Source organism: Brevibacillus centrosporus, from assembly GCF_003710815.1.
GTDB lineage: Bacteria > Bacillota > Bacilli > Brevibacillales > Brevibacillaceae > Brevibacillus > Brevibacillus centrosporus.
Genome location: NZ_RHHP01000016.1, coordinates 1 through 115,343, shown reverse-complemented (window position 1 = coordinate 115,343; position 115,343 = coordinate 1). Strand labels below are relative to the sequence as shown.

105 protein-coding genes, 3 pseudogenes and 1 riboswitch (1 of these 109 running past the window's edge) are annotated in these 115,343 nt (G+C 47.1%); of the genes and pseudogenes, 99 read left to right on the top strand and 9 right to left on the bottom strand.

Annotated elements, in window-relative coordinates; translation table 11 throughout:
• The 24 genes from EDM55_RS16025 to EDM55_RS15910 form a co-directional block, all read left to right on the top strand.
• Positions 1–664, top strand: the 3' portion of a protein-coding gene (locus EDM55_RS16025; protein ID WP_122926902.1) for an NADH-quinone oxidoreductase subunit D. Its footprint begins 485 nt before the window's first position; the window shows 664 of its 1,149 coding nt (coding positions 486–1,149); its start codon lies beyond the left edge, outside the window; the stop codon is at positions 662–664.
• Entirely contained in the window at positions 664–1,671 is a 1,008-nt protein-coding gene (gene nuoH, locus EDM55_RS16020; protein ID WP_092268261.1) for an NADH-quinone oxidoreductase subunit NuoH, read from the top strand. The genes EDM55_RS16025 and nuoH overlap by 1 nt, the downstream gene beginning before the upstream one ends.
• A gap of 99 nt (positions 1,672–1,770) precedes the next feature.
• A complete protein-coding gene (gene nuoI / locus EDM55_RS16015) occupies positions 1,771–2,184 on the top strand; it encodes an NADH-quinone oxidoreductase subunit NuoI (protein WP_122926904.1) in 414 nt (137 codons plus the stop codon).
• 2 nt (positions 2,185–2,186) lie between these two features.
• Positions 2,187–2,696 carry an NADH-quinone oxidoreductase subunit J gene (locus EDM55_RS16010; protein WP_092268259.1) on the top strand — a complete coding sequence of 170 codons (510 nt, stop codon included), beginning with the start codon at positions 2,187–2,189 and terminating at the stop codon, positions 2,694–2,696.
• A complete protein-coding gene (gene nuoK / locus EDM55_RS16005) occupies positions 2,693–3,004 on the top strand; it encodes an NADH-quinone oxidoreductase subunit NuoK (protein WP_092268258.1) in 312 nt (103 codons plus the stop codon). The genes EDM55_RS16010 and nuoK overlap by 4 nt, the downstream gene beginning before the upstream one ends.
• A 27-nt stretch (positions 3,005–3,031) precedes the next feature.
• Entirely contained in the window at positions 3,032–4,954 is a 1,923-nt protein-coding gene (gene nuoL / locus EDM55_RS16000) for an NADH-quinone oxidoreductase subunit L (protein ID WP_092268257.1), read from the top strand.
• Entirely contained in the window at positions 4,938–6,479 is a 1,542-nt protein-coding gene (locus EDM55_RS15995) for a complex I subunit 4 family protein (protein WP_092268256.1), read from the top strand. The genes nuoL and EDM55_RS15995 overlap by 17 nt, the downstream gene beginning before the upstream one ends.
• Positions 6,480–6,483: 4 nt before the next feature.
• Positions 6,484–8,010 carry an NADH-quinone oxidoreductase subunit NuoN gene (gene nuoN, locus EDM55_RS15990; protein WP_122960775.1) on the top strand — a complete coding sequence of 509 codons (1,527 nt, stop codon included), beginning with the start codon at positions 6,484–6,486 and terminating at the stop codon, positions 8,008–8,010.
• A gap of 116 nt (positions 8,011–8,126) precedes the next feature.
• Positions 8,127–8,357 (top strand): DUF1146 family protein, encoded by a 231-nt coding sequence (locus EDM55_RS15985; protein WP_092268254.1) that lies wholly within the window; start codon positions 8,127–8,129, stop codon positions 8,355–8,357.
• Positions 8,358–8,456: 99 nt separating this feature from the next.
• Positions 8,457–9,203, top strand: coding sequence for a YwmB family TATA-box binding protein (locus EDM55_RS15980; protein ID WP_092268253.1), 747 nt, complete (start codon positions 8,457–8,459; stop codon positions 9,201–9,203).
• An 18-nt stretch (positions 9,204–9,221) separates the two neighbouring features.
• Positions 9,222–10,547 carry a UDP-N-acetylglucosamine 1-carboxyvinyltransferase gene (gene murA, locus EDM55_RS15975; protein ID WP_092268252.1) on the top strand — a complete coding sequence of 442 codons (1,326 nt, stop codon included), beginning with the start codon at positions 9,222–9,224 and terminating at the stop codon, positions 10,545–10,547.
• 135 nt (positions 10,548–10,682) lie between these two features.
• Entirely contained in the window at positions 10,683–11,693 is a 1,011-nt protein-coding gene (gene spoIID / locus EDM55_RS15970; RefSeq protein WP_122960774.1) for a stage II sporulation protein D, read from the top strand.
• A gap of 90 nt (positions 11,694–11,783) precedes the next feature.
• Positions 11,784–12,515, top strand: coding sequence for a stage II sporulation protein SpoIIQ (gene spoIIQ / locus EDM55_RS15965; protein WP_092268250.1), 732 nt, complete (start codon positions 11,784–11,786; stop codon positions 12,513–12,515).
• A gap of 203 nt (positions 12,516–12,718) precedes the next feature.
• Entirely contained in the window at positions 12,719–13,003 is a 285-nt protein-coding gene (spoIIID, locus tag EDM55_RS15960; RefSeq protein ID WP_055745664.1) for a sporulation transcriptional regulator SpoIIID, read from the top strand.
• A gap of 80 nt (positions 13,004–13,083) precedes the next feature.
• Complete coding sequence (locus tag EDM55_RS15955) at positions 13,084–14,100, top strand: rod shape-determining protein (protein WP_092268249.1); 1,017 nt, start codon at positions 13,084–13,086, stop codon at positions 14,098–14,100.
• A gap of 6 nt (positions 14,101–14,106) precedes the next feature.
• Positions 14,107–15,075 carry a flagellar hook-basal body protein gene (locus EDM55_RS15950; RefSeq protein ID WP_122960773.1) on the top strand — a complete coding sequence of 323 codons (969 nt, stop codon included), beginning with the start codon at positions 14,107–14,109 and terminating at the stop codon, positions 15,073–15,075.
• Between the two features lie 15 nt (positions 15,076–15,090).
• On the top strand, positions 15,091–15,924 hold the full coding sequence (locus tag EDM55_RS15945; protein ID WP_092268247.1) for a flagellar hook-basal body protein: 834 nt from the start codon (positions 15,091–15,093) through the stop codon (positions 15,922–15,924).
• Between the two features lie 31 nt (positions 15,925–15,955).
• Complete coding sequence (locus EDM55_RS15940; RefSeq protein ID WP_092268246.1) at positions 15,956–16,204, top strand: DNA-directed RNA polymerase subunit beta; 249 nt, start codon at positions 15,956–15,958, stop codon at positions 16,202–16,204.
• Between the two features lie 140 nt (positions 16,205–16,344).
• Entirely contained in the window at positions 16,345–16,866 is a 522-nt protein-coding gene (locus tag EDM55_RS15935) for a CDP-alcohol phosphatidyltransferase family protein (RefSeq protein ID WP_092268245.1), read from the top strand.
• A 158-nt stretch (positions 16,867–17,024) separates the two neighbouring features.
• Positions 17,025–17,483, top strand: coding sequence for a 3-hydroxyacyl-ACP dehydratase FabZ (gene fabZ / locus EDM55_RS15930; RefSeq protein ID WP_092268244.1), 459 nt, complete (start codon positions 17,025–17,027; stop codon positions 17,481–17,483).
• Between the two features lie 159 nt (positions 17,484–17,642).
• Complete coding sequence (locus EDM55_RS15925; protein ID WP_092268453.1) at positions 17,643–18,761, top strand: RNA-guided endonuclease InsQ/TnpB family protein; 1,119 nt, start codon at positions 17,643–17,645, stop codon at positions 18,759–18,761.
• A gap of 208 nt (positions 18,762–18,969) precedes the next feature.
• Positions 18,970–19,707: a WecB/TagA/CpsF family glycosyltransferase gene (locus tag EDM55_RS15920; protein ID WP_092268243.1), complete on the top strand. Its 738-nt coding sequence runs from the start codon at positions 18,970–18,972 to the stop codon at positions 19,705–19,707.
• Between the two features lie 27 nt (positions 19,708–19,734).
• Positions 19,735–20,835, top strand: a complete 1,101-nt coding sequence (locus tag EDM55_RS15915; RefSeq protein WP_122960772.1) for a glycosyltransferase family 4 protein — start codon at positions 19,735–19,737, stop codon at positions 20,833–20,835.
• Positions 20,836–21,015: 180 nt separating this feature from the next.
• Positions 21,016–25,578: an S-layer homology domain-containing protein gene (locus EDM55_RS15910; protein WP_122960771.1), complete on the top strand. Its 4,563-nt coding sequence runs from the start codon at positions 21,016–21,018 to the stop codon at positions 25,576–25,578.
• 99 nt (positions 25,579–25,677) lie between these two features.
• Here EDM55_RS15910 and EDM55_RS15905 read toward each other — a convergent pair whose 3' ends face one another.
• The gene (locus EDM55_RS15905) at positions 25,678–26,331 is read right to left on the bottom strand and encodes a YigZ family protein (RefSeq protein ID WP_122960770.1); all 654 of its coding nucleotides are present in this window, start codon (positions 26,329–26,331) and stop codon (positions 25,678–25,680) included.
• Positions 26,332–26,619: 288 nt separating this feature from the next.
• Here EDM55_RS15905 and EDM55_RS15900 point away from each other — a divergent pair, with 288 nt between their 5' ends.
• From EDM55_RS15900 to EDM55_RS31460, 7 genes are all read left to right on the top strand, one after another.
• Entirely contained in the window at positions 26,620–27,903 is a 1,284-nt protein-coding gene (locus tag EDM55_RS15900) for a TolC family protein (protein ID WP_122960769.1), read from the top strand.
• A gap of 346 nt (positions 27,904–28,249) precedes the next feature.
• Complete coding sequence (locus EDM55_RS15895) at positions 28,250–31,471, top strand: S-layer homology domain-containing protein (protein ID WP_307723941.1); 3,222 nt, start codon at positions 28,250–28,252, stop codon at positions 31,469–31,471.
• Positions 31,472–31,592: 121 nt separating this feature from the next.
• Positions 31,593–33,971 carry a hypothetical protein gene (locus EDM55_RS15890; protein WP_122960768.1) on the top strand — a complete coding sequence of 793 codons (2,379 nt, stop codon included), beginning with the start codon at positions 31,593–31,595 and terminating at the stop codon, positions 33,969–33,971.
• An 826-nt stretch (positions 33,972–34,797) separates the two neighbouring features.
• Positions 34,798–35,052: a helix-turn-helix domain-containing protein gene (locus tag EDM55_RS15885; RefSeq protein WP_170184439.1), complete on the top strand. Its 255-nt coding sequence runs from the start codon at positions 34,798–34,800 to the stop codon at positions 35,050–35,052.
• 107 nt (positions 35,053–35,159) lie between these two features.
• Entirely contained in the window at positions 35,160–35,441 is a 282-nt protein-coding gene (locus EDM55_RS15880) for a hypothetical protein (protein ID WP_141295698.1), read from the top strand.
• A 567-nt stretch (positions 35,442–36,008) separates the two neighbouring features.
• Positions 36,009–38,555 (top strand): helix-turn-helix domain-containing protein, encoded by a 2,547-nt coding sequence (locus EDM55_RS15875; RefSeq protein ID WP_170184438.1) that lies wholly within the window; start codon positions 36,009–36,011, stop codon positions 38,553–38,555.
• Positions 38,556–38,686: 131 nt separating this feature from the next.
• A complete protein-coding gene (locus EDM55_RS31460) occupies positions 38,687–39,055 on the top strand; it encodes a GIY-YIG nuclease family protein (RefSeq protein WP_122960764.1) in 369 nt (122 codons plus the stop codon).
• A gap of 120 nt (positions 39,056–39,175) precedes the next feature.
• Here the strand turns inward: EDM55_RS31460 and EDM55_RS15865 are convergent, their stop codons facing one another.
• The 3 genes from EDM55_RS15865 to EDM55_RS15855 all read right to left on the bottom strand — a co-directional run bounded on the left by EDM55_RS15865 (position 39,176) and on the right by EDM55_RS15855 (position 41,267).
• On the bottom strand, positions 39,176–40,063 hold the full coding sequence (locus tag EDM55_RS15865; RefSeq protein WP_122960763.1) for a tyrosine-type recombinase/integrase: 888 nt from the start codon (positions 40,061–40,063) through the stop codon (positions 39,176–39,178).
• Positions 40,060–40,929, bottom strand: a complete 870-nt coding sequence (locus tag EDM55_RS15860) for a helix-turn-helix domain-containing protein (RefSeq protein WP_122960762.1) — start codon at positions 40,927–40,929, stop codon at positions 40,060–40,062. The genes EDM55_RS15865 and EDM55_RS15860 overlap by 4 nt, the downstream gene beginning before the upstream one ends.
• A gap of 131 nt (positions 40,930–41,060) precedes the next feature.
• The gene (locus EDM55_RS15855) at positions 41,061–41,267 is read right to left on the bottom strand and encodes a helix-turn-helix transcriptional regulator (RefSeq protein WP_122960761.1); all 207 of its coding nucleotides are present in this window, start codon (positions 41,265–41,267) and stop codon (positions 41,061–41,063) included.
• A 246-nt stretch (positions 41,268–41,513) separates the two neighbouring features.
• Between EDM55_RS15855 and EDM55_RS15850 the strand changes: the two genes are divergently transcribed.
• From EDM55_RS15850 to EDM55_RS15830, 5 genes are all read left to right on the top strand, one after another.
• Positions 41,514–41,813, top strand: coding sequence for a hypothetical protein (locus EDM55_RS15850; RefSeq protein ID WP_122960760.1), 300 nt, complete (start codon positions 41,514–41,516; stop codon positions 41,811–41,813).
• Positions 41,814–42,646: 833 nt separating this feature from the next.
• The gene (locus tag EDM55_RS15845; RefSeq protein ID WP_122960759.1) at positions 42,647–42,931 is read left to right on the top strand and encodes a hypothetical protein; all 285 of its coding nucleotides are present in this window, start codon (positions 42,647–42,649) and stop codon (positions 42,929–42,931) included.
• 857 nt (positions 42,932–43,788) lie between these two features.
• On the top strand, positions 43,789–44,235 hold the full coding sequence (locus EDM55_RS15840) for a GIY-YIG nuclease family protein (protein WP_122960758.1): 447 nt from the start codon (positions 43,789–43,791) through the stop codon (positions 44,233–44,235).
• A 307-nt stretch (positions 44,236–44,542) separates the two neighbouring features.
• Entirely contained in the window at positions 44,543–46,090 is a 1,548-nt protein-coding gene (locus EDM55_RS15835; RefSeq protein WP_122960757.1) for an HIRAN domain-containing protein, read from the top strand.
• A gap of 86 nt (positions 46,091–46,176) precedes the next feature.
• The gene (locus EDM55_RS15830; protein WP_122960756.1) at positions 46,177–46,803 is read left to right on the top strand and encodes a ribonuclease D; all 627 of its coding nucleotides are present in this window, start codon (positions 46,177–46,179) and stop codon (positions 46,801–46,803) included.
• Positions 46,804–47,099: 296 nt separating this feature from the next.
• On the opposite strand, the gene EDM55_RS15825 is transcribed toward EDM55_RS15830, so the two are convergent.
• Positions 47,100–48,455, bottom strand: coding sequence for a DUF2779 domain-containing protein (locus EDM55_RS15825; protein ID WP_170184542.1), 1,356 nt, complete (start codon positions 48,453–48,455; stop codon positions 47,100–47,102).
• Between the two features lie 260 nt (positions 48,456–48,715).
• On the opposite strand from EDM55_RS15825, the gene EDM55_RS15820 reads away from it, so the two are divergent.
• Positions 48,716–50,665 carry an Ig-like domain-containing protein gene (locus tag EDM55_RS15820; RefSeq protein WP_122960754.1) on the top strand — a complete coding sequence of 650 codons (1,950 nt, stop codon included), beginning with the start codon at positions 48,716–48,718 and terminating at the stop codon, positions 50,663–50,665.
• Positions 50,666–50,686: 21 nt separating this feature from the next.
• On the opposite strand, the gene EDM55_RS31015 is transcribed toward EDM55_RS15820, so the two are convergent.
• Positions 50,687–50,809, bottom strand: a complete 123-nt coding sequence (locus EDM55_RS31015) for a hypothetical protein (protein ID WP_259676088.1) — start codon at positions 50,807–50,809, stop codon at positions 50,687–50,689.
• A 1,004-nt stretch (positions 50,810–51,813) separates the two neighbouring features.
• Between EDM55_RS31015 and EDM55_RS15810 the strand changes: the two genes are divergently transcribed.
• From EDM55_RS15810 to EDM55_RS15775, 9 genes and pseudogenes are all read left to right on the top strand, one after another.
• A complete protein-coding gene (locus EDM55_RS15810) occupies positions 51,814–54,702 on the top strand; it encodes a YhgE/Pip domain-containing protein (protein ID WP_141296285.1) in 2,889 nt (962 codons plus the stop codon).
• A gap of 384 nt (positions 54,703–55,086) precedes the next feature.
• Positions 55,087–55,926, top strand: a pseudogene (locus EDM55_RS15805) (Rpn family recombination-promoting nuclease/putative transposase).
• Positions 55,927–56,123: 197 nt separating this feature from the next.
• Entirely contained in the window at positions 56,124–56,333 is a 210-nt protein-coding gene (locus tag EDM55_RS15800) for a hypothetical protein (protein WP_122960751.1), read from the top strand.
• A 20-nt stretch (positions 56,334–56,353) separates the two neighbouring features.
• A complete protein-coding gene (locus EDM55_RS15795; RefSeq protein ID WP_122960750.1) occupies positions 56,354–57,229 on the top strand; it encodes a tyrosine-type recombinase/integrase in 876 nt (291 codons plus the stop codon).
• Positions 57,230–57,326: 97 nt separating this feature from the next.
• On the top strand, positions 57,327–57,731 hold the full coding sequence (locus tag EDM55_RS15790; RefSeq protein WP_092275396.1) for a hypothetical protein: 405 nt from the start codon (positions 57,327–57,329) through the stop codon (positions 57,729–57,731).
• Positions 57,728–58,190 (top strand): annotated as a pseudogene (locus EDM55_RS15785) (JAB domain-containing protein). Before EDM55_RS15790 ends, EDM55_RS15785 begins: the two are co-directional and overlap by 4 nt.
• Before the next feature lie 2 nt (positions 58,191–58,192).
• Positions 58,193–58,519 (top strand): DUF960 family protein, encoded by a 327-nt coding sequence (locus tag EDM55_RS15780; protein WP_122960749.1) that lies wholly within the window; start codon positions 58,193–58,195, stop codon positions 58,517–58,519.
• A 92-nt stretch (positions 58,520–58,611) separates the two neighbouring features.
• Entirely contained in the window at positions 58,612–58,749 is a 138-nt protein-coding gene (locus EDM55_RS30310) for a hypothetical protein (RefSeq protein WP_170184546.1), read from the top strand.
• 150 nt (positions 58,750–58,899) lie between these two features.
• Positions 58,900–59,358 (top strand): ribbon-helix-helix domain-containing protein, encoded by a 459-nt coding sequence (locus tag EDM55_RS15775; protein WP_170184547.1) that lies wholly within the window; start codon positions 58,900–58,902, stop codon positions 59,356–59,358.
• 103 nt (positions 59,359–59,461) lie between these two features.
• Here the strand turns inward: EDM55_RS15775 and EDM55_RS15770 are convergent, their stop codons facing one another.
• Entirely contained in the window at positions 59,462–59,959 is a 498-nt protein-coding gene (locus EDM55_RS15770; RefSeq protein ID WP_122960747.1) for an arginine repressor, read from the bottom strand.
• 317 nt (positions 59,960–60,276) lie between these two features.
• Here EDM55_RS15770 and EDM55_RS15765 point away from each other — a divergent pair, with 317 nt between their 5' ends.
• From EDM55_RS15765 to EDM55_RS31010, 9 genes and pseudogenes are all read left to right on the top strand, one after another.
• A complete protein-coding gene (locus tag EDM55_RS15765; RefSeq protein ID WP_122960746.1) occupies positions 60,277–60,762 on the top strand; it encodes a hypothetical protein in 486 nt (161 codons plus the stop codon).
• Between the two features lie 79 nt (positions 60,763–60,841).
• A complete protein-coding gene (locus EDM55_RS15760; protein ID WP_122960745.1) occupies positions 60,842–61,327 on the top strand; it encodes a hypothetical protein in 486 nt (161 codons plus the stop codon).
• A gap of 342 nt (positions 61,328–61,669) precedes the next feature.
• Entirely contained in the window at positions 61,670–62,533 is an 864-nt protein-coding gene (locus EDM55_RS15755) for a tyrosine-type recombinase/integrase (RefSeq protein WP_122960744.1), read from the top strand.
• A 118-nt stretch (positions 62,534–62,651) separates the two neighbouring features.
• The gene (locus EDM55_RS15750) at positions 62,652–63,479 is read left to right on the top strand and encodes a hypothetical protein (protein ID WP_122960743.1); all 828 of its coding nucleotides are present in this window, start codon (positions 62,652–62,654) and stop codon (positions 63,477–63,479) included.
• A gap of 193 nt (positions 63,480–63,672) precedes the next feature.
• Entirely contained in the window at positions 63,673–63,978 is a 306-nt protein-coding gene (locus tag EDM55_RS15745; RefSeq protein WP_092275402.1) for a UPF0175 family protein, read from the top strand.
• Entirely contained in the window at positions 63,971–64,486 is a 516-nt protein-coding gene (locus EDM55_RS15740) for a PIN domain-containing protein (RefSeq protein ID WP_092275405.1), read from the top strand. The genes EDM55_RS15745 and EDM55_RS15740 overlap by 8 nt, the downstream gene beginning before the upstream one ends.
• A gap of 304 nt (positions 64,487–64,790) precedes the next feature.
• Positions 64,791–65,189: pseudogene (locus tag EDM55_RS15735) on the top strand (Rpn family recombination-promoting nuclease/putative transposase); the annotation flags it as partial.
• A 463-nt stretch (positions 65,190–65,652) separates the two neighbouring features.
• Positions 65,653–66,531 (top strand): tyrosine-type recombinase/integrase, encoded by an 879-nt coding sequence (locus EDM55_RS15725; protein WP_122960742.1) that lies wholly within the window; start codon positions 65,653–65,655, stop codon positions 66,529–66,531.
• Between the two features lie 324 nt (positions 66,532–66,855).
• Positions 66,856–66,981: an aspartyl-phosphate phosphatase Spo0E family protein gene (locus tag EDM55_RS31010; protein ID WP_092275660.1), complete on the top strand. Its 126-nt coding sequence runs from the start codon at positions 66,856–66,858 to the stop codon at positions 66,979–66,981.
• A 435-nt stretch (positions 66,982–67,416) separates the two neighbouring features.
• Here the strand turns inward: EDM55_RS31010 and EDM55_RS15715 are convergent, their stop codons facing one another.
• Positions 67,417–68,178 (bottom strand): gamma-glutamyl-gamma-aminobutyrate hydrolase family protein, encoded by a 762-nt coding sequence (locus EDM55_RS15715; protein WP_122960741.1) that lies wholly within the window; start codon positions 68,176–68,178, stop codon positions 67,417–67,419.
• Positions 68,179–68,506: 328 nt separating this feature from the next.
• Here EDM55_RS15715 and EDM55_RS15710 point away from each other — a divergent pair, with 328 nt between their 5' ends.
• The 31 genes from EDM55_RS15710 (at position 68,507) to cspD (ending at position 98,483) form a co-directional block, all read left to right on the top strand.
• Positions 68,507–70,792, top strand: coding sequence for a S8 family peptidase (locus EDM55_RS15710; RefSeq protein ID WP_122960740.1), 2,286 nt, complete (start codon positions 68,507–68,509; stop codon positions 70,790–70,792).
• Between the two features lie 454 nt (positions 70,793–71,246).
• Positions 71,247–72,179 (top strand): accessory Sec system S-layer assembly protein, encoded by a 933-nt coding sequence (locus tag EDM55_RS15705; protein WP_092275423.1) that lies wholly within the window; start codon positions 71,247–71,249, stop codon positions 72,177–72,179.
• A gap of 104 nt (positions 72,180–72,283) precedes the next feature.
• Positions 72,284–73,228: an SLAP domain-containing protein gene (locus tag EDM55_RS15700; protein ID WP_092275425.1), complete on the top strand. Its 945-nt coding sequence runs from the start codon at positions 72,284–72,286 to the stop codon at positions 73,226–73,228.
• A gap of 44 nt (positions 73,229–73,272) precedes the next feature.
• Positions 73,273–74,259 carry an SLAP domain-containing protein gene (locus tag EDM55_RS15695; RefSeq protein ID WP_122960739.1) on the top strand — a complete coding sequence of 329 codons (987 nt, stop codon included), beginning with the start codon at positions 73,273–73,275 and terminating at the stop codon, positions 74,257–74,259.
• A 228-nt stretch (positions 74,260–74,487) separates the two neighbouring features.
• Positions 74,488–77,004 (top strand): S8 family serine peptidase, encoded by a 2,517-nt coding sequence (locus EDM55_RS15690; protein WP_373863367.1) that lies wholly within the window; start codon positions 74,488–74,490, stop codon positions 77,002–77,004.
• Between the two features lie 27 nt (positions 77,005–77,031).
• Entirely contained in the window at positions 77,032–77,478 is a 447-nt protein-coding gene (locus tag EDM55_RS15685; protein WP_092275433.1) for a hypothetical protein, read from the top strand.
• A 53-nt stretch (positions 77,479–77,531) separates the two neighbouring features.
• Positions 77,532–77,634: riboswitch (SAM riboswitch) on the top strand.
• Between the two features lie 133 nt (positions 77,635–77,767).
• Entirely contained in the window at positions 77,768–78,979 is a 1,212-nt protein-coding gene (gene metK / locus EDM55_RS15680) for a methionine adenosyltransferase (RefSeq protein ID WP_092275436.1), read from the top strand.
• Between the two features lie 495 nt (positions 78,980–79,474).
• Complete coding sequence (locus EDM55_RS15675) at positions 79,475–80,617, top strand: sensor histidine kinase (protein ID WP_122960737.1); 1,143 nt, start codon at positions 79,475–79,477, stop codon at positions 80,615–80,617.
• Between the two features lie 32 nt (positions 80,618–80,649).
• The gene (locus tag EDM55_RS15670) at positions 80,650–81,357 is read left to right on the top strand and encodes a response regulator (RefSeq protein WP_092275442.1); all 708 of its coding nucleotides are present in this window, start codon (positions 80,650–80,652) and stop codon (positions 81,355–81,357) included.
• A gap of 50 nt (positions 81,358–81,407) precedes the next feature.
• Positions 81,408–81,773 carry a glycosyltransferase family 2 protein gene (locus tag EDM55_RS15665; protein ID WP_122960736.1) on the top strand — a complete coding sequence of 122 codons (366 nt, stop codon included), beginning with the start codon at positions 81,408–81,410 and terminating at the stop codon, positions 81,771–81,773.
• 121 nt (positions 81,774–81,894) lie between these two features.
• Positions 81,895–83,835 carry an ATP-dependent helicase ComFA gene (locus tag EDM55_RS15660; RefSeq protein WP_246071100.1) on the top strand — a complete coding sequence of 647 codons (1,941 nt, stop codon included), beginning with the start codon at positions 81,895–81,897 and terminating at the stop codon, positions 83,833–83,835.
• Positions 83,832–84,596, top strand: a complete 765-nt coding sequence (locus EDM55_RS15655; RefSeq protein WP_122960734.1) for a ComF family protein — start codon at positions 83,832–83,834, stop codon at positions 84,594–84,596. Before EDM55_RS15660 ends, EDM55_RS15655 begins: the two co-directional genes overlap by 4 nt.
• An 83-nt stretch (positions 84,597–84,679) precedes the next feature.
• The gene (locus EDM55_RS15650; RefSeq protein WP_092275453.1) at positions 84,680–85,108 is read left to right on the top strand and encodes a TIGR03826 family flagellar region protein; all 429 of its coding nucleotides are present in this window, start codon (positions 84,680–84,682) and stop codon (positions 85,106–85,108) included.
• Between the two features lie 113 nt (positions 85,109–85,221).
• Positions 85,222–85,500 carry a flagellar biosynthesis anti-sigma factor FlgM gene (gene flgM, locus EDM55_RS15645; RefSeq protein ID WP_092275456.1) on the top strand — a complete coding sequence of 93 codons (279 nt, stop codon included), beginning with the start codon at positions 85,222–85,224 and terminating at the stop codon, positions 85,498–85,500.
• 41 nt (positions 85,501–85,541) lie between these two features.
• Positions 85,542–86,033 carry a flagellar protein FlgN gene (locus EDM55_RS15640; RefSeq protein ID WP_122960810.1) on the top strand — a complete coding sequence of 164 codons (492 nt, stop codon included), beginning with the start codon at positions 85,542–85,544 and terminating at the stop codon, positions 86,031–86,033.
• Positions 86,034–86,045: 12 nt separating this feature from the next.
• Positions 86,046–87,515: a flagellar hook-associated protein FlgK gene (gene flgK, locus EDM55_RS15635; RefSeq protein ID WP_122960733.1), complete on the top strand. Its 1,470-nt coding sequence runs from the start codon at positions 86,046–86,048 to the stop codon at positions 87,513–87,515.
• A 30-nt stretch (positions 87,516–87,545) separates the two neighbouring features.
• The gene (gene flgL / locus EDM55_RS15630) at positions 87,546–88,433 is read left to right on the top strand and encodes a flagellar hook-associated protein FlgL (RefSeq protein ID WP_122960732.1); all 888 of its coding nucleotides are present in this window, start codon (positions 87,546–87,548) and stop codon (positions 88,431–88,433) included.
• 18 nt (positions 88,434–88,451) lie between these two features.
• Positions 88,452–89,015 carry a DUF6470 family protein gene (locus tag EDM55_RS15625; RefSeq protein ID WP_122960731.1) on the top strand — a complete coding sequence of 188 codons (564 nt, stop codon included), beginning with the start codon at positions 88,452–88,454 and terminating at the stop codon, positions 89,013–89,015.
• Between the two features lie 21 nt (positions 89,016–89,036).
• The gene (locus EDM55_RS15620; protein ID WP_122960730.1) at positions 89,037–89,468 is read left to right on the top strand and encodes a flagellar assembly protein FliW; all 432 of its coding nucleotides are present in this window, start codon (positions 89,037–89,039) and stop codon (positions 89,466–89,468) included.
• Between the two features lie 5 nt (positions 89,469–89,473).
• Positions 89,474–89,734, top strand: coding sequence for a carbon storage regulator CsrA (gene csrA, locus EDM55_RS15615; RefSeq protein WP_122960729.1), 261 nt, complete (start codon positions 89,474–89,476; stop codon positions 89,732–89,734).
• A 180-nt stretch (positions 89,735–89,914) separates the two neighbouring features.
• Positions 89,915–90,721, top strand: a complete 807-nt coding sequence (locus EDM55_RS15610) for a flagellin N-terminal helical domain-containing protein (protein ID WP_122960728.1) — start codon at positions 89,915–89,917, stop codon at positions 90,719–90,721.
• Positions 90,722–90,824: 103 nt separating this feature from the next.
• Positions 90,825–91,898: a glycosyltransferase gene (locus EDM55_RS15605; RefSeq protein WP_122960727.1), complete on the top strand. Its 1,074-nt coding sequence runs from the start codon at positions 90,825–90,827 to the stop codon at positions 91,896–91,898.
• 60 nt (positions 91,899–91,958) lie between these two features.
• Complete coding sequence (locus EDM55_RS15600; protein WP_122960726.1) at positions 91,959–92,300, top strand: flagellar protein FlaG; 342 nt, start codon at positions 91,959–91,961, stop codon at positions 92,298–92,300.
• Between the two features lie 13 nt (positions 92,301–92,313).
• The gene (fliD, locus tag EDM55_RS15595; RefSeq protein ID WP_122960725.1) at positions 92,314–93,828 is read left to right on the top strand and encodes a flagellar filament capping protein FliD; all 1,515 of its coding nucleotides are present in this window, start codon (positions 92,314–92,316) and stop codon (positions 93,826–93,828) included.
• Positions 93,829–93,844: 16 nt separating this feature from the next.
• Complete coding sequence (fliS, locus tag EDM55_RS15590) at positions 93,845–94,225, top strand: flagellar export chaperone FliS (protein WP_122960724.1); 381 nt, start codon at positions 93,845–93,847, stop codon at positions 94,223–94,225.
• A complete protein-coding gene (locus EDM55_RS15585) occupies positions 94,218–94,580 on the top strand; it encodes a hypothetical protein (RefSeq protein ID WP_122960723.1) in 363 nt (120 codons plus the stop codon). The genes fliS and EDM55_RS15585 overlap by 8 nt, the downstream gene beginning before the upstream one ends.
• Positions 94,581–94,736: 156 nt before the next feature.
• The gene (locus tag EDM55_RS15580; RefSeq protein WP_122960722.1) at positions 94,737–95,546 is read left to right on the top strand and encodes a motility protein A; all 810 of its coding nucleotides are present in this window, start codon (positions 94,737–94,739) and stop codon (positions 95,544–95,546) included.
• Positions 95,539–96,342, top strand: a complete 804-nt coding sequence (locus EDM55_RS15575; RefSeq protein ID WP_122960721.1) for an OmpA family protein — start codon at positions 95,539–95,541, stop codon at positions 96,340–96,342. Before EDM55_RS15580 ends, EDM55_RS15575 begins: the two co-directional genes overlap by 8 nt.
• A gap of 292 nt (positions 96,343–96,634) precedes the next feature.
• The gene (locus tag EDM55_RS15570; RefSeq protein WP_122960720.1) at positions 96,635–97,432 is read left to right on the top strand and encodes a basic amino acid ABC transporter substrate-binding protein; all 798 of its coding nucleotides are present in this window, start codon (positions 96,635–96,637) and stop codon (positions 97,430–97,432) included.
• Positions 97,433–97,511: 79 nt separating this feature from the next.
• Positions 97,512–98,192 carry an amino acid ABC transporter permease gene (locus tag EDM55_RS15565; RefSeq protein ID WP_170184488.1) on the top strand — a complete coding sequence of 227 codons (681 nt, stop codon included), beginning with the start codon at positions 97,512–97,514 and terminating at the stop codon, positions 98,190–98,192.
• A 93-nt stretch (positions 98,193–98,285) separates the two neighbouring features.
• Entirely contained in the window at positions 98,286–98,483 is a 198-nt protein-coding gene (gene cspD, locus EDM55_RS15560; protein WP_055746341.1) for a cold-shock protein CspD, read from the top strand.
• Between the two features lie 53 nt (positions 98,484–98,536).
• Here the strand turns inward: cspD and EDM55_RS15555 are convergent, their stop codons facing one another.
• Positions 98,537–99,589, bottom strand: coding sequence for an HD-GYP domain-containing protein (locus EDM55_RS15555; RefSeq protein WP_122960719.1), 1,053 nt, complete (start codon positions 99,587–99,589; stop codon positions 98,537–98,539).
• 211 nt (positions 99,590–99,800) lie between these two features.
• On the opposite strand from EDM55_RS15555, the gene hpf reads away from it, so the two are divergent.
• The 13 genes from hpf to EDM55_RS15490 form a co-directional block, all read left to right on the top strand.
• Positions 99,801–100,361: a ribosome hibernation-promoting factor, HPF/YfiA family gene (gene hpf / locus EDM55_RS15550; RefSeq protein ID WP_092275531.1), complete on the top strand. Its 561-nt coding sequence runs from the start codon at positions 99,801–99,803 to the stop codon at positions 100,359–100,361.
• A gap of 210 nt (positions 100,362–100,571) precedes the next feature.
• Positions 100,572–103,094, top strand: coding sequence for a preprotein translocase subunit SecA (gene secA, locus EDM55_RS15545; protein WP_122960718.1), 2,523 nt, complete (start codon positions 100,572–100,574; stop codon positions 103,092–103,094).
• Positions 103,095–103,340: 246 nt separating this feature from the next.
• The gene (locus EDM55_RS15540) at positions 103,341–103,793 is read left to right on the top strand and encodes a hypothetical protein (RefSeq protein WP_092275537.1); all 453 of its coding nucleotides are present in this window, start codon (positions 103,341–103,343) and stop codon (positions 103,791–103,793) included.
• A gap of 118 nt (positions 103,794–103,911) precedes the next feature.
• Positions 103,912–105,025 (top strand): peptide chain release factor 2 gene (prfB, locus tag EDM55_RS15535; RefSeq protein WP_122960717.1). Its coding sequence is split into 2 segments (ribosomal slippage): positions 103,912–103,992 and positions 103,994–105,025, totalling 1,113 coding nucleotides; the frame shifts between segments, so codons are not numbered across the junction.
• A gap of 118 nt (positions 105,026–105,143) precedes the next feature.
• The gene (locus EDM55_RS15530; RefSeq protein ID WP_092275543.1) at positions 105,144–105,413 is read left to right on the top strand and encodes a YciI family protein; all 270 of its coding nucleotides are present in this window, start codon (positions 105,144–105,146) and stop codon (positions 105,411–105,413) included.
• A 71-nt stretch (positions 105,414–105,484) separates the two neighbouring features.
• Positions 105,485–105,847: a cytochrome c551 gene (gene cccB / locus EDM55_RS15525; protein ID WP_092275546.1), complete on the top strand. Its 363-nt coding sequence runs from the start codon at positions 105,485–105,487 to the stop codon at positions 105,845–105,847.
• A gap of 251 nt (positions 105,848–106,098) precedes the next feature.
• Positions 106,099–107,142: an N-acetyl-gamma-glutamyl-phosphate reductase gene (gene argC / locus EDM55_RS15520; RefSeq protein ID WP_122960716.1), complete on the top strand. Its 1,044-nt coding sequence runs from the start codon at positions 106,099–106,101 to the stop codon at positions 107,140–107,142.
• A 15-nt stretch (positions 107,143–107,157) separates the two neighbouring features.
• Entirely contained in the window at positions 107,158–107,958 is an 801-nt protein-coding gene (argB, locus tag EDM55_RS15515; RefSeq protein ID WP_122960715.1) for an acetylglutamate kinase, read from the top strand.
• Positions 107,959–107,971: 13 nt separating this feature from the next.
• Positions 107,972–109,156 carry an aspartate aminotransferase family protein gene (locus EDM55_RS15510; protein ID WP_122960714.1) on the top strand — a complete coding sequence of 395 codons (1,185 nt, stop codon included), beginning with the start codon at positions 107,972–107,974 and terminating at the stop codon, positions 109,154–109,156.
• Positions 109,157–109,303: 147 nt separating this feature from the next.
• Complete coding sequence (locus EDM55_RS15505) at positions 109,304–110,410, top strand: carbamoyl phosphate synthase small subunit (protein WP_092275558.1); 1,107 nt, start codon at positions 109,304–109,306, stop codon at positions 110,408–110,410.
• Entirely contained in the window at positions 110,403–113,645 is a 3,243-nt protein-coding gene (carB, locus tag EDM55_RS15500; protein WP_122960713.1) for a carbamoyl-phosphate synthase (glutamine-hydrolyzing) large subunit, read from the top strand. Before EDM55_RS15505 ends, carB begins: the two co-directional genes overlap by 8 nt.
• Positions 113,590–114,561 carry an ornithine carbamoyltransferase gene (gene argF, locus EDM55_RS15495; protein ID WP_092275564.1) on the top strand — a complete coding sequence of 324 codons (972 nt, stop codon included), beginning with the start codon at positions 113,590–113,592 and terminating at the stop codon, positions 114,559–114,561. The genes carB and argF overlap by 56 nt, the downstream gene beginning before the upstream one ends.
• A 428-nt stretch (positions 114,562–114,989) precedes the next feature.
• Positions 114,990–115,343, top strand: a 354-nt coding sequence (locus EDM55_RS15490; protein WP_183191722.1) for a DUF5317 family protein, incomplete at its 3' end; no start/stop codon positions are given.

Below are 115,343 nucleotides of genomic sequence, written 5' to 3'. Positions count from 1 at the left end.
TGCGCGCATGACCTTCAACTACATGCGAGTGGGCGGAGTGAAATGGGATGCACCGCCAGGCTGGATCGAGAAGGCAAAGGATTTCGTGCAATACATGAAAAAAGAACTCCCGAGCTATCATCAGCTCGTGACGGGAAATGAAATCTTTATCAGTCGGATTAAAGGCATCGGGAAGTTTGATTCCAAGACCGCCCTGGACTATTCGCTTTCCGGTGTCATGCTGCGTTCAACCGGTATCAAGTGGGACATCCGCAAAGACGAGCCGTATTGCATCTACGACCGCTTTGAGTTCGACGTTCCGACGGCGACAGAGGGAGATTGCATGGCGCGTTACCACCTGCGTATGGCCGAGATCGAACAATCTCTTCGCATTCTTGAGCAGGCGCTCGATCAATTCCCTGCTGAGGGAGAGATCATCGGAAAAGTGCCGCGTGTCATTCGGCCGCCAGCAGGGGAAACGTACGTGCGAATCGAATCTCCACGTGGAGAAATCGGCTGTTACATCGCAAGCCAGGGCAAGGATAAGCCGTGGAGGCTGAAGTTCAGACGCCCTTCATTCACCAATCTGCAAATCTTGCCCAAATTGCTGGAGGGTGAAAACCTCGCCAACATGATCGCCATCCTGGGCAGCATCGACATCGTGCTCGGGGAGGTTGACTGTTAATGAGTACACTCTTGCAGCAAGCACCCTCATTGGGAAACACTATCTGGTTTATCTTAGCGGCAGTAGTCTTGCTTGCGGTCCTGCTGGGGTTTGTGACCTACGCCATTTACTTTGAGCGAAAAGTCATTGGGTGGATGCAGCTTCGGATTGGTCCAAACAGGGTAGGTCCTCTGGGACTATTGCAAACGGTAGCCGACGTGACCAAGCTTTTGCTGAAAGAAGATACACGTCCTCTGCACGCAGACAAAGCGCTGTTTACGCTAGCTCCTATTCTGGCATACGCGCCTGCATTTGCTGTATTGGCGGTGATGCCATTTACCGAGAGTATTCAGTTTGCTGACCTAGGGATTGGGCTTTTGTACTACATCGCTTTGTCCGGGATTACCGTCCTAGGGGTAATTACGGCAGGCTGGGCTTCGAACAACAAGTATTCGCTGATCGGGGGTCTCCGCTCCGCTGCGCAGATGATCAGCTATGAAGTTCCGCTGGTCATGTCCGTGGTAGGTATCGTCCTCATGACGGGCAGCATGAATCTCAGGGAAATTGTCGAGGCACAGCGGGATGTCTGGAATATCGTTCCGCAGTTTATCGGATTCGTTGTTTTCATTGTCGCTGCACAAGCAGAGCTGAACCGTACCCCGTTTGACTTGCCCGAAGCAGAGTCCGAGCTCGTCGCAGGTTACCACGTCGAGTATTCCGGCTTCCGCTTTGCGATGTTCATGCTGGCGGAGTACGTGTACATGTTTGGAATGGGGACGTTGATTACCATTCTGTTCTTGGGTGGCTGGCTGCCGATCCATCCCGCACTGAGCTTCATACCGGGAATTATCTGGTTCGTGCTGAAGTTTTCCCTCTATGTATTCTTCCAGTTCTGGTTGCGGGCCACCATGCCACGTATGCGTGTCGACCAGCTGATGTCGTTCGCCTGGAAAGTGCTCTTGCCCGTAGCGTTGTTCAACATCCTGCTCACAGCCGTCGTCATCTCTTATCAGAACGGCATGTTCTAATAAGGGAAGAGGCACATAGCTAGATGGATGGAAGGCACGTAGGCTCGCCAAGGATTGAAATGAGCGAGGCGAAGTTCTCAAAATCGAGGGGTGACACACATGCTAGGATTGGCCAAAGGCCTGGGATATACCTTTAAAAAGCTGACTGAGAAAAAAATAACGCATTTCTATCCGGATGTTCCTTTTCCCATGCCGCCTCGTTTTCGCGGCATCCAGCACTTTTCTCCGGAGAAATGCATTGTTTGCAATCAGTGCGCACGTATTTGTCCGACAGAATGCATCCAACTGACAGGCAAGCCCCATCCAGATCCCGATAAAAAAGGAAAGCTGATCGACACCTACGATATCAACTTTGAGCTCTGTATCCTTTGCGATTTGTGTACGGAGGTTTGCCCGACAGAAGCGATTGTGATGACCAACAACTTTGAGCTGGCTGCGTATAGCCGTGATGAGCTGTACAAGAACTTGAAATGGCTAGATGACAACAATACCAACGTCAGGGAGGAGAACTAGTGATGACAGGCGAATTCGTAGCCTTCTTTATTCTTTCTCTGCTGACGATTGGCGGAGCTGTCTTTATGATCAGCTTTACCCGAGTCGTTCACATGGTTATCTCTCTAGGTATTACCTTTATCAGTATTGCGGGCTTGTTCGTTCTCGTCGGAGCAGAGTTCGTGGGAGTCGCGCAGGTACTCGTCTATTCAGGCGCCATTTCCATTCTGATGCTTTTCGGGATCATGCTCACCAAGCACGATGCTTATGATGAGGGAACCGGACGCAAGTGGAAAAACAGGTTCATCTTGCTGTTTGTAGCACTTGTTTTCGCCCTGTTGTTCTGGGGGATTCAAAATACCGCTTGGCCGGCATCTCCGCCGCCTGCTGCATCTGGAGTGAGCAATGCGAAGGAGATTGGTCTGGTAGTCTTCACCGAGTACGTGATTCCGTTTGAGCTGGTATCCGTGCTTCTGCTGGTCGCTTTAATCGGAGCGATCATTATGGCAAAGAAGGAGGGGGATAACGAATGACGGTAAGCATTACCTCCTATCTGCTAGTCGCCTTGATTCTGTTTTGTGTCGGTCTGTATGGAGCCCTGACGAAACGAAATGCAGTCGTCGTTTTGTTGTCGATCGAGCTGATGCTGAATGCGGTGAACATCAATTTGGTCGCATTCTCGAAATACGGGCTGTACCCTTCCGTATCCGGGCAAATCTTCACGTTGTTTAGCATGACAGTCGCAGCTGCAGAGGTAGCGTTGGGATTGGCCATCTTGATTGCCTTCTATCGCAACAAGGCGACAGTGAACGTAGACGAAATGGATGAAATGAAACGATAAGATGGAAACCAGAAAAGGAGGACAAAGATGGATACTCTTCTGCACTACGCATGGCTCATCCCTCTGTTTCCGCTTCTAGCTTTCATCGTGATCGTTTCGTTTGGTCGCCAGTTGAAAGAAGGAGCTTCACTCGTCGGCATCGTGCTGACGGCAGTTTCGTTCGGGATAGCAGCGCTCATCTTCTGGGAGAGATTTCAGGGGGGAGCGGCAGATTATAAATTCGTTGTCGATTGGCTTCAGGTAGGAGATATCGTGATCAACATGGGCTATGAGGTCAATCAGCTCAATGCCATGATGCTGGTGATCGTGACACTGGTCAGCCTTTTGGTCCAGATCTACTCCAGAGGCTACATGCACGGGGACGATCGTTTCCCTGTGTTTTATCAGTATCTTGCTCTGTTTACCTTCTCCATGCTGGGACTGGTGATTTCGCCTAATCTCTTGCAGGTATACATTTTCTGGGAGCTAGTGGGTGTCTGCTCGTTCCTGTTGGTGGGCTACTATTTCTTCAAGCCGGAAGCAAAGGCAGCGGCAAAAAAGGCGTTCATCGTTACACGTGTGGGCGACCTTGGTCTGTTTATCGGAATCTGTCTTTTGTTCTGGTGGACTGGAAGCTTTGAGTACGATCAAATTTTTGAAAGTGTGGCACTTGGCAGGCTGGAGCCTTGGATGGTCACGCTGGCTGCGATTCTCATCTTCGTTGGAGCGGTTGGGAAGTCGGGGCAATTCCCGCTTCATACGTGGCTGCCTGACGCGATGGAAGGTCCGACTCCTGTATCTGCCCTGATCCACGCTGCAACCATGGTAGCAGCAGGGGTATACCTCGTGGCAGCGACTTATCCGGTATTCATCGCATCGGAGACAGCATTGACTGTGGTAGCTTACGTCGGTGGATTTACCGCTATCTTCGCAGCTTCCATCGGTCTGACGCAGCGGGATATCAAACGCGTTCTCGCCTATTCGACGGTCAGTCAGCTGGGTTACATGATGATGGCACTGGGCGTTGCGGGCGCTGCCGGTTATGTCGCAGGATCTTTTCACTTGATGACCCATGCCTTTTTCAAAGCGTTACTCTTCCTAGGAGCGGGTAGCGTCATCCATGCTGTACATACGCAGGATGTATTTGAAATGGGTGGTTTGTGGAAGAAGATGCCGATTACCGCACTCACTTTCTTGATTGGCTGCCTGGCGATTGCAGGGATCTTCCCATTTGCCGGTTTTTGGTCGAAGGAAGCGATCTTGGGCGCGGTGTACGGGGCGCACCGATACGATCTCTTGGTGCTGGCACTCGTGGCTGCTTTCTTCACCGCCTTCTACATGTTCCGTCTGTACTTCCTTACCTTTACTGGCGAGGCGCGTGGCAAGCATGAGGCGCATGAATCACCTTCCGTCATGACGGGTCCTTTGCTGGTGCTCGCTTTTCTCGCCATTGTGGCTGGGTTCGTCAATACGCCGTATGCACCGCTGCTGACGGATTGGCTGCTTGCTTCACCAACGGGCGATACCATTGCCAGCGTGTTTGGAGAAGGAAGTGAGCATGCTGCGGCTTGGCTGCAAGTTTTGGCTCTGGCTATTTCCTTCTTGGGTATCTTGCTTGCCTATCTGATGTACGGGCGAAAATCGATTCCTGCAGATTCCATACCGGAGACGTTGCCATGGCTCTATCGCCTCTCCTATCGCAAGTATTACGTGGATGAGCTCTACCATTACGTGTTCGTTCGACCCCTTGGATGGCTTGGCGTTTTCTTGAATGCCTTTGACAAGTACATCATAGATGGCTTGGTGGGACTGACGGCAAAGATTACCCAAGGGATCGGTGCCCTGCATGCACGAGTGCAGAGTGGCCAGATGCAGTCCTACGGGGCGATGGTTCTGTTTGGATTGCTGCTCTTGATTGTCGCCATCAGCTTGACGGCGCAGGGAGGTGGATTCTTTGGATTCGGTCACTAATATCCTACTGTCAGCACTGGTGTTTTCTCCGCTGCTGGCGATCATTATCCTCGCTTTTGTGCCGAATCATCAGGGCGGTGCAATCAAGCAGATCGGCATTTACGGCACCCTGCTTCCGCTGATCCTGGCTTTGTGGATGTTTGGTTCTTTCAATTACAACGCGACTGCCCTGCAGTTTGTGGAGAAGCACGACTGGATCTCGATTCCGATCGGTTTGGCACAGACTGGAGCGGTATTCACGTTTGATATTAACTACGAGCTGGGTGTAGACGGGATTTCGATGCCGTTGATTTTGCTGACAGCGATCATTGCTACACTCGCGGCAGTGGCCTCCTGGCAGCTCAAAAAGAGGCAGAAAGAGTACTTCATCCTGTTTCATGTTTTGCTGATGGGGATGCTCGGCGTGTTTGCGGCCGACAACCTGTTCCTCTTCTTCATTTTCTTTGAGATGACGCTCGTTCCGACGTTCTTCCTGATCGGAATCTGGGGCTACGGGGAACGTGAGCATGCCGCGAACAAATTCCTCTTGTACAACGGGATTGGCTCCGGCATCATGCTGCTCGCCTTCATCGTCATCTTTATCGTGCTGCGTACGATGAATATCGAACAAATCGCAACCATTTTATCTACACCTGAGCATCCGGCGGCAGCGGCACTGTCACCAGCTTTCCGCTACGGACTGTTCTTGGCCTTGTTTATCGCCTTTGCCATCAAGCTTCCCGTGTTTCCGTTCCATACGTGGATGCTGAAGGTACACGTACAGGCACCGCCCTCTATCGTTATGATTCACTCGGGGATCCTGCTGAAAATGGGCGCGTACGGATTGCTGCGTATGGGCATCGGGTTCTTTCCGGAGCAAGCCTATTCGTTTTCGACCTGGCTGGCGGTATTGGGGATCATCAACGTCCTGTATGGAGCCGTTCTGGCTTTCGTCCAAAAGGATTTGAAAATGGTGCTGGCCTACTCCAGTATCAGCCATATGGGAATCGTCCTTCTCGGATTTGCCTCGATGAATAGCATCGGGTTTCAGGGAGCGATGTTTCAGGTGGTATCTCACGGGTTTATCTCCGCGCTGTTGTTCTTCTTGATTGGCGTGATTTGGGATCGAACGCAGACCTCGCAGATCGACGAGCTCGGCGGCTTGGCGAAATCCATGCCGTTTGTCAGCGGAATTTTGCTGGCTGGCGCGATGGCTTCTCTGGGTCTGCCAGGGATGTCCGGGTTTATCAGTGAATTTTTCGCCTTCCTGGGATTGTTCGGGCGCATGCCGATTCTTGCAGCCATTGGGGCTATTGGTATCGTCTTGACGGCAGTCTACCTGCTGCGGGCAATCCTGCGTACGACCTTTGGCCAAACCCCGGGACGTTTCGAAGGACTCGCTGACGCGCAGCCGATGGAGGTCATTCCTATGGTGGTGCTGCTGGGCTGCATCATCCTGATCGGTGTTTACCCGGCTGTCCTGGGAAATCCGATGCAGCAAGCTCTGAAAACGATCGTACCCATTGTCACGGGAATAGGAGGGTAAATCCATGGACGTTAAAGATATCTTCTCGTATAACTGGAGTTACCTTCTGCCCGAGTTTATTATCCTAGGCTTTGCAACGGTGCTGTCCCTCTTGGACCTGTTCGCGGGGAAACGACTAGGCAAGCAGGTGATCGGCTGGCTTTCCCTGCTGGGTGTTGTACTGGCTGCTGTGTTTGTCTTCGTCAATGTAAACACACTCGACAAGCCGTACAGCTATATGGCGGATATGATCCGGATCGACAACTACGGCAATGCATTCAAGCTGCTTTTCCTGGCGGGAACGGCGTTTGCCTTGCTGCTGTCCCTGTCGTATCTGAAGCAGAGAGAAGTGGAGCACACGGGTGAGTATTACTACCTGCTGCTGACGGGCCTTCTCGGTGCGATGGTCATGGCATCTTCTGCTGATTTGATCACACTGTTTGTAGGTCTGGAGCTTTTGTCGCTATCCTCCTACGTGCTGGTCGGATTGCGGAAAAAGTCGCTACAATCGAACGAGTCGGCATTCAAGTACGTCGTCTCTGGCAGTATCGCTACAGCTGTTACGCTGTTCGGGATGTCATACGTCTACGGTTTGACCGGAACGACGCATGTGTATGAGATTTCGACCAAGCTGGCGGAAGCAGGCATGGCGGGCTATCAATTCCTCGTCTACGTCTCGTTTGCTTTTCTGGCGGTTGGTCTAGCTTTCAAAATATCTGCGGCTCCGAATCATATGTGGGCACCGGATGTGTATCAAGGGGCACCAACTCCCGTCACGGCCTTCCTGGCGGTGGTCTCCAAAGCAGCGGGCTTCGCGCTTTTGTTCCGTCTGCTGTTGATCTCGTTCTTTAATGTGACAGATGGCTCTAGTCGATTCTTCTTCGACCACGGAAGTCTCTATTTGGGACTTATGGCGGCAGCATCGATGATTATCGGCAACACGATGGCGCTCAGACAAACGAATGTCAAACGCATGATGGCGTATTCGGGTATTGCCCAGGCTGGGTATTTGCTTGTACCGTTTGTCCCGCCAACCACGCTGTTCTTTAGTGAAGTGATTTTTTACCTGTTTGGCTATTTGCTCGTAAGCTTCGGGGCTTTTGCTGTCATCATGGTCGTCTCCCGCGAGCAAGGAACTGAGGATTTGAAGGGCTTTGCCGGTTTGTATCATCGCTCGCCAAGCCTTGCTATCGCGATGAGCATTTTCTTGCTCTCCTTGGCAGGGATTCCGATCACGGCAGGGTTTTTCGGGAAGTTCTATCTGTTCATGAGCGCTCTCGCACAGGAAAACTACTGGCTCTCCGCGATCATGATCATCACTAGCGTCGTTTCGTACTACTACTACTTCGGGATTATACGGCAGATGTACATGCGTCCTGGTTCGAGCGAAGCTTCCTTGTACGTACCAAAAGGGATCTGGACCTTTATTCTCGTGATGGCGGTCGCAACCGTGTTCTTTGGGGCTTTCCCGGGACTCGTGACCGATTATATCCAGGCGCATTTCAATCCGTCATTCGATTTCGGAAATATGCTACCGCCGAGCTTCCGATGAAACTCGAAACAGCGTAGCGGTTCATGTACAATAGAGGGATAGCCTCGAATCGGGGCTGTCCCTTTTTACGTATTTACACTCGTATTTTTCTACAGAGAACAGAGGAGGAAATGAGAGTGCCGCAAGAAATTTACGGCTTTGTCAGCATTATCGTCACGATCGTATTCATCGGTCTTGCTTGGTGGTCCCTGCAGTCGCTTCGCTTTGAGAAGATCGTGAAGAAGCCAAACAGCGCGCAGGCCAAGCTGTTGCAAATCTTATTGTCAGTCGTGGTAGGGTATGAGATATCTCGCTTCTTCCTCGATTATTTGGGCTGGTCCCTTGCGTTCGGGAACATGTTTCAATAGCAGTCCAAACTTCTAGCCGATTTACTGGTATATCCACCCAGTTTCATGTGCAAAATGAGAAGTACAAAGAGATGCATGTGAACGGGAGAGGGATTGAACATGGGGAAATGGTCTGGGTTCGTTATGCTGGCAATGGTTGTGATCTTGGGGGCTATCTACTGGATGCCTGCACAAGCAAAGGAAGAAAAGCCAGTTGCCGCAAAACTGTTGCGTGCTTTGGAAGAATCCGGAGCTGCTGGAGAAACGATTCAGGTGCGTGCACGTACCGCGATGGGACTGGTAGAGAGTCCGGACGAAGTCAAAAGGTTGGCAGAGCGTTGGGCAAAGCAACTAGAGATTCCATTTTCCCATGTCGAAATCTCGCGAAAACACCAGATGATCGTGTATCAGTCCGAAACCCAGAAAGAGGGCGTCCAATTGCGCTATGAGGTGTCAGCCGTTTCCAAAAATGGTTCTTTTGACACATATGTAGTGCTGCACTTGACGGGAAGTCCTCAAACGCTACTATATATGGAAGAGATGCAGGAAACGTTCGCGAAAGCCCTGAAAAAAGCCAACTTTATTCCGCAAATTAGCACTTGTATTCGCGGAATGTACAATGATAAGATGAGTGTTGACCAACAGGAGGGTAGGATTTTGTCGATTTTTCGGACCCTCGAAGCAACAGAGCTCGAACGTTTGCAGGATGAGACGGTTGTAAGCATATCCGGGCATACCCGTATGTGGGAACCGTTCATTGCGTTAAACGGACAAAAAATGAATCTACAGGTGGCAACCCATCGTGACAGCGATGCTGAAAAAACGTGGATCACCGTAGGAACACCAATTATCACAGTGGAATATTAGCACGCGGAGGGGTACACATTGGATAAAATTATTGTCCGCGGTGGTAAGGCATTGTCGGGGAATGTGAAAGTCTCTGGCGCCAAAAATGCCGTGCTCCCTATTATTGCAGCATCTATCCTGGCCGAAGAAGGGACTTGCGTCATCTCAGACGTACCGGCGCTTGACGATGTCAGGACAATATGCGACCTCTTGAAATCGATGGGAATCTCCCTTACATATGATCATGAAGTGCTGACGGTAAATGCTGCCAAGCTGACTAGCGTGGAAGCATCCTATGAACTCGTTCGCAAAATGCGTGCATCCTTCCTGGTAATGGGGCCGCTTTTGGCAAGACAAGGACGAGCTAGAGTCGCTCTTCCAGGTGGTTGTGCTATTGGTACCCGCCCGATCGATCAACACCTGAAAGGGTTTGAGGCTATGGGAGCCAAAATCGAAATCGGACAAGGGTACATTGAGGCAAGTGTAGAGGGACGATTGAAAGGTGCGAAAATCTACCTGGACATCGCGAGTGTAGGTGCCACGGAAAATATCATGATGGCAGCCGCTTTGGCAGAGGGAACCACCGTGATTGAAAATGCAGCAGAGGAACCGGAGATCGTAGATTTGGCAAACTTCCTGAATCGGATGGGTGCAAAAATCCGCGGTGCCGGTACTGGATCGATTCGTATTGAAGGCGTGGACAAAATGACGGGGTGCACTCATTGCGTGATCCCGGACCGCATTGAAGCGGGGACATTTATGGTAGCGGCAGCGATTACCGGCGGAGACGTGTTTGTAGAAGGGGCGATTTGCGATCACCTCAAATCCGTAACGGCGAAGCTGCGCGAGATGGGTGTCGAGGTGGATGAGCAGGAAAACGGAATTCGCGTTCGCCGCACAGGCGCGCTGAAAGCTGTCGACCTGAAAACCTTGCCGTATCCGGGCTTCCCGACAGATATGCAATCACAAATGATGGCGCTCTTGCTCGTATCCGAGGGTACTAGCATTGTGACGGAAACTGTTTTTGAGAATCGCTTCATGCATGTGGAAGAATTTCGCCGTATGAATGCCAATATCAAAATCGAAGGCCGTAGTGCAATCGTCGAAGGTGGCTCCAAGCTGACTGGCAGCAAAGTCGCTGCAACGGATCTGCGTGCAGGTGCAGCACTCGTGCTTGCAGGACTGGTGTCTGATGGGGAGACAGAGGTTTCGGCCCTTCACCACATCGACCGCGGCTATGTGAACTTTACGGAAAAGCTGCTGGCATTGGGCGCTGATGTCGAACGCGTCACTCCGGAAAGCAAGACTCGTGAAGTGAGCGTATCTGAATCCATGAAGGTAAGCTTCTCTCCTAATTTTGCATAGACAAAAAGCGAGACTCTCTGTGAAAGCAGAGGGTCTTTTTTCTTTCTCGCTTCTCTCTCATTCTCGCGTTCTACCGCCTGCGCAAAAGACATAGATATTACAGTGTCTAGCTACAAAGCGAGGAGGATCTGACGCATGAAACGTTACCTACTCCTGTGGTTCATCGTATTGCCGATCTTGCTCGTCGCGATTCCGGCTTCCCTGGTCTACTTCTTTTCGCCAACGGCCTCGACGGGAGGGACTGCGGATGTGGCCGTGTCTGTTCCGGACAAACCTGCCAGCACAGGGCCTTCTCTACCGGTGAAAGTTTACCGCACCGAGAAAAAGGTGGTGGAAACGATGCCTCTGGAAACGTACATCGCCGGTGTGGTAGCAGCGGAGATGCCTGCCGAATTTGAACTGGAAGCCTTAAAGGCGCAAGCGATGGCAGCCAGGACTTATATCGTTCGCAGGTTGAACGAAGGCAAGCTGGACGATGTGCCAAAGGGAGCCCAGGTACTGGATACCGTACAGCATCAGGTGTATATGGATGATGCACAGCGGCGTGAGCGGTGGGGTGACCAGTACGAATGGAAAAATCAACGAATTTTGCAAGCCGTCCGGGAAACAGCAGGTGTCGTATTGACTTACGATGGAAAGCCGATCGACGCGACCTTTTTCTCTACCAGCAACGGCTTTACGGAAAACTCGGGGGAGTACTGGGAACAATCGATTCCGTACTTGAAAAGCGTACCGAGTCCCTGGGACATTCAATCGCCGCGATATGAAGAGACAGTAACGATGTCTACCGCTCAGCTGGAAAAGAGTCTGGGTGTCAAGTTGACACAGGAGGCATCCACCAACGGAGCCTGGTATCAGATCGAGGCAAAAACGACAGGAAACCGGGTTGGCAAAATCAGCATTGGCGGCAAAGAGTTTTCTGGACGGGAATTTCGGGAGAAGCTCAATTTGAATTCTTCTTCCTTTACCTTGGAGCTGCGTGGCGGCCAGGTGTACATTACGACCAAAGGATACGGTCACGGCGTCGGCATGAGTCAATGGGGAGCGAACGGCATGGCGAAAAGCGGAAAGAACGCCGAAGAGATCGTAAAGTACTTTTATCAAGGAATCTCCCTGCAAAACTTTACGAAATTCGTGGCTGTTTAGTTACGTCTCTGCAAATTTTTACTTTTCCCTTCTCTCTCAGGTTTATACGCCAAAATTCTGGCGATACTGAGGGATGAGGTGATGAAAATAATGGAAGATCAAAAAAATCAAAATCAACCGATTCCTTTCAAGAAGGCAAGTGCATGGAAAAAAGTCTTGGGTAAGAAATGGGCATTTCCCGCGATCTACATCGGCACCGCAGCAATCATTCTCGCTTTTGTGATGTGGTATCAGGGCAGCATCATCAGCACCGTCTCCAATTTGACAGACGTTAAGGAAGACGTGGCTGTGACGACTCCCGAAACCCCGGCTGAACAGCCACAAGGCGAAGAAGCGGTACCTGTCGCAGGTACAACGCAACCGTTGGTATGGCCCGTTGGCAAACAAGTGCAGTACGAATTGGGGATGAGCTTCTATGATGAGCAAGCCTCCAAGGACGATCAGCAAAAAGCGTTGGTCAAGTACAACAACTCTTTCTTCCCGCACACAGGTATTGATCTGAAGTCTACGGATGGCAAAAGCTTTGATGTCGTAGCTGCTTTGGCAGGGAAGGTCGTAAAAGTGGAAAACGACCCACTTGTCGGAAAAGTGATCGAAGTGGAACATGCGGATAAAATGGTAACGGCGTATCAAAGCTTGGAAAACGTTGTCGTGAAACCAGGCGATGAAGTGACCCAAGGCCAAGTTATCGGTTCTGCTGGACGCAACGAATACGAAAAGGATTCGGGCGTTCACCTTCACTTTGAAGTTCGCGTTGAAAACAAGGCAGTAAATCCGGAGCAATACTTGATTCAAGGTGAACCGGAAGTAAAAAACCAATAATCGGTCATTTTGCCAAACACCTGTGAAGGGCTCTCCTTTCACGGGTGTTTTTTTGCATGAAAAAGGACAATTTTGCCCAATGTGTACAAACTGTTGAAAAAAGATGGGGCCGTGCTGGCTTGTCAGGCTTGGAAACGTAGAATATGTGTCCCTACGCACCCATATATTGTATCAGACAATGTAGATACAAGGAGGCGAGTGACGTGCACGACTACATCAAAGAGCGAACCATCAAAATCGGACGATATATTGTGGAGACGCGAAATACGGTCCGGATGATCGCCAAAGAGTTCGGTGTTTCGAAAAGTACAGTGCACAAGGACTTGACTGAGCGGCTGCCTGAGATAAATCCAGAGTTGGCAAACCAGGTAAAGGAAATTTTGGAATATCACAAAGCCATCAGACATTTGCGGGGTGGAGAAGCCACGAAAATCAAGTACAAACGTCGCAGTAAAAAGGTTCGAATAGAACAGGAGGAGAGTGTGTAAGAAAGAATTTCCTTGTCCTCTTACGTAGAAGAGCCTATGATATTAGGTAGAAATGTAACTGGTAACAGGGAGGACCTTTCATGTTTGGCAAAGATATCGGGATCGACTTGGGGACAGCCAATGTCTTGGTTTTTGTAAAAGGCAAGGGGATTGTCCTGGATGAACCATCTGTCGTAGCAATTGACAGCAAAACCAGAAAAGTATTGGCTGTGGGCAACGAAGCGCACCGAATGGTGGGCCGTACCCCAGGGAACATAGTAGCGATCCGACCTTTGCGAGAAGGAGTCATTGCGGATTTTGAAATTACAGAAGCCATGCTGAAACACTTCTTGACCAAGATTGGCGGAAAAAGCATGTTTGCTCGCCCGCGAATCTTGATTTGCTGCCCGACGAATATTACTTCGGTTGAGCAAAAGGCGATTCGAGAAGCGGCTGAACGCAGCGGCGGCGCCAGAGAAGTATACATCGAGGAAGAACCGAAAGTGGCTGCAGTAGGGGCAGGTATGGACATTTTTCAGCCGTCGGGCAATATGGTAGTGGATATCGGTGGAGGTACTACCGATGTCGCTGTCCTGTCGATGGGCGACATTGTCACTTCATCCTCCATCAAAATAGCAGGCGATACATTTGATGTGGCTATTATGCGGTACATAAAAAATAAATATAAGTTGCTGATTGGAGAACGCACGGCTGAAGACATCAAAGTTCAGATTGGGACCGTTTCCGATACGCGCCAGGACGAAATGGACATTCGAGGGAGAGATATGGTGAGCGGGCTGCCACAGACGATTACGATTCGCTCGAACGAAGTCCAAGAAGCCCTGGCCGAGTCGGTTAGTGCGATTGTACAAGCCTCAAAATCTGTTTTAGAACGAACACCTCCGGAACTTTCTGCCGATATAATTGATAAGGGTGTTTTCTTGACCGGTGGCGGCGCATTATTGCACGGTATCGACCAGATTCTGGCGGACGAATTGAAGGTCCCTGTACTGGTTGCGGACGAGCCGATGATGTGTGTAGCCAAAGGAACAGGAATGATGCTGGACTACCTGGACAAAGTACCAGCGCACCGGAATAAGAAATTATTCAGGGGGTAAGATTACGTGATCAGAGGCTTGTATACGTCTGCATCAGGCATGTTGGCCTTGCAGAACAGGCAGGAATCGCTGGCGAACAATCTGGCTAACGTCAACACTCCAGGGTTCAAACAGGACATGGGTGTGATGCGTGCTTTTCCAGAACAATTGATTTCCCGTATTCGCGACCAGGAAGGTCCTGATATTGCCGGCTATCCCAATTTGGATGGACAGGCTGCCGTTATCGGACGTCTAAACTCCGGTGTTTACATGTCGGAGGCTCTTCCTCTGTTCAAGCAGGGGGATATCACTGAGACGCGGAATCCTTTTGACGTAGCATTGCTGGACAACCTCCAGCCAGATCAGGACGGAAACGAGCGGAGACTGTTTTACAGCGTAGCGAAGCTGGAGGATGCGGCACAGCCTGCACAGCCAGAGGATGTGCGCTATACGCGAAACGGTAACTGGAATGTGAACTCGGATGGGTATCTCGTCACGGCAGATGGCTACTATGTATTGGATAACGATCGTCAGGCCATTCGGGTGAACGACCCTGTGACTGGTCTGAATGTTGGACAAGGACTGAAGATTAGCCGTTTGGGCGAGCTGCAATACGAAGACCCAGTCACCAAAGACCTGGTAACGATGCCGAACAACCTGAGACTGGGACTGAGCGTGGTAACGGATCCGTTGAAGCTCGTTCGGGAAGGCACAAACATTTTCCGCTACGAAGGCGAAGGACAAATCGAAGCGCTGGATGAGGCGGAAGCGAACGATCAGGCTGCGATTGCGGCAGGGCAATATACCGTTCCTACTGTTGCTGGACGATACGGAACACAGCAAGGCTGGATTGAACGGGCAAACGTCGATCCGATGCAGACGGTTACAAGCATGATGAGCGCATTGCGCGCCTACGAAGCAAACCAGCGTGTCATCACGACCATTGACGGCACCATGGAAAAAGCGGCGAACGAAATCGGCCGGGTAAACGGGTAATAGGAGGAAGCACAGATGCAGTCGCTTAACATTTCTACTGCCGCTATGCGCGGGATCCAGCAAGCACTGGACAATACGTCGAACAACCTGTCGAATCTCGATACGGTTGGGTACAAGCGTCGGGTGGCTTCCTTTTCTGAGCTGCTCTCCGACTCGATGAACGAGCAGCCCAAAGTCGATGAAGAAAACCGCAATTCGCCGCCTGGCTTGCGCGTAGGCAGCGGGGCACGCCTGGGAATGATCAAGCTGGACATGGGTCAAGGAAACATGAAACAGACCGATGTGCCGACAGACTTGATGATTGAGGGCGACGGATATTTCCTCGTTACGAAAAAGATCAAGGATGCTACGGGAGCAATCATTGAGGAACAAAATCGTTTTACACGTGACGGCTCCTTTAAAATTCAATACAATGACGATGAGGGAGGCTATGTCCTTCACACAGCCTCTGGATATACGTTGACGGACAATAGCGGCATTCCGATTGTTTTGCCGGAGCCGGTACGCGATATTCAGATCTCCAAGGATGGGATGCTGACTGCGGATGGTACCGAGTATGCGCCGATCGGTCTGTGGAAAGTGGACAACCCTGATCAACTGCAGGCATTAGGCGGAAATTTGTATGACGCAGAACTGGCGTCTGGGGCTGCGCCTGACAGCAAATATGTGAATGCCATCGATGAAGGGATCGCGACTCTTCGCCAAGGTGCTTTGGAGACATCCAATGTAAATATGGTGGAAGAAATGTCTCAGCTGGTGAACATTCAGCGTGCGTATCAGCTGAATTCTCGCGCGATTGGCATTAGCGATCAGATGATGGGAATTGCCAACTCCATTCGAAGCAGATAATAACTTACTGATGATGACGGGAGAGAGGAGCATGGATCGAGGAAAGGGACAACCATTCCCGCGTGAAGCCCAGGAGATCAAGACCAAAGAACGCGTACGAAGAGGCAAGAACTGGCCCATCGTCCTGATCAAGATCGTGATGGTTCCGCTGCTGCTGTTCCTCTCACTGATCGTCGGTTTGATGATCGGCTACGGCGTCGTAGGGCACGAGCCAGCTTCTGAAGTGTTTGATCTCGGTACATACAAGCATATGTGGGACTTGCTGTTTGCCGGTACGTAATGAACGTGTCATAGAAGAGCGCGTGGCTGAACCGAATGGTTTGGGCACGCGTTTTTTGCGGGGACTTGTTGGGGCGATTGTCCACAGAGTATAATAGATCGAGTGGTTGAAAAAGGAAGTGACGATCTGACTACGGAGGGATATCCGTGAATCTTCCTAATTTGCTTACGGTCTTTCGCATTGTTCTCATCCCCTTGTACCTGTACGTCTTTTTTTCCGAAGCACCGTATCATGTAGAGATTGCTTTGGGTATCCTGATTTTGGCGGGGTTAACAGACATTTTGGATGGGTACATTGCGAGGAAGCATAAGCTGGTGACCACGTTCGGGATCATGATGGATCCTCTTGCGGATAAATTAATGATGATGGCAGTGATTGCATCGCTGTTTTTGACCGAGCGCATCAGTCTGTGGGCCGCCTTGTTTTTCTTTGCGCGGGACATCGCGATGATCGTAACAGGAGCCGTGTATCACCTGCGGGGCAAAAAGACGGTACCAGCCAATACATATGGCAAGCTGACCACGGTATTATTTTACCTAGTATTCCCTTTGGTGATGTTTCGTTATGAATACAGCGAAGCCATTCTCTGGTCAGTCATTGCGTTTTCGTTTATCACCAGCGCGATCTATCTGGGAAAGTTTCGTTTGTTGAACCGGTCGTAATGATGGGGAAAAAGAGCACTTCCCGCTTTGGGAAGCGCTCCTTTATCTTAACCCCTGCCCCGCTTGAACGGAGTTGGGTGTTGTTTATAGTCTCACTTCGCAGACGGGTCTTCATGCATGGACAAGTCTAGTTAAGAATGGAAATGGAGCGGTGTAATATGGAAATCAAAGCGCCTCTAGATATTGTACAGATTCAGCAAATCATTCCTCATCGGTATCCGTTTTTGCTGGTGGACAAGATCGTAGAGCTGGAGCAAGGCAAAAAAGCAATCGGTGTGAAAAATGTAACGATCAACGAGCCGTTTTTTCAAGGTCACTTTCCTGGGTATCCCGTCATGCCTGGCGTCCTAATTGTGGAAGCTTTGGCCCAAGTCGGCGCAGTAGCTATGCTGAGCGTAGAGGAACATCAAGGAAAAATCGGACTGTTCGCTGGGATCGATGAGTTCCGCTTCAAGGACCAAGTAAAGCCCGGTGATACGCTAACGCTGGAGGTTGAGTTGACCCGAGTACGCGGTACGGTAGGAAAAGGATACGGGAAAGCATTGGTAAATGGCAAGGTAGTAGCTGAGGGTGGACTGATGTTCGCACTGACTGCAGGAGCAGGGGCACATTCATGAAGATGGAGAACTATTGTGGCTAGGTGAAACGAGCTTTGGATGTGAACGGGAATAATCCGTTTATCTGTCCGAAGCCTTTTTTAGCTTCTTTCCAATTATATTTATAAAATTTCACTAATAAATACGCTATAATCTTCTTAGTGAAAGGTGGTGATGGACATGGAAATAACGATAACTGCAAAATTCAAAATTAAACCAACTATTGAGCAACAATCTTTGTTGTGTGATACCGTTCGCGCTTATCAAAAGGGATGCAATTTTGTATCTGAACTTGTGTATCAAACGAAAGACCTTGCCCAACTAAAGCTACACAAGTTGACCTATGAAATATTGAGACGTGATTATGCCTTACGTTCGCAAATGGCGCAATCGGTAATAAAAACGGTCATTTCTTGCTATAAATCCCTTCTATCAATTGGTAGTAACTGGACAAATGTGCAATTTAAGAAGCCAGTGTATGATCTAGTATGGAATCGCGATTACTCGTTAACCAAGGATCACTTTTCCATCAATACACTTCAAGGGAGAATAAAAGTACCATTTGAAACCAAAGGGTTGGAACGATATTTTGAAGGTGAATGGTTATTCGGCACAGCGAAATTAGTAATGAAGTATGGAAAATTCTTTTTACATATTCCCATGACTAAGATAGTCGAGTTAGTTTCGGAAAAGAAGATCAATCAAATTGTTGGGGTCGACATGGGAATTAACTTTGTAGCGGTGTCCTATGATTCGAAAGGAAAATCTTTGTTTTTTAAAGGCAGACCCATCAAGGATAAACGTGCACATTACAAACACCTTCGTAAACAACTTCAACAAAGACAAACTTCATCGGCTCGCAGACGTTTACAGGCTATAGGGCAACGAGAAACCCGTTGGATGGCAGACATAAATCATACTGTCAGTAAGGCACTCGTTACCCGTTATGGAGCAAATACTTTGTTTGTTATTGAAGAATTGTCAGGTGTACGTCAAGCGACAGAAAGAGTTCGAACCAAAGATCGTTATCAATCTGTATCATGGGCATTCTACCAATTACGACAAATGCTCGAATATAAGGCTCTCCTGCAAGGAGCAAAGGTAATTACCGTGGATCCGCGATTTACATCACAAAGCTGTCCGAAGTGCGGTCACACAGAAAGGGCAAATCGGAATAAAAAGAAACACACGTTTAGTTGTAAAAATTGCTCATATACCTCCAATGATGATCGGATAGGAGCCATGAATCTTCAACGAAAAGGAATCGAGTACATCGTTGAAGCGACTGTACAGGCATGACCTATGCAGTTGGGTAGCTGTCAACCTGCCCATGATGTATCAACACGCCCTGGGTGTAAAAAGGCAGGAGTTTTGTGAGAAACGTTCGTACTGCTGGTTAGATACAAATTCGTCTCTTTAAAGACGGATCGTTGACGATCTTATTGAATGTGCCTTTCTTTTCAGGTAAAATGGCTAGTGGGCAACTTATACATTGAAGGTGAAACCATTGACCAAACAGGTCGCAAGTATATTAGGTGTACCGTTTTCTACACGAGGCTTTCGCGAAAGCGTGGACTACATGGTCGAAAGGATCGAGGGCGGAAAACAGACACATGTCGTTACCGCCAACCCGGAAATCGTCATGCTGGCGAGAGAACACCGGGGCTTTCGTGCTATTGTGGAACAAGCCTATGTCGTTCCAGATGGCATTGGTATCGTGTACGCCGCCAAATGGACGAATCAACCCATTTATGAGCGCGTTACGGGAGTCGAGCTGCTGGAGGCTTTGATGGCCGAAGCGGATCGGCGCCGTTGGAGTGTATATTTGTTGGGAGCGCACCCGGAGGTCATCAGTTTGGCTGCACAGAAGCTGGCTGAGCGCTATCCGAGCGCGCGCGTCGTCGGGTATCGGGACGGATATTTCCGACAAGACGAAGAAGAACAAATCGTGCAAGATATCGCGGAGAAAAAGCCCCACCTCTTGTTTGTGGCGTTGGGGGCGCCGAGACAGGAAGAATGGATGGTCAAGTATCGCGATCAGTTGAATGCTTCCCTGATGATGGGAGTGGGCGGCAGCTTTGACGTCATTTCCGGGAAAGTAAAGCGTGCCCCTGCTATCTGGCAGAAACTGCATCTGGAATGGTTTTATCGCCTGGCATCCCAGCCTTCCCGCTGGAAGCGCCAGCTCGCTATTCCGCGGTTTGTCCTGACAGTCTTGAGAGAAAAATGGAGTGGCCGCTCCTAGATGCACCCGTAGAGAGGAGAACAGTCGATGTCTACATTGATCTTCGGATTACTGACTTCGCTGATCGTATCATTTATCGCAACACCCTATGTCATGAAGCTCGCTATCAAGGTAGGGGCAGTAGATGCACCGAATCAACGCAAGGTACATACGCGGATCATGCCGCGAATGGGCGGTCTCGCTATTTACCTGGGTTATCTGGTTGCGTTCTTCTTGTTTGTACCATACTCGAGCATGGGGGAAATGCTGGGGATTTTCATCGGTAGTACGATTGTGATGATTGTGGGGATGCTGGATGACAAATACCAGCTCTCGCCAAAGTGGAAGCTGCTCGGCCAATTGGTGGCCACAGCGATTGTCGTCATTCCGTTTGGTTTGAAAATTGGTGTCGTCAATCTGCCGTATACCGGGAGCATTGACTTCAGCAGCGGATGGCTCTTCTGGCTTGCGATCCCGATCACGATGTTCTGGATCGTCGGGGTGACCAACGCTGTCAATCTGATTGACGGTTTGGACGGTCTGTCCGCAGGCGTTTCAGCGATTGCTACGGCAACGATGGCAATCATGGCCCTGCTCATGGGCGATCACAAAGTCGCGATCTACTGTTTTGTGCTCCTCGGAGCCATTCTTGGTTTTCTGTATTTCAACTTTCATCCGGCCCGCCTGTTCATGGGCGATACCGGTTCACTCTTTTTAGGCTTCAATATGGCTGCCCTGTCGATCATGGGCTTTAAAGAAGCACTTTTCGTTTCTTTCATCATCCCGATTGTCGTACTGGGCGTTCCGCTCTGGGACACGTTCTTTGCCATCGTGCGCCGCATTGTGAACAAAAAGCCGATTTCCAGCCCGGATAAAGGGCATCTGCATCACTGCCTGCTGAACATGGGCCTGTCCCACCGCAGCACGGTGATAACGATCTACTCGATCAGCATCTTCTTCGGAACGATGGCGATCCTGCTTACAAAGACCACCAAGTGGACAACCATCATCGTCATGGTAGCCCTGCTCATCGTCACACATCTGGCGACCGAGATTGTCGGCCTGGTAAGCCGCCGCCACCGCCCGCTGATTAACGCGTATCGCCGCTTGCGCTTGAAGCAGGCGGAGCAGCAGAGAAGAACACAATAGGTTGGAATGGTTGACGAAGAGCTCCTGCAGATGCAGGGGCTTTTTTTTCGCCATTATTTAGGGGGAAACCCTTAAGTACAAGCGATGTTTTTCCGATAAAGTAAGGGAGAAGTATGAGTCCGGGCTTATATCAAAAACGGGCTGTAGCATGAGTATCAGAAAATATGGAGAGGTGAAAATATGAAGAAGCCATATCAACAATTTCGTCGTTGGTTTGCCATGTGCCTGACGATGATGCTGCTTGTCACTGGTGTGCTGCCGGCGGTTCCGGCGTTTGCGGCAGTTGGCTCAAATGGAACAAATTGGTTAACCTTTAGTACGCCGACCATGATTAGTGGTACCGGTACTAGTGCAAATCCAGTCAAGACAAATGTAAGACTGATGTCTGGAGTTACGCTGACATATAATAGCGCATTAAGAAACACACAAGGGATCGATGTTACTGTGGAGGCGCTACCAGTACCAACGACAAGCGCGAACAACTTTTCAGGCAACACAGTAACATTGCCAAATTTCTACCTCAAAAGCGACGGGAGTCTGACGAAAGTAACCGTAAAACCAAAGGTTACCCCTAGTGCTACAGATGATATAGCGGAAATATACTACCAGTATGTTCCGACGACTCCATCAACGAAACTAAACTTTACCGAGCCTGCTCCCCCTGCAACGCCCCCTGTACATCCAACAGGCCAATATGCGAGTGACCCAATTGAGGTGACAAATCGTACTCTATCTGGTCTGGCTTACACATATGGCGTGCCCAATACGATAGACATTACACAAGCCGTTGAAGTTAGAGTGAACGGAGTTACAGTTAGAACACTCAACGGAGTCGGCACTACGATACCCGACATAGATTTGTCTCCCGGATTGAATGCAATACAAATATTTGCTACCAACACTTCGGAGAGCGACATCATTTATTACGAGTACAATTCAACGAATAGCCCAATCACCATTTCTAACTTTACAGATGGTACGACTGCCTACAAACCTGTGGTTTACGGGGATTCCAAAATTACACTGATGGGTACATATGGGAGTGGTGTAAGCGGAAGCAATCTGCGACTTAAACTTATTACCAATAACGGACAGACTGTACAGGATCTAAGCAATACCGCGCCGCAAATCAGTGGTAGCACTTTCACATTCTCAGATATTGGTTTGAAACCTGGTTTGAACCAAATTGCTTTTTATGAAAAAGTAGGAAATGTAACGAAAGAGCATTACCAATTTTATGTCCAATACAACAATACGCCGCTTGTAAGTGATTTGAAAATCAACGATACGTCGTTAAATGATCCGAATGTTACATCAAACCCAACTTACATTTCCGTGCCTTCTCTAAATCGATTGAACTTAAATATGGATGGAAAAGCACTCAATGCGGATACAGTTGAAGTGAAAAACCTGCGTACCGGTGACGTTGTCAAAACTCAAGTAAATCGAACGGGTTCTTTTGGCTTGAGCATCCCATCGCAGTTAGGTGAAAATACACTGGAAGTTCGAGTATTCAACCAAAACAAGGAAGTAGGTACTTTTGTTCGTAAGTTGTTGGTGACCACTACTTCATCGGGAAGTTCCGATCAGTTCTACAAAGCCACATTGGACGGAGTGAAATTGGTACCTAATCAAGAGGTGGTTATTAAAGGTCCAATTTCATCAAATAGTTTGACACTTACAGGTTCAGCACTTTTGCGATATGTGGATATCACTAATCAGCAGCAATTTGATCAATTTATGGTAACCATCACGGATGCATCCAATAAGACAGACTATATACAAGCGGACGGAGTAACCTTTAATCGGGTTGGTAATCCGCAAAGTGGATTTACCGAGTATGATGTGACTTTTGATGTTCCGGCTGGTAGATTTCAAGATGGAAATACTTACAAAATCGGTCTGAGTTATCAATACAACTATAATCCCGGTGGGGGGTTTACACCAAACGGCTACACTAAAGTCAGCAACTATGAGTACCAATTGAAATATGTGGATATTAACAAGCCAATCATTGAATCAGTAACCAATACAGCAAGTACGCTATTACTTTCTCCAACAGATACGAATACGATCGTAACTTCTCCTTTGAAGCTGACAGTAGCTACAAAGAACATCCCGGATACTCCAATAAGTGACATAGACATACTCTACAACGGAAAAAAATTAACACCTGATGTCGACTATAAACTTGAGGCACCTGAGACCGACCAGTTTTTGCTCCAATTGTACAAGCTTCCACAAGGTCTAGGAAGGTTGACGATTGCCTATAAGGAAATCACACCTCCGACGACACCACCAACTTGGAAAACCAAAGCGGATTACACATTGGATGTACGGATCACACCCTATGCACAAATCACTTATGTAGACACAACTGGTCAGGTGCGTAGCTTCGAGGATGGGTACCAAATCAAGAGCGACAATGACATTCAGCACCTAGACGGTAAAGTATACAACTACGTTTTGAAATCGAGTGATGGAACTAGTAATAGTGCTGACAGTAATATCAAGGCGACATTAAACGGTTCAGATATCAAAATAACCAATATTACTACGGGCAAAGACGTATTTCAAATTCAAAAAAGCCAACTAAACTACAAAAAAGGGAACAACGTACTCAAAATTTCACTGACGGATGACCCTCAAACTGTCTTTACCTACAATGTATCCTACAACACGTCAAAAACCCCGTCAGTGGAAGATGTGAAGCTGGAAATCAATTCGAACGGTGACACCGAAGAGTTGACCAAAAAGGCAACCGATCAGTCATATAGGACAGGGGCCAACTTCCTGAGCAGCTTCAGCTTTACGGTTAATGACGCAACACACGTCTACATCGAGAAAAACGGGAAACGAATCAACGATTTTCGATATAATAATGGAGATTGGGATCAAGATACAACCAACCAGGAGTATGTGAACGCACGATTAGATGCGGCGCTTAACAATGATCTGGGCGATATCTATGATGATCGAAACATAGATTCTCTCTCCCGCTCACGATTCGAAGGTAAGATGACCACGAAACATTACGGTGATTTGGTTGAAGAAATTCAAGATGCAGTCACCGATGCACAGGAACAGGAACAAAAACTTGCTCTCTTCCCTTTGACCTTGAAAAAAGGCGGTAATACTGTCTACACTATCGTAGCGGAAGATGATAATGGAACAGTAATTCGCTATGACATTAACATCGATCAGAAGTACTCCAGCTGGGAAGTCCTCTCTCCAGTAAAAGCGAAAGAGACCGATCAATATATCATCGTGAACAGCAACAGTGCAGTGGTTAAGGTGTTTGCGGAGAATGCCAATAAGGTATTGTTCGGCAAAACAGAAGCAAAAGTCACCAACACAACCAATCGCGATTTCTACTATGATGACGATCAAGGCAAAACAATTCCGGAAACCTACTACGTCTTTACTTCTACGGTTCTACTCAAAAAAGGGCTGAACACCGTGAAGTTCTCCGTAGTAGTAGGCGACAGCACGTATAACGATGAGATTAAGATTTACAATGCCAACTCTACGGTAAATGGAGCGGAATACCGTGATGTTCTGGGCAAAAAAGTATCATTTAGTGTCTTTGAAAAGCAATTTGAGCTGAAGTTCCCAAGTGGAACCGTGCTGCTCTCCCCAGATGACGGTCGTGCAGGGCAAGAAGTAAAGGATCCAAACGGGGATATCTTCGTCGACATACCGCTATACTTCGGTATCGCCGACCGTACGACAGGACAGGTTAACATTTCGAATGACGATTTGGAAGACCGTCTCGTATTGGATTCTAACTTCAACTACGCAAGCCCACTGTACTACGTGGATGCAGGGGATACAGAAGCGCCAGGTGGACGTGACCCGTATTACGATGAAGGTGACGCTGAGGACTTTAAGAGCCGTTGGGAAGATAACCTGGTTCCTAGCCGCCGCGGTACACTCACGATTAAATACGATCCATCCATTGTGAATGCGGCCAACAACATTTTGACGATCTACTACCACAACGGTGACGAATGGAGAAACATCGGCGGGGTAGTCAATACAGGCAGCAAAACGGTACAAGTGCCATTCGCAGGCTTCGGCTTCTACATGGTCATGAAAACAAGAGAAACATATGATGACGTAGTTAACCACGATTATGCTCGTGATGCGATTGAAACTCTGTACGCGAAAGGTGTAATGCCGGCATACAGCGGCAGCTCCTTTGGCGCAAACCGTGATATGTCCCGCGGTGAATTCGCAACGATGCTCGTAAAGGCATTGTCATTGCCAATCAATGCTGGTCCATATCGCGATAGCAACGAGCGAGATCCGTTAGAGCCAACATTTACAGACGTGCGTCCAAACCGAGATCAATGGGATTACGAATACAAGTACATCGAGACAGCAGCCCGCGCTGGTATCATTCGCGGTAAGCAGCCTGGCTACTTCCGTCCAGATGATTCACTGTCTCGTGAAGAAGCTGCAATCATGATTGCTCGCGCCATGAACTTGAAGCTGGGCACACTCGAAGCTTCCAAGCTGTCCTTAAACAAAATGTTTACGGATGCAAAAGACGTAGGCTACTATGCAGCACCTTCCGTCCTGGTCGTTGCCAAGGCGAAGCTGATGAATGGCTCGGCTAACGATCCAACGGCGAAAAAGCCAACGTACAGCTTTAAGCCAACGAATCCCCTGACTCGTGCTGAAATGGCAGTCATCACCGTGCGCGTCATGGTTCAACTGAAAAAGCTCCCGAAACAGTAAAACAGGAACGCGTAACAATCCGACTATATAATAGAAGAAAAGCTGAAGAGGTCATCTGCCTCTTCAGCTTTTTTCGTGTGTTTACAAGCCCGATTGAGCCTATTCTTCGTCACCTACAGCCTCTACCGGAACCTCGACATATTCTTTTTCACCGCGTTCGATTTTAGCTTGGCCGTTTGTCAGGTCTACCATCCCAGCGATGAAATCATCCTGCAGACCATCCGGGATCAGGACATGGGCAGTGACCCGATCAGTGTAGTCCGTACCGACTACGCGTTGGTCTGTTAGGCGCAGCTCGTTTTCCACCTTGCCCCACCAATGATAATCGACATTCACCGAAATTTTTTGATGGAGCGTGTGAACGACGATCTTGGCCGCTTTCAAAGCAGTCACGGTTCCAGCGGTATAGGCCCGCACGAGTCCGCCTGCGCCCAGCTTGATTCCACCGAAGTAACGAGTCACTACGACAACCGTGTCTTTCACTCCATTTTTCTTGATGCACTCGAGGATCGGTTTTCCTGCAGTCCCACTTGGCTCGCCATCATCACTCGAGCGCTGGATCTGATCGTTTTCTCCGATGACGAAGGCCGAGCAGTTATGAGTAGCGTCCCAGTGCTTCTTTTTGATCATGGCAATAAAAGCGGTAGCTTCCTCTTCGGTCGTCACGCGCTGTGCGTAGCCAATAAATCGGGATCGCTCAATCACGATCATATCTTCTCCATAACCGGCTACAGTCTTATATTGCTGCAACATTGTCTTTTCACCTCAAGAAAAGCATAGCATGCCGATGATTGGTAAGCGAATCCTGAAATTTTTTTGACACACAATCGTATTATTCTAGGAAGCAAGAATGGAATAAACGGGGAGGGAAGTTTCTATACATGATACAGTGCGTTTGACCGGATATGAAAATGGTGGTATTACACTAATTTTTCGTGTACGAAGGAATACTCTGTGTTATAGTGATCTTGGGACAAACAGAGATATTTCAAGTGGTGAAAGGTTTTATCATCAACACAATGATAAAGGAGTGGAAAACGAGTGAATTTCCCTTATTCGAGCAAGAAATGGATGACCATTAGTTTGGCGGCAGTTTTGACTACGGCGATTGGCGCTGGGACTTTGACGGCATATGCAAATACAACGACAACCGAGCAAACGACAGCGACTGAGCAGGCGAAAGAAACAACAACGGCTCCAGCAGCTGAAGGAACTGACGTGAAAACGGACGCAGCTAGTGAAGCGAAAGCAACAGACGCAGTTGCAACAACCACCAATGATACGACTTCAAAACCAGCTACCACTGCTCCGGTTACAGGTGTAGAAGAGCTGACATTGGAAAAGGCTATTGCTCAGGCGATCGAAACCAACGCGACGCTGCAAACAGTTCGTCTGGATGCCAAAAATGCAGACATTAACCAAATGCTTTCCTACAAATCGTCTGCTGACATGCCATCTGACATGATTGAATCTCTGGCTGCAGCGAAAGGAAAATATGTCAACAACGCACAAGCCGAGATGACCAAAAAACTCAATGCTCTGCAAGTAACAGCGACAGAGAGCAAAATCAAGCTGGGAGCTCAACAGGCTTACTACAATCTGATTTTTGCTCAAGACGATCTGGAACTGAAAAAACAAAGTTTGTCCCGTGCCCAAACACAGCTGAAAGTAGCAAACGCTGCATTTAAAGTAGGTACGAAAGCCAAAACAGATGTCCTGCAAGCAGAAATGGGTCTGGCAGGTGCTCAGGCCAACTTGACTAGTGCGAAAAACGCAGTCGAAGTAGCTCGTATGGATCTGAATGATTTCCTTGGTGTTGACCTCACAAAGGAATGGAAAGTTGTATCCTCGAACAAGCAGGTTGCCCCTGTCAAAATGACAATGGAAGAAGCAGAAAAAGAGGCAATCTCCAAACGTATTGAAGTAACGAAGGCTAATGAAGAGCTCAAACTGGCTCAATTGAACGTGAAACTGATTGAGGAGTATTCTGCTCTGTCGACGTTGCCTGGGCGGGTAGCACGAAATAATGAGGAGAAATCCAAATTGGCGATCGATGAGCAAAAACGTGCGATCTCCAAAGAGGTATCCCAAGCTTACTTGAATCTGAATGCAGCTAGAGAAGCCATTGATTACCAGAAAGTAGCGAAGGATTCGGCAGCGGAAAGCTATCGCTTGACCAATTTGCGCTTTGAAAATGGTCTCGCAACGACTCTGGAAGTCATTCAAGCCGAGGAAGAATTGTCCAGTCGTGAGAACCAATACCAAAAAGCCATTCTTCAATACAACCTGGCTGTCGTAAACTTTGAAACAGCTCTCGGAAACTAATCAAGATTTGTAAGTTTTTGAATGGAATTGGAAAAAGGTTCAATGATGACATGTTGAGTGGCGTACCCTATAATACGAGTTGTGGCCGATGTCACAGCTTACATATTACAGGTGAATAAGACCATGGAAAAATCTTTAAACTTTTTTTCTCAGGCGCCGCAACTTTTGCTGAGCTGAGGCGTTTAATAGGATGTCACACGAAAAACGGGGAATTGTGTAAAAAAGATTCACGGATTCTAGCAATTGTGTTACACTAGTGATTGTTGCATTTTACACAATACTGAATATACTAGAGATTTTTAACACAAAAAAGCGAAGCTGTCCTGCGAAAGGAGGTGACACGCGCTTGCAGGATTCGGGCTTTAAAAAGAAAGATAGATTAACAACAAATATTCCCCAAGAACAATTTGTTTATACTAGAGGAGGAGAACACAAGGTTATGAAAAAGGTCGTTAACAGTGTACTGGCTAGTGCCCTCGCACTTACTGTTGCTCCAATGGCTTTCGCAGCAGAGGACACAACTACAGCTCCTAAAATGGACGCTGCTATGGAGAAAACCGTAAAACGTCTGGAAGCTCTTGGCCTGGTAGCAGGTTATGGCAACGGCGATTTCGGTGTAGACAAAACCATCACTCGCGCTGAGTTTGCTACTTTGATCGTTCGCGCTCGCGGACTTGAGCAAGGTGCTAAACTGGCTCAATTCAACACTACTTACACAGATGTTAAATCCACTGACTGGTTCGCTGGTTTCGTAAACGTAGCTTCCGGTGAAGAAATCGTTAAAGGTTTCCCGGACAAATCTTTCAAACCACAAAACCAAGTTACTTATGCTGAAGCAGTAACCATGATCGTTCGCGCTCTGGGTTATGAGCCATCCGTTAAAGGTGTATGGCCAAACAGCATGATCTCCAAAGCTTCCGAGCTGAACATTGCAAAAGGTATCAACAACCCTAACAATGCAGCAGTTCGCGGCGACATCTTCAAAATGCTGGACAACGCTCTTCGCGTAGACCTGATGGAGCAAGTTGAATACGGTACTGACATCCGTTTCAACGTAACTGACGAAACTCTTCTGACTAAATACCTGGACGTTACTGTTCGTGACATGGAATGGGCTCACGACTCCGATAACGATTCCGATGACTTGCCAGTAGTTTCCAACGTTCCAGCTATCGGCTTGGGCAAAATCAAATCCAACGAAGTAACTTTGGCTGGTAAAGACGCTGGTCTGGGTAACACTACTTACAAAGTAGCAGACGGTATCAACCCTAACGAATTCGCTGGTCAACACGTACAAGTGTGGATCAAAGATGACAAAGAAAACGTAATTGTATGGATGGAAGGTTCCGAAGACGAAGAAGTGGTTATGGACCGCACTGACGTTTTCCAACTGAATGGCAAAACCATCTCTAATGGTGACGGTCTGAAGGGCAAATCCGATCTGGAAGATTTGAAATTGTCCTTGGATTCCAGCGGTAAATCCTACCGTTTCAGCGAAGATGCAGAAGTTACTTACAACTTCCAACGCCTCGATGCAATCGATGGCTTGAAAGACATCATCAAAGTTGCTCAAGATTACACTGTATCTGTGAAGTTGGTTCTGAACGAAAACAACGAGATCGTGTACATTCACGCTATCGATGATCAATCCTTCGACCAATCTAACAAAGGTGTTAAATATGGTTCCGAAGTGATCGAGAAAATCGACGCTGACAAAAAGAAAATCGACAACCTCGATGGCCGTAAATTCAGCGATCTGGATGACCTCGATGAAGGTACAGACTTCCTGGTATTCTTGAATGGCCAACCAGCTAAACTGGCTGACCTGAAACCAATGGACGTTTACAGCGTGTACTATGCTGATGGCGATGACGAGAAATTGCTGGTATTTGCTACCCGCACTGTAGTTGAAGGCAATGTAGATAAAGTAGTTACTCGTAGCGCTACAGACGTTCGTCTGACTGTTGGAGACAAAACTTACCGTGCTCGCACTGGTACTTCCTACTCCGACAACGCTAACAAAGACGTTAAAGAAATCGATTCCAAAAACTGGGATCTGCTTGGCGACTTGGATGGCGAAGATGTAAAACTGTACCTGGATGCTTCCGGTCGTATCCGTCACGTTGAAACAAAAGACAGCGTAGACGATCGCAAACTGAAAGCAATCGTTACTCGTGCAGCTGTTTACAGCGCATCTGATGATGAGTATGCTTTCGTAGTTATGACTGAAAAAGGTAAGAAAATGTCTATCTCCCTGGAGAAAGATGACATCGAAAACGCTGATGGCGTAGACTACGGCGACGAAGATCTGAACGAAGACGATCTGCTCGAAATCCTCTCTCCTAAGAACGATGACAGCCTCGCTTTGTTGGAAGTAACTTTGGATACTAAAGGTGAAGTAAGCAAAGTGAAAATCCTGAACACTGACGAGCTGCAATATGCAGATGGCCAAGAGTGGGATGACCTGGCTGACGAAGACGACGATGTTGTTGGTGACGCTGAAGTAACTGACGACACTGCAATCTTCGACATGACTGGTACTCTGGATACAAGTGCAAAACGTCCTGAACTGAAAGATGCTGGCATCGCGAAGTTCAAAGACATCGCTGATGAGAACGATCTGAAAGTTTACTACCTGTTGGATGAAGATGGCGAAGAAGTAGATGCAATCTTCGTAGTTGAAGGTGACGGTTTGAGTGGAGACGCTCAATTCGGTTACGTATTGAACTACTCCTCCAAAGGTGGAGAAGATAGCATCGTGGTTCTCGTGAAAGACGAATCCGGCGCTGTTGTTCAAAAAGAGTTCAAATTGGATGACGAGAAAGAAAACCTGTTGGATGATGGTATCAAACGTGGTGACTTCATCGCATTCGATACAAACTCCGATGATGAAGTTGTTGTTGACGATGTAGTTGAAGTTGTTGACGGTGCTATCAACTCTATCGATGCACGCGTTACACTTCCTGAGTCCAAATGGGACAAAAACAACATCGACACAATCGCAGTTGCACAAGTAGATGACGTTGATGGCAACACCATCACGACTACTGGCGGCAAAAAACTGTACACTCAATCTTCTACTGCATTCATCGATGCGTGGGATGACATCACTGGTATCGACGGTGTAGATGAAGGCGATCTGCTCATCCTGATCGACACTGACGATGACGGTTCCCGTTTCGACTACGTACTGGTAGTTGGTACTGAAGACTACATCGACGAAGAAGACATCACTGACACTGAAATCGCTGACTTCCTGAGCCAATTGGGTGATGATGTTGATCCAGGTACTCCTGGCGACGATTGGGATGCAGTTGATTCCAAAGTGACTGGTTCCATGTTCTCTATCGGTTCCGTAACTGCTTACCAACTGGTAGTTGACCTGAAAGAAGAAGCTGAAGAAGCTGTTCTGACAGTCGACGGTAAAGAGTACACTGGCACAATCGATGGTAACAAAGTGACCTTCGAATTCTCTGCTAAGTCTACTGCTAAAACTGGTAAACTGGTTGTAACAGGTTCCGAAGAAGGTCAAGAAGATACTGCAGACGTTACATTCGAAGCTAAGTAATTAGCATCGTCTAACGCTTCATGAGAGTTGAACAACGGAGGGAGGTACCTCCTTCCGTTGTTTCTTACATACTCTCTACAAAAAATAGAAACTTCCTATCAAACTTACGGAGGGGTAGTACGTGAATAAAAAAGTAGCTCTATCTGTTCTTTCCGCTACAGTCTTTGCCAGCATGGCAGCTTCTGCTTTTGCTGCACCAAAATCCGGTCTGTACATCGGCGGAAATGTAGACAAATATTATTCCATGAACACGCTGTTGGGCGGTATGAGTTCTTCTGCATTGGATCAATTCAGCACTGAAATTGGTTCTGCTGGTTTCAGCAACCTGATCTATGTAGACTTCGATGGTAAAGGTGCTTCCATCGCTGAAATCATGAGCGCAACTGATTTCGACAGTGTTAAAAAAGACCTGACAGCTGACAAGTTCGAAGGCGTATACTCCAACATCAAAGCTGATGGTTCTGCAGATGGCACTTACGATCCTCGTAACGATGCTATCGACACTCCAGCTGGCGATCTGAAAGTTGAGTCTGTAAGTGCTATTAACGCAACGCAGTTGGAAGTTAAATTTGGTACTCAAGTAGATAAAACTACTGCTGAAACTCTTACTAACTACAGCTTTGATGGCAAGTCTGGTGGCGGGACCGATGACTACCTGCTGGCAACTAACGGTGCTGTACTGCAAGCTGACGGTAAAACTGTAATTTTGACACTTGACCCAGCAAACTACACTTATGCCAAAGGTAAAGCTTGGGCAGTAGTTGTTGAAGGTGTTCAAAAGAAAGATGATGCTAGCCAAGTAATTGCGAAATGGGCTAACACCGTAGTAATCGAAGATACTACTGCGCCAACAGTTGCAGAAGTCACTTCTAAAGCCAACGGTACAACAACTAATGTATCTGTTAAATTCTCTGAGCCTGTAGAAGGTAGTGGAATTTATAAAATTAACGGCGTAACTGCAGCTGCTACTCCTAGCGCTACTAACCCTTATGTGGTTAACTTGGTAGCAGGTGAAGCACTTGAGGCTGGCAAGTCTTACACGCTGACAATTGTGAATGAAGAAGACCTTGCAGTTGTTTCTGGTGCTGGTAACTTGGTAACAACTACAAAATCCTTCACAGTTACTGGTGATGCGGCGGCTGAAGGTGTTAAGACAGTAACTGTTGTTGACGATAACAAGGTTCTCGTCGAGTTCAAAGATGACATGAACCCAGGAAAAGTAACAACCACTGAAGTGAAAGTACTTGACGAAAATGGTGCTGCACTTACAGCTACAACTGAGTACACAGTATCTCAGCCTGATCTGAATGATGACACCAAGTTCTTGGTTACTATCGTAGATCCTACACTGTTTGATGATAGCAACACTCGTGATCTGAATCTGGTTGTTACTAACGCTGCTGAAGATGCTTTGGGTAACAAAGTAGCTTCGACAACTAAGGCGTTCAAGGTAACTAAAGACGCAGTTAAACCTGTTGCTCAATCTGCTCGTGTACTGAAAAATACCGATGGTGACGTAACTGGTTTCGAAGTTACTTTCGATTCCAACTTGACAGTAGGTGCTCCTGTTACTACAGGTATCCGTGTAATTAACGCAGCTGGTACAGAAATCACTGGTACTCTTGGATTGGCTACTTCTACTGGTGCTGTAACTGCAACTGCTCAGAACAAACTGGTTGTAGACCTGCCAGCTGACGTTGCTCTTTCTAGCAGCGTGAATGGTGATGTAACCATCCTGCTCCCAGCAGCACTTGTACAGGACGATGCTTTCGCTCAAAATACAAGCTCTGCTAAGACTCTGACAGTAAATCTTGGAGCTGCAGATACTACTAAGATGACAGCTACTGTAGCACCTGTTGCTGGTTCCGATAACGTCTACACTGTAGTATTTAGCGAAGCTGTTACAACAGGTAGCGGAGCAGGTGGCGTATCTAACCCTAGCAACTACAAGCTGAACGATGTTGCTCTGCCTGCAAATACAATCATCACTTATGTTGCTGCTACTCGTACGGCAACAATTGAATTGCCAGCTAACTATGTAACTAAGGATGCTGCTGATGGTATCTTGACAGTATCTGGTGTGAAAAACTCCACTGGAACTAAAACTGTTGAAACTGTACACACTGCAGTACCAACTGTAGACCAAGTGGCACCGACCTTGACTGCAGCTAAATTCCTGAGCGACACTACTATCGAATTGACTTATAGTGAAGCTATGGAAGATCCAAGCAGCGCTCTGGTTGGTGATGAGTTCCTGATCAAGCAAGGTACTACTGCAGTAACTCTTGCTGACGCAGCTCTTGTTGCTACTAAAGTCTCTGGCTTCCCGAACAAAGTACTTTTGACAGTGACTGGTGTTCCAACTACATTTGATCTTACTAAAGCTCACACTATCACAACGGTAGATGATGGTGCTGGAAACAACATCACTGATAAAGTAGATGTTGCTGAAACTCCAAATGCACAAGAAGCAGATGTTAAAGTAGACATCACTAAGTAATTCTACAGCTTGGCAGAAGAGTCCGAGGAATCGGGCTCTTCTTTTTTGATCATTACCTGTCACCACCCGAAGCGTGTCGATAGGGTCTGTCTCGAAAGAGGCAGGCTTTTTCTATATGTTGGACCTAGAGGGTAGGTCCTGTTACCGCCTTAAGAATGACGAAAGGGTTTATCACCATGAGGTGATAAACCCTTTCTAGGTGTGAAAGGAAGTCATACATTGCAAACAGTAAGAAATACCACATCGTATAATTCTGTTAAGTGAGCTCTCCACGATACAAAAATATTATCTCATCAACCTTACCGGTTATCGGATCGACGACAACTGTTATTTCGGTAATTCTTTGAGTGTAAAAAGCCAGACAACTCCAGGAACAAAAATGTCTGATCACCTGTTCTGAAGAGTCGGCAACTAATACAACCTCTAAGTCTGGATCGAAGTAGCAATTGCACTCTTCACACCTTCCAAATCCTTCTTCATCTATTATGATGAACCAACCTCCTTAACTGTAGGTAGTCTACCACTGAACAATTCCATTCATACGAAAAAGAGAAAATAATTTTAAGAATATGTCATAAGAACTGGTTGCCTCCATAGAATAGGAGTGTGGAGGCGATTATACAACATGAAACGCAAGAGAAACCAACCCGATGACGTGATCCAAAAAGATGATAGGCTATTTATTCGTCAAGGAAAAAGATGGTATATCTACGACGAGGAAGAAGGCTTGTTTAAAAGGGCTTAATCAATAGGGGGAAGGGATACCCTTCCCTCTTCACTATGTGTATTACCATTAGGAGGGATTATTGTTATAGAGCTAAGTTCCGTGCAGAATAATGAGTTTTTTCAATCAGACATCAGCAAAACTTTTGAAAGTGTGCCAGATGAAGCTGTATTATCACCAGCAATTATTGCCGAATTATTATGTAGATCAAACGAGACCATACGGCGCTGGTGTAGGAGTGGAAAGCTTCCTTCTTATTCATTTGGCGGGAAGTATATTATTATCGGGGAAGATTTTAAACGCTTCATGAAACAGGCAAAAACGGGTTCCAAAGAGCTGAGGGATCTTTTCGAATGAAATTAGCAGCGGTTGTGTTTGCTTTCTTCAAGAAATATAAGATTAGTTACTATCAGAATCATGACGAAGTATTGTTTCCTTGTCTGCTCTGTGGGAGTCGAGTCACCATGATGATCTATAACACATCATGGGATTGTTCGGGATGTGGCGCATCAGGAAATCTTCAAAGCCTTCATGAACTCGTTCAGCATTCAGACGAAAATACAATCTGTTTGCAGCGAAAAAAGATCTATCATCCAAAACATGAGCGAAATCAGATTAATTACCGATTACGGTTAATGATGACCAGGGCGAAAGATAAAAGGAATGCAAAGGAACTGGAGTCCATTTATAAAAAGTTGAATATCTTGTTGGCGTATTTAATGCCAGAAGACGGAGGAACAGGTTGATCGTAGTTGATCACCTGTTTTTTTTGCGAGGAAAAATTATGTACTCGCATAAATGATAAACCAGGGAGGTGAGATAACTGGATTATGTAGATTTTATACAACTCGTCGAAGCAGCGAAAGAAGATGGATTGTTTGTAGAGATGCCATCTTACTATCGAATTATTCAAGATGAGTGGAAACTAACTCCAAAACATATTGCGCAGATTTTGGATCGTAACGAAAAACGCATACAAATGTGGTTTTCACAGGGGTTAAAGCATGGAAAATTACTTTCAATCGATCCAACCAGACATAGGATCACAGGACTTGAACTGAAACGTTGGCTTTTCGTTCGGGATTATCCCAAGCTCGTAAAACAATATCCGATACTTTTATCCGGAAAGTTTGAAGGAAAACCATGATTTTGAACGCCCTACGCACAAAAAGCACGAAAAGATTGAAAGAATGCAATGTCTTTGATGAAAGACATTGCAAACCTTCGTAGCTTTCGTGTGGTTCGTGTGTGGGTAATTGCACATATTTTTTAGAAAATTACATAGAATAGACTTTATGAAAAGGGGGGTACACATGGCATTTGCTAATGATGGCAAATATTTAAGTGCCGAACAGTACGAAGAGATTCGTGAATTACTCGAGAAAGGAATCAGTGTTTCGAAAATAGCAAAGCTGTATGAACGCGACACTTCGACTATTTATAAGACTGCAAGAAGAAACGGGTGGCAGTTAAACGGTGGCATTACGCAAAATAGTCAACCAGAGGACATGATAGAAAAGCTATATCAAGAAGGCATCAGTATTGATGAGATTTCAAAGATTCTTGCTATAGGTAAACTTGATGTTTTACACCATCTGTCATTACTAAGGATCAGTGTTCTGAGGGAGTCCGTTGGCGGTTTAACGCAAGAAGAAAAAGAGAAAGTATTAATGATGTCAGCTTCCGGAATACCCGTTTGGGAGATTGCAAAAGAACTGCGAAAAGGCGTCCTCACAATTGCTAAGTATTTTTTTGAAGAGAAACCGTTAAAGAAGCTCCCAGCAAAAGAGGAACTTGAAAAGAAATATGGTCCCTTAATTGGACTCTCCGTTGCCGCGAGAGAATATATGAAAATGGATCATAAAAGCATTTATAGAGCGATTGACCAAGGCTTTCTGGAGGGCATGTATTTGACCGTTGGATTGGATGTTAGAAGAGAGACTTCTCTTCAACGATCCCAGGTGAAGTTATTGTTTCGGAAAGATCAATTGGAGGAATTTCAATTCCGATATAAACCACTAAAATACTTTACAGATGAAGAACGGGCGGGGATTCCTCTTCCTACGGTGAATGGGTACTCTTCAAAAGGATATCTTAGTGAAGCTCGTCTTAATCATGTTCTTTACGATGTAAAAAGGGTACAATCTTTGCTGCCGTATATACGGAAAGAAGTGTATGATCATGCGGGAAAGAAGATATCGCAAAACCAAACGATGGATTATTATGAGTTGCTCAATGAAGAGCAGAGGGATTGGATTGATCGCTATATTCAGCATCGATCCAGTAAAATGCCTGCCATCATCATTAATTTTGGAATGACGACTTCCTATAAAACAGGTTTTACGAAGCCAAAAAATCAAGGACCAAGAGTAAGAAAAGACTTGTCGCGATTCTTCTTTCTAATGATATGTAACCGCAGTGGAGCACAGGTAAAGCGTCTAAAAGAGGGAAATGGTGCCCATGTATTCGCTACTCCAACTGATCGACAACGTTTTGATCCAGATAGGTTTTCAATCATGGAGTTTGAAAGTAGTGATGTTGCATCCTTAGATAAGGACATCTCGTTAGTCACGTTGCATTCGTATGTAAACGATACGTTGAAGCCATTCTTTCATTACGTACAAATGGAAATGGAGAAGCAGTTTGATAAAGAAGCCGTGATCAATCGTTGGGATCCTGTTCAAAGTGCTATTGAAAGTCATCGTATTCAGTCTATTTGCAGAAGGTTTCACCTTGCAATTAACCAGGTAACGGAACCAAAGGATCGTTACGATGATATGGATGATGCGAGAAAAGTATTTCTTACGCGGGAACAATTTGTTCTCTGCTTAAAACAATTTAATCAATCTCATGGTCTAGAAAAATCGCTCATGTTTGCCATTTGTACTCTTTTGGGATTACGAAGAGAAGAGCTTACTTTGGTGGCGGTGGAGGACTTTGTCATTGATGAAAACGGCTTCTTATTAACTGACAAAAACGGCGTGGGGAAGCTTTATTTGCCCAACCCAAAATCGAAGTTGGGTATTTCTGGATCAAAAACTTCAGGCACCTTAATACCACCTCGACTGGTTCGCTTGATCAACTTTTATCTACAGACACTTTACAAGAAGTGCCCTTTCCAAAGTCACCGAGAATTTGAGGGAACTACCTTTTCTACAGCCCACGAAAAACATGTATATCACAAGGGGCATGGATACTTGTTTCGTCCGAGAAAAGAATATCCAAATAGTTGTTACAGTGTGAATTCCATTGGTTTATGGCTGCATCGTATGGACAAAAATGCACAGTTATATTTCTTATCTCCTGAGGTTAGACCGTATTTATCCTTCCACGATGGACGGCACACGTTGAATGAATGGATCGAGACAGCACGCGTTTCTCCGGACTTAATGGATTCTCGTGACGAAGCTGCTGATCAACAGATGCGTCATAAAGGAACCTATTTTAAGGATGTGGGTAAAACTCACTATCGAAAGCGTATTACCCAAGATCTGTCTTATCGATGTATTATCCAAGCTCTTGACTTCCCGTGGGAATTAAAGAAATTGAGAAAGTGGGAAATTGTGAGAGGCTATCGAGACCCTGACGATACGGAAGTACGCATGAATCAAAAGCTGACTACTACTATTAACACGGAGGGGTTAATCATCCAGAGTGTAGAAAAACAGGCAAAACGTGATTCCTTCATTAATAATGTAGATAGTCAGTTAGAGGCTGCATGGAAGGAATTACACCAGTTGAAGCATGCAAAACTACCTAAAGATCCTGGTGGGAGTTCTTTTTTTGAAGATTTATCGAATCAAATCAATGAAGTGAAGGAGAGAATTACCCAATTGGAGGAGTATAAAAAATATCAGTGATCAGAATTGCTATTCGCATTTGAAATAGTAAAAATTACGTATGAACTATTTCAATTTGGGCATATTAAAGGTGGAGGTGCTAATCACTGAGTAAACACACAAGTCATCAACATCACCGCTCACTGATCCAGATGGCAAAAGGTTGCGCTGAACGCATACCCAACAAACCTGGTGTATATGCCATTCTGTGTGAAGCAAACCATAAAGTCTATATCGGAAAGGGAGACCTTTATCCGAGAAAGGCGAGTCACTGGAGTTCGTTAAAAGGTAATAATCACTTTAACAAAGAGCTTCAAAAAGATTGGCACAAGTATGGGGAAAGATCATTTCGTTTTGTAATCTTGTATGAAACGCAATATGATGAAGATGTTCAATATTTAGATCAATGCGAGCAATACTGGATCGGCATGACGATGGCAACCAACAAAAAGTATGGGTACAATAACTACAAGAAACCGAGCTTTTCGAACAATTTTGTAGTAAGAATTGAGTCTATCTAGGGGGAGTAATCCCCTTTTTACATAGGTTTTTGCCGGGAAAAAACAAAAATAACCATGCAAGGTCAGTACACCTTGCGATGGCTAATAATAAGGAAGCTTGTACAGGTCAACTACCACCTACTACAACAAGTTTATGCTTGGACGTAAATGTTCCACATCAAGATGTATATACCGATTTGTTGGACGGGTGTCTGCATGACACAATAGACGAGCAAGCTGAACCTGTCCCACCCCTAATGCGGTTAGGCGTGATGCCATGATATGACGAAGTAAATGAGGGTAGACCCTCTTTTCAATTCCAGCCAATTCGGCGGCTTGCTTCAACTTTTTGCGTATATCACTAGCACTAATTGGCTTGTGAATGGATTTCGGGGACGGGAAAACGTACGACGAGCCATTATTTCGGTAAAGATGCAAGAAATCATCTAATAACGGCAAAAGCTCATCGTGAAGGGGGAGCGTTGTTTGCTTATCTCCCTTCGTTTTTCCGAAGTACACCGTCCCATTTTTCAAATTGATGTCACTTCTTTGGAGAGTTCGGACAGGTGAAAGGCGACTACCGGTAAAGTATAGTAGGAGGAAAATCATGTGATGAAAAGGGAAATGCCTTTTTGCTGTTTCCATCAGCCTTTCAATTTCATCGATTGTCAAAATAACTGTGGTCGGTGTCTTTAGTTCTGGATGCATGATCAAACTTGCCACATTTTTCGTGAAACCTTGTTCAAACACCAGATACTTGTAAAAGGATTTTAAGGTAGACAACGCCCTCGCTATAGAACTATCCTTCAATCCTCTTTTTTCGAGTACATCCAAGAAATCAAGGATATCTCCTTTTTGTATTTCTTCCGTGAGAATATTACCATTGTAAGTTTGGTGCAAAAATTTCCCGAATTGCTTCAAATCCTTTTTATAACCTTTGATGGTTTCCTCCGATTTTTTGCGCTTTGTAAGATGATCCAAAAACTTTTCTGTGTAATCATAAAGATCAAAGTTTTTCTGAATGATCATTGTTCATTCTCCTTTCCATTCTCACTAGAATTGTCCACTGTTTCTTTGATCGAATGTTGCTTGATCAAGACCTTCAATTGTTTTTCCGTACATTCCAAAGTGGCAGAGGTGAAATCCACTTGTTTGGATTGAAGATACTGCAGCCTGTCCTTTGCTGCGGTGTCAGGACTAAACCAGATAAAGCGCATGACCTTTTGCAGTTGGGTCAGATGGGGGATCGTCATGTCGTCAACATAGCTGACATCATGCTCCGGGAGTATATTTTCAAGGTACCGGATTTGCTTTCGGTCACATTGGAGCAAAGTGACGGTGAACGATACGCGATCGTAGTGTAAGGTGAGGAAGATTTCCTTGCCGCCTTCCCGAAAATATCCCTGTTTTTCCGCCCAATCAATCACATCATCACCCCCTTCCAATGGGTACCATATTCGCTTGATTTGCACCATCCACTGTTTAATTTCCCTCAATTCAAAAGGAGGGAGCAGTTGATACAGCTTTTGATGGATGTCCTGCTTGAATTGTTCCAGCAATTTTTTACAGGTTTCCTCCTCAATCGAATAAAGTAAGTTCACAAAATGATCGATATGATCAGGGAGGGTAGGAGTAGAGTTTTCATGTTCGGGTGCAGCCACCTCCGCTCTTTCATTACGAAGAGCGATCATATCGTCTTCATCTACTTCAAAAAATTTTGCGATTTTTCGTACCGTGTCTACGCTACCCATCCGACTTCCTGATTCGAGGTAATCAATGTATTGTCTGCTCAAACCAAGCTGATTGGCTAAATCTTTTGGGTCAATGTTTCGTTGTAATCGTAGCGCTTTAATTCGATTGCCAAACGCAGTGGGTTTCGCTTTGGGTTTTGTCATGTCGTCCTCCTGTTCAAAAAGGTAATGGTGCAATTACCCACAGTATGAAACAAATTTTTCTTTTCATACGCAAATTTTTTAATAAGTATGAAAGTGCTTGATGCATATGGTTTTTCGAAAATAGACCACAATTAACGGATGCATTTTCTCTTTATAATGGAATAAAGGAATGGCTGATCAAGTAATGGGGAAATCCGACTTCCTGATTCGAGGTAATCAATGCATTGTCTGCTCAAACCAAGCTGATTGGCTAAATCTTTTGGGTCAATGTTTCGTTGTAATCGTAGCGCTTTAATTCGATTGCCAAGCGGAGTGGGTTTTGCTTTTGGTTTCGCCATAAGTTTCCTCCTTCAAAACGGTAATGGTGCAATTACCCACAGTATGAAACAAATTTTTCTTTTCATACGCAAATTTTTTAATAAGTATGAAAGTGCTTGATGCATATGGTTTTTCGAAAATAGACCACAATTAACGTTTACGTTTTCTCTTTATAATGGAATAAAGGAATGGCTGATCAAGTAATGGGGAAATATTCATATATAATAGAAAGGTATAAATTTTGGGGAAGAGGGGAATACTAGTCAATGAGTGATTTTAAGGTTCATAACATTAAAGAGGAAATTATTATTACGGCAAACCATAACCCGAATGGGTTGGTAAAGTATCATGTGTGCTATGGTGAGGTTGATTGGGAGAAGAACGGTAACCGTAAGCCAGCTGTGTTTCTTTTGATGAGCTATGATGGGAAGATGAATTATCAAGTACCAGCTCATCTAACGCTTGATAGCGAAGGCGAAACCGATTTCGAAAAGGTGTATGAAGCGTTAACGTATTTGAAGCACAAGTATCAAATCCATAAGAAATTTGACGTAGTTGTTAAGTGATATACGGTTAGCGGTCGAATACGAAACACTTTTTCGAAGTGGTTTTGGTTTTGGATCTTACACGCGCATCCACCGGGGTGGTGAGCTGGTTGACCCGAGCAGACTACCCCCTTAAAAAGGGGTAGAAAACGCATATACCACCGGTAACGGAGCCGCTGTATATCGCGTCGCAATCAAAGTGCTGTTTATGAACAAGGGTCCATAAACTTACATCCTCCAGGTCCTGCTTTACGGATGCTCCACCACAAAGACACAATGATCTACCTAGCCAATTGGCTACAGGGACGGGATGTACGATGTTCATGTAAATATGGGCAAAAAAAACAAGTCCAATTTACATGAACTCGTTCTGGATCGGCTAACGCCCCTATTACGGGCTATTCAACGCAGGGTATGCGTGCTGGAGGTAGACGGGAAACTCTCAGCAATTTATAACGTCTTTTTTCACCGTGGGTACGCCTGTCGAATCACGATGGGCATGCTTTGCCAAGCCTTTTCAATTTCAAATTTCATATCAGTTAATGAACAATCATCGGTAAATAGCGGTACGATTTGAACAACAAGCAAATCAAAACCAGAAAACCTTTTTCTTGATGAATTATCATGGTAATTCGCTTTCTGCTTACATTTTTTAAATCCTTATATCTGTTTTAAAGAAAAAGGGAAAACCTTTTTGGTAATTGTTTCCGAATGGCTTTCAATGAAATAACAAATTGAAAATTGGCACTCCGTTCCCCTGAACGATTGGTTGATTTCATTACAGACATACTGATCGGATCGAAGCTTTTCAGAGGTTTGTGAAGAAGAGCAGCTTCCATTTCCAGGGGGTAGCCATGTCCCGAAAAGTGGAGGATTATATTATTAAGGCAAACAATAACCCGAATGGATTAGTAAAGTACCATGTGTGTTATGGTGAGGTTGATTGGGAGAAGAACGGTAACCGTAAGCCAGCTGTGTTTCTTTTGGTGAGCTATGATGGGAAGATTAATTATCAAGTGCCTGCCCATCTTACGCTTAATAGTGAAGGGGAAACCGATTTCGAAAAGGTGTATGACGCGTTAACCTGTTTGAAACACAAGTATCAAATCCATAAGAAATTTGACGTAGTTGTAAAGTGATACACGACGCTTTGCTATCGAATGCGGACTACTTTTCGAAGTGGTTTTGGTTTTGGATCTTTTACACGCGCTCCACCGGGGATGGTGAGTGGGTTGATCAGAGCAGACTACCCCCTTTTAAAGGGGTAGGAAGCGCATGATTACCGGTAATGGAGCCGGAGTATATCACGTCGCAATCAAAGTGCTGTTTTATGAACAAGGGTCCATAAACACACATCCTCCAGGTCCTGCTTTACGGATGCTCCACCACAAAGACACAATGATCTACCTAGCCAATTGGCTACAGGGACGGGATGTACGATGTTCACGTAAATATGGGATAAAAAAAACAAGCCCATTTTACATGAACTCGTTCTGGAATGGATAATGCCCCTATTTACGGGCGATTCAACGCGGGTTAAGCGTGCTGGAGGTAGACGGGAAACTCTCAGCAATTTATAACGTCTTTTTTCACCGTGGGTACGCCTGTCGAATCACGATGGGCAACTTTGCCAAGCCTATTCAATTTCATATCAGTTAATGAAGAATCATCATTAATTAGCGGTGTACGATTTGAACAACAAGCAAATCAAAATCAGAAACCCTTTTTCTTGATGAATTATCATGGAAATTCGCTTTCTGCTTACATTTTTTAAATCCTTATATCTGTTTTAAAGAAAAAAGGAAAACCTTTTTGGTAATTGTTTCCGATGTGCTTTCGGTGAATTAACATATTGAAAATCGGCACTACATTCACGCGAACGATTGGTTGATTTCATTACAGACAAACTGATCGGATCGAAGCTTTTCAGAGGTTTGTAAAAAGGGTAGCTTCCAATTTCATCAAGGAATACCCGATATTTTAATAGGGGGTATCCATGTCCCGAAAAGTGGAGGATTATTTGGAGGAGAGCAAGCGGAGCATTTTGGATCTCTTACTTCCCGTACAAGTGCCTACATGGAATATGTTTGAAGTAGAGCATCAACGACCGGAAACTTCGGAAGAGAGAAAATGCATGAAGGATTACATTTATAATCAGACCGGCAATAAAAACGGATTGTATGTGTACAAAGATCAAGATGAACAGATCTTATATATTGGAAAAGGTAAGCCAATAAAGGTACGGCTGTATAGCCACTATTGCGAGTCATTTGAATTGGTAAAAGGCGATCCAAAGGGAAGATGGTTCGATTTTTTCTCAAACCATCGAGGGAATTTAAAGGTATACTGGATTGAACTTGAGGACGAGAATAACCGAAGATTCGTGGAGGCTACTTTAAGCAGCGTCTTAATACCAAAGTTTGAAACATGGAAATTGAACTAAGCTCGTTTGCAATGAGTTTAGGTCTGTTAACTATTAGCAATTGGTTCAAACTGCGATTCCGAAATGTAATTATTACCATAACAGAAGCAGCGCTCATTTTGGGCGTTGCTTTGTTATTTCTTCCAATCACAAAGGCGGGGAATTACTAGCTTTTGAAGAATGGACTTGATAAACTAGAAGTTAGAATTTCAGATCGTATTGCAAGAGAATTTTTGATGCCTGCATTGAAGGTATAAAATTTTAAGGCTATTTCATAAGAATATCGTCCTAGTTGTTTATAAAGGAAAAGAGAAGGAAGCCTGGTTGAATGGAATATCCGATCATTGATGTCTCATCGTGGAAGCAGGACCCAAGGGAATATGGTGCCGGAGAAAGAGCAAAAGAATGGCTAATCGATCCTGGAACAGGAAAATTAGCTATGTTTAAGATTCCACGGGAGGATAGAGGAGAGCATTGGGCGGAAAAACTTTGTAGTGAATTTGCTAAAGTTCTTGATTTTCCTTGTGCAGATGTAAATATTGCGGTACGTAATGGTGTAATCGGATGTTTAAGCTATTTCTTTGTTGATAAGGAAAATGGATATTCACATTTTGATGGTGGAAACTATTTTCCCAACGATTACGATTTTGAAAAAAATGCTGGGTACAACCTTCAGCTAATCAGAACAGTAATGGACCAATTAGACACATCAGAACAAAAGCTATTTCAAGAATTTCTCTACATTATTGTTTTTGATGCATTGGTGGCAAATGGTGACCGCCACCAAGATAATTGGGGTATCACACGCCATGAGACAAGAGAAGAAGCCTTTATTTCTCCTTTGTACGATAATAGTGCAACCTTGGGGAGAGATCTTAACGAACAAAGATTAAACGAATTGCTTGATTCACGTACGGAAATGATACGGTATATTTCAAGATCAAAATCAAAAATTGGATGGGATAATGTTCGTTGTCAGAAGCATTTTATACTAGTTAAGGAGTTGACAAGAGAGTATCCCGAAGAAATGCACGGGCTTCTTGAAAGATTAAAGTTGCTTAATGATTCGATCGTAGAAGAAGTTCTCAATAAAATGCCAAAAACAATCATGACAGATATACAAAAACAATTCGTAATTCAATTTGTTAAAGAAAGAAGAGACATTTTAATTAGAATAGGTGAGAAAATGAACGTTGAAACATCAAAATTATTATTGATTTGGAAAGACCCCAATACAAGGAACCGCTTTACAGTTGGAAAGTTATCTTTTGAAGAAAATACGTATATCTTTAAGTATAAAGACCCAGATCTTTCAGACGCTGTAGCGCATGGTTTCAAATATTACCCTAATTTTACGGATCATACTCAAACGTATACGTCAGAAGGCACCCTATTCCAACCCTTTCTAAAGCGATTACCACGTTCAGCTCGTCCTGACTATCCATTACTGTTAGAGCGGTATGGTTTAAATCCAACTAGTTCGGAGATGGAAATCCTAGAAGCAACTCGCGGACGTTTGCCAACCGATACCTTTGAGTTTGTGAGGGATATCCAGTTTGTTGAAAATGAGCCATTGCAGATAAGTTTTGACATAGCTGGAGCTCGACACTACATCACTGAATCAGAATTAAAACAAAAAATTAATGTAGGTGCTCAAGTTATATTGGAACCAAATCCAGCTAATGAATATGATATTTATGCGGTAAAGGTACTGTTGGCAGATAAAAATATCCATATTGGTCATGTACCAAAGTATTATAGTAAAGTTATTTCCGAAATTCTTGCTAAAGTTAAGGATTACAAAGCGATCATTGTTTACACTGATTTTGATAACATTTCCCCGGATGAGTGGGTGAAAATTTCCGTTCAAACATAATGTAGCTGTGGAATACCGTGAAAAATCTCTTTGCAATACTGCCAGAGGGATTTTTCTATTTTACTCTCATATAGCAGGAGGTAAAAATGAATTTTGATAAATATAACATTTTAGATGGAGATATTTCAACAAATGATCTTCAATGGATATTAGAGAATTCTAAGTATATAGCTGTAGATACAGAAACTACGGGATTAGACCCCCAAAAAAGTAAACTTTCGTTAGTTCAGATTGCAGCTAGTAATCGATACTTTCTAATTCGATTTCATGATAATTATTCTGCAAAGAATCTCGTAGAGTTATTGAATAACGAAGTTATATACAAAATTTTCCATCACGCCACTTTTGACGTAAAATTTCTAATGAACTATTTGGGCTGTAAAGAGATAAAAAATGTTGTTTGTACAAAAATTGCAGCAAAACTATTATTTGGACCTGAAACGAAAACTTCGTTGAAAAATTTAATACATGATTATTTTCACGTTTCAATTGATAAGCGACAGCAATTGTCGGATTGGACAAGAGAGCAATTATCAGATGAGCAAATAGAATATGCTATTAATGATGTCCGTTACTTAGTTGATTTATGGCTGAGATTAGAAAGTGAATTAAAAGAAAAAGGGCTGTTAAAATATGCGAGAAATTGCTTTTTCTTTTTACCAACTCAAGCATTTATAGAGAATCAAGGAATACCTAATATTTTTCAATATTAACGGTATGAATGATCGTTTTTCAAGAAGCGAAAGATCCTCGAAAAAAGTTGTAGGGAGAGTAAAATTAAATATCATTCCACATGAAAACAGAAGCCTTATGGCTCCTGTTTTCATGTTAGTTCCTTATAGATTTGACAGAATTGCTGTTGAATGAATAGCTATTCCATTGCTCATTAATCCCGCCACTGTGAATATCAGCAAATATATCTTCAGACTCCAACTAAATACTCCAAGGGGAAGTCGTTGAAACATAACATCTGGATTTTTGTTGAAATATTCAGTAATATCACAACGTATTATTGTTTCATCAAGTGTTCCCATATTTTAACCATCGCGTAGGTGTCCAGCTTACAATAGGCAAGGAGAGCTTCCCGAAGCAAATTTCTTTCTTCTGGGGTTCGAGTGTGTAAATTTTCAAAAGTGTCCATTGCCATGGAGCCGTCTTTAATTAATAAGTGACTATAATTGAGCGATACATCGTTAGGAAAAAGGGCTGTCAGTACTGCTTTAAGCGAGTAACTTCCTCTCATTTCATTTAAGTAAAACCACTTATTTTGAAATGGGAGCATCAGGTCAACTAAATTGTCGTGTATATCCAGTAAGTGTTCAGCTAAATCAGGAAAATGATCACTAAGGTTCTTTAACACCATTTTTTCAAAACTAATGTTATATGCAATCGTACAGGCTCCTTTAGGAATTTTCGTAACAAGTCGTTCAGCAATTTCTCGTCTTGGGTCGGATCCTTCTATTGCTAAAAACTCTGAGTGATCCAAGACAGCTCCTTTTGATTTCAACGAATGGATAGAATATTGGAAGGGTATTTGCTTATAGGGTTTATCACCGTCATATAAAGGAACCATTTGAAGATACGTCTCAAAGTCTAAAAAATATAACGGATACGAAATCGTTGATAAAAATGTTTGAATTCGTCTTGTATCTACTACTTTAAGGTTTTCTTTATATGCTTTTACTTGAAAGGATTGGGGGTCAGTTAACTTATAATTCGCGGGGATATCACTTAAAGTAACGATTCCTTGATTATATAACTCAAACGCCTTTTTACCAAGCCGTGCTATATCAAAGACAGAATAATACGGAATGTGCGACCAACAGTGATCTTTTGCCCTACATTCGAGATCATCTTTCCCATATTTCTTGCAATAAGGTCCAATATCTTGCTTAACACCATTTTCATTGATCAGTTCCTTCATACGAGAAATCCGAATTGGAACTGCATCTCGTCGCTTTATTATTTCGCTTGTTAAATCATATAAGGTAAATAATTGCTTAAGATCAAGAACTCCCCTTCTTACATACTCGTTGTTTATGTAAATTAATAATGAATTAGACAAGGGTAAATTTTCATTAACAACGAACCATTGAAAAGAGAGATCATCAAGATGGCGGTCCTTTACTCGGGTTGATGACTTTACAGTATAGAGGTGCCAGCCGTGTTCTGTGTGCCGCAAAATATCGCAGATAACATAAACTCCATCATATTCAAAAGTGGCTTGATAAATCGTTTTTTCTCCTAAAGCAAGCAACCTCTGAGTTTCTGCTATCATTTGCGACGGGTCGTTAGAGTATTTCACAGCAGAACCAGTTGGAAATAAGTCTCTTGCAAAAAAGACGGCTTCGATTTGCTTGTTCACCTTCGATTGGTAATCACCTGGAGACAAAAGGGATGGGTTGTTTTTGTGTAGCCAGAATGATTTGGGACATTGCATAAAGAGAAGATAATCGGATTTTGTAAGCAACATTCATTTCCCCTTTCGCAAATGAGCGGTTGTTACACTATATGGCGAAAGGAAGGGTTTTAGTTGACTGATTAATTCGTTTTAATCCAGTTTCCTCATTATTTACGCTTCAACTGGGTTGAAAAAATTCAACTAAATTTGTAAGTGCTATTAACTTGAATCAAATCGAAGTTGTATTTGGTACTAAAGTTGATAAAACTACTGCAGAAGATCTTACTAACTACACAGTGTCTGTGAATGGTACTCCAGTAACGTTTGACACTGATGCCACATTGCCAGATACGGTAGCTAAATTGCAAGCAGATGAAAGAACTGTAATTCTTAACTTGGATACTGATGGTACTGCAATTAACTTGGCTAACAAGTCTGCAGTTCGAGTTACAGTTAGCAATGTGAAATCTACGGAAGATCAATTGATTGCTCCATTTGATTCTACATTCTACGTAGAAGATGCTACAGCTCCAACAGTTAAAGAAGCTAAAATTAACGCAGGTCAAAATGGTTTTGTTGTTACTTTCAACGAACCTGTTAACAACGCAACAGGAGTAGCTAGAGTAAATGGTGTACCTGCAGCAATCTCTGCTGGTCCTGACAAATATTCCGTAAATGTTGCAGCAACTTTGACTGGTGGCCAAACTTACTCTGTATATGTTTCCGGTATTCAAGATTTGGCAGGAAACGCAGTATCGGCAACTACTAAATCCGTAACATACAATAAAGATTTAGTTGCACCTACTCTAGCTTCTGTGACTCAAAAAGATGATGTTACGTTGAAAGTTAAGTTCAGTGAGAAGCTTGATTCTGCAGCTCTTCCAAATGTAGATGTTTATCGCGGAACTAGCATCTTCTGGTCTGGAGCTTTGACTACTGGTGTACTGGACGCAGACGATACTACCGATACAACCTATTTGGTTACACTTGATCCAAACGCTGGTGGTGCTTCGCAAGTACTGTACCCTGCTGGACAAAACACAGCAAATGTAAACGTTGATGTTGCATCGTTTAAAGATGTAGCTGGAAACGTAGCCGCTGCTACCTCCAAATCTGTTTCTATCACTAAATCCACTTCAGTTCCTGCTGTTACAACTACTAAGTGGGATGGAACAAACGTTGTAGTTACGTTTGATAAGACTTTGGAAAGCTCTACAGTTGATACCACTAAACTTCTCATTACTGATTCTACAGGAGCTGAAGTGACTCCAAGTGGAGCTGTGGTTTCTGCTGACAAAACAACAACTGCTGCAGACGGTAAATACGTTGTTATCTCTGGTCTGCCAGCAAATGAAACTTACACTATCAATTTTGTTGCTGGATTCGCAGAAGACCAAGCGATTATTCCGAACAAGACTGGTAACTATACGTTCACAATTGCGACTCCGTCTACCGCGGGTGACACAACTAAGCCAGTAATCGAAACTGATGCTGGTACTGGTACGGATGCAAATACTTTGGATGAATTGGCTGGCGCTTCTGCAAACGGTACTAAAGTTACTGCAAGTGGAACAGGCAACGTTATTGAAGTATTGTTCTCTGAACCAGTTAAAGCAGTAAGTGCTGCGAATTTCAAAATTGATGGCGCAGCTCTTCCAGCAGGCTCTGTAGTTACTCTTACTAAAGGTGCACAATCCAACGATAATCGTGTTGCCAAAATTACATTGCCAGAAAGCGCAGTAGCGCACGATGGTAATTATGAGTTGGGTGTATCTGGGGTTCAGGACTTAGCTGGAAATACAATTGCTGCTACGAATGTAGTAGTTGCACTTGATGACACAGTTGATCCAGTTTTGACTACAGCTGTTGTTAACGCTGATAACAGCATCACATTGACATTTAGTGAAGCAATTGCAACTACGACTTTCACTGGTGCTGAAGCTGATTTCGTAGTAACAGTAAACAATGTTGATGTCTCTGCTGATGCCGCTGTTGCAGAAGCTGGTGTAGCTGGTGATAACAAGCTGAAACTGACATTTGGTACTACTAACGTTGTAGGTCAAACTGTAGTAGTAAGTACAGCAGCAACTACATCTGTACTTGAAGACGCTGGTAACCAAGCTAACAAGCTTAAAACAGGTGTGACAGTAAACGCAACTGCTGCAACTAACTAATCGAAACGTTACTTCATAAGCTCAACTGAGCGAAAGAAGTAGAAAATGCACCCCATACGCAGCAATGTGTATGGGGTCTTTTTCTAACTGTCCCATCGAACTGACAGGTGAAATCCCTGTCCATGACAACAGCCAATCCGTCATGTGCCTAATCCTCCTGCATCCAGTGAGGCTCTACCAAAGCCGAAGGGGTGAAGTCAGGTGAAGTCGTACTCGAAAGAGGCGGGGCTCCATAAAAGGTGACTATGGTTAGGAGACGAACCCATGTCGAGAAGTTAGAAAGAGAGCAAGGTTGTCAAAAAGCTAGCAGTTCGGCCTTGTTTCCTGCATTTGCGATGATGCAGCGGCAACCGGCATAATTTCGGCTGTTAAACCGGTTGAACTTTCTAATGAGCAGTGGGAACCTACGGTCATCAAAAAGAGGGATAGATGGGACGGAACGTTTGAAGTTTCATGTGGGGAGACGGGGTAGCGTCAGAGATCCATATGAGATGGCGGCGGGTTCGTAGTAGTGTTGATGGCCTGCCGCTGGTACCCGTAGTGGCAACACATGCGGGGAGGAGAAAACTGGCCGGAGCGAAGGAACCCAGTCAGCGGGAAAGAAGGATGCGAGAAACCTTACAATGGGCGTTGTAGTTTCTCAATTACAATTGAACAAACAACCAGATGGGATTGCAGAAGAATGGTTTCTGCAGTCCTATTTGTCTTTCATCAACAATAGATAACTAAAGTTAGTATGAATGATCATAGTGATCATGCTAAGATGGTTAGGCCCATTGTAAATCTAATCATAATCTTCTATTCTCGTTGATGGAACGCCGTGTGCGATGAAAGTCGCCCGCACGGTGTAGGCCTGACCGAAAACTGCTTTCTGTAGAAAGTGGTTAGGCAGGAATAGCAAGGACGGATCATCGACACCAGCACCAGGACCACTTACATATGGAACTTCCTACAATGGAAGAACCATTGCCAATCAGACAATCAATCGAAGCGTAACCATTACTGCAGACAACTTTACTCTGCAAAACAGCCGCATTCGGGGAAATCTGACGATCAAAGCGGCGAACACCATCACATTGGACAATGTAACCGTTGATGGGACAACGATCTTCCAGTAATCCACTTTAAAAGTATCGAGGTGATAAAGAATGAAACGATTCTCTTTCCAACAGAAAATCTCGTGGAGCTTGCTGGCAGTACTCGTTGCTTCGCCTTTCGCTTCGGCACATGCGTCAGTGACCATTAGTGGAACTTCACAACTAAACGGCGGCATGCAAATAAACGCTCCTACTACACTCAATGTGCAGGGCGGCACGACGATCTCAGGGAATGTAACCGTGAGACAGCCTTTCACCATTAATCCTGATCCGACAGCCCAAGGAAATGCGTTTTCACAGGCTGGCTTTACGCTGATTCCCGCACTGCTCAATTTACCGATAGACCTAGGGGGAGTAAGCACTGGCATTGTCACCGTGGGGAATACCAACGTGGGACAAGTACTCGGCGCAGATGGTGTCAGCCAAATTCAACCGGCCCCGGGAGTTCCGGTAGGGCAGGTGACGTTAGATGGTTCAGGAATAGACAGTGCGAGACAAGCCCTGCAAACAGCGATTTTGAATGCGGATATCACCGTTGCAACCACCGCTCAATCCAACTATCAAACCGAGGGTGGCGATTTGAAAGTTTCCGTATACACAGATGTGACGCAAGCGATCACTGCGCTAACTGGGGCGAAAACGGCCGCACAAAACCTGTTGAATAAAGGAACCGCTACCTTGTCAGAGTTGGGAACAGCCAAGAATGCTCTGTCAGCAGCTCAAGGTACTTTGCAGTCTAAGGTGACACAGTTGGATATCGCTACACAGGCACTCAAGGACTATGCCGCGGCGTTGGCACTTGCGAAGACAGCACTAAGCGATGAGATTGCAGCCGTAGATGTATCACCCGCCCAAACTGCGCTGGATGACTTCGAGTCAGCCAAAGGCGATATTGGTATGGCGGTTTATACAGATGTGGAAGCGGCTATTCAAGACCTGAACAGCAAAAAGGCAGCAGGGAAATCGGTGTTGGATTCAGGTACTTCTACATTGCAACAAGTGCAAGCTGCGACTACGGCTATCACCGATGCGCAAACCACGCTCACGAACAAGAAAACGCTGCTTGAGGCAGCTACCCAGGCTTTGATTGAGTTGGCACAAGCGAAGACAGCGCTGAGCAATACGATCGCTTCCGTAAACGTATCCACTGCTCAAACATCGCTGGCAAACTACGTGTCTGCCCAAGGAGATACCAGTTTGGCGGTTTATACGGATGTGGAAGCGGCCATTCAAGACTTGAACAGCAAAAAGTCATCGGGTGAAGGGTTGTTAAGCAGTTCTTCTGTACTCGCTGACGTCCAAGCTGCCACGCAAGCGATCTCGCAAGCCCAAACAGAGCTTAACGGGAAAGTTGCCTTGTTGGATACAGCCACACAAGCTGCAGAGCAACTGCTGAACAATGCCAAAGATTCTTTGGATGATGCGATTATAGCTGCAACCACAACAATAGATGCTGTCGAAACTTCCAAAGCAGCTTACATCGGAGCAAGTGGTAGCCAGGGTGCGACGGTCTACACGGATGTAGAGGCGGCGGTTCAAAACCTGAACAGAGCCAAGGCAAACGGGCAAACGATTTTGGGTACGAGTACGTCCACCCTTGCAGAATTACAAGCGGCTACCACAGCCATCACGAATGCCCAAACGGTATTGACTAGCAAGAAAACATTACTAGATGAAGCTACTCAGGTGCTTCAAGACTTGGCACAGGGTAAGGCTGCGCTGAGCAATGCGATCGCATCCGCAGACGTTTCAGCTGCCCAAGCAGCGCTGGATGACTACGAGGCTGTTCAGGGGGATACCAGCTTAGCGGTTTATACTGATGTAGAGACAGCGATTGGTAACCTGAGCAATGCAAAGGCGGCGGGTCAAGCCGTGTTGGCTGACAGCACTTCTGTGCTAGCAGATATTCAGGCTGCCACACAAGCAATCCAGCAAGCCCAAAACTTGTTGAACGGTAAAGTCACATCATTGGAAGCAGCAACAGACGATTTGAAACAGGCGCTTCTTGATGCTAAAAATGACTTGAATGCCGCCATTGCTTCGGTAGACGTAACGGAAGCGCAGCAAGCGCAAACGGCTTATACGGATAAAGGGGGAGATACCTCCGAGACTGCCTATACCGATGTCACATCCGCGATCGCCAACCTGCAGCAGGCAAAAACCGAAGCAGAAGCTATCGATCAATCTATAGCTACTTTGGCGGACCTTCAATCGATGACAACGGCGATCAACGAGGCGCAGTCCGCTCTTGATGCCAAGGTTGCTCTTCTCAAGACAGCAACAGACGAGCTGGTGTTCCAGGAGGTAGTGAGCAAGGATATCACTCAGTTTGATTTTTCTACGATCTACGCTGGTCAGGCGCGGATAACCAGCAAGCCAATCACTAGTACCGACTTCGCGAGCAATCCCAAACACTTCACCGTGAGTGACGGGAACATCACCATCGACGTGGATCTCACCTGGAACATTCCGTTGAATGGCTTTACGACTGGACAGGTGGTCGGATCAGCAGTGGACAGTTTCATCCAGCAGTATTATAACGACCATCACATTGATCTGGGACAACGAACCATGGCTGGCATAGGATTTGACGATACCTTTTCCGTTACACGCTTCCAGACAGGGTCAAGTAATGTGATCACGGTCGGTGGTTCTGATTGGGACGAATTCTTTGATACGAACACGGCTACTGGCAGCGATACAGACACCAGCCAAAACCGTACCTTTACCATTAGTGACGGGACAAAAACAGCAACGATCAACCTAGAGTGGAAACTCGACGGGATGGACGACTTGGTCGATACCATCAATGATGAATTGACATCAGCAGGTGTACTAGCAACAGCAGTAAAGGAAAGTGCAAGTACGTTTAAAATTGTCGCGAAAAAAGCCAACATCACGATTACAACAGGCGGAGCTGACAGTAACGACTTCTTTTAGCAGCTGGTTGACCTGAAATCAAATGCAGTGAGTCTACCCAAGTGGTAGGCTCTATTTTTTTGTCTGGACTCGCTGAAAAACACTCAAGAAACTCACTGAAAAAGACTACTGCCCATCCGGTGAAACACCAATCCTCATTACCTCCAAGTAACCTTCCCATCGTCCTCTCGCTGCAAACTATAAAAACTGCAGTCAGCAGCCGTTCATTCCTCTCAGTAGCCCTTCACCCTGAAATGAAACGGAACATACGTTTCTAACAAGGTTTGAATACTATATTATTAATAGGAATATGACGGAAAGGAGGCTTTGTGCAGGAGTGTCTGAAAAACGTTCCGGTGGTATAATGGTAGTACAGACAATGAACGGGCAAGGGAGAGTGATGGTGTGACCAAGCGGATGAATCCCATCGTCGATTTTGTGTTCAAGCGAATTTTCGGTACCGAGGAAAACAAAGACCTGCTGTTGTCGTTTCTCAACGCGACGCTAAAACCAGAGGAAGGAAAACAGCTAAAGGAAATCACGCTGGTTGACCCGCACATCAACGCGGATCAGGTGGGTGACAAGGCATCCATCCTTGATGTCAGGGGGAAAACGAAGACAGGCGAACAGATCAACATTGAAGTTTAACTACACAACAAGTACGACATGGAGAAACGCTCTCTGTACTACTGGGCGAAGATGTACGAGGGACAGCTGGCAGAAGGTGAACCGTACCGGAACCTCAAAAAGACGGTTACAATCAGCATTGTGGACTTTTCGTACCTACCCTCAAAGAGCTACCACAGCGTTTTTCGTCTGAGAGAAGACAAAGAGAAATTTGTTTTGACGGACAATCTGGAAATCCATTTTCTTGAGTTGCCGAAGCTGGGAGCAGAGCATCAGGAAACCAGTGACCTGCTGGTGAAATGGCTGCTGTTTCTGAAGGCCGAGAGTGAAACGAAACTGGAGGAATTGGCTATGAGTGAACCAACGATTCGTAAGGCAGTCAACGTCCTTGAATTTTTGAGTCAGGATGCCGAAGCTCGCAGATTGTATGAAATGCGGGAGAAAGCATTGAAGGATGAATTGAACATGGTTGAAGGAGCAAAGGAAGAAGGAAGAACTGAAGGGAAGGCTGTCATTGTTCGTAACATGCTTGCAAAAGGTTTGAACGTGGCCGAAATCTCGGAGTTGACCGGACTGACCATAGCTGAAGTAGAAAAACTGAAACAGCAACTGCACTAAGCTTCCCCTCCATGTTCCGCAAGTAGCGGCAGTACCGAAAGGACCGACAGACGGTAACGCATCTGGCACCACTGACGCTACAGGAGGCTCAAAACGATGTCGAGGTACAAAAAAATTGCAGAAGTAGCCAGCCCTACGTCCAACCAACGGATGTAGGGCCTTTTTGCGTTCCCAAAAACCAAAAGGAGTTGTTGTACATGCTTTTCCCGAACGTACCGACCAAGACGTTAGGCGGTCAGGTTTTCTGGAACACCCTGGATAGAAGAAACGGCTGGAAGCTGCAGCAGAACATGTTCACCCAACACTTCCGCATCCTCGACCCGGACAACGTGAGACAGGCGTGGGGACAGGATGAAGGTGAGATGTGGCGTACGTTTCGCATGTTTGCTGGTTCAAAGATTGAATGAAGCAAGGTAGGTGTTTGATAGTGGATGTGATTCGGCAATTTGAGCAGTACCTTGTGGAAAACGGGATTGCACCCAAAACGATTGAATCCTACGTGGGAGACGTAAAGGGGTTTTGTGTGTACCTGGAGGGGATGGGAGTAGAGCAGCCTACCGATCTGAAACGCTTCTACGTCTCTAGCTACAAGAACCACCTGATGGAAAACAAGTACGCAGTGGCCACCATCAACAAGAAGATCAACAGTCTCCAAGCGTTCAATCTGTTCCTGATCGACCGCAAGCTGACCATGGAGCAAGTCGTCACGCTGCGGAAAGACAGGATCAAGGTAGCGGCTGGCAGCGAGGGAGAGGTGGAAGTCTTTTCAGAGCAGGAGGTGAACCAGCTGCTGTTCTTTGTCCAGGACAGGAGCAAAGTCAGCCAGCGGAACCACTTAATCGTTTGGTTGCTACTGTACACTGGTGTTCGTGTGAGTGAGCTGTGTGGCATCCATCTCAGTGATCTGGACTACCTCACCAACACACTTCGAGTTACAGGTAAGGGTGGCAAGTACAGAGAGATTCCGCTTCGTCCAGATCTGGTGGATCTGATCAAAGCGTACATTCGGTCAGAACGGCAGGAAAACAAGCATCGGGACAGTCCCTACCTGCTGCTCAGTCAACGGGCCGAGAAGATGCGCAAGGACGCGGTCAACACACTCCTAGAAGGTTTGGAGAAGCAGCTCGGCTTCAAACTGTACCCGCACAAGTTTCGTCACACCTTCTGTTCCCGTCTGCTCAAGAAAGGAGTGCCGCTCACAACGGTTAGTAAGCTTGCAGGTCACGCCCACATTCAGACCACGGCCCACTACTACATCAACACCAGCCGACAGGACAAGGAGCAGGCTGTAGCGCTTTTGTAAGCTAATCGTAATTGGTAACAATCAATCACAAGTAAACGAGGCATCTTTCCGTCATGGTTGCGGGAAGGTGCCTCTAATTCGTTTGGAGGATGAGAGAATGAGAACGATCAAAACCATGCAGGACGTGCGTTTGATTCGCGCAGCGCAGGTGTTTTCCGACACCATCACATCGTTTCTGGAGGAAGAATTTCTCGGCCTGAAAGAAGCTTTTGACTTCGACGGTCTGGACGAAGAATTTGCTCTGGATCACTACGGCTTCCTGGTCGTGCTGGAGCAAGGAGACAACCTTCGGGATCTGTCCGTAGTTGGTTTGGAAAGGGAAACAGGTGGACTACTTGGTAGCTTGCCGGAGTTTGTCGACAAGGTGGTACGTCAGGGGGAGTGCTGGTACAAGGCGGTTGTCATTTACACCAACGAGTACGCCATGGCTTTCTATGTTCCTGAGATCGTCGTCGCGGATGATGAAGAACTGAAAACTTTTTTGGAGGCGCATGTGGAATGAAAATGAGCGAAGAAGTAGCAAAGCGGGTCAACATCGTCCGGTTACAAATGGTACGGGAATCAAGCCTTTTGTATCCGCAACGTCGGATTCGGATGGCGAAGGATGCTGTAGGGCTGTTCCAGTCGTTTTTGCAAGAATCGGATCGGGAGCAGTTTTTTTCTGATTTGTCTGAATGTTAAGAATGAACCAACAGCCATTCACACCTTCTCCATAGGATCGCTGGACAGTTCGATCGTTCATCCCCGTGAAACATTCAAGGCAGCTGTCCTGGCGAATGCCAGTTCCATCATTGTCGCGCATAACCATCCGAGTGGTGACCCCACTCCCAGCCAGCCTGATCTGGATGTGACAAAGAGGCTCCAAGAGGCGGGGGAGTTGCTGGGTATCCCTGTTTTGGATCACATCATTGTCGGTACAGAGGGTGCCTACGTTAGCTTGAAGGAAGGAGGGTACATGTAAGGATGGAAACGCGGAAAATGTTCTCTTCAGATCGATACGTGACACGCGGAGTCAATGAAGTCGTTCCGTTTGAGCTGCAGCTCCTTCTGTGGAGCATCCTTGAGAAACGGCAAGAACGGGGAGATCAGTTGGATCATCTCCAAATTTTCGAGCTTTCAGCAGAGTGGGTGGATGGTGAGCCAGTGCAGAAGGTTCTAAATCGGCAGGAGCAGCCTTTCCATGAGGAAGTGTTCTACGTGGATCATACCGAGAATCTGGCGATCGGAGTCACGGTTTGGATCATGGATTCGGGGGAGTATTCGACTTTACTCCTTCCCGAAGAATACTGAGGCGGTGCTGACATGACAATCATCAAGATTATTCTTTTCATCCTACAGATTCTTGTGGGAGCAAAAAAGTAAAAGCGAAAGGAGGATTAATGATGAATCCGCTTTTGAAAGAGCTGATCTGGATCATTGCGAAACTGGTTTTGGCGAGAATGAGTCGGGAGCAGGCTATAGCTAAAGTAGCAAACGAGCATGGTCTGAACCAAGCAGAGCTTCGTTCAAAACTAATGTAGGTGACTGATTAGGTCACGATGATTGATTCAAGGGCGGACGTTCGTTTGCCCTATTTATTTTGCTTTCACACACAGAGAAACATTTTGATAAAAGTCGACGTAACCGACGATGTCGACTTCGACTACTTTCACAGGCATGGAGGGATTGAGATGTTTCAACGACGTAAACGTAATTTGGATTTGACAGGTACAAAAGGGCAGTCCAGGAGGGAGGGAGCCTCGCATGGGATCAGCTGGGAAAAAGTACAACAGAGAACGGATGTAAGTGAAAGCTCGAACAGTGAGGACGAAGGGATTGAAGCTGGATGGGAAGAGGAGGAAGAGGACAGCTTTGCGCCAGCAGAAGAATTTCAGAGGCGGCACACGCCAGTTAGCCAGTCCAGGCTGGCTTTTTCAGAACGGCAAAACGTGAGTTCCGGTCAGTCCGAACCAATGTACCTCGGACTGCAAAAGAGGCCGGGTTTTTACGAGCAGCATAAAAAGGTGACCATTTATTTGGATAGAGAACTGATGGAAACGATGGAAGCGCTGAAAAAGGAAAGGTACATTCCAAGCTACAGCTGGTTAGTAGCAGAAGCGGTCAAGCACTACCTTGCCACTAGAAAGTGACGTTCGGTCAAAGAAACACAACGTGTGGATGGGGTGTGGTGAATCTTGCATGGCGAAGAGGGCGATCCCTTTTTTCCGCCCTGATTGCCCTGCAAAAAAGAGTCTACTCTACTTCTGACACAAAAATTGTTCTCAGCTCTTCTTGAATAGCTTGCTTTTGCTCTTTACTCGCCACAAGAAGAAGTGTCCCTGTAGAACCAATGAATGTCCCAATTGGATTTTTCTCAGTGGAAAACAATGTCTCTATGGTAGCTGCAATCAGGTGGGAGTAGGCAGGGTCTGTTTTTAGCATCATGACATCTAATGGATAATCACAAAAGACCGCTTCCGCTTGAAACATAAGATTTTGCAGACGTTCGCGCTCCATGTTTTGCTTGGCTTTTTCATTCAATGTGTAGCAATTGGTCAAACGGTCTTTGACAAGCTCTAAATCTTTAATATCTCGTGAAATGGCAGCTTGATTGGTGTCTATCCCGTATCCTTCTTTTAGCTTTACAACCAATTCTTCTTGTGTACGAATCGGGTAGGCTTGAACGATCTCCTCAATGGCAGCTAAACGCCTCTGTTTTGCCTCACGCTGGGAAAGGAACTCTTCATTCATTACGATCGCCTCTCTTTCAAAAAAATAAAAATTAGTACTTTGGAACTGCTTTATTCATGTTCGTACACGGAAAAACGGGGGAAAAAGGCTTTTGGGCAGGGAGGACTGACTGAAAAGGTTACATACGGCTACTCGAAAGGCAGTCCTGCCTATTCCCCCTTTTTATAGCCTAAATGAGACGTTCTTATCTCATGGGTTGAATTTATTATATCATATATGATTAAAATATACAATTTATATCGATTTTACAATGAATAAAATTGATAATATATTCATTTTGTACCTACAACAATAGTGAAAAAACGGAGGTAATAACAATGACTAAACGCAATCACTCGATGACCACCCACATCCATCTTCACATCCACACGAATCAAGATGGTGGACAACCTACTTTGGAAGTACAGAAGCCAGATCAAGTATTTCGTCTGGATCATGGTCAGAAAGGGCAACCATTTCTGGAATTTGATCAAATGTGGGAATCAGGGATGTATGAAGATCTTGAAACCGTAAGTGATCCACAAGTAGTGTCGCCAGAAGAAATGAACGAAGTACTGGATTACTACAAGAAACACTATCGCTACTCCATCGAGGTACACTTCATGGACTACAAAGGTCAGGAGTTAGACACGTTTTCTTACGAACAGTACCAAGCAAGGGTCGGAGAAATCAACGAGGGAGAAGAGGGCAACAACGATCACTCACTTTTCCGCCCTGAAAGCCCTACAACGTACATCTGGGGCAGGTCGGGGAAACTCAGAATGACGCAAAAAAGGGGATTCGGACAGTTGCGACCTGTCTGAATCCCGGCTCTAAAAAAATTTTCCTATCGTTATGTTAGGACATTCGATTGATTTATACAAGTAAAGGGAGGCAGAAAACATGAATACCACAGCATTTGCTCATAAAGGACGCGTACAGGAGAGTGAGGATGCGATGAATCAGCTGTTGGATGAGGAATTAGAGCTAGATGTAGAACTGGATGACTTGGAAGACTTCGAGAAGGACGTACAGTTTGTGGCTGACGAAGAGGACGAGGTTGAAGCGGATGAGGCGGATGAAGACCATGAAGACCTGTTAACCGTGAAGAAGTCGCTTCGTAAGCCAAAATTAGATGAAGACGACTATGTTGCCCAAGTAGGTCAGCCAAAGGCAGAAAAAATGACCACAGGACAGTTTGGTCCGTGGGTGAAGATCACGATTCCTTTCCTCATTAAGCATCCTGACACAAAGGAAGGAGTCACCGTGGAGTTTAGTGCGAACCGAAGTATTGATTCGAAAAGTAGGCTCTATCCCGTGCTGAAGGGTATTTGGGCACAGAGCCTGGTAATGGGATCGACCTGCGTGACCTGGCAGGCAGAAAGGTAAAGGTGAGCATCGAACATCGAAAAGATGAAGAAGGAAACGTGTGGGAAAACATTGTTTCCGTTAGAAAATACGTTCCTAAGCGGTAGGGGCTACGAATTTTTCAGATGCACGGTGTAGACGTCCATCACCGAGAAATTTTGGGGGGGCGTTCCAATTGGAGGGCGAACAGGGCGGTGTCTTGCGCCCTCCTTTCCCTCGAAAAAAGGGAAAGGTACTTGAATTGTCAGAGCGAAGGGAAAAAACTAAAACGCAAAATGTTCAGACATATATCATATAATTGATCCCTACTGATACGATAGGGATTTGGAAATCAACAACTATGAACGCAATGGAGGGATTTCAATGTTATTGATGCAAGTGATCCACATGTTTCTTCACTACCTGTCGTCCATTGAGCGCAGCAAAGAGACAACGACGGGGTACGAAAAAGACTTGACGCAGTTTTCCAAATTCCTTGAGAAGAAGTATAACTGCACACCCTACCTTGAAGAAATTACGGCAACGGATCTGGAAAGCTTTCTTCTTTGGCTGAAGGAAAAGCGGAACTATGCTCCTGCTAGTCGGGCAAGAAATCTCTACACCCTCTGCTCCTTCTTTGCCTATGCCTACAAAAAAGAGTTGGTTGCACGAAACGTCGCCTTGTCGGTGGAAAACATCAAGCTGCAGCAGAAAGAGCGAGTCTACCTGTCTGAGACTGAAGTGCAACAATTGGTGGGGGCGATCGACCATGACCTCATTCAACTGGTTGTTCTGGTGCTCTACCTCACCGGACTTCGCATTTCTGAGTGCCTTTCTCTCACCACGGACACCGTCGATCTGGATCAAAGGGTCATCCATGTGGTGGCCGGTAAGGGAAACAAGGATCGGCTCATTCCCATCTCAGACAAGCTACTGCCGCTTCTTCAGCACTACCTGGAGCACGAACGCCCGGACACGGACTCTGATCTGTTCTTCTGCACGAAGAAAACAGGAAAACTATCTGACGTGTACGTGAACCGAGTGCTTGCGGATGCCGTGAAGAAACTTGGCTGGAAAAAGAAAGTGACGGCTCACATCCTACGTCACAGCTTTGCTAGTCAGTTGGTCAAAAAGGACGTGAACTTGGTACAGATTCAAAAGCTCCTTGGACACTCTTCACTTAAGGTAACCAGCATTTACACCCACAGTAACCTGGAGCAGCTGAGTGAGGCGGTCAATTGCTTGTAGAAGGAGGGGGCGAAGTGTCCCCTCTTTTTCAAAGAGAGGCACTGCTTGGAGCACGTAGGCTAAACGACCGTTTTTGCAAAGCATGGACAAACGACTATCGAAAAGGAAGTGTTGAAAAATGGCAATGTCACTGGATAAGAAACCGATTTACGATGAGCGAGTGAATGAGATTTTGCGTGGTCTTACGGAAGGAAAGACGAGAGACGAGTTAGCCGAGGAATTTGGGTATGCCAACTACAAGTCGCTTGACATGCACATGCGGCGCAGAAACTTTACGTGGGATCGGGACAAGCAGACGTATATGCCGATCTATAACCGCTTGGAAGAGCGGGATCTGGAAGTCTCTCTGACTGCATCGTCGAAAGCAGCTACCGTCCTTTCCCTCTTTCAGAAGGAAGGAGCGGATGCCAGAACCATTGCCAAGCGGTTAGGTTTTACCGATCACCGAGAGCTGGCTGTTTACATGAAAGGGAAGGGCTACGAATGGTCTTCCGAGGCAGGAAACTACGTCAAAATGCGAGGGCAAGTGCAAGAGGATTTGGGAAATGACAACTCTTCTCTTCAAGATTTTGGTGAAGAAGATAGGGAAGCAGGGCAGGGCCAACCACTAGGGGCTACTACGCCTGTCCCGGTAAGATTCACTCAACTTGAAGGGGGAAAGCTAGAAAAGTACTTGCCACTCTTGGAGATGCTTGAGCGGAACAAGGACAAGCTGATTGATCTTCTTGTACCCACTGCGGAGGATGGCAAGGTGCCACGTTACACGATTCCAGGCATCTTTGTCACCAAGTCCGTACACATGACCAATACGCTCGATCAGCTTGTACGTGACTACAGCAAAGAGAAGAACATCAGTCAGCGAGACATCTTTACCGTTGCGTTGCTTGACTTCTTCCGTCGCTATGGGTACGAGCGAGAGGTGGAAACATTGGTGGGACAAAATTGAGGCTTGGTTGTACAGCATAGGGGAAACATCTTCGAGGGCGATTAGAGCGAGTAATACGCACTGACCGCCCTCTTTGCCCTGGAAAATACACAGAGGGGATAGGTAGCGGTACATGTGGATTGAGCCACTGTTTCTATCGCAAAGGGTGCGGAACGTGGTAAACTAAAGACAAAGAAAAGGGCAGGTGAGTGGAATGGCTTGGGAGCCTTCAAAATTTCAGGTATCTTTGCCAGACGATTTTTTGCCACTATTGAATCAAAGGAATACGAATGTGAGTTTGGATGAGCAGGTGAAGGTTACCTTAGCGGTTGGTTTGTTTTTGGAGAAGAAGGTAACGCTGGCACGAGCAGCAGAATTAGCGGGAAAGTCACTGAGCGACTTTATTGATTATCTAAGTGACCGTGGCATTGCCTGGATGGAATATACAGAAGAAGATAGACGACTCGATGATCAAACGATTTCTAAGCTTTTAGCAGAAGAAGGAGAAAAAGATGCGTAAGGTCATTTCTAATTCAAGCCCGATTATTGCCTTGTCAATGATCGGGCATCTTTCGCTTATGAATGAGCTTTTTGATGAGGTCTATCTTCCTGCTGAAGTCTATCGTGAAATTGTAGAGAGTGAGAGTCTTCGGGAGCATGGAAAGCGTGAGTTGCAGGAAGCGGTGGAGCAGGGGCGTTTTCAGATCTATCAGGTGCAGAATGAAGAGTTGGTTAGCAAGCTCTACGGAAAGCTTCATCGCGGGGAGCTGGAGGTCATCATTGGTGCAAAAGAGTTAGGTTTAGAGGTCGTGATTATTGACGAGAAGTCAGCAAGAAGGCTAGCGGATACGTTTATGTTGAACTCCATTGGCACGGTCGGTTTACTATTGTTTGCTAAGAAAAAGGGAAAGATTACAGAGATTAGGCCTTATTTGGATCGTTTACTTACCCACCATTTTCGGATCTCGACAGGCTTATACAAACAAGCGTTATTTCAGGCAGGGGAAACGGACGAGTCCATCAGCTAGGTACAGATTGGAGGGTTTTCAGGGCGGTTAGGGCCTAATCAATTCCCTCTTTGCCCTCGAAAGTACAGCGGTAGGCAAGCACACCGCAGGGAAACTGAGGAAACAAAAACGAAAAAGAAGCAGCAACAAGAGCAACACAACCTCCGACTACCTGCAACATTGCGAATTCTTTGAGCCGCTTGGTGGCAACGCACTTCCTAATGATGAACCAATGGAGGTCTTTCTTTAGGACTGCTGTTTTCCATTTTATGTTGATTTCCTATCTTTTGAGTTGAGTTTCTTCCATTGAGGGGAAGACAAAGAGAAATTTGTTTTGACGGACAATCTGGAAATCCATTTTCTTGAGTTGCCGAAGCTGGGAGCAGAGCATCAGGAAACCAGTGACCTGCTGGTGAAATGGCTGCTGTTTCTGAAGGCCGAGAGTGAAACGAAACTGGAGGAATTGGCTATGAGTGAACCAACGATTCGTAAGGCAGTCAACGTCCTTGAATTTTTGAGTCAGGATGCCGAAGCTCGCAGATTGTATGAAATGCGGGAGAAAGCATTGAAGGATGAAGCTAACATGATTCAGGGAGCAAAGCAAGAGAAGGCAATGGAAGTGGCCAAAAACTTGCTGGCGATGGACATGACTGTAGATGTAGTTGCAAAAGCAACAGGTTTGTCGGAAGAGGAAATCGAAAAACTAAAACAGCAACTGCACTAATCATCCCCTCCATGCTCCGCAAGTAGCGTCAGTACCGAAAGTACTGACAGAAGGTGACGGCATCTGGCACCACTGACGCTACACGAGGCGCAAAACGGTGTTGAGGTAAGAATGGCAGAATCAACGAGCCCTACGTCCAACGAACGGATGTAGGGCCTTTTTGCGTTCCAAAAAAGTCACAAGGAGCTGTTGTACATGCTTTTTCCAAATCTACCAACGAAGACTTTAGGAGGGAGCTTTTTCTGGGACACTTTGGATAGGAGAAACGGCTGGAGGCTACAAAAAAACATCTTCACCGAACACTACCGCATCCTTGACCCTGAGAATGTCCGGCAGGCATGGAGTAACGACGAGGTTGAGATGTGGCACGCTTTTCGGAAGTTCACGTCTGGAAGTAGAGAGTAACACGCCCTGAGCCAATCAAAAGGTTGCAGGGCATTTTTCTGTTTCAGGAGGGAAAACGATGAACCCGATCGAGGAGTTTGAGCAGTACCTAGTGGAGAACGGGATCGCGCCCAAGACAATTGCATCCTACGTGGGCGACGTGAAAGGGTTTTGTGTGTTCCTGCAAGGGATGGGCGTGGAGCAGCTGACCGATCTGAAACGCTTCTACGTTTCCAGCTACAAAAGCCACCTCATGGAGAACAAGTACTCGGTGGCAACCATCAACAAGAAGATCAATTCACTACAGGCGTTCAATCTGTTCCTGATCGACCGTAAGCTGACCACAGAACAAGTCGTCACGCTGCGCAAAGACAGGATCAAGGTGGCCGCTGGCAGCGAGGGTGAAGTGGAGGTGTTCTCCGAGCAGGAGGTGAACCAGTTGCTGTTCTTCGTCCAGGACAGGAGCAAAGTCAGCCTGCGAAACCATCTGATCGTTTGGCTGCTGTTGTACACGGGCGTTCGCGTTAGTGAGTTGTGTGGTATTCAGCTCGGAGATCTGGACTACCTCACCAACACGTTACGGGTAACAGGCAAGGGCGGCAAGTACAGAGAAATTCCACTTCGTCCAGATCTGGTGGATCTAATCAAAGAGTACATCCGGTCCGAACGGCAGGAGAACAAGCACAAGGACAGCTCCTACCTCCTTCTCAGTCAACGAGCGGAGAAGATGCACAAGGACGCGGTCAACACGTTGCTGGAAGGATTGGAGAAGCAGCTCGGCTACAAGCAGCTGTACCCGCATAAGTTTCGCCACACTTTTTGTTCCCGACTACTCAAGAAAGGTGTGCCGCTCACCACCGTCTCAAAGCTTGCAGGCCACGCTCACATTCAGACGACGGCCCACTACTACATCAACACCAGCAGGCAGGATAAGGAGCAGGCTGTAGCCTTGCTGTAAAACGGAATAGGAGGAGAGTGTCATGAGTTCAGTACAGGAAAAATACGAGGAGTTTGTCGAGTATCCTAAATGTCCAAATTGTGATTCGTTTTTACTTAAACTTTCGAGTACACTATCGAGATGTTACAAATGTAATAGGGTGCACTTTATATACGAATATTGAGATAGCATTAATACTTGTATTGAATAACGAGAAATTTGCAGGAAGTAAAGAACAAAGTGAGGGACTATCCCATTACTCAAGATCGAATTGTTTATGGGAGGTTTTATCATGGACGAACCAGAAGATCTTCTAATACACATTGAAAATATGCGAATTGATTTATCAGATTTGGTCAAAAAAAGGGAGACTTCCTGCATCCAAGTGTAGTTCAGATGTCCCAAAGATTAGATGATTATATAATCAGATATCAAAAGATGTTAATGATTAAGAATAATTCCCTTCCTTGAGTATTATTAATGTGAATGGCTACAAAGGCTATAAATTAGAAAGCCAGCTGACCTTCTCAGCTGGCTTTCTAATTAAATCCCCGAAATATATGATTTGGAGAGTAATCAGTTTACATACGAGTAAACAGCTAATTAAAATAATTGGGTTTTTAACAGGTGAACAGTTCCTCCAATGACTTTACTTGGAGGGCGGTCATAATAGGCATGGTGCCGTGTGAAGCACCATGTTCTAGTGGTATCGCCCAATCGCAACAAAGCATGCCCGCAGAGGTTCTTTGTTCCTACGAAGTTGCCGATTACTATCCTATGGGCAAATAATGATGGGGTACTTCTTTTCCCATTTGTCTTGGAAAGCAGAAAATGCTCGTCCTGCCCCTTCATAGGTAAGTGCTTGATAGACCTTCTATATAATCTGTTAGGACAATCTTTTCTTCCCTACACCTCCACCCTCTCGCAACACGCTTGCACAAAAGCCTCAAACAGCCTCAAGTACTCACCATGGCGATCAATCATCATTTCAGGATGCCACTGAACAGCAACGACGAAACGCTCGCCGAGTGCCTCGATGCCTTCCACCAATCCATCCGGAGCGGTCATAGTAACCTTTAGACCTTGTCCCAGCTTGTTCACTGCCTGATGGTTAAAGCTGTTTACCCAAAGCTCCTGCGTCTGAAAAATAGCTTCGAGTCGTGAGCCTGGCAGGACTCCTGCAGGATGCGTGGGGTGGTATTTGGGAGCGTGCTTTAATGTGTGCGGCATTCCCTCTGGGCGTTCCAATTGCAAGTCCTGGTAAAGCGTACCGCCCATCGCTACATTCAGCAGCTGACTGCCACGGCAAATTCCGAGCACGGGTAGATTGGTTTCATTCAGAACCTTTTTGATGAGCGCGATCTCGTGCTTGTCGCGCTTGGGATCAATCTCTCCCAGACCGGGTCTCGGCAGCTCGCCGTAATAGGTGGGCTCGATATCGGAGCCGCCACTGAACAATACGCCGTTAAGAACAGACAAGAGGGGATGCAGCGTCTCCGGGGAGTCTGTCACCGGCAAGATGACAGGAACACCTCCACTTCGTTCAATGGCTTTGACGTAATCATCGGCGAGCACCTGCCATTCCTGGCCAGGTAAACCGAGGCCGCTCTTGGTTCCTACGCTGTCATCAATCGTGTAGTTGGCACAAATACCAATCAAGGGCTTCATTTCTCTTTCCTCCTAACCTATGGATCAGTCTGTCAGCATGCAATCATCACGCTATGTATTTGCTTTTGCAGAAGTAATATTACGAATATTGTAACACACGGGCATTCCACGATAGACACCATTCGTGAGGCAAAAAAGGACGGCTATATAATAAGGAAGGTACTCGTATGGTGAAAATGTTTAACCATGTTTACGTGGGAGGTGGGCCATTCTCTATTTTTTTTCTAAAGTAAATCAAACACTTTCCTAGTACACTGGAGAATAGCAGACAAACACGTTTGCGTGTCTTCTATAACGGGTACGAAAACCAGAGAAGAAAAAGGGGAGAGTGAGAACAATCGTCGCGAAACTAGGCTTTAAACCATTACTGCTCGCTCTGGCTGTATGCAGCTTGTCCGCTCAAACGGGATTGACACCTGTATATGCGGCTTCAACGGATATGGATACGCCTTCACCTTCACACGAGGCCGCGGGTGTTCCCACAAGCGAAACCGGAGAATATATCGTCAAGCTCCGTGAAGGGTCGGCAAAACAGACAACGAAGCTCCGCTCGATGACGAAGGGAGCCGTCTACACGGAACAAACCGACCAGCACATGCTCATTCGCTTAGATGGCAGGACGGATGCGGAAGTTTTGAATTCCTTGGCGGCTGATCCGCAGGTCGAGTACATCGAGCCGAACATGCGTATGTATGCTACTTCCACGATCGACGATACATACTATTCAGAACAATGGGGTTTGGGGCAGATTCAGGCACCAGAGGCATGGGAGGAAGTCACGGGAGATGCGCAAGTAACGGTGGCTGTCATCGATACGGGCGTAGACTACAGTCATCCGGATTTGAAGGGCAGAGTGAATACGGCGAATGACTATGACTACGTGAATAAAGACAAGGATGCAAAAGATGACGAAGGGCATGGAACGCATGTAGCCGGGATCATTGCTGCCCAGCTGAACGCACAGGGAATAGCAGGAGTAGCAGGAAACAGCTCGGTAAAAATTCTCCCCTTAAAGGTGTTGGACGCAGAGGGGGAAGGAGACCTCTATGATGTAGCGAGCGCCATTATGGATGCAGCAGATTTAGGAGCCGATGTGATCAACCTGAGCCTAGGCGCAGAGCTTGGGGATAATCAGAAAAAGGCACCGCAAACGCTGGTGGACGCTATTACATACGCGATGAAAAAAGGGGCCTTGGTCGTGGCAGCAGCTGGCAACGAGAGCTCCAACGCCGACCGCTTCGTTCCTGCATCCATCGCGGGAGTGGTTACGGTGAGCGCGATTGATTCGGACAGGACGCTTGCTGACTTCTCGAATTATGGCTCCAGTGTAGATATTGCAGCTCCAGGGGTGGATATAATCAGCACTTATCCTGGAGGAAGGTACGTACACGCGAGCGGGACTTCTCAAGCGACACCGTTTGTATCCGGGGTTGCAGCACTACTCAAGACAAAGGAACCCGACTTGACCGTAAAAGAGCTTACAGATCGTCTGCTAGCGACCGCTACGGACTTAGGAAAGACTGGGCGAGATTCGTTATACGGATATGGTCTGGTTAATGCCTATCGGGCCGTACAGGCGGATTCTTCTGATTCAGAGCTGCCTGAAGAACCGGTCAGTGTAAAAAGCGTGAAGGCAGATAGAAGCAAGCTGTCCTTGTCCCCAAATCATACGGGGACCATCACGCTGACAGCCACGATGACAGACGGTACTAAGGCTGCTGTAGATGCCAAAGACGTCGAATGGAAAACAAACAATAAAAAGATTGCTGTTGTAGAAAATGGAGTGGTGACCGCAACAGGGATAGGAAAGACGAGCATTACCGCTGCCTATCAGGGGAAAACCGTCTCCATTCCCGTAGAAATTGTCCTCACGAAGCTTGCAGCATCCAAAACATCACTTACAATGAAGCCGGACGGCGAGGCGACGGTGCAGCTGACAGCGACGTTTGGAGACAAAACTCAAACAGTGCTCTCACCGGATGAAATCGAGTGGACAACGCAGGATAAGGATATTGCAGTTGTTCAGGATGGTTTGATTACGGCCAAAAACATTGGCAGCACCTACATTGTAGCGTCATATGCAGGCAAGAGCGTGAAAATACGGGTAAGTGTCAGCATAACCAAGCTAGTCGCCAGTGCGAGTAAGCTGCTTTTAAAGCCGGATGAATCGGCTCCCGTCGAGATTACCGCTTTCTATGGGGAGGACCAGGAAGTAGTCACATCCGAAGTAGAATGGAAGACTACCGATGCGCGTGTGGCTGTCTACAAGGATGGGGAGATCGTTGCAAAAGGCTTTGGATCAACCACGATCACGGCATCCTACAGAGGAAAATCTGTAAGGATCAGCATTGATACTCGGCTTAAGCAGCTGCAGGCAGATGAGACACGACTGTCCCTGCAGGTGAATCAAACTGTTACCCCTGTGCTGAAAGCGACCTATAGCGATGGCTCGAGCGAGCAAATAGAGGACGGAATCTCTTGGACCTCCTCGAATGAGAAAGTAGCAGCCGTAGCGAAGAGCGGGGAAATCACTACAAAAGCAAAGGGCACCGCAACGATCGCGGCCCAATACGGAGGAAAATCAGTTCGAATTTCCCTCACAGTAAAAGAATAAAGCCAAAGGAAGCATAAAAAACCGCCAGACAGCGAATAGTCTGGCGGTTGTCCTATCTTTTAAAGAAAATGGGAAGAGAGTAAAAAATGGCCAGCTGAGGAGGTCAGCTGGCGATATGTATCCCCAAGAAATTCATTTATCATCATTATTTTAACAATAGAGAGCATTTATGTAAACCTCATGCTTATATGGTAAATAATACATGATTACTGAATGCGAAATATCCCATAAGCACTGCCTGTCATTCCTTGACATCACCTATGCTTACGGGTATCCTTACAAATATTACCCATCGGTCGGATGCGAGTGCACAGGGACGTCCCTGCTATGCAAATGAACAGGCTTTCATGAGTCAGAATGCCAACTTTTCGAGGTTGCAAAAGGTTGGCACTGTGCTATAGTGAATGACGAACAGAACTCTATATAGAGGTAGAGAAAAGTTGGGAGAGACGTTATGTTATCCTTCTTGAAAAATTTACTCGGGAATACTCCCACATCCGAAGAAGTCAGACAGCAGATTCAGGAAGAGTCTATCCTGCCCGCTACTGCTGAACACTCACAGCAAGGGAAGCAATCTGCACCGGCAGGCGTTGTGACATCCCTTTCTTTGCATCCCTCGTGGGAAGATAAGCTTAGTTCACAGGAGAAATATGCGCTCTCTTTTATGGCGCAAGAGCTGGAGCCTTTGGCAGAGGGAAGTATTTCGCTCGCGGGTACCTCACTTGTTCCCCATGATGCAGGGGTTGAAGTGACAGCATTTATCCGCAATAGCTCCGATCGTCCGATGACTTTGAATGAAATGACGCTCGTTGTATTATTTGGAGATCAACAGTTGTTTACGCGCCAGAAATTTGACTTGGCTGAAATAGGTGAGATTCCGCCGCGATCTGCAAGACCGTGGTCATTTGTATTTGAAAGGGAGCATTTTCTGCAAGTGGATGTCCTGCTTGTAAGCTGGAAAATTGCTTTCGAAATGGCACAGAAAAAGATGGTTTTGCCACAGCAGCTGGAGCTGGAAGAGTCATGGATCAAAGCATTGTCGGATGAACAGAAAAACTCTCTTATTGAACTAGCCAAACGTCTTCCTTCCATTAAAGAAGGGGAAGTTAATATTCAGAGCATGCAGATTCGTACGGAGGAATCAGGCGCCCTGAATGTCATGCTTTTGATCCGTAATGGCTCTAGTCAATCGCTATCCTTTGAAAAATTGCCATTGGTACTGTATGATGCCACCGGTGAAAAAGTAGCGGAAGGTTTGTTTGAGCTTGGTAGCCTGACGGTTCATGCAAGTACGAGTAAACCATGGCTGTTTATCTTTCCGCCAGAAAGTATTCAGAAGCAAGATGCTGATTTTTCACGTTGGAAAGTCAGCGTACCACAAAGCTAAGGAAAGACTAAGTTTGGCAAGGTGCGATTTGCTCGGGTTCAATCCAAAGGTTATGATATTATTGTAGAGTTTCGGTCGCGTCCGGACGTGTGAGGAGGTAACACATGTTTTCATTCTTAAAGAACTGGTTTGGGAAAGACGAAAGTCAATTGAAGAAAGAGCTTCAGGAAGAGGCAGCCATTGATTTTCACGAATTGAGCGATTCTGAAGCAGATGTGGAGAAAGAGGTAGCTTCGAATGCAGCTCCAGTAGTTACGAAGGTGCATACGGAGCTTTCGCTGCACCCAGTATGGGAGCAAGAGCTGGATGCTGAGAAAAAATATACGCTCCGCTTCCTGCAGGCTGAGTTGCCAGATATGGTAAAAGGGATGATCAGCGTAACGGGTTTCAGTATGATTCCTGGCCCGAATGGATTGACGGTGACCATGTTCTTCCGCAACTCATTGGATCATCCCGTTCGGTTCAAAAATATCCGCATGGCGATTTATTTGGACGACAAGCCGTTTGCTCGTATGAGGGTAGACTTGTCTGAAATGGGAGCTATTCCGCCACGTTCCAGCCGCCCTTGGGAGATGTTATTCCCGGAAGAGACATTCTTGCATGATAACTTCTCGTTCAAGCGCTGGAAGGTGGTAATGAAGGCGGGGAGAAGCTCGCATGTTTGGCCGAAACAGTTGGAGCTGGATCCAGAGATGGAAAAACGCATGACAGAGCGACAAAAAGATCGGCTGGAAGCATTGACCCATTCATTGCCGCCTATTCCTGCTGACACCGTTCAAGTAACTGGCTTTGATATTACACTGGCGAACGACGGCAGATTGATTGCAGGCATGCTGTTCCGCAACGGCATGAGAGAAATGTATAACCCGGAAAAAATTCAGCTAACCATCTCTGATCAAGATGGAGATGTGGTAGCGAAGGGTTCCGTGGACGCAAGCACGGTCAAAGTAAAGCCTGGCCACAGCCGTCCGTGGATTATCGTATTCCCGCCGAATGCCGTAAAAAAACCAAATGCGAACCTGCGCAGATGGGTGCTGGAAGTAAAGTAGCACGAGTAAAGTTCATTCTGCAGCAGGGCTTGGGAGGTTGACATATGAGTTGGTTATTGGAAAATTGGTTTGGATCAAAGGAAAGTCTGGAGCAAGTGCGAGAGGATATTCACGAGCATTTGCATAAAGAATTTTATTTGGGTATCTCCGGGATTGATAATCCTGAGCAGTCCTCCACCCGCATTCCATCTACGGAGCTGGAATTGGTCATGAATGGCCCATGGGACAACAGGCTGGAAGAAACGGAAGCAGAGCTGCTGCAATATATTCACGACGAGCTGCCAGCCGTGGTGCGTGACGAGGTTGGAGTTGTTCCTTTCTTTACACAAGTAACAGATGATGGCTATCTGGTGCTGACCTATATTCGCAACGCTACAAACAGGAGCGTCTTGCTGCAAAAGCTGCCTTTGACGCTGATTACGAATGAAGGCGAAGTCGTCGCGAAGAAGACCTTTGACTTGATTCCAGCAGGTCCAATTGGCGATTTGACCAGCCGTCCTTTTGAATTCCTGTTTCGCTGGGACGAATTCAGCAAGCTTCCAGAGCAGGAGGTTCCTCTGACGTTGACTTATCAAAAACCTGCTGCGCCAAAAGCAGTGGAAGAGATGACTCAAGGTCTGACGAAGGAAGAGAACGAGAAGTACTTGAAGCAGGCAAAGGAACATTCACCGCTTGCAGCCGGCCAGGTTGACCTGCAGGTGCTCGATATCACGAAAGGCGAAGAGGACGGTCTTCGAGTGATTGTAGCGTTCCGCAACGGTTTGGAAAAACGTCTGGAATTCACGGAAGTGCCGATCATCGTCAACGATGAGGAAGGCAACAACGTGGCTCGTATCCAGTACACCTTGGCAAACATGAAGGTAGAGGCGAATAGCAACCGCGTGTGGGCATTCGATATTCCTTCGACGTCTATTAAACAAGACGATTATGATGTGAGCAAGCTGACAGCCGTCATCCCAAAAGCACGTCAAAGTAAAAAGCAGCCAGCTGTTAATCCGACAGTGGAGAACAATAAAGGTTTATTGCAATAATGGAAAGACCCTTTTTGCCCACGGTGAAAAGGGTTTTTCTACTAGTTGAACATTCCAAATATTGGATATTCGAACTTGCATGTCTCCCTTTCGTTCCGCTATGCTTAGAAAAGAAGTAGAATACCTGAATTCCTTTTAGACTGCACCTTCGGCAGGGGAGAGAAGGAAGGACTGTTTTTCATGAGGAAATGGACACGAGCAGCATTTGCGCTCGCGATAGGCTTCACGATGACGCTGGTTGATGTGAAGCCGATGGTTGCTTTCGCTGATTCCAATGATCGCTACTACGATAACCAGCAGCATCTCACCCAGATTCGAGCAGACAAGGCATGGCAAACAGTGAACAGCAATACAGCAATTACTATTGCGGTACTGGATACTGGTGCAGACTACAATCATCCGGATCTGAAAGGGAATTTGTTACCGGGCATCAATCTTGTGAACGCTGGACGTTCCGCACAGGACGACAACGGGCATGGTACGGAAGTCACTGGCGTACTCGCGGCCAAGGGGAACAACAGCATCGGTGTTTCTGGTGTCTTGTGGAACGCGAAAGTTTTGCCGATTAAAGTATTGGACAGCAGGGCAGTCGCTGATTTGGATGTCGTAGCAAGGGGCATCAATACTGCGCTGGACCGAGGAGCCAAGGTAATCCTCATGTCGGTGAGCAGCATGTCCTATTCCAAAGCGCTGACCAATGCCGTTAACCGTGCAGAGGCGAGCGGGGCTGTACTGATTGCAGCGAGTGGAAACGAGGGGAACCGTGTTGCTTATCCGGCTGCTTATCCAACTGTGATAGCTGTAGGGGGAGTAAAAAGCAACAACGAGCCTATCTACGAGTCGAACTCAGGGCCAGAGCTGAATTTGATGGCACCGGGCCTAAACGTTTACACGACCAAGCTTGGCAGCACGTACGGTTCTTTTAGCGGTACGTCTGCTGCTGCACCTCAAGTGGCTGGAGCTGCGGCTTTGATCATGGCCCGTTATCCCAAGCTAAGGCCTATCGATGTGAGGCAGCTGCTTTATCAAACGGCGACCAATCTGGGCGAAAGCGGATGGGACAAGCGGACGGGCTACGGATTGCTCAACGTGGAAAAAGCAGTAACCTCAGCAATGTCCCAGGACTTTTTAGAACCAAACAACGTATTGTCGCGTGCCAAGGCATTTCCGATCGAACAGCAAATACGTGGAAATCTTGGTCCGAACGACACCACCGACTGGTTTAAAATGGACGTTCCGTACGATGGAAGAGTCAGCTTTACGGCATCGGTGAATTCGACTGTATCTTCCCCGATGGCGGCTACCTTTTATTCAGAAAATCGGACGCCGGTCACACACTACATCGGAAACGGCGATACGATTACCGTTTCGGCAAAAGCGGGACGCATGGACATCAGGCTCGTGCGAAATGGGGGCGTAAATGCCTTTTCCTACGTGCTGACCAGTAGATTCAGCATCAATCCGGACCGTAATGAGCGCAATGACACCAGCGGAACGGCCAGACCGCTTGTAGGCAACCAGATCAGTGTGAACGGAAGCTTCCACACCGAGGGAGATCAAGATTGGTTCTCCTATTATGTCCGTGAGTATGGGCATCTGGATGTGACCGTGACACCAGACAACAAGCGTATGGATCCGGTACTTGCGATTGGCAAGCAGGGCCAGGGAAATAGCACGACATGGGATCCGCTGTATGATAACGGTGATCGTGACGACCCAGCGGAGCATGCATCCAAAGAGGTATCTCCTGGTAAGTACCTCCTCCGTGTAAGTGAGTATGAACAAAATGCAGTGAATGGCGAATACAGGCTGGACTTGAGCTTTACGCCTGTGAAAAAAGATGTAAACGAGCCGAATGACGCGTATCGTCAGGCATCCTATCTGGCGGGTGGTACCGTCATGACAGGGACGCTGCCGACTACTACCGATTCTGACTGGTTCCAATTTACTGTCGGTTCAGAGTCGTACGTCTATGTACGCGCTCCCTTTATTCCGGTCTCATCCGGCGTGAGAATCGCCTTGTACAGTGCAAATAATTTCAATTATGCATTGGCCTCCACGAATGAAGTGGCAGAGCTTTCCGATCAGGGCAAGGATATTTTCGGACTGCGTTTGCAGCCTGGCAAGTATTACATTCGTCTGAACAGTGGCGTTCCGTTCAAATACGATGCTTACCGTTTAACCGTGAACCAGCAGGTGCTGGTCGGTGGGTATCGAGACATTTCCAGCCACTGGGCCCGTTCTGAGATCGTCCGCCTGAGCAATCGTGGGATAGTCAAAGGCTTTGGAGACGCGACGTTCAAACCAAATCAGGCTGTGACACGCGCGCAGTTTGCGACAATGCTGATTTCGGCCATGCGTTCGGATGGGTTGCCAGTAGCTTCCTCTTATACGGGTAAAACGACCTTCCGTGATCTGCCGAAAAAGCACTGGGCGTATAACAACATGGGCATCGCTTATCAGGTAGGAATCATGAAAGGCTATCCGAACAAGCAGATGAAGCCCGATCAGCCGATAACCCGTGCAGAGATGGCTTCCATGATTGCCCGTGCGCACAATGTACTGCTGTACAAACGCAGCACGTCCAGCTATCGGGATGTACCGACCAGTCACTGGGCTTCCCCAGCCATTGAGGCATTGACTTCACGCAATTGGTTAAACGGTTATGGTTCCACGTTCAAGCCACAGGGTATTGCCACTCGGGCAGAGGTTGTGGTATTGATTACAAAAGCTTATAAATTTTAACCGCAAAATCTGGGGAGGATAATAAGGATGAAACCAGTCACAAAAGGCCTGCTCGCAGCTGCGATTGGGGGAACAGCAATATTTGCCTCTCAGGCGATGGCAGATGGCGTGGGAGGCGTACCCGGTTCTGTAGACGATCCTGTGGTTACCAAAAGCTACGTCGACCAGCAAATTCAGGCAGCCGGCGGTGGAGGCAGTACGCTGACAGTCGTTGAGGTAAATCCTGGACAGACGCTGTACGGCTTTGAAGGCACAGAATTTATTGTTCGTACAGGAAAAGTACAAGCTGTAGCGGGCAACAATGGAGATGGTCTGACTGACCTGACAGCGGGTGTAGACCTTCGCGGTGGAGCTGTGGTCGGTACGAATCACCTGCTTCTGATTGCCCGTTCTGACAACCGCGGATTGCGTCTCGCACCTGGTTACGATGGGATTTCTCACGTGATGGTTCGAGGGAAATATACACTCCGATAAAAGTCTATTGACACCATAGAGAAAAACAATTATTCTATAATCCGTAATGGATACTCTTATCCAGAGCAGGCGGAGGGACTGGCCCTATGAAGCCCGGCAACCGACGAAAGAGCGGTGCTAACCAGCAGAACGGACATCTGTTCTGGCCGATAAGAGGATGAAGGAAGCATAAAGCGCTCAAACCTTTTCCTCCGACTTGTTGGAAAAGGTTTTTTTATTGCGTTTACGTCGATAAAATCCTGACTCGGCTACCACACTATTTGTATGAGGTCAAAGGAGGTATTTTCTCATGGCTTTGCAAAAAGGTCGTCGTCTGTTCACATCTGAATCCGTAACCGAAGGACATCCGGATAAAATTTGTGACCAAATTTCCGATTCCATCTTGGATGCGATCCTGTCCAAGGATCCAAACGCTCGTGTCGCTTGCGAAACATCCGTAACAACAGGTCTCGTACTGGTTGCTGGTGAAATCACCACAAACACCTACGTAGACATTCAAAAGCTGGTTCGCGAAACCATTCGCGGCATTGGCTACGATCGTGCGAAATTTGGTTTTGACGCTGATACTTGCGGTGTAATTACTGCAATCGGCGAACAGTCTGCTGATATTGCTCTTGGTGTTGACCAAGCTCTGGAAGCACGTGAAGGTCAAATGTCCGACGCTGAAATCGAAGCAATCGGTGCTGGTGACCAAGGTCTGATGTTCGGATTTGCTTGCAACGAGACACCTGAACTGATGCCACTGCCAATCAGCATGGCTCACCAACTGGCTCGCCGTCTGACAGAAGTACGCAAAAACGATACCCTGTCTTACCTGCGTCCAGATGGAAAAACGCAAGTAACGGTTGAATACGATGGTGACAAGCCAGTTCGTATCGACACCATCGTTATTTCTACTCAACACGCTCCTGAGACCACTTTGGAGCAAATCAAGAAAGACCTCGTAGAGCACGTAATCAAGCCTGTTGTTCCTGCTGAATTGCTGGACGCGGATACTAAATACTTCATCAACCCAACTGGCCGTTTCGTAATTGGCGGACCACAAGGGGATGCTGGTTTGACTGGTCGCAAAATCATCGTAGATACCTACGGCGGTTATGCACGTCATGGCGGCGGTGCGTTCTCCGGTAAAGATCCAACAAAAGTGGACCGTTCCGGCGCATACGCTGCTCGTTATGTAGCGAAAAACATCGTAGCTGCAGGTCTGGCTGACAAATGCGAAGTTCAAGTGGCTTATGCCATTGGGGTAGCACAGCCTGTATCGATCGCAGTCGATACTTTTGGCACAGGAACCGTTTCCGAAGAAGAGTTGGTAAAATTGGTTCGTAAACATTTTGACCTGCGTCCTGCTGGTATCATTAAGCAACTGGACCTGCGTCGTCCGATTTACAAACAAACTGCAGCGTATGGTCACTTCGGCCGCAACGACCTGAATGTTCCTTGGGAGCAAACAGACAAAGCAGATGCACTGAAGCAAGATGCTGCTGCACTCGTGAAATAAGAAGGAACAGACGAAAGAGCCTAGTTTATCCGCTAGGCTCTTTTTTTGTGTGGTGAAAATTCGCTCTGATTTCTAAGGCTTATTGCGGTCAAATTTTCTACTCCGCAAGCGAGCCGTCCATTTATTGGGGAGCCGATTACAAAGGATTTTGTAGGACTATGTCGAATCATCTTATGAGGGAAGTAAAGGGGGAGTATTGGCTGAATAAAGGCTCTTCCTTTTTTGTAGATAAACTTTTTGACCGAAAACGTGACCGTTGGAATCATGGGCGAGGGATCGAAAGAAAAAAATGTGCCTGAAGTGCAACCTTCTCCCCATGTTGATACGTCTATAAGCATAAGCGTAGCCAAGAGTGCTGAGCCAAACGTCATGCCCTAAAAAAAGGCAACAACAAAACCGAAACAATAGTATAGAGATTTTGGTAGTTGTATGGACGAAAGCAGACCTCCATCAGCTGTTCACGAAAGCGAAATACTTGTTTGAAGGAGAGCAATCATGAACAAGGCGATTGACATTAGCGTGCTCGATGGAGTTATTAAACGAACGATTGAAACGGTAGAAACAAGCAAAACCCAAATATTTGATATAGCCGAAAACGCAAGACAGCAAGGGAATTCGTTAAAGCTCGATTTGCATGAGCTGCGTCAGGAAATTTCAAAAGTCATTCAAAAGGTAGATGCGCTGGAGCTGGCGTATCGCAAATCACGCAACCGACTTGCCCTGGTTAGCCGCAACTTTCAGATGTACACGGAGGAAGACATCCGGATTGCCTATGAAGAAGCGAGCCGTATCCAGGTCGAGCTATCGATTTATCGGGAGCGGGAAAACAACCTGAAGCGTAGACGCAATGATTTGGAACGTCAATTGCGCACGCTGGAAGAGACCATCGATCGTGCGGAAAAGCTAGTGTCCCAGATGGGAGTGGTTTTGGGTTACCTCACTGGTGATCTGAGCAAGATCGGAGAAGCGTTGGAATCAGCTAAGCAGCATCAATTGATGGGGTTGAAAGTCATCCAGGCTCAGGAGGAAGAACGCAAGCGGGTAGCGCGTGAAATCCATGATGGTCCTGCACAGTCGATGGCGAATGTAGTGCTGCGCTCGGAGATCGTTGAAAAAATGTTAAAGAACGAACGGATTCTGGAAGCACAGATGGAGTTGCATGAGCTGAAAGAAATGGTTCGGATGAGCTTGGCCGATGTGAGAAGAATCATTTTCGACCTGCGCCCAATGGCATTGGATGATCTAGGCCTGGTACCAACACTGCAGAAATACATACAAACTTGCGAAGAGCGTATCGAGTCTTCCATTGATCTGGTAGTATTTGGTGTGGAGCCTCCACTTCGCAGCTCGGTGAAAGCCGCGATTTTCCGTTTGGTTCAGGAATGCCTGAACAATGTGGAAAAGCATGCGCGAGCAAACACGGTTCAAGTGAAGCTGGAATTTGTTCAGGAGTCCTTGAGTCTTGTAGTAAAGGACGACGGTGTCGGCTTTGATCTGGAGAAGCGACTGGCAAACGGCGGCTCGTTCGGTTTGCTGGGCATGAGAGAGCGCGTTCAGCTGCTGGAAGGCTCTGTTGAAATGCAATCGGCGCCAGGTGAAGGAACGAAGGTTATTTTTCAAATACCGCTTAAAATGTGAAAAAATATAGAACTTACACAGGGGGATGAGTCATGGATAAGAGACAGCAAGAGCTCCGTATCGTGATTGTGGACGACCATCAATTGTTCCGCGAAGGCGTGAAGCGTATTTTAGAAATGGAAAACGATTTTAAGGTTGTCGGTGAAGGAGCAGACGGTGGAGAGGCTGCCCTGCTGGCAGAAGAGCATAAGCCAGACGTATTGCTGATGGACATCAACATGCCGAATATCAACGGGGTTTCCGCAGCGGAGAATGTGATTTCGGTAAGTCCAAATACGCGTGTGATCATGCTCTCGATTCATGATGACGAAGGCTATGTATATCGCACGCTTCGCTCGGGAGCTTCTGGCTACCTGTTGAAAGAAATGGGGACGAGCGACCTCGTAGACGCTGTGCGCGTTGTAGCAAGCGGTGGAGCTTATATCCATCCAAAAGTAACGGGCAAGCTGATCGAGGAATTCCGTCGCTTGAGTGAACAGGAAGGGGCGGCAGAACGCAGCTTCTCCCTGGATGACTCGCAGATGATCGATCCAAAAGTGATCGAGTCTTTGACACGCCGCGAGCGTGAAGTGCTGCAGCTGATGGCAGAAGGCAAAAGCAACCGGGCTATCGGGGAGTTTTTGTTCATCAGTGAGAAAACGGTAAAGAATCACGTCAGCAGCATTTTGCAAAAGCTGAATGTGCAAGACCGTACGCAGGCTGTTGTCATCTCCATTAAAAATGGTTGGGTGAAGCTGTAGCGAAAAAAGGCTGTCCGGCATACCTTGTTAGTGGAGGAGGTATGACCGTGATGGAAGAACTTCTACTGTGGCTGTTAGCGGCATATGGCTGCTCCTCTTTGCTTGTGCTTTTGGCTGACAAATGGGCGAGAAGCATGAAAAGGGATGCAGAAATCCCGCAGCAGCACTACAAAGTATTGGTACGGGATTCCGAGCAAGTGCTGGAGAGAGTGATTCGACGCTTGCTGTTTCGTTCCTATTGGAGTGGCAAGCCTATCCGCATATCCTTGATTGACGCTGGATCATCAGATCATACCAGACGTATGGTCAGCATCTATGAGCGCTACCCGTACTTCTTTCGGTTATTGGAAGAGGGACAGGAGGAGCAGAATCAGTCACACATCGTCATTGATTTGCGACAGGAATCCAGTACGTGAAAAAATGGAACAAAAAGCACTGCTCACGGGCGGTGCTTTTTTTCGTGCAAAAATATTTGCCGACGCTCCCTGTCTTTTTGCACACTGAGGGCAAATGAGATCGATTCGGGAGGGAAGCTGTGTGCGCGAGTATTTGCTCTACATCAAGACAGGAGCGGAAAAGATGCTGTCTGCACAAGCCTATGTGACGCCCTGCTTTGCCGTAGATCAGTCGTTTTGGCAAGAGCGGGAGGGGTGTAAGCTGCATGTCATCGGCAAGAGTCCGTCACTAGCTCTGGCTTTTTCGTTGCGGGAGATTGTCAACGCACGCCTGAAGGAGCAGTACGGGACTTCCCATCCGATGAGCGAGGAAGGACTTGCCGAATTGCGGGAGCTGGCCGTACAGCAAGTGCGGGAGACAGCTGTCCTTTACGGGCGTGACATGGCGGGAGTGGAACCTCCAGGGCCTGAATGGTTTACATGGGAGACGGGGGATTGGTCGGTCTCGGTAACCCCGGAGATAGTGGAAGACGATGGGCAGAAGCTGAAGCTGCGCTTGGCGACTTCGACAATTCAAAAGGTCCTCGACGGCCGTGCCTTGCTGTGGGAGGAGACTGAGACGCTGCTATTGAAGAGAGAGGCTCCTATTCACGACTTGACTGCCGTTTTGCAAAGGATGGTTTTGTCTGAGCGAGCACAGTGGCGGCCGGGAATACGTTTCGCGATTAAAAAGAGCTGGTGGAAGCATCGGCTGGAAATGAGCTGCGAAAGGTGCGGGAGCAGGGCTAAGGATATTGAATACACCGTATGTCATTCCTGCGGGCAGGGCTGCGCCTATTGTACGGTTTGCCTGGGGATGGGCCGAAGCAAGTGCTGCACACCGTACTTGCTGGTTCCCGCGACGAGGGAGGCAGCCAGTGACGAGCGTGAAGCAGGGCGGAAGACAGCAAGGCTGCACTGGTCGGGTAGCTTTTCCCGCGATCAGGCGGTAGCTGCAGAACAGGCAAGAAGGTACGTGGCCAATCCCCGCCCCGGTTTGTCGCAGTTTCTTATTTGGGCTGTTTGTGGAGCGGGCAAGACTGAGCTTCTTTTTCCATCGATCGAAGTGGCGTTATCGACGGGAGGCAGGGTTCTGATCGCAACTCCCCGCAAGGATGTGGTTCTAGAGCTTGCTCCGCGCTTGCAGCGGGTCTTTCCTGATGCTCGTGTCATTGCTGTCCATGGATCCAGTCTGGAAAAGTGGGAGGAAGCGGATATTACGATTGCGACCACACATCAGGTCATGCGCTATTATCAACGCTTTCCGCTCGTGGTACTCGATGAGGTGGATGCTTTTCCCTACCATAACAATCCAATGCTGGAGAGGGCGGTAGCCAGAGCAGTAAAGCTCGAAGGAAAGCTGCTTTTTTTGAGCGCCACTCCCCCGCAATACCTCCAAAAAAGACTGGTAGCCGAAAGAAAAGAGAAGCTCGTTTTAAAAAAGTCCAAACTCCCGCTCCTGCGGTCCTCTACCCATGTACTGCTGCCTGGGCGCTATCATGGTTCTGCGCTCCCGGTCCCGCGCATCGAGACCATCCCAGGCTTGTACAAGCGCATGCGGGCAAACAGGCCTATCTCCTCCCTGCTTCAAATCGTACGAAGCACGCTCGCGGAGGGGAGGCAGCTGTTCTTGTTTGTTCCGCGTATTGACGATGTGGAGCGTGTCCTTGCCTATTTGACGACTTTCTTTCCGGACTTGGCCTCCCAAATGGCAGGTGTGCATGCTGCCGATCCACAGCGTGACGAGAAGGTCCGCTCTTTCCGGGAAAAACGTTACCGTCTCATGGTAACAACCACGATTTTGGAGAGAGGCGTCACGATCCCGCGAAGTGATGTTGTGGTACTGGGAGCAGAGGCTCCTGTTTTTGACGAAGCGTCCCTGGTGCAAATTGCGGGACGAGTAGGACGGTCCAGCGATGATCCTATGGGTGTAGTGCTGTTTTTGCAGGCTGAGCGCGCTGCCTCTCCAAAAGCGGCAGTCAGGCAGATCAGGCGTATGAACCAGCTTGCGAAGCTGCAAGAGGCACAGGAGGAGCGGGCATGAGATACGATACTTGCCTAGGCTGTGGTGGTCGCTTAAACGAGCGAGTAAAAGAGTCGGCTGTTCGCAGTTTGGCTGGTCAGCTAGCCAGTCGAACGCGCTACCCGGTCATGTATCGCTTGGTAGCTGGCTTGACGCTATGTGGAATCTGCATGAATCAGCTGCCCGTAATGCTTGGACCAAGCTGTCCGCAATGTGGACGGGAAGGAAGCCAATTGTGTTCGGATTGTCATAATATCACGGCAGAAACACTTCAAAGCAACCGCAGTTTGCTCCGATATAATGAATGGGGAAAAAATTTGCTGAGCACGTTTAAATATCGTGGCGAGGAACGATTGGCTGATTTTTTTGCCAAGCTGCTAACGATTGCGTTTTATCGTTATTACGAAGCGATCGCGTTTGATTGCATCACGACAGTCCCTCTTCATGCCCAACGTTTGCAGGAGAGAGGCTTCAATCAGGTTGATCTCCTGGCAAAGCGCCTGAGTGCCGATCTAGGAATCCCTGTTCGCTCGCTTCTGGTCCGTACAAAAATGACCGCCCAGCTAAGCAAGCAGGCAGGCCGTACCGCTCGTGTAGAAAGCATGGAGGGTGCGTTTTCGTGGGCGGGTGAGCGTGTCCAAAAGAACGTGTCTGGTTCATACCGCGTTCTTTTGCTAGATGATATTTACACGACAGGATCTACATTGCGTTCATGTGCAAAAACAATCCTTGCACACGCAGGTCCCCATGGCAGCATTTATTCCCTGACGATCTATCGATAGCCAGTCTGTGAAAACTGGAGTATCATTAGAAAATACATCAAGTTGAACGGAAAATTTATGGAAGGAATGTAGGGGGTGGCATTATGTCTTTGGGCAAACTTGCCAATTGTTCACGCTGTGATGCACTTTTTGTACAAGCTGTCCGCGATATTTGTCCGAAGTGCTATCAGCAGGTGGAACAGGAGTATGAGCTGTGTGCCCGGTTTTTGCGCAAACGGGAAAATCGAGGCTCTAACATTTACCAGGTGAGTGAAGTAACTGGCGTCAGTGTGAAGCAAATCACGAAATTTATTAAAGAAGGCCGTATATCCATTGCTGGCAACCCGCATCTCGGATATCCATGCGAGCGTTGCGATTCTTTGATACACACCGGTAATCTTTGTGATTCATGCATTGATAGTTTGAAGCATGATATCACGCAGGATTTGGAAGTCATGAGACGTCTTGATGAGGAGAAAAATCCAGGGAATTCGACAGCGGCCTATCGAGGAAAGAGGAATACTGACGAATAGTTTTGTAACAAAAAAACTAATCGGGCGCAGCGAAATTGCCGATGATACTACTAAGAAGTATCATCGGTTTTTTACATCATTCATGTCCGGTGGTTTGAGAGGATGGTTTTCACATGCGGATTAATGAGCCCAATCGTATCGGTATGATCAATGCCTATAACAAGACTGGTAACTCCCAGGTAGGTAAATCCGGCAAGATCCCGATGGGGAAAGATGAAGTGAACATTTCAACCGAGGCGTTGGAAATGCTGAAGCAGCTGGAAGATCCAGATTCACCGCAGCGTCGGGAAAAAGTAGATCAACTGAAAAAGCAGGTAGAAGAGGGAACGTATCGCGTGCCGAGTGAAAAAATCGCAGAGAAATTCCTTTCCTTCTGGCAAAAGAACAAATAGGCTCTCCAGGGAAGACGAGGGAGAATTCAACGATGACGAAAATGGAAATGCTCTACGAGCTGCTCGACAACTTGATCCAGTTGCACAAGGCCTTGTACACCTTGGCTACGCACAAGAAAGATGTGCTAGTTAAAGGAAATGTGAATGAGCTTGTGGCGATAACGAGCCAAGAGCAAAAGCTGATCAAGGGAATTACAGCAGCAGAAACAGCCCGTCTGAATGTAGTAAGAGAGCTGACAACCGAAAAAGGCTTTACGCTGCAGGAAGGCACACTGGCTGAATTGATCAAGTTGACGACCAGTGCGGAAGAGAAAACGCGACTGACCGTCTGTCGCAACGAACTGAGCCGGATTGTTTACGAACTGCGTGATGCGAATGAACTGAATCAGCAGTTGCTAAAGCAATCCCTTTCTTTTGTAAACATAACGCTCGACCTGATCACCGATACACCGGAGGACGATTTCATATACGGCAATCCTGCCTCCGAAGGCTATCGTCAGGCTAATCGAACTTTTTTTAATAAAAAAGCGTAAAGAGGTGTTGAAATGACATCGACATTTCATGGCATCGAAGTAAATAAGCGAGGATTGTTTGCTCAGCAAACCGCATTGAATACGACGGCTCACAATGTATCGAACGCGAATACAGCAGGATACACCAGACAACGTGTGAACTTGGAAGCTGCCAATGCTATTCCCGTTCCTGGCTTGAACACTGCTACAACAGCAGGCCAATTGGGAACAGGGGTGCAGGCTACAGAAATTCAGCGAATGCGTGAAGTTTATCTGGATAATCAGTATCGATCTCAGAATAAGCATTTTGGCTATTACGAATCAAAGCAAAGCGGACTGACACAAATTGAGGGTATTTTAAACGAACCGTCAGATAATGGCTTGCAAAATGTAATGGATAAATTCTGGCAGTCATGGGAAGATCTCTCTCAGAATCCTCAGGAGGCATCGACGCGTTCTGTTGTTGTCGAGCGTGCACTGGCAGTATCAGATACATTCACTGCTCTATATACACAGCTATCTGAGCTGCAAAACAATAAAGATGAAGAATTGAAGTCAAAAGTACAGGATGTCAATTCTATTGCGACCCAGATTGCGGACCTCAATTCGCAAATAAATAAGCTGGTTCCAAGCGGCTATCAGCCCAATGATCTCTATGACAAACGGGATCTGCTCATCGATAAGCTATCCAAACTAGCAGATACGAAGATAACGAATGCTGCTAACGGAATGGTGAATGTAACGATAGATGGACAACCGCTTGTTACAGAACAGAACTTTAATGCTATGGTTGCGACGGAAAACCCAACAACTGGGTTGGTAGATATAACTTTAGGAGGAGCAGCTTTTACCCCTATTTCGGGTAGTTTGGCTGGGATTTACGAAAATCGCTCCGGTGATATCCCTCAAATGATGAATAAGTTGGATATCCTAGCCTCCAATTTTACGAGAGAATTAAACAAGGTTCATCGAGAAGGGGTTAGTATTACGGATCTCCAAGCAGGGAATACGGCAAAATCAGATATTCCATTCTTTGTTGATTCAAGTGATGCTTCTAAGGATCCTACAGGAGCAAACAAAATTTCAGTGAATCCTTTAATAAGAGGAAATCTGAATAATATTGCGACGGCCAAGCCGGCAAGTGCTGCTACAGGAGATGGCAGCAATGCTTTGGATATTGCCAAGATTAAGTACCAAACCCTTGCGATCACAAATGCGGATGGAACAATAGCGGCAACTACGAATTTGGACGATTACTATCGTTATACCATTTCAGAGCTTGGCACACAGAGCCAAGAAGTACAACGTCAAGTCGAAAACACAGAGCTGATGACTGAACAAATAGAATCTCAACGACAGTCTGTATCGGGAGTATCCATTGATGAAGAAATGGCAGAAATGGTCAAATACCAATCTGCGTACAGTTCTTCAGCAAGAATGATGACAACCGTAGACGAGATGTTGGATAAATTGATTAATGGCATGGGACGAGTAGGCCTCTAATGTTGTGACGAGTGGGAGTGAGTAAAAAGTATGGCGACGCGAATAACGCAGACAATGCTAAATAGCAACATGCTTCGAAATTTAAATACGTCTATGAACAAAATGAGTAAGCTACAGGAGCAATCATCTACGGGCCGTGTGATCTCACGGCCATCGGATGATCCGGTAGTCGCCAGCAGAGGGATGTTCTACCGTACCGCGCTGAACCAAAACGAACAGTATCAGAGAAATGCAGACCAGGCAAGCGCCTGGATGGATACGGCTGACCAGGCTCTCGATGATGTGGGGCTGGTTATGCAGCGGGTAAAGGAGCTTGTCACTCAGTCGGGGGGTGTCATGGACGCTACTTCCTTGAACGCGATTGCGGATGAGATCGACCAACTCCGCGAACAGATTGGAGCAACTGCCAATCAGACGTTGGGAGGCTATTATGTTTTTGCTGGAACTGACTCTGACAATCCTCCGTACGATTCAGCCACCAAAACTTTTGTCAACACAAATACCGGTGACATCAATTTCGAAGTGAGTGAGGGAGTATACCTGCCTGTCAATGTAAAAGGGGTAGACGTTTTCTCGTCTCCCTCCACTACCGATAACATTTTCTCGTTGATGACCAACATCTCCAACACGTTAAGATCCGGACAATCGGCAGCTAGTTACACGGATGAGGTGGACGACAAGACACGCACTGTATTGTCTGCCCGGACAGCTTTAGGTGCTCGGGTCAATCGGTTGGAGCTGACCCAAAGCCGACTGGAAAGTCAAAACTTGAATATTAATACTTTAATGTCCGACAATGAAGATGCTGATATGTCCGAGGTTTACACCGAATTGAAAATGCAAGAAAGTGTGTATCAATCTGCCTTGAGTATTGGCGCAAGGGTAATCCAGACATCGTTGGTAGATTATTTAAAATAATGAAAGGAGGGGGATCTGATGAGGATTCCCCAAATTCGAATTAGTCAGGGCTTTACTCAAATTGATATGAATATCCAAGAGCCAAAAGTAGATATCGAGCAGCAACCTGCTGACATCTCCATCAAGCAGAAGCCTCCAGAAATAACAGTCGAGAGGATTAGAGGCTCGCTGAACGTCGATACGACAGAGGCCCGTGCCAATCTCGATTTAAAGAGCGCGGCACGTCGTATCTCCGAGTTCGCCGATTATGCCAGCGAGCAGCTAACGGAATATATCGTGGCGAAGTCCCAAGAAGGCGATCAATTGATGAAGATCGGAAACAAGCAGACATCGATTGCCAATCAGATCAACAATAGGCGACTGGAAACAAAAGAGCCTTACAAATTGCCATATAACCCCGATTACATGAACATTCGGTTTACACCTGACAAGCTCAATATAGAGTGGAATATAAGCAAGCCAGAGGTGACAGTAACTCCACATAAGCCTGAAATCAACTTGATACGAGGGCAGGTAGAGACCTACATCAAGCAAAAAAACTGGATCAATGTTGAAGTGAACAGATATGATACAGAGGTATAGAGCAAGTCTTGGAGGGGAATAATGTTGGCTCAAGAAAAAAGAAAGGTGTCTACTCCAGCGGCAAGCACAGTCCGGTTTGTGCGGGATATTCCCGGATTTTCGGGAATCCAGCACTACAAGATTCTTGAACCTGCAGAAGGCACTCCCTTTTACCGATTAATGCCTGACAGCGAAGAATTTTCTTTCCTGTTGTTGCATACCTTTGATTACTTTGGAGACTACGATTTCGAACTACCCAAGCAAGAGCAGGATCTCCTTCAACTGAACAAGGAGAGCAAAATTCTCGTCTTTTCCATCGTCAATTGGGGGAGCGGACTCAAGGCAGCTACCGTTAATCTGAAAGCTCCCATTGTGGTGAACCCGGCCAACGGTTCAGCCCTGCAAATCATCTTGGACACCGAGATGTACAAAGTAAAAGAACCGCTGCTTCCAGCCATTATGAAAAGCAGGTGATATCCATGCTTGTCTTGTCGCGTAAAGTCGGACAGTCTCTCGTTATCCAGGAAGATATTGTGCTGAAAGTGGTCAGTATCGACGGGGAGAACGTGAAGCTGGGGATCGAGGCGCCTAAACACATCTCCATCTATCGGGACGAAATCTACGAGTCGATCAAAAGCGAAAATAAAGGCGCCGTCTTGAACCAGAAGGAAATCGATCTACAGGAATTGGCAACACTTTTGATGCAATCAAAACATGCCGCAGAAGACCAGGATGCATAGACCTCTCGACAGGTTTGTGCATCTTTTTTTGTTTTTTTTCAAAAAAAGACTAAAAAACCGATTACACCCTGTCGATAACTATATTGTAAGGGACATTTGCTAGACGCGCGATAGCAAGGACCCGAACGCAAATACGGAACAAGGACGTTCCTATCACACACATTCAAGGAGGAATTTTTCATGCGTATTAACCACAACCTGTCTGCAATGAACACTCATCGTCAACTGAGCATCAACGATACCAACTCTAGCAAATCCATGGAGAAATTGAGCTCCGGCTACCGCATCAACCGTGCGGCTGACGATGCTGCTGGTCTGTCCATCTCCGAAAAAATGCGTGCTCAAATTAAATCGCTGACTCAAGGCTCTCGTAATACTCAAGATGGTATTTCTTTGGCACAAACTGCTGAGGGTGCACTGACTGAAGTATCCGATATGTTGACTCGTGCAAAAGAACTGGCTGTGCAAGCTTCCAGCGGTACCTATAACACAACTGACCTGGCAGCGATCGACGCGGAATACACTGAATTGAAATCTGCAATCGATGACATCGCTACAAAAACGGACTTTAACGGAATTAAAATGCTCAATGCTGCAACATCAATTGACATCCAATTTGGTGCAAACTCCGGGGACAAAATCACCATTACCGGCGGCGACATGCAATCAAGCGCTATTGGCTTGACTGGTGATATGACATCTAACGCTAACGCTAAAACTGAACTGGGTGCGATCGATAGTGCAATTGAAGCAGTAAACACCCTCCGTTCCTCTTTTGGTGCCCTGCAAAACCATATGGAACATACTCAAAAGAACCTCGATGCTACTTCGGAAAACCTGCAAGCTGCTGAGTCCCGTATTCGTGACGTAGATATGGCGAAAGAAATGAGCGAATACACCAAGAACAACATCCTTTCCCAAGCTGCTACTTCCATGCTGGCTCAAGCAAACCAACAGCCACAAAACGTTCTCAGCTTGCTTCGTTAATTGACAGTGTAAAAAGTGGAGAAAGGTCCATTGATTCGTCGATGGACCTTTTCTTCATAATTTATCGTACTCCGCTCTTTATTTAGTGCCAGGGAGTGTTCACATGAGAATTAGCCTTTGTATGATCGTGAAAAACGAAGAAGAAGTTTTGCGTGAGTGTCTGGAAAGCGTAAGCGGGATTGTGTCGGAAATCGTCGCTGTTGATACAGGGTCGAATGACCGGACGCTTGACATATTGAAAGAATATGGGGCGAAGATCAAAAAGCTAGCGTGGAATCATGATTTCTCCGCGGCTCGTAATGCCTCATTGTCGGAGGCTACAGGTACACATATCCTAGTTTTGGACGCTGACGAAAGACTTTTGTCTTCCCGTGAAGAGTTGGAAGCGATTTTGCAAGAGAATCCTCATGTTCCCTTGCAGGTACTGTGTAAGAACGACTTGGATGGTGAAATCTCTACGCATCGTGTTGTACGGGTGTTTCCGAATGATCCCGAGCTCTGTTTCCAAGGCGCCATCCACGAAAGCATTCATAGAGACGGCAAGCAAGTCTCCGGATGTCCCTCCTCTCTTGTCATTTGGCATGTCGGCTATCAAAAAGAGCGGTATGAAAAACGAAACAAAAAAGAGTTTTATCTAACACTATATGAAAAAGAACTCAAAACTCGCGGGGAAGATGGATATCTGCTGTATCAAATCGGAAAGCTGCTGTATTCTACAGGAGATTATTCCGAAGCGATCCAATACTTTCAGAAATGCATGGAACATGGAGAGGAGAAATCCCTCTATTTTCCCGCCATGCTTGTCTTGCACGGCTACACGCTGAAGCATGCGGGACGCAGCGTGGAAGCGCTGGAGTTACTGGTGGACTTCATCGACACATACCCCGATTACCCCGATTTGTTTTTCCTGATGGGCTTGCTCTCTCTAGAAGCTGGATTGCTGGAGAATACGGAGCTGGCCTTCCTGCAATGCGTAGAAATCGGGGAGACGCAAAAGTACTCGACTGTTGATGGCGTAGGAACGTATCGAGCCTATCACAACCTGGGTGTCTTTTATGAAGTGTATGGGCAGAAAAAAAATGCAATCGACTGGTACTCCAGAGCAGCTGATGCTGGTTATCGACCATCTGCCGAACGTTTAATAGAATATGGAAATATTCTAAAGAAAAACATGTAAGAAGTTGGCTGAAATGTCGATAATCAAATAGAAAACCAATTCGCTTTGGGGGAGATTTGATTGGACCGAATCGAGAGCAGCGGGCGTGTTAATCCGTATCTATCTGAATGGAATCCTTCAGGAGGTCAGCAACAGCCGGGAGCCGCGAAAGAAACGGCAGATCCGAATCGGAATCCAGACAAACAACAAGAAATACCAGACGTGGATAAAGATCAACGGGATTTGTTTGATGGCAGCACCTACTTGCAGTTTTCTGTACATAAAGATTTGCCCAGCATCATAATCAAGGTTTTCGACAAAAAAACGGGTGAGCTGATCAGAGAGGTTCCGCCGGAAAAAGTCTTGGACATGGTTTCCGGCATGATGAAGCGAACAGGATTAATTGTGGATAAGAAACTATAAGGGAGTGACATAAATGCCGACGCGTATATCAGGGTTTTCTTCCGGCCTGGATATTGAGAGCTTGGTTACGAAATTGATGAAGGCCGAACGTGCCCCAATGGACAAGCTTGAACAGAAAAAGTACACCCTCCAATACAAGCGGGAAGATTACTTGAAGGTAAATACCCAGCTGGCAGCACTGCAAAAGAAGGCCTCCAGCTTCAAGCTGACTTCTACCATAAACAAAATGACAGCGGAAGTTACAGGGGACACTAGTGGAGTCTCTGTTTCTACTACCCCCTCTACAACTGCTGCTAGCTACACTGTTAAGGTTAATCAGGTTGCAACGAGATCGAGCGTAACCAGCGGGACACTCATTAAAGATCCAACATTTGACCCTACCAAGTCGCTTGCTTCTCAAAGCAGCTCCCTTACCGGTGCGTTGACTTCGGACGGTACGGATGCTGTCGATTATTCCTTTAAAATCAACGGTGTAGAAATCACGGTTGATGCTGACAAGGAATCGATGAATGATGTCATCAGCAAAATCAACAACAGCCAGGCAGGTGTAACGGCAGTATTTGACAAAAACAGTGGCCAGATCAATCTTCAGTCCAAAACGGAAGGACTGGTCAATGGCGTCAACAAGGACGGGAATCAGATTACATTTACTGACGGTACGGTAGGTGATACGACAAGCTTTATTACTGGAATACTGAAAATAGATCCAGCTACAGTAACAATAGCACAAGGAGCAGAAATTCAAGTCAACGGAATTACTATGAAAAGCAATACCAACGACTTCAATGTCAATGGGCTGAAAATCACGGCCAAGACAAAAGATGCATCAGTGACGATCAATGCCAAACGCGATGTGGATGCAATGGTGACCAATATCAAGGATTTTATCCAATCCTTCAATGACACATTGACACTCATGAACACGGAATACGATGAAAAGCATAATCGCAATTACAATCCGTTGACCAAAGAACAGCGAAATGACATGACCGAAAACGACGCGAAACTCTGGGATGAAGAAGCCAAAAAAGGTATGTTATATCGGGACAGTACCTTGAGCAAGATGCGAAACGATCTGAAATCAGCCACCATTACAGAGTTTACAGCAACAGGATCTAGCACCTATACAACACTGGGATCCATAGGTATTTCCACCACAAGCTGGCGGGACAAGGGGATTCTTACCGTCGATGAAACCAAGCTGCGCCAAGCGTTGGAGAATGATCCCGATGCGGTTGTCAGCATGTTTACAAACAGTTCCACGGTTGATGAGGAAAAGGGGCTTGCCTACCGTCTTTATGATTCGGTGACAGCAACGATTAAATCAATCAAAGAAAAAGCGGGTTATTCCAGCACAGAAGAAGACGAGAGCAGTCTGGGCAAACAGATGAGAAATATTAGCCGGAAGATGGCTGATTGGGAAGTCACCCTCAATTCTAGAGAAAATGCCTACTATGCAAGGTTTACTGCTATGGAAAAGGCCATGCAAAAATACCAGAGTCAAATGTCCCAAATAGGCTTAGGGTAAAGGATAGTGAAAACTTATGAATCAATACGCCGTAAGAAATCCATACATGAAAAACTCCGTAGAGACCGCTTCTCCGTCCAAACTTCTTTTGATGCTCTATGATGGAGCGATCAAGTTTACCAAACTTGCCATTCAAGCGATGGAAGAAAAAAATATCCAAGATGCGCATAATTACAATATTCGCGTCCAGAATATTTTTGATGAACTTATGGCTACATTGGATTTTTCCTATCCGATCAGCAAACAGCTGCTCTCCTTATACGAGTATATGAACCACAGGCTGGCAGAAGGCAATATCAGAAAAGATCCTGAACCGCTTCAGGAAGTACTCAAATTCCTGACGGATTACCGGGAAGTATGGGTAGAGGCAGCTAAAAGGGAAAAAGCGAATGGATAACAAGCAGGAGTTTGCTTTATTAATTGACGAGATCGCCACAAAAACCGAACAGTTTCTTTCCATGAATGTTTCTTGTGTAGACGAGCAGGGAGTTCTTCATCCGCTCCTGGAAGACATTCTGACAAAAAGAGATGAAGCGGTAGCACTTATTGCACAATTCCCGGACCTGAAAGCGGTTTTGAGGGATGCGGCAAATTTTCATGAAGCAAACGAAGCCTTGGGTAAGTTGATGAGTGATGAATTTTTATTCATTAAAAATGAGATCAAAAAAATAAATCAGGCAAAGCATTTTAATAGATCATACGGAAATCAAAATCAACAGCATAATCCGATCTTTATTAATGATTTGGGATAAAAGTTTAACAAGGTGCCTGTAGATTTCATTAGGCACCTTGATTTTTTTCATTTTACTCCAACTGCTTTCCTTTACAAGGTTTTCGCCTCTCTCTCCATCCTCCCTCCATTTGCTATACTGGAAACATCTGTTGAAAAAACTAGGAAGGTGACACCATTGTCCACAAAACGCCGCTCGCTGCTCCTGATCGGGGCCGTCCTGCTCATCTTCGTCCACGCGGTCTACCTGAACGGCAGCCTCGCTGATTTGATAAATCCGACCGCGATCGAGCTGGTCGCGCTCTCGGTGATCATTTCGTTTGCGATCAAGCGCAAGCATCTGGATCTGAAAAAAATCATAAATCTGCTCATCCACGGCCGTGAGAGCAACGTCGAGGAGACCATCAAGCGCTTCTACTATTACGCGCTCGTCCAGAAAGAACAGGGATATATCGCGCTCGAAAAGGAACTCCAGCAAGAAAGAGACTCGTTCGTTCAGCGCGGCAGCCTGCTCGCGATCGAGGGTGTTCCAGAGGACGAGCTGCGACTTATTCTGGAAAACGAGCTGAAAGGAGAGCAGTACCGCTACCAGCAGTCTGCGGGCTTTTTCCGGCTCATCAGCTTGCTGGCGCCTGGGATGGGGCTGGTTGGTACCTTGCTTGGGATGACAGGCGTTCTGAAGTCCCTCTCCGACTTTAGCGTGACCGGACACAGTCTGAGCGCGGCCGTGGTTGCGACCTTGTACGGAGCGCTTCTGGCCAACCTGCTGGCTCTGCCATGCTACTACCGCATGATGGATATCTATGACCGGGAAATGTTTGAAAAGCGGCTGTTTATCGAAGGCTGTGTCGGCTTGCAGCGGATGGAAACGCCGCGCTTGCTGTTCGAGAAATTGAATTCGTTCCTGCCAGGTGATCAGAAGCTGGTGTTGATCAAAGAGGCGGGCAGTACGAAAGGAACGATTGAAAGGCAGGATCGCTATGCATGATGATCGTCTGTACGATGAAAAGGAGCTGGAGAAAAGCTGGCTGCTCAGCTACAGCGATCTGATTACTCTCTTGTTCGTCATCGTGGTGATTATTGCCGCATCCCAGGCTAACAACATCCAATCGCAGCGTGAAGAGGTGCGAAAGGAAAGCGTGGAGCAGCAGGCGACCCTCAAGCAGGTGCATGAGAGCCTGGATCTCTTGAATCTGCAAAAACTGGAGCTGCAGCGGGAAGTGCATCAGCTGGAAGCGCAGAAAAAGTCGCTGACGGGCACAGAACAGGACAACCCAGATGTTGCTTCGGCAGTGAAGCCCCCGCCACCCATTGGTTCGCAGGAGAAAGACGCTGCTGAGCGCGATATGGAGACAGTCCGAACGCAGCTTTCCTCCGCGTTGGCAGAACTGAATCTCGATTTCGAAGAGACAGAAGAGGGATTGCGTATCCGTCTGCCCGTAAGCATTTTGTTTACGAGCGGATCCTCTGAGCTAAAGGACCAAGGGAAGCAGGTTGTGGGGACGGTTGCTGGGGTATTGCAGCGTTTTGGCAACCGGGTGAGGATCGAGGGCTATACAGATGATACGCCCATTGCCCATAGTGCTTACCAAACAAACTGGGAGCTTTCCACAGGACGCGCTATTGCAGTAATGCGGGAAATGGTTGATGCGTACAGTTTGCCGTCCACCCGATTTACCGTGGCGGGACTGGGAGAATCCAAGCCATTAGTGGATAATTCAAACGAGGAGAACCGCACTCGTAATCGCAGAGTAGAGATTATCATTTTAGCGGAAAAAGAATAATTCATATTTTTCTGCAAATATATCGGATTTTGAGAAGGATTCCTGTGTATCAGATAGAAGTATATCTGACAGGAATCTTTCTTTTTTTCTGACCATTTTCCGTTCGATGTAGGTGCCGCTCTCTCGCAAAATCGCGCCTTGCGACCGGGAAATAGTTATGCCCAGCTTGTGCACAACCGCATGTGGATAATGTGGACAACTCTGTGGAGAACGCAAAAAACACGTTATTTGGTTGTGGATAATGTTGGGGAAAAGCTGTACACACAGAGATAGAATCAAGGGGGTTTTACAGTTGAAGATCGGGAAAAAGTGGTTGGCAACTCTTGCGTTGACCGTTGGGGTGGGACTTTTGGTCTCAGCTTGTGGATCGGGTGGTCAGCAAGCATCAGGTGGTTCTGCAGCGCCAGCAGGGGACAGCAAAGTATATGTGGTAGGTACGGACGCTGCTTATCCGCCATTTGAAAAAATGGAAGCGGACAAAATCACCGGTTTTGACATTGATGTGATTCAAGCAGTTGCAGATGCAGGTGGCTTCAAGATCGAAGTGAAGAACACCGGTTGGGATCCTTTGTTTGATGGCATTGACAAAGGGAATGTCGATTTGGGCATATCCGCAGTGACGATTACAGATGAGCGTAAACAAAAATATGATTTCTCGGAGCCCTACTTTGATGCAAACCAGCTGATTCTTCTGCCGGAGGATACGACGGTTACCAAGCTGGCTGATCTGAAGGGGAAGAAGATCGGGGTACAGTCGGCAACGACAGGTGAGCAGGTTGTGAAAAAAGCCTTTGGCGATACGTATGAAGGAATTAAAGGCTTCGACGATACGCCATCCGCTGTGGACGATTTCTTTGTGGGCCGTGTGGATGCGGTTGTGGCTGACAATGCCGTTCTGCAGGATTATGCGAAAAAAGTGAAAGACAAAAAGTTCAAGCTGATCAAGGACGATTCGTTCGAGGTTGAACACTATGGCATCATGGTGAAAAAAGGCAATGCAGACCTGCTGAACAAAATCAACCAAGGTCTGAAAACGATTAAAGAAAACGGCAAGCTGAAAGAAATCAACGAAAAGTACTTCGGTCAGTAATGGCTGAAAATAGCCCCGAGGCGGGTGCGTCTATTGGCGTACCCGTTCCTTGTGCTCGGATGACCTTTTGGAAGGAGGAATGGGTTTGGATTGGAGCGTAGTTTATGATTATCGGGAATTATTTATACGTGGTGTATGGAATACAGTTCTTCTGACAACGGTTGCGGTCATTTGCGGGACGATCCTGGGCTTGTTCATCGGTTTGGGAAAGATGTCGGATAAGATTTACTTGAAAGCACCAGCCGCCATTTATGTAGAGCTGTTTCGCGGCACGCCCTTATTTCTTCAGATTCTCTTGATCCACACGGCTGTGATTCCAGGCATTTGGGGACTGTTTTTTCCGGAAGCAAAAGTACCGGAAGCTCTCTTTTCCGGTTTTGTAGCCCTGACCTTGAACGCGGCGGCTTATATCGCGGAGATCTTTCGAGCGGGGATTCAATCGATTGATCCTGGTCAAATGGAAGCCGCACGATCGCTGGGAATGACAAAGGGAATGGCCATGCGGTTAATTACCATACCCCAAGCATTTTTACGCATGCTGCCCGCGCTCGGAAATGAGTTTATCGCGTTACTGAAGGATTCTTCCTTGCTGGCTATCATTTCGACACCAGAGCTCGGCTATGCCGCTTTCAACATCGCCAAAAACACCTTCGAGCGCTTTCCGCCGTATCTCACCTCAGGGGCCATCTACCTGGTGCTTACCTTGTTCCTCTCCCGCGTAGTCGTGAGAGGACTGGAGAAAAGATATACTCCTAAATAAAGGGAATGACTGTCGCCGTTTTGGGTAAACTAGGAACGAACGCTGCAGGATACTTATCCTAATTTTTTGCAAAAGAAAGGGTTGTGCTGTTTCATGCAAGGCAAAGTAAAATGGTTTAACGCAGAAAAAGGTTTCGGTTTCATCGAGCGGGAGGGTGGTGATGATGTATTCGTCCACTTCTCAGCTATCCAATCAGACGGTTTTCGTAGTCTGGAAGAGGGCCAAGCTGTAGAATTTGATATTGTGGAAGGCGATCGAGGTCCACAAGCAGCTAACGTGGTCAAATTGTAGAAAAACACATGAAATCCCCCTGGCCCAAAGTTGGGTGCAGGGGGATTAGTATATCAGCTGATCATTTTATGAATATGTAACTGGCGGTGCTGCCGCAAATCGAGGAATTCCTCTCCGCGTCGCACCAGAGGACGCATGGGCTCGTCAGTATGAATCATAATAATTTCGACGTCATCCCCGTTGCTCAAAACGGCCTTGGAGCCGACGTACAACAGGACGATGTAATGAATAAAACGAGATACAATTAAAGGGTTCAGCTTGCCCGTGCAGGCCTGTTCCCATAAGATATGGGCGGCTTCGAAAGGCGAAGTGCCTCTGCGATAGACGCGGTCGGTACAAATGGCATCAAACACATCTGCGACACTGATAATCTGGCATTCAAAGGGAAGCGAGTCATTGCTTCGAGCTTGCGGGTAACCGGTGCCATCCATGCGCTCGTGATGCAATAACGCGCACAGAGCCATCAGCTCGCTGGCATCTTCCATGGATTGAAGCAGCTTGTATCCGTATTTTGTGTGCTGCTTCATGATCGCGTATTCTGCATCAGACAGACGTCCTGGCTTGTTCAGCAGCTCATCGGGAATCATCATTTTTCCGACATCGTGCAAGAGACCGCTTTGCCCCAGAAAGTAAATATCCTGCTCCGATCTCCCTAGCAGCTTTCCTATGAGAGCGGCAACGATGCCGACATTCAAAGAATGGCGATACGTATAGTTATCCGTTCCTTCTTTTAAGTAAATGAAGCGGAGAAAACCCCAGCGCTGCAATACTTGATCGAGCAAAGGATAAAAAGCATCGTTAAATTGCTTCAAGGGCGGGACTGTGCCCGAGGCGATTTGTTGGAATAAGCCTTTTGTTTGCTGCACGGCCTGCACGTATTGACGTGCTGCTTGGACTTCACTCCAATGCAAAACAGGGAGAGGCATCTCCGGCTCCGAACCGTGATCCGAGATGTGGATGTTTTGGACTTGATGGGCTTCTAGCAGCCGTATGTCACTCTGATGCAGTACTGCTCCGGCGGGCAGGAGCAGCAGGCCGTACTCATTGTTAACGTCTTGTGCAAGTGTTGCTCCGATAAGAGAATGGGAAGGTTTCACCTCTGCCATGAGGATTCCTCCTGTGCGATATACGACCGCGAAATATGATGAGTAGAGTGACTACTAGGGTATTATATCATAGGGAACATAGTAAGTATTGGTAAAATTCTGTCGATTATTAACGTATTGTAAATATTTCGTATCATTATTTGATGGGAAACAGGAGGATTATTTACATGGACGGCGAATATTCTTAACTAGACGGAAGGAGGTTGGAACCATGAAATTTAACATTCGTGGAGAAAACATTCAAGTCACCGCAGCACTTCGAGAGTATGTGGAAAAGAAAGTCGGCCGTCTCGAAAAATATTTTGAAACACCACAGCCTACCGATGTCCATGTAACGATGAGAGTACATCGAGGAGAAGGCACGATCGAGGTAACCATCCCGCTCGGCGGGGTAATTATCCGGGCAGAGGAAACGCACGAGGATATGTATGCTGCTATCGATCTTGTGGTAGAAAAGCTGGAACGCCAGATTCGCAAGCACAAAACGAAGCTGATGAGACAACTGAGGGTGGATACTATTAGCAAGCAGCCTCAGCGTGAAAATCAGCAAGTTGCAGTAGCGCTTGCCGAAGACAGCGAGGAAGAAGACGTGGACATTAACATCGTCCGCACGAAAAGATTCGATTTAAAACCGATGGATGCTCATGAAGCAGTGATGCAAATGGATATGCTGGGGCACAGCTTTTTCGTCTTCCAGAATAGCGACACGAACGATGTGAGCGTGGTGTATCGCCGAAATGACGGCCGATACGGTTTGATTGAACCGAAATAACGAAACTTTATCTCAAATCACTCGTATAAGACTAGGGAGTTGCTATTGGCAACTCCCTTTACTTGTGTATATGTGAAACAATTTGTTAAAATAGATTTTTAGAGAGAGTTGAATTTCGGAGAATCGGTATTCCTGCTTCAGGGATACGTTGAGCACTCCTATAAAGAGGCGGTTCGGTCTGTTTAGGGAGCATATGGAAGGGGTGTCCTCATGTTAGGACTCGTTAAAAAGATTTTTGGCGATAGCAATGAGCGCGAAGTCAAAAAAATGTTTAAGCGCGTAGAATCCATCAATGCGCTGGAACCAAGCATAGCGGCACTCTCTGACGAGCAGCTGCGTGAAAAGACAGTGGAATTTAAGGCGCGCCTGCAAAACGGAGAGGATCTGGACAAGATTTTGAACGAAGCGTTTGCCGTCGTTCGGGAAGCATCCAAACGGGTTCTCGGCATGAGGCACTTTGACGTTCAGCTGATCGGTGGTATGGTCCTGCAAGAAGGACGCATCTCCGAGATGAAGACCGGTGAAGGGAAAACGCTGGTAGCAACACTGGCTACCTATCTCAATGCCCTGCTTGGAAAAGGTGTTCACGTTGTAACCGTCAATGAATACTTGGCGGAGCGCGACTCGACCATCATGGGTCAGCTGTACAACTTTTTGGGACTCACCGTTGGTCTGAACAAAAATGGACTGGATGCCGAAGAAAAACGGGCAGCCTACGCGTGCGATATTACTTACGGTACCAACAATGAATTCGGCTTTGACTACCTGCGTGACAACATGGTGCTGTACAAAGAACAGATGGTACAACGTCCGCTGTTCTACGCCATCATAGACGAAGTGGACAGCATCCTGATCGACGAAGCGCGTACCCCGTTGATCATTTCGGGTTCTGCGAATCGTTCGACAGAGCTGTACTACATTTGCTCGCACTTCGTCAAACGCATGGAGCAAGACAAAGACTTTACGATTGATGAAAAGCTGAAAATCGTTTCCTTGACAGATGATGGTGTCAGCAAGGTCGAGCAAGCTTTCAATATCGAAAATCTGTATGACACCGCGCACATGACGCTGAACCATCACATCACGGCGGCTTTGAAAGCACAAGTGCTGTTCAAGCGCGACGTAGACTACGTGGTTCAGGAAGGCGAAGTTGTGATCGTTGACGAGTTCACAGGTCGTCTGATGGTGGGACGTCGTTATAGCGATGGTCTGCACCAAGCGATTGAAGCCAAGGAAGGTCTGCGCGTTCAAAGCGAGAGCATGACGCTCGCGACCATTACCCTGCAAAACTACTTCCGTATGTATCAAAAGCTGTCCGGTATGACCGGTACGGCGAAAACGGAAGAAGAAGAATTCAAGAAGATTTACGGGCTCGATGTTGTTGTGATCCCAACGAACAAACCAGTAGCGCGTATCGACCTGCCAGACCTGGTGTTTAAAACAGAGGCAGCCAAGTATCGCGCGGTTGTGAACGACATCGTAGAGCGCCATAAAAAAGGCCAGCCGATTCTGGTCGGTACCATTTCCATTGAAAACTCTGAGCGTCTGTCTCAGATGCTGAAGCAAAAAGGTGTTCCGCACAACGTCTTGAACGCCAAGCAGCATGCGCGCGAGGCAGAGATCGTAGCACGTGCCGGTCAATACGGTGCAGTTACTATCGCAACCAACATGGCAGGTCGTGGTACGGACATTCAGCTGGGCGAAGGTGTAGCTGATTTGGGCGGCTTGCACATTATCGGTACGGAGCGTCACGAGAGCCGCCGTATTGATAACCAGCTGCGGGGTCGTGCCGGCCGTCAAGGGGACCCGGGTTCGTCTCAATTCTTCCTGTCGATGCAGGATGAGCTGATGCGCCGCTTTGGTGCCGACAACATCATGAACATGATGGACCGCTTGGGCATGGAAGAAGACATGCCGATCGAGAGCCGTCTCGTTACACGCGCTGTCGAATCCGCTCAAAAACGGGTAGAGGGCTCCAACTTCGATGCTCGTAAAGGCGTCCTGCAGTACGACGACGTCATGAACCAGCAGCGTTTGGTGATCTACAAGCAGCGCCGCGACATTTTGGAGCAGGAAAACCTCAGCGAGATCGCACTTGGCATGCTGAACAGCGTGCTTGAGCGCAATGTCGAGCTGCATTGTCCAAAAGAAGAGGTACCAGAGGATTGGGACTTGCAAGCTCTGGCGGATGCAGCCAACAATACCTTCCTGCACGACGAAACGATTACCGCAAAAATGCTGAAAGGCAAAGAAGCGGAAGAAATCATGGAGCTGCTGAAAAACGAAGTCGCCAAGCAATACGCACAGCGTGAAGCGGAGATTGGCGATATGATTCGCGAATTTGAAAAAGTGGTCATCCTGCGTGCGGTCGACAGCAAATGGATGGATCACATCGATGCGATGGATCAGCTGCGTCAAGGGATTCACTTGCGCGCGTACGGTCAAAACGATCCATTGCGCGAGTACCAATTCGAGGGCTACGAAATGTTCCAATCCATGGTGGCTGCTGTGGAGGAAGAAGTGGCTATGTATATCATGAAGGCAGAAGTCAGCCAAAACCTGGAGCGCCAGGATGTCATTCGCGGGCAAGGCATGGATCCAAGCCAGCTCCAAACCTCTGGACCATCGGAGCGTCCTGACGATGAGACTTCCGGTGATGCCGATCCGAAAAACCGTGCGCAGCGCCGTGCACAGGAGCAGGAGCGCCGCCGCAGCAACAAGCGCAATCAATAATGGCCCAAACGCCAAAGCATCCCTTCCAAACAGCGAAAGCTGCGGAAGGGATGTTTTTTTCTGCTTCAATCCCTCCTGCATAGACAGCGTTCGTCCCGATCCTGTGTTCCTCGTCGGCATCGGCACGTCGATTTGTCTAACACTGGAAAAAGCCATCGAACGATTCTAGTGGAAAAGATTTGTAAAAACCATAGAATCATAGGTACAACACTTTTTTCCAAATACACGATGACGGGGGAATGAACAATGAAGGCGTCAGTCAACGTGATGGGCATACAAGCAGTAAGCATCCTGGAGCGAATTGCCGGTACATTAAAAGCGGTGCTGCGTGTAGGAAAAGAAAATAGATCGGTACAAATCATCAGTGAAAAAGAGGAGCAATCCCACAAAAAGCCAATCGAGGTGTTTACGGCAAGGGACGCAGTCTTTGCTGAAGAAAGAGTCGTTTCAGAAATTCCGCAGACGCTCTGGATGAACGCCTTTGTGGTTGATCCCAAGGTACTCACAGACAAAGGAAAAACCGGGCAACCAATAGAAGTGAAAAACGAATACAAAAAAGTGAATAAACATACATCCGGTAAAAAACGAGCGACAACATCGCGAGGCGGCCATTTAACACTGGTGAAGGCAAATCAGGTGGGGACAGCCTCCAGAGAAATCCGAGATCTCCGCTCCTCGCCATCACCACCGGCTCGCTGAGTGGCTAAAAACAGAAAAACCAATCACCTTCCCCCTATCTGGCACTGAAGTCAGGTTGCGGATCTGGCAAATTACGATACAATAAACATAGCTTACAGAAGAGAAGGTGATTCGCAACATGGCATTAATCGATATTGCGGACATCAAACAAGAGATGTCCAGTATGGCTAAGCGTTTAGCAGATATCAGGGGGTCTCTTTGACCTCCCAGTAAAAGAGGAGCGTATCGGGGAACTGGAAGAGCGCATGCTGGCACCAGATTTCTGGGATGACAACGATGCAGCGCAGAAAACCATCAGTGAACTGAACGCCGTGAGAAGTCTAGTGGAAACAATGGGCAAGCTTGATTCCCAATACGAAGACCTACAGCTAATGCTCGAGCTGGTCATTGAAGAAGGAGATCAATCCCTCATTCAGGATTTGTACGACAGCACCCAAGAGCTGAGGAAAGCTTTTGAGAGCTTTGAGCTGGAACTGCTGCTGAGCGATCAGTACGATAAGAACAATGCAATCCTGGAGCTGCACCCTGGCGCGGGTGGTACGGAATCTCAGGATTGGGCATCCATGCTCCTGCGCATGTATACACGCTGGGGCGATGCCAAAGGCTTCAAGGTGGAAACCCTGGACTATCTTCCAGGGGACGAAGCGGGTGTCAAAAGCGTGACGCTTTTGATCAAAGGACATAATGCTTACGGGTATTTGAAATCAGAAAAAGGGGTTCATCGACTCGTACGCATTTCGCCATTCGACGCATCCGGACGTCGGCATACTTCCTTTGTGTCCTGCAACGTTCTTCCAGAAATTGAAGACGATAATGCAATCGACATTCGCTCGGAGGACCTCAAGATCGATACGTATCGTTCCAGTGGTGCCGGCGGTCAGCACATCAATACGACCGACTCCGCAGTCCGGATCACCCACTTGCCATCGGGTATCGTCGTGACGTGTCAAACAGAGCGTTCGCAGATCAAAAACCGTGAGCGTGCGATGAAAATGCTGACAGCACGATTGTTTGAGCGCAAACGGGAAGAGCAGGAAAAAACGATGGCAGCCATTCAGGGTGAGCAAAAAGACATCGCATGGGGCAGCCAGATCCGTTCCTATGTCTTCCACCCGTACAGCCTGGTCAAGGACCACCGCACCAACGTAGAGGTAGGCAACGTGCAAGCGGTCATGGACGGGGAGATTGACGTTTTCATCGACGGTTACTTGAGATCTCAAATTAAACAGTAATCAAAGGGTAAAGCGGCGAGGGTGCATCCTGCCGCTTTTTTTTGTTTGGCTATCTTATCGGCAAAGTGGTAATTTGATTAAAGGAATGAATGCATACCCAAACAAAGGAGCGATTCTCATGTTGTATGTAGCGTTTTTACCGATTATCAATCAAGAACTGAATGCAAAAGTAAGACCTGCCCACCTGGAATACCTCAACGACTTGTACAAGCAGGATAAGGTTTTTATGGCAGGTCCTTTCACCGATAAAGAGGGAGGCCTCGTCATTTACAAGGCGTCTTCCCTGGAGGAAGCACGGAAATTGGCAGAAGCAGATCCGGTAGTTGCGGAAGGAGCGCGTACTTTGGAACTGCGTGAATGGAGCCCACTGGAGCTGCCGCTGACGTAATTTAAGGAATGAGTTTGGGAGCTATGAGGCATACTTAGCGAAGAATTATCTAGTAAAGGAGGAAACAGCCCATGAAACGTTCATCACTGTTTGTGGTTGCGGCTGTACTCGTATTCTCGCTAAGTGCCTGTGGCGGAGGAAACACTGCACAACCGCCGGCCAACCAGCCTTCTACCGAAACACCGTCCACGACTGCTCCATCGGGTAGCTACGATGCAGCAACTGCGGAAGCCTTGTTCAAAAATACTTGTGCAGGCTGCCACGGTCAAACTCTGGAAGGTGCTGTAGGTCCGAATCTCCAAAAAGTTGGCGGGCAGCTGAGCAAAGATCAGATTTTGGAAATTTTGAATAACGGTAAAGGCGCCATGCCCCCCGGTTTGGTAAAGGGTGCCGATGCAGAAACACTGGCAGCGTGGCTGGCAGATAAGAAATAAGTAGGTTCGATCCAAGGAAGCGTCCGAGCATATCGGGCGCTTTTTCAACGTATAGGAATTTATAAGCTTTAGGCTTATGAATTCCGGAGCGCATGAAAACTTTCCGCTAAAACGCGGTCGCTCCTTCTTGAATTGGCCTCGATAGAGGTTTTCTTACGTTCTTCCGGTTTTTAGGGTTGTATTCTCCATGAATTTTTATTATTATTCATGTATAAAAATACAGAGAATTCAGCGGAGAAGGGGAGAGATCTATGATTCGGGTCGGGATTGTTGGGGCTACCGGTTACGGTGGAGCGGAATTGATTCGCTTGCTGGCGGGACACCCTCATGTGCAAATAGCCAACTTGTATTCAAGCTCAGCCGAAGGAGAGTCGTTGGAAAAAACGTTTCCGCACGTGAGCGGACTGGGGCTGCCGAAATTGGCGCCAATCGATGCGCAGAGCATGAGCAAGGATAACGATGTCATTTTCCTGGCAACTCCAGCGGGTGTAAGTGCAGATCTTTCTCCGCAATTGATGAAGCTCGGTGGTACAAAGGTCATCGACTTGTCGGGGGATTTCCGACTGGAGTGCGCCGATGCCTACCGGAACTGGTACAAGAAAGAGCCCGCCCCAGCAGAGTGGGTGGAAAAAGCGGTGTACGGCTTGACGGAGTGGAACTACGAGCAAGTGGCAGGAGCATCGCTCGTCGCCAATCCTGGCTGCTATCCGACTGCTACCTTGCTGGCTTTGATCCCCCTGATGCAAAAAGGATGGGTGAAGCCGGACAGCTGGATCGTCGACGCGAAATCCGGTGTATCGGGAGCGGGACGCGGCTTGTCTATGGGGGTACACTACAGTGAAATCAATGAGAGCATTCATGCCTATAAGGTTGCGAAACATCAGCATACACCTGAAATTGAGCAGGAGCTGGCAAAACAATCGGGTATAGCATCACTCGTGCAATTTACTCCCCACTTGGTTCCGATGACCCGCGGGATTCTGGTAACGGCATATGGTCAGCTGGAAACAAAAGTGACACAGGCGCAGGCTCAAGAGCTTTTCGAAGCCACTTATGCGGATAAGCCTTTTGTACGCGTACGCCCGGCAGGATCCCATCCCCATACCAAAGAAGTGCTGGGCTCCAACTACTGCGATATCTCGGTGCATGTAGACGAACGTACGGGTCGCGTCATTGTCCTTTCTGTCATTGACAACATGGTCAAAGGAGCAGCAGGTCAAGCGCTCCAAAACATGAACGTCATGTTCCAAATTCCAGAGAAAGCTGGACTGCCGCTCGTGCCGGTATTCCCGTAAAGAGGAGGAAAGAGGATGGAGGGAATTATCGTCATCAAATGCGGCGGCTCGACGATGGAGCAGCTGCCGGATACCTTCTTTCAAGCCATTGCCAAGCTGCAAGGCGAGGGGAAACCAATCGTCATCGTTCACGGCGGCGGACCGGCTATCAACGGGATGCTGGATAAGGTGCAAATCACACCGCAGTTTGTGGATGGATTGCGCGTGACCTGCGAGGATACCTTGCGCGTGGTAGAAATGGTGCTGTGCGGGAGCATTAACAAAGCGCTGGTGCGGCGACTGACGCAAGCAGGGGCAAAGGCTTGGGGAGCGAGCGGGATCGACGGTCAGACCTTGATCGCGGAAAAGACGACCAAGCCACTCGGATGGGTAGGCGAGGTCAAGCAAGCGGATACAACCATTCCTCTGGCGATCCTCGGTCAAGGCTATGTTCCGGTCATCGCGCCTCTGTCTGTGAGCGCAGATGGCTCCGATGCCTTTAATGTGAATGCAGATATTGCAGCAGGAGCCATCGCGGCTTCGCTGTCGGCCGAGAAGCTGGTCATGGTAACAGATGTTCCAGGTATTCTGCGACCGTTGCCAGATGGCAGCAAAGAGCTGGTACAGGAAACGAGCGCAGACGAGATCCATCAGATGATCGCAGATGGCGTGATTACTGGCGGAATGATTCCGAAGGTTCAGGCTGCTCTGGATGCTTTGAGCCAAGGCGTCAATCAGGTCGTTATTTGCCGGGGAACAGCTGAGGACCTATTGGCAGTCAGCGCAGGAGAAGCAGTCGGAACCACAGTGCGGATGAACGTGATTCAACCACAATAGGAGGGGATTTTCCATGAGTACGGTTACAGCACCCATGCATCTTATGAATAACTATGCACGATGGCCGATTAGTCTGGTGAAAGGACAAGGCAATCAGGTCTGGGACGATCAAGGAAAGGAATATCTCGATTTTACTTCCGGTATCGCCGTAACTTCCTTGGGCCATGTTCCACCAAAGGTAACGGCCAAGCTGCATGAACAGCTCGATACGCTGTGGCATTGCTCCAATCTGGTTCATGTTCCCCAGCAAGGCGTTCTCGCAGAAAAGCTGAGCCGCCTGTCCGGTCTGGACCAAGCCTTTTTCTGCAACAGCGGTGCCGAGGCAAACGAAGGACTGATCAAGCTGGCTCGCCGCTACGCACAAAAAGTAAAAGGGACAGGACGCTACGAAATCATTACGTTTGAACAGTCCTTCCATGGTCGTACGCTGGCTACGCTCACAGCGACAGGGCAAGAGAAAGTAAAAGACGGCTTCGCTCCTCTCCCACAAGGGTTTGTCACTGTACCATACAACGATCTGGATGCAGTCAAGGCAGCTATCACAGATCAAACATGCGCGATCATGCTGGAGCTGGTTCAAGGAGAAGGAGGCGTGCATCCAGCAGAAGAAGCGTGGGTCAAAGCCCTTCGCGAGCTGTGCGATACGCATGGACTGCTCCTGCTGGTAGATGAGATTCAGACCGGTATTGGACGCACGGGCACGTGGTTTGCCTTCCAGCAGTATGATGTGAAGCCAGATGCCATTTCGCTGGCAAAAGGTCTCGGCAGTGGATTCCCGATCGGTGCAGTAGTAGCGACGAAAGAAGTGGCAGAAGCCTTTGCCCCAGGTACACATGGCACCACCTTTGGGGGCAACCCACTCGCGACGACAGCAGGAATCGCTACACTGGATACGATGGAAGAAGAAAACATATTGGAGAAAGTGGCGAAAATCAACAGCCTGATCATTCAGGAGCTGGAGCAGCTTAGAGCGCAGTATCCAGATAAAGTGGCAACCGTTCGCGGAAAAGGACTTCTTCTCGGTGTAGAGCTGTCGATTCCTGCAGCCAATGCCGTGAACTACGCCAGGGAGCAAAAGGGAGTGATTCTCCTGATGGCAGGCCCGAATGTAGTTCGTCTGCTGCCATCCTTTATTACGACCGAGGCAGAAATCAAGCAAGCGGTTGCTGCACTGAGCGAGGGTCTGGCGCAGTCCTAAAACAAATATTGTGTGCATTGGAAAAATGCAACGGGTGAGAAAGGACAAAAAACTCGTTGCATTTTTATAATTACAAATGTATATTAATACAAAGAGTTGCATAAATTTTCGTTAGATGTGCCCTTTGGAGAGGAGTGGCTTTCATAGATGAGCAGAGAGAAAAAAGAAATTGGTATCGGTTATCTCACGCTTGAGAGCGGGGAAGTATTCACAGGAACGTTGTACGGAGCGCCTATCACAGGTTTTGGCGAAGTGGTTTTTCATACAGGAATGACAGGATACCAGGAAGTGATGACTGATCCCTCCTTTGCAGGGCAGATCGTTACATTCACATACCCATTGATCGGAAATTACGGCATTAACGAAAGAGACTACGAAGCCGCACAGCCTGCCCTGACAGGAATGATCGTGAGTGAGCTTTGTCTGGAGCCGAGTCACTACGAATCGACCAAGACGCTGGCTGAAGCTGCAGAGGATTTCGGATTCCCGATCCTGGCTGGAATCGATACACGGACGATCACCAAGCGCGTACGCCAAAACGGTCCGGTATTTGGCGTGATGTCCGACCATCCGCTAGCGGTGGAGGAAGTCGTCGCGATGCGTTACAAGCATGCGAAAAAGTCGCTGGTCGCAAACGTATCCAGCCAGCAGGTCGAGCGTCACCCCGGAGCTGGGGAGCACGTCGTACTGGTCGATCTCGGCATGAAGCAATCCATTTTGGATTCCCTGCTGGAGATGGGCTGCCGCGTGACTGTAGTGCCATTTGACACGAATTTTGCTCAGATTAAAGCGCTGCAGCCAGACGGCCTGATGTTCTCCAATGGCCCTGGCGACCCGGAGCATTTGCTCGCTTATTGCAGTGAGTGGCGCAAAGCCGTCGAGCAATACCCAACCTTGGGAATTTGCTTGGGGCATCAGGTCCTGGCGCTCATGTATGGCGGCAAGACCGAGAAGCTCGCTTACGGCCACCGTGGCAGCAACCATCCGGTGAAAGAGCTTATGACCGGAAAAGTCTATCTGACTTCCCAAAATCACGGATACGTGGTCAAAGAAGAAGCGCTGGATAAGCGATACCTGGCTGTCTCGTATCGCAACGTCAACGATGGCTCAGTCGAAGGACTTCGTCATCTCAGCCTGCCCGTTTTCACTGTGCAGTTCCATCCGGAGGCTCATCCCGGACCTAGCGATACCTCACACATTTTCCACCAATTCTTGCAGTCGATGCGCGTAGTAGGAGCGAAGAATTATGCCTAAATTGTCCCACATCCATAAAGTGCTGGTTATTGGTTCTGGCCCGATCGTCATCGGTCAGGCTGCAGAATTTGACTATGCGGGCGCACAGGCCTGCCTCTCTCTGAAAGAAGCGGGCGTGCAAGTCGTCCTGGTGAATAATAATCCAGCTACGATCATGACAGATGAACAAGTAGCTGACAAAGTATATTTGGAGCCGCTCACGGTGGAATCCGTGACAGCGATCATCGCGAAGGAGCGTCCAGACGGCCTGCTGCCGACCCTGGGCGGTCAAACCGGTCTCAACCTGGCTGTTTCCTTGTCAGAAGCGGGTGTCCTCGAAAAGTACAGCGTAGAACTGCTGGGTACACCGCTGGCTGCCATTCAAAACGGGGAAGACCGTGAGCTGTTCAAACAACTGATGCAACAAATCGGCGAGCCGGTACCGGAAAGCGACACCGTTGAATCCGTGGATGCGGCTATTGCTTTTGCAAATTCCATCGGCTATCCCGTCATCGTGCGTCCTGCCTATACATTGGGCGGAGCAGGTGGAGGGATCGCTGAGGATGAAGCTACTCTGCGCAAAGTAGCGGCTGGCGGTATCGCGGCTAGCCCGATCGGCCAAGTGCTGATCGAGCGCAGCGTAAAAGGCTGGAAAGAAATCGAATACGAGGTCATGCGGGATGCCAATGACACCTGCATCATCGTTTGTAATATGGAAAACCTCGACCCAGTGGGGATTCATACAGGGGACAGTATCGTCGTAGCCCCCTCCCAGACGCTGACAGATCGCCAGTACCAAATGCTGCGCAGCGTTTCGACCAAGGTTATTCGTTCCTTGGGCGTTGTCGGTGGCTGTAACATTCAGTTCGCCCTGGATCCAAAATCGGATCGCTATGTACTGATCGAAGTAAATCCGCGGGTGAGCCGTTCCAGTGCGCTCGCATCCAAAGCGACGGGTTATCCGATCGCCCGTATCGCTGCAAAGCTGGCTTTGGGCTTTGGTCTGGATGAAGTGCTGAACCCGATTACGGGCTACACATACGCAAGCTTCGAGCCAGCGCTGGACTACATCGTCGTAAAAATCCCGCGCTTCCCGTTTGATAAATTCCCGCTGGCTGACCGCAAGCTGGGTACACAGATGAAGGCGACCGGGGAAGTCATGTCGATCGCACGCAATCTGGAGGCAGGGCTCTTAAAAGCAGTACGTTCCCTGGAGCAAGGCTGCACGCATCTGTCCCGTCCGGAGATGACGACCTGGTCAAAAGAAGAGCTGTCTCGTTCTCTGCAGGAAGCGACAGACATTCGCCTGTTCGTATTCGCGGAAGCCATTCGCAAAGGCTTCACCGAGCAAGAGCTTCACAGCTTGACCGGGGTTGATCCATTCTTCCTGCGCAGCCTTCGCAAAATCATCGATCTGGAAATCGAGCTGGCATGCTGCGAGGGCACCGAACTGCCTGAGCAATTGCTCTTGGAAGCGAAGCGCCGCGGATTTGCGGATGAGACGATCGCGTCTTTGGCCGGACGCACGTCGGCTGAAATCATAGGGATGCGCGATCAGGCAGGCATTGCCCCGACCTACAAAATCGTAGATACATGCGCAGCCGAGTTCGATGCGCAAACGCCGTACTATTATTCCGACTGGCAGGGTGTAGATGAAGTGGCTACCTTGGAAGGCCGCAAAGTCATGGTGCTCGGCTCTGGTCCCATCCGGATCGGACAAGGAATTGAGTTTGACTACTGCTCCGTGCACGCAGCCAAATCATTGCAAAAGAACGGGATCGCTGCTGTTGTCGTAAACAACAACCCGGAAACAGTAAGTACGGACTATGAAACAGCGGACCACTTGTACTTTGAACCACTCCATGTGGAAGACGTCCTGCATATCGCAGAGCGCGAGCAGGTAGAAGGCGTGATGGTGCAGTTCGGTGGCCAAACAGCAATCAATCTCGCAGCCAAGCTGGAAAAAGCCGGTCTGAAAGTGATGGGAACGTCCCTGTCGGCTATCGAGCGTGCGGAAGACCGCGAGCTGTTCTATGAAATGCTGCGCAAGCTGGACATCCCGCACATCCCGGGGAAAGGCGTTTCCTCGCTGGAGGACGCAACTGCGATCGCAGAAGAAATCGGGTTCCCTGTCCTGATGCGCCCGTCTTACGTAATCGGCGGTCAAGGGATGGTTGTCGTTCACGACCTCACTGAGCTTGCGGCGACGATCAACGGCTGGTTGAATCATCCTGACAGCAAGACGTTCTTCCCGCTGCTGGTGGACAAATACGTTCCGGGCAGCGAAGCAGAAGTGGATGCCGTTTGCGACGGCGAAAGCGTCATTATCCCAGGAATCTTCCAGCATGTTGAAAAAGCCGGAATTCACTCCGGCGATAGCGTGGCTCTGTTCCCGGCTCCTGGCTTGTCAGATGAGATCAAGCAGAAGATCGCGAGCTATACCGAGGCAATCGCGAAAGAAATGGGAGCGGTTGGCTTGATCAACATCCAGTTTGTGATCGATGGAAGCACGGTTTACGTGCTGGAAGTGAATCCGCGTGCCTCCCGTACGGTTCCAATTACGAGCAAGGTAACAGGAATCCCGATGGTTCAACTGGCTGTTCAAGCACAACTGGGTGAGAAATTGGCGAATATGGGATACAGTACAGGACTCTTGCCGGATATTCCTTTCGCGGTCGTTAAAGCTCCCGTGTTCTCAACGGTAAAGCTGAACGGCGTAGACCCTGTCCTAGGTCCAGAAATGAAATCGACAGGCGAAGTGCTCGGCCTCGGGCGCTCCTTTGCGGAAGCGGCTGGCAAGGCATTCGCATTCAAAGATAATTTTTATGGTGACTGGAAAGCAGGCCATCTGGTGATTGCGTCCTTAAAAGACGCCGACAAGCAGGCAGATATCAGCAAAACGCTAGCACAGCTTCAAGCAGAGGGGGGCGTGCTGGCAGCGACAGCCGGAACAGCAGCATGGCTGCAAGAGACCGGAGTAACAGTCAGTCATGTCATCGAAAATGAGGCAAAACTGAACGAACTGCTGCAAAAAGACAAAGCAGCCTTTGCCCTGATCACAGCGACGATCGGAAATCGTCATGGCCGTACCGGATTCGCCCTGCGTGGTCGTCTGGTGCAGCACGGTGTACCGCTGTTCTCAGCAGTCGAAACCTTTGATTTGTACGTGAAATCCATTCTTGAGAAAAGAGGTGGCTCGCATGCAGCCAGTGAAGATATTGGAACACTTTCCAAACTTGCCGCTCAGCAAGCATAAAGGAAAGGACCTGCTCAGAATCGACGAGTTTAACGGGGAAGAACTGATGGAGCTGCTGCATCTGGCCGCTCACATCAAGCAACTGCAAAAGCTGGGACAGCCGTTCCAGCCGCTGCAGGGCAAGACCTTGGGAATGATTTTTGACAAGGCTTCTACCCGTACCCGCGTATCCTTCGAAGTAGGGATGTATCAGCTGGGGGGCATGGGTATGTTCCTGAGCGGAAAAGAACTGCAGCTGGGACGCGGTGAGCCGATCAGCGATACAGCGAAAGTGCTATCCCGCTATGTAGATGCGATCATGATTCGCACGTTCTCCCACTCCTATGTAGAAGAGCTGGCAGAGCATGCATCCATCCCGATCATCAACGGGCTGACCGATCTGTACCACCCTTGCCAGGCCTTGGCTGACATGCTCACGATCTGGGAGCATAAAGGCAAGCTGAAGGGAATCAAGCTGGCGTATGTCGGCGATGGCAACAACGTAGCAAATTCACTGGTTCTGGCAGCGGTCCTCTTGGGAATGGACGTGCGCGTAGCGACCCCGGTCGGCTATGAAATGGACGCCGCAATCGTTCAAAAAGCGACAGAATACGCGAAACAAAGCGGCGGAAACATGACTGTGACGTATGACCCAGCCGAAGCGGTTGCAGGAGCGGATGCGGTGTATACCGACGTTTGGACCAGCATGGGCTTTGAAGCAGAGAATGAAGTCAGATTGAAAGCCTTCGCGAACTACCAAGTCAACGAACAGCTGGTCGCACAGGCAGATCCGAGCTATTTGTTCCTGCATTGCTTGCCTGCTCACCGCGGGGAAGAAGTGACTGCCGGCGTGATTGACGGAGCTCGCTCCTTCATTTTCGATCAGGCAGAAAATCGCCTCCATGCACAAAAAGCGATTCTTGCCGCGCTAGTGTGAGTAAAGGGCTAATTCAAAAGAACTATTTATAGATAAAATCTAGTAAACTATGAATATTTGATTGCCGAAATTTGTCACTTATGTGTAAAATATAGGTATGAAAGTCGCGAAGAAGTACGGACTGTATTTGGTCGCTTGGTCCGTATGGAGCCAGTAGCGAATCCGCCCTTTTCTCGTAAGAAAAGGAAAGACGCGCAGGGGCTGTAAATGGTCGCTTGGCCCCTGGGTTATGACCAGTAGCGAAGCCAGCTTTCTCCACTATTTTAAAGGGGGGGAAATATATATGAAAAAATGGGTCGCAGCAATCTTGATGGTGGCAGCTATCGTAGCAGCTACATCTGCAAATTTCAACATTGGCTAATAATTGCATGGAAGAAACACCGCTTTGATGAGTGGTGTTTTTTCTTCAACCCTTGGAGGAAAGCCAAATGCTATTAGATGTAATCTGTTTATCATTTATAGTTGCGCTGATTCGGAAGGGAAGAATCAGAGAATTCCCAAAATTTAACAAGATATGGCTTTTAGCTATAAGTATTGGACTCCAAGTTTGTTCCGCGCTTTTTCACTCACTAGGAGGCATCTTCATTTCAGCAGCATACGTGCTTATCTTGGCTTTTTTACTGTTTAATCGAAAATATGAAGACATGAGAATTTTTATGGTCGGTTGGTTTTTAAATGCCATTGCAATATGGACAAATGGTGGGAAGATGCCAATTGATTTAGAACAGGCAAAGAAGCTGCCGTATGATCTAGAACCAATTATTAACTCAACTTTCGCAGCT

Coding starts and splice junctions, on each gene's coding strand:
- EDM55_RS15865 (WP_122960763.1), bottom strand. CDS start 40,063: ATGATCATTCAGAAAAACTTTGATCTTTATGATTACACAGAAAAGTTT.
- flgK (WP_122960733.1), top strand. CDS start 86,046: ATGACATCGACATTTCATGGCATCGAAGTAAATAAGCGAGGATTGTTT.
- EDM55_RS15755 (WP_122960744.1), top strand. CDS start 61,670: ATGTTATTGATGCAAGTGATCCACATGTTTCTTCACTACCTGTCGTCC.
- EDM55_RS15670 (WP_092275442.1), top strand. CDS start 80,650: ATGGATAAGAGACAGCAAGAGCTCCGTATCGTGATTGTGGACGACCAT.
- hpf (WP_092275531.1), top strand. CDS start 99,801: ATGAAATTTAACATTCGTGGAGAAAACATTCAAGTCACCGCAGCACTT.
- nuoI (WP_122926904.1), top strand. CDS start 1,771: ATGCTAGGATTGGCCAAAGGCCTGGGATATACCTTTAAAAAGCTGACT.
- flgM (WP_092275456.1), top strand. CDS start 85,222: ATGCGGATTAATGAGCCCAATCGTATCGGTATGATCAATGCCTATAAC.
- metK (WP_092275436.1), top strand. CDS start 77,768: ATGGCTTTGCAAAAAGGTCGTCGTCTGTTCACATCTGAATCCGTAACC.
- EDM55_RS15760 (WP_122960745.1), top strand. CDS start 60,842: ATGAATACCACAGCATTTGCTCATAAAGGACGCGTACAGGAGAGTGAG.
- csrA (WP_122960729.1), top strand. CDS start 89,474: ATGCTTGTCTTGTCGCGTAAAGTCGGACAGTCTCTCGTTATCCAGGAA.
- EDM55_RS15650 (WP_092275453.1), top strand. CDS start 84,680: ATGTCTTTGGGCAAACTTGCCAATTGTTCACGCTGTGATGCACTTTTT.
- spoIID (WP_122960774.1), top strand. CDS start 10,683: ATGAAACGTTACCTACTCCTGTGGTTCATCGTATTGCCGATCTTGCTC.
- EDM55_RS16010 (WP_092268259.1), top strand. CDS start 2,187: ATGACAGGCGAATTCGTAGCCTTCTTTATTCTTTCTCTGCTGACGATT.
- EDM55_RS15675 (WP_122960737.1), top strand. CDS start 79,475: ATGAACAAGGCGATTGACATTAGCGTGCTCGATGGAGTTATTAAACGA.
- EDM55_RS31015 (WP_259676088.1), bottom strand. CDS start 50,809: ATGACGGATTGGCTGTTGTCATGGACAGGGATTTCACCTGTCAGTTCG.
- EDM55_RS15790 (WP_092275396.1), top strand. CDS start 57,327: ATGAGAACGATCAAAACCATGCAGGACGTGCGTTTGATTCGCGCAGCG.
- fliS (WP_122960724.1), top strand. CDS start 93,845: ATGAATCAATACGCCGTAAGAAATCCATACATGAAAAACTCCGTAGAG.
- nuoN (WP_122960775.1), top strand. CDS start 6,484: ATGGACGTTAAAGATATCTTCTCGTATAACTGGAGTTACCTTCTGCCC.
- EDM55_RS15875 (WP_170184438.1), top strand. CDS start 36,009: ATGGCATTTGCTAATGATGGCAAATATTTAAGTGCCGAACAGTACGAA.
- EDM55_RS15695 (WP_122960739.1), top strand. CDS start 73,273: ATGAGTTGGTTATTGGAAAATTGGTTTGGATCAAAGGAAAGTCTGGAG.
- EDM55_RS15700 (WP_092275425.1), top strand. CDS start 72,284: ATGTTTTCATTCTTAAAGAACTGGTTTGGGAAAGACGAAAGTCAATTG.
- EDM55_RS15725 (WP_122960742.1), top strand. CDS start 65,653: ATGAACCCGATCGAGGAGTTTGAGCAGTACCTAGTGGAGAACGGGATC.
- EDM55_RS15640 (WP_122960810.1), top strand. CDS start 85,542: ATGGAAATGCTCTACGAGCTGCTCGACAACTTGATCCAGTTGCACAAG.
- EDM55_RS15665 (WP_122960736.1), top strand. CDS start 81,408: ATGGAAGAACTTCTACTGTGGCTGTTAGCGGCATATGGCTGCTCCTCT.
- EDM55_RS15880 (WP_141295698.1), top strand. CDS start 35,160: ATGATGATCTATAACACATCATGGGATTGTTCGGGATGTGGCGCATCA.
- argF (WP_092275564.1), top strand. CDS start 113,590: ATGCAGCCAGTGAAGATATTGGAACACTTTCCAAACTTGCCGCTCAGC.
- EDM55_RS15565 (WP_170184488.1), top strand. CDS start 97,512: ATGGGTTTGGATTGGAGCGTAGTTTATGATTATCGGGAATTATTTATA.
- EDM55_RS15835 (WP_122960757.1), top strand. CDS start 44,543: ATGGAATATCCGATCATTGATGTCTCATCGTGGAAGCAGGACCCAAGG.
- EDM55_RS15940 (WP_092268246.1), top strand. CDS start 15,956: ATGGATCGAGGAAAGGGACAACCATTCCCGCGTGAAGCCCAGGAGATC.
- EDM55_RS15620 (WP_122960730.1), top strand. CDS start 89,037: ATGTTGGCTCAAGAAAAAAGAAAGGTGTCTACTCCAGCGGCAAGCACA.
- EDM55_RS15745 (WP_092275402.1), top strand. CDS start 63,673: ATGGCTTGGGAGCCTTCAAAATTTCAGGTATCTTTGCCAGACGATTTT.
- EDM55_RS15585 (WP_122960723.1), top strand. CDS start 94,218: ATGGATAACAAGCAGGAGTTTGCTTTATTAATTGACGAGATCGCCACA.
- nuoK (WP_092268258.1), top strand. CDS start 2,693: ATGACGGTAAGCATTACCTCCTATCTGCTAGTCGCCTTGATTCTGTTT.
- EDM55_RS15775 (WP_170184547.1), top strand. CDS start 58,900: ATGTTTCAACGACGTAAACGTAATTTGGATTTGACAGGTACAAAAGGG.
- EDM55_RS15765 (WP_122960746.1), top strand. CDS start 60,277: ATGACTAAACGCAATCACTCGATGACCACCCACATCCATCTTCACATC.
- EDM55_RS15605 (WP_122960727.1), top strand. CDS start 90,825: ATGAGAATTAGCCTTTGTATGATCGTGAAAAACGAAGAAGAAGTTTTG.
- EDM55_RS15910 (WP_122960771.1), top strand. CDS start 21,016: ATGAAGAAGCCATATCAACAATTTCGTCGTTGGTTTGCCATGTGCCTG.
- EDM55_RS15625 (WP_122960731.1), top strand. CDS start 88,452: ATGAGGATTCCCCAAATTCGAATTAGTCAGGGCTTTACTCAAATTGAT.
- EDM55_RS15510 (WP_122960714.1), top strand. CDS start 107,972: ATGAGTACGGTTACAGCACCCATGCATCTTATGAATAACTATGCACGA.
- EDM55_RS15945 (WP_092268247.1), top strand. CDS start 15,091: ATGCAGTCGCTTAACATTTCTACTGCCGCTATGCGCGGGATCCAGCAA.
- nuoH (WP_092268261.1), top strand. CDS start 664: ATGAGTACACTCTTGCAGCAAGCACCCTCATTGGGAAACACTATCTGG.
- EDM55_RS31460 (WP_122960764.1), top strand. CDS start 38,687: ATGGCAAAAGGTTGCGCTGAACGCATACCCAACAAACCTGGTGTATAT.
- flgL (WP_122960732.1), top strand. CDS start 87,546: ATGGCGACGCGAATAACGCAGACAATGCTAAATAGCAACATGCTTCGA.
- EDM55_RS15715 (WP_122960741.1), bottom strand. CDS start 68,178: ATGAAGCCCTTGATTGGTATTTGTGCCAACTACACGATTGATGACAGC.
- EDM55_RS15915 (WP_122960772.1), top strand. CDS start 19,735: ATGTCTACATTGATCTTCGGATTACTGACTTCGCTGATCGTATCATTT.
- EDM55_RS15845 (WP_122960759.1), top strand. CDS start 42,647: ATGTCCCGAAAAGTGGAGGATTATATTATTAAGGCAAACAATAACCCG.
- cspD (WP_055746341.1), top strand. CDS start 98,286: ATGCAAGGCAAAGTAAAATGGTTTAACGCAGAAAAAGGTTTCGGTTTC.
- fabZ (WP_092268244.1), top strand. CDS start 17,025: ATGGAAATCAAAGCGCCTCTAGATATTGTACAGATTCAGCAAATCATT.
- argC (WP_122960716.1), top strand. CDS start 106,099: ATGATTCGGGTCGGGATTGTTGGGGCTACCGGTTACGGTGGAGCGGAA.
- EDM55_RS15925 (WP_092268453.1), top strand. CDS start 17,643: ATGGAAATAACGATAACTGCAAAATTCAAAATTAAACCAACTATTGAG.
- EDM55_RS15800 (WP_122960751.1), top strand. CDS start 56,124: ATGCTTTTCCCGAACGTACCGACCAAGACGTTAGGCGGTCAGGTTTTC.
- EDM55_RS15530 (WP_092275543.1), top strand. CDS start 105,144: ATGTTGTATGTAGCGTTTTTACCGATTATCAATCAAGAACTGAATGCA.
- EDM55_RS15780 (WP_122960749.1), top strand. CDS start 58,193: ATGGAAACGCGGAAAATGTTCTCTTCAGATCGATACGTGACACGCGGA.
- EDM55_RS15690 (WP_373863367.1), top strand. CDS start 74,488: ATGACGCTGGTTGATGTGAAGCCGATGGTTGCTTTCGCTGATTCCAAT.
- EDM55_RS15850 (WP_122960760.1), top strand. CDS start 41,514: ATGAGTGATTTTAAGGTTCATAACATTAAAGAGGAAATTATTATTACG.
- EDM55_RS15655 (WP_122960734.1), top strand. CDS start 83,832: ATGAGATACGATACTTGCCTAGGCTGTGGTGGTCGCTTAAACGAGCGA.
- argB (WP_122960715.1), top strand. CDS start 107,158: ATGGAGGGAATTATCGTCATCAAATGCGGCGGCTCGACGATGGAGCAG.
- EDM55_RS15860 (WP_122960762.1), bottom strand. CDS start 40,929: ATGACAAAACCCAAAGCGAAACCCACTGCGTTTGGCAATCGAATTAAA.
- EDM55_RS15770 (WP_122960747.1), bottom strand. CDS start 59,959: ATGAATGAAGAGTTCCTTTCCCAGCGTGAGGCAAAACAGAGGCGTTTA.
- EDM55_RS15750 (WP_122960743.1), top strand. CDS start 62,652: ATGGCAATGTCACTGGATAAGAAACCGATTTACGATGAGCGAGTGAAT.
- EDM55_RS15955 (WP_092268249.1), top strand. CDS start 13,084: ATGTTTGGCAAAGATATCGGGATCGACTTGGGGACAGCCAATGTCTTG.
- fliD (WP_122960725.1), top strand. CDS start 92,314: ATGCCGACGCGTATATCAGGGTTTTCTTCCGGCCTGGATATTGAGAGC.
- EDM55_RS15840 (WP_122960758.1), top strand. CDS start 43,789: ATGTCCCGAAAAGTGGAGGATTATTTGGAGGAGAGCAAGCGGAGCATT.
- nuoL (WP_092268257.1), top strand. CDS start 3,032: ATGGATACTCTTCTGCACTACGCATGGCTCATCCCTCTGTTTCCGCTT.
- carB (WP_122960713.1), top strand. CDS start 110,403: ATGCCTAAATTGTCCCACATCCATAAAGTGCTGGTTATTGGTTCTGGC.
- EDM55_RS15980 (WP_092268253.1), top strand. CDS start 8,457: ATGGGGAAATGGTCTGGGTTCGTTATGCTGGCAATGGTTGTGATCTTG.
- EDM55_RS15540 (WP_092275537.1), top strand. CDS start 103,341: ATGAAGGCGTCAGTCAACGTGATGGGCATACAAGCAGTAAGCATCCTG.
- EDM55_RS15610 (WP_122960728.1), top strand. CDS start 89,915: ATGCGTATTAACCACAACCTGTCTGCAATGAACACTCATCGTCAACTG.
- EDM55_RS15555 (WP_122960719.1), bottom strand. CDS start 99,589: ATGGCAGAGGTGAAACCTTCCCATTCTCTTATCGGAGCAACACTTGCA.
- EDM55_RS15685 (WP_092275433.1), top strand. CDS start 77,032: ATGAAACCAGTCACAAAAGGCCTGCTCGCAGCTGCGATTGGGGGAACA.
- secA (WP_122960718.1), top strand. CDS start 100,572: ATGTTAGGACTCGTTAAAAAGATTTTTGGCGATAGCAATGAGCGCGAA.
- EDM55_RS30310 (WP_170184546.1), top strand. CDS start 58,612: ATGAATCCGCTTTTGAAAGAGCTGATCTGGATCATTGCGAAACTGGTT.
- EDM55_RS15505 (WP_092275558.1), top strand. CDS start 109,304: ATGAGCAGAGAGAAAAAAGAAATTGGTATCGGTTATCTCACGCTTGAG.
- EDM55_RS15705 (WP_092275423.1), top strand. CDS start 71,247: ATGTTATCCTTCTTGAAAAATTTACTCGGGAATACTCCCACATCCGAA.
- EDM55_RS15905 (WP_122960770.1), bottom strand. CDS start 26,331: ATGTTGCAGCAATATAAGACTGTAGCCGGTTATGGAGAAGATATGATC.
- cccB (WP_092275546.1), top strand. CDS start 105,485: ATGAAACGTTCATCACTGTTTGTGGTTGCGGCTGTACTCGTATTCTCG.
- EDM55_RS15830 (WP_122960756.1), top strand. CDS start 46,177: ATGAATTTTGATAAATATAACATTTTAGATGGAGATATTTCAACAAAT.
- spoIIQ (WP_092268250.1), top strand. CDS start 11,784: ATGGAAGATCAAAAAAATCAAAATCAACCGATTCCTTTCAAGAAGGCA.
- EDM55_RS15575 (WP_122960721.1), top strand. CDS start 95,539: ATGCATGATGATCGTCTGTACGATGAAAAGGAGCTGGAGAAAAGCTGG.
- EDM55_RS15740 (WP_092275405.1), top strand. CDS start 63,971: ATGCGTAAGGTCATTTCTAATTCAAGCCCGATTATTGCCTTGTCAATG.
- EDM55_RS15855 (WP_122960761.1), bottom strand. CDS start 41,267: ATGGCGAAACCAAAAGCAAAACCCACTCCGCTTGGCAATCGAATTAAA.
- EDM55_RS15810 (WP_141296285.1), top strand. CDS start 51,814: ATGAAACGATTCTCTTTCCAACAGAAAATCTCGTGGAGCTTGCTGGCA.